At 58.5% G+C, this 115343-nt stretch carries 100 protein-coding genes and 2 riboswitches (2 of these 102 only partly in view); of the genes, 45 read left to right on the plus strand and 55 right to left on the minus strand.

All coding sequences use genetic code 11. From position 1 onward, the window contains the following. From N7578_RS21455 to N7578_RS21475, 5 genes are all read left to right on the plus strand, one after another. A protein-coding gene (locus tag N7578_RS21455; RefSeq protein WP_311112235.1) for a uroporphyrinogen-III synthase crosses the window boundary here: on the plus strand, window positions 1-367 show its end. It extends 374 nt beyond the left edge of the window; 367 of the gene's 741 nt are visible here — the last part of the coding sequence; the start codon falls outside the window, past its left edge; its stop codon occupies window positions 365-367. A 73-nt stretch (window positions 368-440) separates the two neighbouring features. Then, window positions 441-1796 (plus strand): mitofilin family membrane protein, encoded by a 1356-nt coding sequence (locus N7578_RS21460; RefSeq protein ID WP_311112236.1) that lies wholly within the window; start codon window positions 441-443, stop codon window positions 1794-1796. A gap of 4 nt (window positions 1797-1800) precedes the next feature. After that, on the plus strand, window positions 1801-3417 hold the full coding sequence (locus N7578_RS21465) for a heme biosynthesis protein HemY (RefSeq protein ID WP_311112237.1): 1617 nt from the start codon (window positions 1801-1803) through the stop codon (window positions 3415-3417). A gap of 16 nt (window positions 3418-3433) precedes the next feature. Then, on the plus strand, window positions 3434-3922 hold the full coding sequence (locus N7578_RS21470; protein WP_311112238.1) for a TerB family tellurite resistance protein: 489 nt from the start codon (window positions 3434-3436) through the stop codon (window positions 3920-3922). Continuing rightward, a complete protein-coding gene (locus N7578_RS21475; RefSeq protein ID WP_311112239.1) occupies window positions 3912-4643 on the plus strand; it encodes a glutamine amidotransferase in 732 nt (243 codons plus the stop codon). The genes N7578_RS21470 and N7578_RS21475 overlap by 11 nt, the downstream gene beginning before the upstream one ends. Window positions 4644-4670: 27 nt before the next feature. On the opposite strand, the gene N7578_RS21480 is transcribed toward N7578_RS21475, so the two are convergent. Further along, on the minus strand, window positions 4671-5906 hold the full coding sequence (locus N7578_RS21480; RefSeq protein ID WP_311112240.1) for an MFS transporter: 1236 nt from the start codon (window positions 5904-5906) through the stop codon (window positions 4671-4673). A gap of 135 nt (window positions 5907-6041) precedes the next feature. Here N7578_RS21480 and N7578_RS21485 point away from each other — a divergent pair, with 135 nt between their 5' ends. Then, on the plus strand, window positions 6042-6332 hold the full coding sequence (locus N7578_RS21485) for a YggT family protein (RefSeq protein WP_311112241.1): 291 nt from the start codon (window positions 6042-6044) through the stop codon (window positions 6330-6332). A gap of 100 nt (window positions 6333-6432) precedes the next feature. Here N7578_RS21485 and ppa read toward each other — a convergent pair whose 3' ends face one another. The 4 genes from ppa to N7578_RS21505 all read right to left on the minus strand — a co-directional run bounded on the left by ppa (window position 6433) and on the right by N7578_RS21505 (window position 11870). After that, on the minus strand, window positions 6433-6966 hold the full coding sequence (gene ppa / locus N7578_RS21490) for an inorganic diphosphatase (RefSeq protein ID WP_311112242.1): 534 nt from the start codon (window positions 6964-6966) through the stop codon (window positions 6433-6435). A 168-nt stretch (window positions 6967-7134) separates the two neighbouring features. Then, on the minus strand, window positions 7135-7641 hold the full coding sequence (locus N7578_RS21495; protein WP_311112243.1) for a GNAT family N-acetyltransferase: 507 nt from the start codon (window positions 7639-7641) through the stop codon (window positions 7135-7137). A gap of 198 nt (window positions 7642-7839) precedes the next feature. Then, a complete protein-coding gene (typA, locus tag N7578_RS21500) occupies window positions 7840-9660 on the minus strand; it encodes a translational GTPase TypA (protein WP_311112244.1) in 1821 nt (606 codons plus the stop codon). Window positions 9661-9809: 149 nt separating this feature from the next. Further along, window positions 9810-11870 (minus strand): M3 family metallopeptidase, encoded by a 2061-nt coding sequence (locus N7578_RS21505; RefSeq protein WP_311112245.1) that lies wholly within the window; start codon window positions 11868-11870, stop codon window positions 9810-9812. Between N7578_RS21505 and N7578_RS21510 the strand changes: the two genes are divergently transcribed. Genes N7578_RS21510 through N7578_RS21520 form a run of 3 tightly spaced genes read left to right on the plus strand, consistent with a single transcriptional unit; the run spans window position 11864 to window position 13723 of the window. Continuing rightward, a complete protein-coding gene (locus N7578_RS21510; RefSeq protein ID WP_311112246.1) occupies window positions 11864-12136 on the plus strand; it encodes a hypothetical protein in 273 nt (90 codons plus the stop codon). The two genes, N7578_RS21505 and N7578_RS21510, sit on opposite strands and share 7 nt — an antisense overlap. Then, the gene (locus tag N7578_RS21515; protein WP_311112247.1) at window positions 12060-12521 is read left to right on the plus strand and encodes a MarR family winged helix-turn-helix transcriptional regulator; all 462 of its coding nucleotides are present in this window, start codon (window positions 12060-12062) and stop codon (window positions 12519-12521) included. Before N7578_RS21510 ends, N7578_RS21515 begins: the two co-directional genes overlap by 77 nt. A 23-nt stretch (window positions 12522-12544) precedes the next feature. Further along, window positions 12545-13723: a multidrug effflux MFS transporter gene (locus tag N7578_RS21520; protein WP_311112248.1), complete on the plus strand. Its 1179-nt coding sequence runs from the start codon at window positions 12545-12547 to the stop codon at window positions 13721-13723. Window positions 13724-13780: 57 nt separating this feature from the next. Here N7578_RS21520 and N7578_RS21525 read toward each other — a convergent pair whose 3' ends face one another. Continuing rightward, window positions 13781-15004 carry an argininosuccinate synthase gene (locus N7578_RS21525; protein ID WP_311112582.1) on the minus strand — a complete coding sequence of 408 codons (1224 nt, stop codon included), beginning with the start codon at window positions 15002-15004 and terminating at the stop codon, window positions 13781-13783. 336 nt (window positions 15005-15340) lie between these two features. Here N7578_RS21525 and N7578_RS21530 point away from each other — a divergent pair, with 336 nt between their 5' ends. Both N7578_RS21530 and N7578_RS21535 read left to right on the plus strand, forming a co-directional pair. Continuing rightward, window positions 15341-16195, plus strand: coding sequence for an SDR family NAD(P)-dependent oxidoreductase (locus N7578_RS21530; protein WP_311112249.1), 855 nt, complete (start codon window positions 15341-15343; stop codon window positions 16193-16195). Window positions 16196-16310: 115 nt separating this feature from the next. Further along, entirely contained in the window at window positions 16311-16958 is a 648-nt protein-coding gene (locus N7578_RS21535) for a LysE family translocator (protein ID WP_311112250.1), read from the plus strand. 29 nt (window positions 16959-16987) lie between these two features. Here N7578_RS21535 and N7578_RS21540 read toward each other — a convergent pair whose 3' ends face one another. The 7 genes from N7578_RS21540 to N7578_RS21570 all read right to left on the minus strand — a co-directional run bounded on the left by N7578_RS21540 (window position 16988) and on the right by N7578_RS21570 (window position 22933). Next, complete coding sequence (locus N7578_RS21540) at window positions 16988-17782, minus strand: ABC transporter ATP-binding protein (RefSeq protein WP_311112251.1); 795 nt, start codon at window positions 17780-17782, stop codon at window positions 16988-16990. Next, window positions 17779-18660: an ABC transporter permease gene (locus N7578_RS21545; RefSeq protein ID WP_311112252.1), complete on the minus strand. Its 882-nt coding sequence runs from the start codon at window positions 18658-18660 to the stop codon at window positions 17779-17781. Before N7578_RS21545 ends, N7578_RS21540 begins: the two co-directional genes overlap by 4 nt. 222 nt (window positions 18661-18882) lie before the next feature. Next, window positions 18883-19836 carry an ABC transporter substrate-binding protein gene (locus N7578_RS21550; RefSeq protein ID WP_311112253.1) on the minus strand — a complete coding sequence of 318 codons (954 nt, stop codon included), beginning with the start codon at window positions 19834-19836 and terminating at the stop codon, window positions 18883-18885. A gap of 114 nt (window positions 19837-19950) precedes the next feature. Continuing rightward, window positions 19951-21189 (minus strand): 23S rRNA (adenine(2503)-C(2))-methyltransferase RlmN, encoded by a 1239-nt coding sequence (gene rlmN, locus N7578_RS21555; RefSeq protein ID WP_311112254.1) that lies wholly within the window; start codon window positions 21187-21189, stop codon window positions 19951-19953. A 204-nt stretch (window positions 21190-21393) separates the two neighbouring features. Then, window positions 21394-21897 (minus strand): invasion associated locus B family protein, encoded by a 504-nt coding sequence (locus tag N7578_RS21560; protein ID WP_311112255.1) that lies wholly within the window; start codon window positions 21895-21897, stop codon window positions 21394-21396. Window positions 21898-22194: 297 nt separating this feature from the next. Continuing rightward, window positions 22195-22575: a YkvA family protein gene (locus N7578_RS21565; RefSeq protein WP_311112256.1), complete on the minus strand. Its 381-nt coding sequence runs from the start codon at window positions 22573-22575 to the stop codon at window positions 22195-22197. A 52-nt stretch (window positions 22576-22627) separates the two neighbouring features. Further along, on the minus strand, window positions 22628-22933 hold the full coding sequence (locus N7578_RS21570; RefSeq protein WP_311112257.1) for a 4a-hydroxytetrahydrobiopterin dehydratase: 306 nt from the start codon (window positions 22931-22933) through the stop codon (window positions 22628-22630). Window positions 22934-23013: 80 nt separating this feature from the next. Between N7578_RS21570 and N7578_RS21575 the strand changes: the two genes are divergently transcribed. Next, on the plus strand, window positions 23014-23487 hold the full coding sequence (locus tag N7578_RS21575) for a low molecular weight protein-tyrosine-phosphatase (protein WP_311112258.1): 474 nt from the start codon (window positions 23014-23016) through the stop codon (window positions 23485-23487). Here the strand turns inward: N7578_RS21575 and thpR are convergent. Both thpR and N7578_RS21585 read right to left on the minus strand, forming a co-directional pair. Then, window positions 23427-24014: an RNA 2',3'-cyclic phosphodiesterase gene (thpR, locus tag N7578_RS21580; protein ID WP_311112259.1), complete on the minus strand. Its 588-nt coding sequence runs from the start codon at window positions 24012-24014 to the stop codon at window positions 23427-23429. The genes N7578_RS21575 and thpR overlap by 61 nt on opposite strands. A gap of 68 nt (window positions 24015-24082) precedes the next feature. Continuing rightward, complete coding sequence (locus N7578_RS21585; RefSeq protein WP_311112260.1) at window positions 24083-24733, minus strand: arylesterase; 651 nt, start codon at window positions 24731-24733, stop codon at window positions 24083-24085. A gap of 105 nt (window positions 24734-24838) precedes the next feature. Here N7578_RS21585 and N7578_RS21590 point away from each other — a divergent pair, with 105 nt between their 5' ends. From N7578_RS21590 to N7578_RS21600, 3 genes are all read left to right on the plus strand, one after another. After that, window positions 24839-25549, plus strand: coding sequence for an ABC transporter ATP-binding protein (locus N7578_RS21590; protein WP_311112261.1), 711 nt, complete (start codon window positions 24839-24841; stop codon window positions 25547-25549). After that, entirely contained in the window at window positions 25546-28095 is a 2550-nt protein-coding gene (locus N7578_RS21595; RefSeq protein WP_311112262.1) for an ABC transporter permease, read from the plus strand. The genes N7578_RS21590 and N7578_RS21595 overlap by 4 nt, the downstream gene beginning before the upstream one ends. A gap of 217 nt (window positions 28096-28312) precedes the next feature. Then, on the plus strand, window positions 28313-29050 hold the full coding sequence (locus N7578_RS21600) for a Bax inhibitor-1/YccA family protein (RefSeq protein ID WP_311112263.1): 738 nt from the start codon (window positions 28313-28315) through the stop codon (window positions 29048-29050). A 110-nt stretch (window positions 29051-29160) separates the two neighbouring features. Here the strand turns inward: N7578_RS21600 and N7578_RS21605 are convergent, their stop codons facing one another. The 4 genes from N7578_RS21605 to N7578_RS21620 all read right to left on the minus strand — a co-directional run bounded on the left by N7578_RS21605 (window position 29161) and on the right by N7578_RS21620 (window position 33840). Then, window positions 29161-29553: a DUF2794 domain-containing protein gene (locus N7578_RS21605; protein WP_311112264.1), complete on the minus strand. Its 393-nt coding sequence runs from the start codon at window positions 29551-29553 to the stop codon at window positions 29161-29163. A gap of 295 nt (window positions 29554-29848) precedes the next feature. Next, entirely contained in the window at window positions 29849-30589 is a 741-nt protein-coding gene (locus N7578_RS21610) for a thioredoxin family protein (protein ID WP_311112265.1), read from the minus strand. A 199-nt stretch (window positions 30590-30788) separates the two neighbouring features. Next, window positions 30789-33482: an aconitate hydratase AcnA gene (gene acnA, locus N7578_RS21615; RefSeq protein WP_311112266.1), complete on the minus strand. Its 2694-nt coding sequence runs from the start codon at window positions 33480-33482 to the stop codon at window positions 30789-30791. Between the two features lie 109 nt (window positions 33483-33591). Continuing rightward, a complete protein-coding gene (locus tag N7578_RS21620; RefSeq protein WP_311112595.1) occupies window positions 33592-33840 on the minus strand; it encodes a hypothetical protein in 249 nt (82 codons plus the stop codon). On the opposite strand from N7578_RS21620, the gene ccmA reads away from it, so the two are divergent. Genes ccmA through N7578_RS21645 form a run of 5 tightly spaced genes read left to right on the plus strand, consistent with a single transcriptional unit; the run spans window position 33754 to window position 36649 of the window. Continuing rightward, entirely contained in the window at window positions 33754-34395 is a 642-nt protein-coding gene (gene ccmA / locus N7578_RS21625) for a heme ABC exporter ATP-binding protein CcmA (protein WP_311112267.1), read from the plus strand. The two genes, N7578_RS21620 and ccmA, sit on opposite strands and share 87 nt — an antisense overlap. Next, the gene (gene ccmB, locus N7578_RS21630) at window positions 34395-35054 is read left to right on the plus strand and encodes a heme exporter protein CcmB (protein ID WP_311112268.1); all 660 of its coding nucleotides are present in this window, start codon (window positions 34395-34397) and stop codon (window positions 35052-35054) included. The genes ccmA and ccmB overlap by 1 nt, the downstream gene beginning before the upstream one ends. A 58-nt stretch (window positions 35055-35112) precedes the next feature. Next, window positions 35113-35874: a heme ABC transporter permease gene (locus tag N7578_RS21635; protein WP_311112269.1), complete on the plus strand. Its 762-nt coding sequence runs from the start codon at window positions 35113-35115 to the stop codon at window positions 35872-35874. A 5-nt stretch (window positions 35875-35879) separates the two neighbouring features. After that, entirely contained in the window at window positions 35880-36053 is a 174-nt protein-coding gene (gene ccmD / locus N7578_RS21640; protein WP_311112270.1) for a heme exporter protein CcmD, read from the plus strand. After that, entirely contained in the window at window positions 36050-36649 is a 600-nt protein-coding gene (locus N7578_RS21645) for a DsbE family thiol:disulfide interchange protein (RefSeq protein ID WP_311112271.1), read from the plus strand. The genes ccmD and N7578_RS21645 overlap by 4 nt, the downstream gene beginning before the upstream one ends. A 21-nt stretch (window positions 36650-36670) precedes the next feature. On the opposite strand, the gene N7578_RS21650 is transcribed toward N7578_RS21645, so the two are convergent. The 7 genes from N7578_RS21650 to N7578_RS21680 form a co-directional block, all read right to left on the minus strand. Then, window positions 36671-37855 (minus strand): GGDEF domain-containing protein, encoded by a 1185-nt coding sequence (locus tag N7578_RS21650; RefSeq protein WP_311112272.1) that lies wholly within the window; start codon window positions 37853-37855, stop codon window positions 36671-36673. Window positions 37856-37979: 124 nt separating this feature from the next. Next, the gene (locus N7578_RS21655) at window positions 37980-38576 is read right to left on the minus strand and encodes a DUF2585 domain-containing protein (protein ID WP_311112273.1); all 597 of its coding nucleotides are present in this window, start codon (window positions 38574-38576) and stop codon (window positions 37980-37982) included. Then, window positions 38573-39223 carry a septation protein A gene (locus tag N7578_RS21660; protein WP_311112274.1) on the minus strand — a complete coding sequence of 217 codons (651 nt, stop codon included), beginning with the start codon at window positions 39221-39223 and terminating at the stop codon, window positions 38573-38575. The genes N7578_RS21655 and N7578_RS21660 overlap by 4 nt, the downstream gene beginning before the upstream one ends. Before the next feature lie 2 nt (window positions 39224-39225). After that, on the minus strand, window positions 39226-40671 hold the full coding sequence (ftsY, locus tag N7578_RS21665) for a signal recognition particle-docking protein FtsY (RefSeq protein WP_311112275.1): 1446 nt from the start codon (window positions 40669-40671) through the stop codon (window positions 39226-39228). Between the two features lie 24 nt (window positions 40672-40695). Further along, the gene (gene mtaB / locus N7578_RS21670; protein WP_311112276.1) at window positions 40696-41970 is read right to left on the minus strand and encodes a tRNA (N(6)-L-threonylcarbamoyladenosine(37)-C(2))-methylthiotransferase MtaB; all 1275 of its coding nucleotides are present in this window, start codon (window positions 41968-41970) and stop codon (window positions 40696-40698) included. Beyond that, entirely contained in the window at window positions 41967-42881 is a 915-nt protein-coding gene (gene dapF, locus N7578_RS21675) for a diaminopimelate epimerase (RefSeq protein ID WP_311112277.1), read from the minus strand. The genes mtaB and dapF overlap by 4 nt, the downstream gene beginning before the upstream one ends. Window positions 42882-43338: 457 nt before the next feature. After that, window positions 43339-44412, minus strand: coding sequence for an MBL fold metallo-hydrolase (locus N7578_RS21680; protein WP_311112583.1), 1074 nt, complete (start codon window positions 44410-44412; stop codon window positions 43339-43341). 327 nt (window positions 44413-44739) lie between these two features. Here N7578_RS21680 and ffh point away from each other — a divergent pair, with 327 nt between their 5' ends. The 5 genes from ffh (at window position 44740) to trmD (ending at window position 48436) form a co-directional block, all read left to right on the plus strand. Further along, window positions 44740-46308, plus strand: coding sequence for a signal recognition particle protein (ffh, locus tag N7578_RS21685; protein ID WP_311112278.1), 1569 nt, complete (start codon window positions 44740-44742; stop codon window positions 46306-46308). An 8-nt stretch (window positions 46309-46316) separates the two neighbouring features. Then, the gene (locus tag N7578_RS21690; protein WP_311112279.1) at window positions 46317-46634 is read left to right on the plus strand and encodes a chorismate mutase; all 318 of its coding nucleotides are present in this window, start codon (window positions 46317-46319) and stop codon (window positions 46632-46634) included. 32 nt (window positions 46635-46666) lie between these two features. After that, window positions 46667-47044 carry a 30S ribosomal protein S16 gene (rpsP, locus tag N7578_RS21695; protein ID WP_311112280.1) on the plus strand — a complete coding sequence of 126 codons (378 nt, stop codon included), beginning with the start codon at window positions 46667-46669 and terminating at the stop codon, window positions 47042-47044. Between the two features lie 120 nt (window positions 47045-47164). Beyond that, complete coding sequence (rimM, locus tag N7578_RS21700; RefSeq protein WP_311112281.1) at window positions 47165-47731, plus strand: ribosome maturation factor RimM; 567 nt, start codon at window positions 47165-47167, stop codon at window positions 47729-47731. Between the two features lie 3 nt (window positions 47732-47734). Then, complete coding sequence (trmD, locus tag N7578_RS21705; RefSeq protein ID WP_311112282.1) at window positions 47735-48436, plus strand: tRNA (guanosine(37)-N1)-methyltransferase TrmD; 702 nt, start codon at window positions 47735-47737, stop codon at window positions 48434-48436. Here the strand turns inward: trmD and N7578_RS21710 are convergent. Continuing rightward, window positions 48418-49164, minus strand: coding sequence for a sulfite exporter TauE/SafE family protein (locus N7578_RS21710; protein WP_311112283.1), 747 nt, complete (start codon window positions 49162-49164; stop codon window positions 48418-48420). The genes trmD and N7578_RS21710 overlap by 19 nt on opposite strands. Before the next feature lie 267 nt (window positions 49165-49431). Here N7578_RS21710 and rplS point away from each other — a divergent pair, with 267 nt between their 5' ends. The 3 genes from rplS (at window position 49432) to N7578_RS21725 (ending at window position 51738) form a co-directional block, all read left to right on the plus strand. Further along, window positions 49432-49971, plus strand: coding sequence for a 50S ribosomal protein L19 (gene rplS / locus N7578_RS21715; protein ID WP_311112284.1), 540 nt, complete (start codon window positions 49432-49434; stop codon window positions 49969-49971). Window positions 49972-50152: 181 nt separating this feature from the next. Further along, on the plus strand, window positions 50153-50893 hold the full coding sequence (locus N7578_RS21720) for a transporter substrate-binding domain-containing protein (RefSeq protein WP_422646738.1): 741 nt from the start codon (window positions 50153-50155) through the stop codon (window positions 50891-50893). A 35-nt stretch (window positions 50894-50928) separates the two neighbouring features. Then, window positions 50929-51738: an amino acid ABC transporter permease gene (locus tag N7578_RS21725; protein ID WP_311112286.1), complete on the plus strand. Its 810-nt coding sequence runs from the start codon at window positions 50929-50931 to the stop codon at window positions 51736-51738. A 45-nt stretch (window positions 51739-51783) separates the two neighbouring features. On the opposite strand, the gene N7578_RS21730 is transcribed toward N7578_RS21725, so the two are convergent. Next, window positions 51784-53064 (minus strand): MFS transporter, encoded by a 1281-nt coding sequence (locus tag N7578_RS21730; RefSeq protein ID WP_311112287.1) that lies wholly within the window; start codon window positions 53062-53064, stop codon window positions 51784-51786. A 412-nt stretch (window positions 53065-53476) separates the two neighbouring features. On the opposite strand from N7578_RS21730, the gene leuC reads away from it, so the two are divergent. After that, entirely contained in the window at window positions 53477-54886 is a 1410-nt protein-coding gene (leuC, locus tag N7578_RS21735; RefSeq protein ID WP_311112288.1) for a 3-isopropylmalate dehydratase large subunit, read from the plus strand. Between the two features lie 59 nt (window positions 54887-54945). On the opposite strand, the gene N7578_RS21740 is transcribed toward leuC, so the two are convergent. The 7 genes from N7578_RS21740 to N7578_RS21770 all read right to left on the minus strand — a co-directional run bounded on the left by N7578_RS21740 (window position 54946) and on the right by N7578_RS21770 (window position 63260). Continuing rightward, window positions 54946-56472, minus strand: a complete 1527-nt coding sequence (locus N7578_RS21740; RefSeq protein WP_422646719.1) for a M48 family metalloprotease — start codon at window positions 56470-56472, stop codon at window positions 54946-54948. Between the two features lie 243 nt (window positions 56473-56715). Beyond that, on the minus strand, window positions 56716-57432 hold the full coding sequence (locus N7578_RS21745) for an ATP-binding cassette domain-containing protein (protein ID WP_311112290.1): 717 nt from the start codon (window positions 57430-57432) through the stop codon (window positions 56716-56718). Beyond that, complete coding sequence (gene thiP / locus N7578_RS21750; protein WP_311112291.1) at window positions 57429-59054, minus strand: thiamine/thiamine pyrophosphate ABC transporter permease ThiP; 1626 nt, start codon at window positions 59052-59054, stop codon at window positions 57429-57431. The genes N7578_RS21745 and thiP overlap by 4 nt, the downstream gene beginning before the upstream one ends. 19 nt (window positions 59055-59073) lie before the next feature. Beyond that, the gene (thiB, locus tag N7578_RS21755; protein WP_311112292.1) at window positions 59074-60087 is read right to left on the minus strand and encodes a thiamine ABC transporter substrate binding subunit; all 1014 of its coding nucleotides are present in this window, start codon (window positions 60085-60087) and stop codon (window positions 59074-59076) included. 36 nt (window positions 60088-60123) lie between these two features. Then, window positions 60124-60234, minus strand: a riboswitch (TPP riboswitch). Window positions 60235-60279: 45 nt separating this feature from the next. Next, window positions 60280-60672, minus strand: coding sequence for a VOC family protein (locus N7578_RS21760; RefSeq protein WP_311112293.1), 393 nt, complete (start codon window positions 60670-60672; stop codon window positions 60280-60282). A gap of 94 nt (window positions 60673-60766) precedes the next feature. Beyond that, window positions 60767-62602 carry an ABC-F family ATP-binding cassette domain-containing protein gene (locus N7578_RS21765; protein WP_311112294.1) on the minus strand — a complete coding sequence of 612 codons (1836 nt, stop codon included), beginning with the start codon at window positions 62600-62602 and terminating at the stop codon, window positions 60767-60769. 4 nt (window positions 62603-62606) lie between these two features. Continuing rightward, window positions 62607-63260, minus strand: coding sequence for a thiamine diphosphokinase (locus tag N7578_RS21770; RefSeq protein ID WP_311112295.1), 654 nt, complete (start codon window positions 63258-63260; stop codon window positions 62607-62609). A gap of 90 nt (window positions 63261-63350) precedes the next feature. After that, window positions 63351-63427, plus strand: a riboswitch (SAM riboswitch). A gap of 79 nt (window positions 63428-63506) precedes the next feature. Between N7578_RS21770 and metA the strand changes: the two genes are divergently transcribed. Together metA and N7578_RS21780 are read left to right on the plus strand one after the other, a co-directional pair. Next, window positions 63507-64433, plus strand: a complete 927-nt coding sequence (gene metA / locus N7578_RS21775) for a homoserine O-acetyltransferase MetA (RefSeq protein WP_311112296.1) — start codon at window positions 63507-63509, stop codon at window positions 64431-64433. 68 nt (window positions 64434-64501) lie between these two features. Further along, window positions 64502-65521, plus strand: a complete 1020-nt coding sequence (locus tag N7578_RS21780; protein ID WP_311112297.1) for an aldose epimerase family protein — start codon at window positions 64502-64504, stop codon at window positions 65519-65521. A 6-nt stretch (window positions 65522-65527) separates the two neighbouring features. On the opposite strand, the gene mtgA is transcribed toward N7578_RS21780, so the two are convergent. Next, entirely contained in the window at window positions 65528-66175 is a 648-nt protein-coding gene (mtgA, locus tag N7578_RS21785) for a monofunctional biosynthetic peptidoglycan transglycosylase (protein ID WP_311112584.1), read from the minus strand. Between the two features lie 233 nt (window positions 66176-66408). Here mtgA and N7578_RS21790 point away from each other — a divergent pair, with 233 nt between their 5' ends. Continuing rightward, window positions 66409-67323, plus strand: coding sequence for a farnesyl diphosphate synthase (locus N7578_RS21790; RefSeq protein ID WP_311112298.1), 915 nt, complete (start codon window positions 66409-66411; stop codon window positions 67321-67323). A gap of 36 nt (window positions 67324-67359) precedes the next feature. Here the strand turns inward: N7578_RS21790 and N7578_RS21795 are convergent, their stop codons facing one another. The 6 genes from N7578_RS21795 to N7578_RS21820 all read right to left on the minus strand — a co-directional run bounded on the left by N7578_RS21795 (window position 67360) and on the right by N7578_RS21820 (window position 75929). Then, window positions 67360-68019 (minus strand): OmpA family protein, encoded by a 660-nt coding sequence (locus tag N7578_RS21795; protein ID WP_311112299.1) that lies wholly within the window; start codon window positions 68017-68019, stop codon window positions 67360-67362. A 66-nt stretch (window positions 68020-68085) separates the two neighbouring features. Continuing rightward, the gene (gene ispG / locus N7578_RS21800; protein WP_311112300.1) at window positions 68086-69336 is read right to left on the minus strand and encodes a flavodoxin-dependent (E)-4-hydroxy-3-methylbut-2-enyl-diphosphate synthase; all 1251 of its coding nucleotides are present in this window, start codon (window positions 69334-69336) and stop codon (window positions 68086-68088) included. A gap of 118 nt (window positions 69337-69454) precedes the next feature. Next, a complete protein-coding gene (locus N7578_RS21805; RefSeq protein WP_311112301.1) occupies window positions 69455-70645 on the minus strand; it encodes an MFS transporter in 1191 nt (396 codons plus the stop codon). A gap of 11 nt (window positions 70646-70656) precedes the next feature. Beyond that, window positions 70657-71457: a DeoR/GlpR family DNA-binding transcription regulator gene (locus tag N7578_RS21810; RefSeq protein ID WP_311112302.1), complete on the minus strand. Its 801-nt coding sequence runs from the start codon at window positions 71455-71457 to the stop codon at window positions 70657-70659. Between the two features lie 131 nt (window positions 71458-71588). Then, complete coding sequence (pyc, locus tag N7578_RS21815; RefSeq protein ID WP_311112303.1) at window positions 71589-75050, minus strand: pyruvate carboxylase; 3462 nt, start codon at window positions 75048-75050, stop codon at window positions 71589-71591. Window positions 75051-75239: 189 nt separating this feature from the next. Next, window positions 75240-75929, minus strand: a complete 690-nt coding sequence (locus N7578_RS21820; protein WP_311112304.1) for a LuxR family transcriptional regulator — start codon at window positions 75927-75929, stop codon at window positions 75240-75242. Between the two features lie 385 nt (window positions 75930-76314). On the opposite strand from N7578_RS21820, the gene N7578_RS21825 reads away from it, so the two are divergent. After that, a complete protein-coding gene (locus N7578_RS21825) occupies window positions 76315-78078 on the plus strand; it encodes a glucan ABC transporter ATP-binding protein/ permease (RefSeq protein WP_311112305.1) in 1764 nt (587 codons plus the stop codon). Here N7578_RS21825 and N7578_RS21830 read toward each other — a convergent pair. Further along, window positions 78075-78320, minus strand: a complete 246-nt coding sequence (locus tag N7578_RS21830) for a hypothetical protein (protein ID WP_311112306.1) — start codon at window positions 78318-78320, stop codon at window positions 78075-78077. The two genes, N7578_RS21825 and N7578_RS21830, sit on opposite strands and share 4 nt — an antisense overlap. 424 nt (window positions 78321-78744) lie before the next feature. Next, entirely contained in the window at window positions 78745-87243 is an 8499-nt protein-coding gene (locus N7578_RS21835; protein ID WP_311112307.1) for a GH36-type glycosyl hydrolase domain-containing protein, read from the minus strand. Window positions 87244-87823: 580 nt separating this feature from the next. Here N7578_RS21835 and N7578_RS21840 point away from each other — a divergent pair. After that, on the plus strand, window positions 87824-89002 hold the full coding sequence (locus tag N7578_RS21840; protein ID WP_311112308.1) for a M20 aminoacylase family protein: 1179 nt from the start codon (window positions 87824-87826) through the stop codon (window positions 89000-89002). A gap of 72 nt (window positions 89003-89074) precedes the next feature. On the opposite strand, the gene N7578_RS21845 is transcribed toward N7578_RS21840, so the two are convergent. Beyond that, window positions 89075-89218: a hypothetical protein gene (locus N7578_RS21845; RefSeq protein WP_311112309.1), complete on the minus strand. Its 144-nt coding sequence runs from the start codon at window positions 89216-89218 to the stop codon at window positions 89075-89077. Between the two features lie 222 nt (window positions 89219-89440). Here N7578_RS21845 and N7578_RS21850 point away from each other — a divergent pair, with 222 nt between their 5' ends. Continuing rightward, the gene (locus tag N7578_RS21850) at window positions 89441-90541 is read left to right on the plus strand and encodes an NAD(P)/FAD-dependent oxidoreductase (RefSeq protein WP_311112310.1); all 1101 of its coding nucleotides are present in this window, start codon (window positions 89441-89443) and stop codon (window positions 90539-90541) included. Between the two features lie 2 nt (window positions 90542-90543). On the opposite strand, the gene N7578_RS21855 is transcribed toward N7578_RS21850, so the two are convergent. The 4 genes from N7578_RS21855 to denD form a co-directional block, all read right to left on the minus strand. After that, window positions 90544-91518: a threonine/serine dehydratase gene (locus N7578_RS21855; protein WP_311112311.1), complete on the minus strand. Its 975-nt coding sequence runs from the start codon at window positions 91516-91518 to the stop codon at window positions 90544-90546. A 117-nt stretch (window positions 91519-91635) separates the two neighbouring features. Next, complete coding sequence (locus tag N7578_RS21860; protein WP_311112312.1) at window positions 91636-93420, minus strand: IlvD/Edd family dehydratase; 1785 nt, start codon at window positions 93418-93420, stop codon at window positions 91636-91638. A 9-nt stretch (window positions 93421-93429) separates the two neighbouring features. After that, a complete protein-coding gene (locus N7578_RS21865) occupies window positions 93430-94332 on the minus strand; it encodes an NAD(P)-dependent oxidoreductase (protein WP_311112313.1) in 903 nt (300 codons plus the stop codon). Next, complete coding sequence (gene denD, locus N7578_RS21870) at window positions 94329-95315, minus strand: D-erythronate dehydrogenase (protein WP_311112314.1); 987 nt, start codon at window positions 95313-95315, stop codon at window positions 94329-94331. Before denD ends, N7578_RS21865 begins: the two co-directional genes overlap by 4 nt. A gap of 207 nt (window positions 95316-95522) precedes the next feature. Here denD and N7578_RS21875 point away from each other — a divergent pair, with 207 nt between their 5' ends. The 6 genes from N7578_RS21875 (at window position 95523) to N7578_RS21900 (ending at window position 102022) form a co-directional block, all read left to right on the plus strand. Further along, window positions 95523-96968, plus strand: coding sequence for an FAD-binding oxidoreductase (locus N7578_RS21875; protein ID WP_311112315.1), 1446 nt, complete (start codon window positions 95523-95525; stop codon window positions 96966-96968). 106 nt (window positions 96969-97074) lie between these two features. Beyond that, on the plus strand, window positions 97075-97791 hold the full coding sequence (locus N7578_RS21880; RefSeq protein ID WP_311112316.1) for a FadR/GntR family transcriptional regulator: 717 nt from the start codon (window positions 97075-97077) through the stop codon (window positions 97789-97791). A gap of 192 nt (window positions 97792-97983) precedes the next feature. Continuing rightward, the gene (locus N7578_RS21885; protein WP_311112317.1) at window positions 97984-99144 is read left to right on the plus strand and encodes a fumarylacetoacetate hydrolase family protein; all 1161 of its coding nucleotides are present in this window, start codon (window positions 97984-97986) and stop codon (window positions 99142-99144) included. A 21-nt stretch (window positions 99145-99165) separates the two neighbouring features. Next, a complete protein-coding gene (locus tag N7578_RS21890; protein ID WP_311112318.1) occupies window positions 99166-99696 on the plus strand; it encodes a TRAP transporter small permease in 531 nt (176 codons plus the stop codon). Between the two features lie 4 nt (window positions 99697-99700). Further along, window positions 99701-100978 (plus strand): TRAP transporter large permease subunit, encoded by a 1278-nt coding sequence (locus N7578_RS21895; protein WP_311112319.1) that lies wholly within the window; start codon window positions 99701-99703, stop codon window positions 100976-100978. A gap of 36 nt (window positions 100979-101014) precedes the next feature. Next, window positions 101015-102022, plus strand: coding sequence for a TRAP transporter substrate-binding protein (locus N7578_RS21900; RefSeq protein ID WP_311112320.1), 1008 nt, complete (start codon window positions 101015-101017; stop codon window positions 102020-102022). Window positions 102023-102140: 118 nt separating this feature from the next. On the opposite strand, the gene acs is transcribed toward N7578_RS21900, so the two are convergent. Further along, window positions 102141-104099, minus strand: a complete 1959-nt coding sequence (gene acs, locus N7578_RS21905) for an acetate--CoA ligase (RefSeq protein WP_311112321.1) — start codon at window positions 104097-104099, stop codon at window positions 102141-102143. A 230-nt stretch (window positions 104100-104329) separates the two neighbouring features. Here acs and N7578_RS21910 point away from each other — a divergent pair, with 230 nt between their 5' ends. After that, window positions 104330-105031, plus strand: coding sequence for a DUF1013 domain-containing protein (locus tag N7578_RS21910; RefSeq protein WP_311112322.1), 702 nt, complete (start codon window positions 104330-104332; stop codon window positions 105029-105031). A gap of 75 nt (window positions 105032-105106) precedes the next feature. Here the strand turns inward: N7578_RS21910 and N7578_RS21915 are convergent, their stop codons facing one another. Then, window positions 105107-105766, minus strand: a complete 660-nt coding sequence (locus N7578_RS21915) for a YggS family pyridoxal phosphate-dependent enzyme (RefSeq protein WP_311112323.1) — start codon at window positions 105764-105766, stop codon at window positions 105107-105109. A 193-nt stretch (window positions 105767-105959) separates the two neighbouring features. On the opposite strand from N7578_RS21915, the gene leuS reads away from it, so the two are divergent. The 3 genes from leuS to holA are packed head-to-tail and all read left to right on the plus strand — an operon-like array spanning window position 105960 to window position 110177. Further along, window positions 105960-108590, plus strand: a complete 2631-nt coding sequence (gene leuS / locus N7578_RS21920) for a leucine--tRNA ligase (RefSeq protein WP_311112324.1) — start codon at window positions 105960-105962, stop codon at window positions 108588-108590. Continuing rightward, complete coding sequence (locus N7578_RS21925) at window positions 108583-109128, plus strand: LPS assembly lipoprotein LptE (protein WP_311112325.1); 546 nt, start codon at window positions 108583-108585, stop codon at window positions 109126-109128. Before leuS ends, N7578_RS21925 begins: the two co-directional genes overlap by 8 nt. 11 nt (window positions 109129-109139) lie before the next feature. Beyond that, entirely contained in the window at window positions 109140-110177 is a 1038-nt protein-coding gene (gene holA / locus N7578_RS21930) for a DNA polymerase III subunit delta (protein ID WP_311112326.1), read from the plus strand. A 54-nt stretch (window positions 110178-110231) separates the two neighbouring features. Here holA and fdxA read toward each other — a convergent pair whose 3' ends face one another. The 4 genes from fdxA to N7578_RS21950 all read right to left on the minus strand — a co-directional run. Beyond that, a complete protein-coding gene (gene fdxA, locus N7578_RS21935) occupies window positions 110232-110570 on the minus strand; it encodes a ferredoxin FdxA (RefSeq protein WP_311112327.1) in 339 nt (112 codons plus the stop codon). A gap of 158 nt (window positions 110571-110728) precedes the next feature. Further along, window positions 110729-111145: an RNA-binding S4 domain-containing protein gene (locus tag N7578_RS21940; protein WP_311112328.1), complete on the minus strand. Its 417-nt coding sequence runs from the start codon at window positions 111143-111145 to the stop codon at window positions 110729-110731. 4 nt (window positions 111146-111149) lie between these two features. Then, entirely contained in the window at window positions 111150-114161 is a 3012-nt protein-coding gene (locus N7578_RS21945) for a helicase-related protein (RefSeq protein WP_311112329.1), read from the minus strand. Window positions 114162-114605: 444 nt separating this feature from the next. Beyond that, window positions 114606-115343, minus strand: the 3' portion of a protein-coding gene (locus N7578_RS21950; protein WP_311112330.1) for a ubiquinone biosynthesis hydroxylase. It continues 477 nt past the right edge of the window; 738 of the gene's 1215 nt are visible here — the last part of the coding sequence; its start codon lies beyond the right edge, outside the window; it ends in the stop codon at window positions 114606-114608.

Here is a 115343-nt window from a genome sequence, read left to right on the forward strand (position 1 = left end):
CTATCTCGCCGGAACGCCGCGGGCATCAGCATTCGAAGCCGGGCTTGCATCCGCCTCGATCGCTTTCACGGTGGCCGAATGCTACGAGATGCGAGAAGGCGATTTTCAGCCTCGTATCTGGGAAAAAGCACTTCTCTCAGAAACGGCGGATGCTGTTTTGCTCTATTCCGCTGAGGCAGCGCGAGCCTTTTTTCGCAGCGCGACAAAAGCGCCCTACGTGACAGCCTTGAAGAAAACGCGCTTCATATGCATGAGCGCAAATGTCAGCGCTCATATTCCTGAGGTTTTTAGCGCCCAGGCCAGCACACCCGAAGCGGCAAGCGATGCGGCAATGTTCGCAATACTGCAGCAGATCGCCGGAACCTAATTCCCTCTCGCCTCTTTCCTTTGCCGCCATCACTGACTAGGTTTAGACTATTGCAGGCAGAAATGAGGTTGTCATGGTATCGGGAAAGCCGCCACGCCACTCCAAGTCCAAAGCCGAGCCAGTCACGATTGATCTGGAGGCAAAGGATGTGACGGAAATCGGTAAGGAAAGCCAACCGAACCCGGAGGCTCCCGCCTCCGCCACACCGGACGACGCACAGAAAACGGCACCTGTTGAGAGCGCGGGCAAGGATAGTGTCGCATCGGAAAACCCGAAACCGATCTGGGATCAACCCGTCAGAACCCCGATAGAGCCGCAGCCCAACGTCGCCAAGACCGAGGAACCGAAAGCAGAAACCGCAAAACCGGACACCGCTCCCAAACCTGCGGCCGCATCTGCCCCCAAGCCGGACCAGACAAAGTCCGAACCGCCGAAAGCGCAGACTGCCAGGCCATCCCCCGAGACGAAAAGTTTCAGTAGCTCTGGACCGACACCGAAAAAAGAAGAAGCAAACCGCCAGGGTAACTCCGGTCTGATTGCTGCAGGCATCGTTGGCGGGCTTGTCGCGCTTCTGGCGGCGGGCAGCATGCAATATGCCGGTTATTTGCCACCTTTTTCCGCAAACAGCGGCGCATCCGAAGAGTTGAATGCGCTTCAGGCACAGGTCACAAGCCTGCGCCAACAGATTGAAAACACACCGCAGGCCACAGCCGACACCTCAGCACTTGAGCAGCGCATCGCAGCTCTTGAAGGCGGCAACGGTGGCAGTGCCGAGACGTCTGCCCTTGCCGAACGGATTGCAACGCTGGAAGCAGCCCTGCAATCGCAGACAGCTTCGCAAGGCACGGCAACCGAGGATCTGACGCGCCGGCTCAGCGAGGTGGAGGCCAAGCTGAATGAACCGCGCGACGATGTAGAGGTCGCCCGCGCCATCGCATCGGCCGCGCTGAAAGCCGCCATCGATCGCGGCGGTCCGTTCCTCACGGAACTCGATACCCTCTCGAAAGTAACGCCGGACGATCCCGCCATCGCCTCCCTGAGGTCCTTCGCGACGACCGGCGTACCCTCCCGCGCGGAACTGCTGCGCAACTTCCCCGACGTCGCCAATGCAATGTTGTCGGCCATCCATCAGCCGGACCCCAGTCAGGGTATCGTGGAACGCCTGACGGAAAGCGCCCTCTCGCTCGTCAAGGTGCGCCCCGTGGGCAATATCGAGGGTGAAACGCCGGAAGCCGTGATTGCTCGCATGGAAAACAAACTCCGCAACGGCGATCTCCAGGGTGCTGCGCTGGAATGGGATGCCCTGCCCGATGCCGCCAAAACCGTATCCGCCGATTACAAAAAATCTCTGGATGCGCGCATCAATGTGGAGAATCTGGTGGGTGATACGCTGAGCCGCGCCATTGGCAGCACCGGCAAGCAGGGGTAACGGCATGACCAGAATTCTGACTTTCGTTGCCATCGTTCTGGCCCTCGGTTTCGGTTTCTCCTGGCTGGCGGACAGGCCCGGCGTGCTGTCGATCGTGTGGCAGGGCCAACTCATCGAAATGAGCCTCATGGTCGCGGCCTCCATGGTGGCGGCACTGGTGGCCGTCACCATGCTCGTCTGGTGGATCGTCAACGCCATCTGGACATCGCCGAATGCGGCGCGCCGTTATTTCCGGGCTCGCAAGCGGGACCGTGGTTATCAGGCTCTCTCCACCGGGTTGATTGCGGCGGGCGCCGGAAACGCGCTGCTGGCCCGCAAGATGACCGCACGGACGCAAGGATTGCTCAGCGCCGATCAGGAACCGCTCATTCACCTGCTGGAAGCGCAGGCGGACCTCATCGAAGGACGCTACGATGCTGCCCGCCGCAAGTTCGAGGCAATGGCGCAGGATCCTGAAACCCGCGAACTCGGCCTTCGTGGCCTCTATATCGAGGCGCGCCGTCAGGGCGCCCATGAAGCGGCATTGCAATATGCCGAAGATGCCGCCGAAAAGGCGCCGTACCTGCCTTGGGCCGCACAGGCCACGCTGGAAAACCGTTGTCGCAACAACCAGTGGGACGACGCAATCCGCCTTCTCGATCAGCAGAAGGCCGCCGGCGTTATCGAACGCGGCGAGGCGGAGCGCCTGAAAGCTGTTCTCCTGACGGCCAAGGCTGGCGAAAAGCTGGAAAGCGACCCGGTTGGGGCCCGAGACGATGCCAAGCAGGCGCTCAAGCTGGCGAAGACGCTGGTTCCCGCCGCTCTCATCGCTGCGAAGTCCTATCTGCGCGAAGACAATCTGCGCAAGGCTGCATCCGTTCTGGAACCTGTCTGGAAAAGCAGCCCTCACCCGCAGATCGCCGAGCTTTATGTGCGGGCGCGCAGTGGCGACACCGCAATCGACCGCCTTAAACGCGCCGAACGGCTGGAAAGCCTGAAACCGAACAATATCGAATCGCTGTTTGCCGTGGCGCAGGCCGCGCTCGACGCCAAGGAATTCGCCAAGGCGCGGACCAAGGCTGAAGCTGCCGCCCGTATCGAACCGCGCGAAAGCATCTTCCTGCTGATGGCCGATATCGAGGAAGCGGAAACCGGCGATCAGGGCCGTGTGCGTTACTGGATGGCGCAGGGTCTGCGCGCTCCGCGTGATCCCGCATGGGTCGCCGATGGCATAGTCTCGGAAAAATGGCTGCCCGTCTCACCCGTGACCGGCCGTCTGGATGCGTTCGAATGGAAAGCGCCTTTCGGGCAGCTTGAAGGACCGGTGGAAGACGTCAGCATCGATAACGCGCTTGCAGCCGTTCCGGCCAAATCGGAACCCGCCCCCAAGATCGTTGTCGAAAGTGCACAGCCCCATAAGGATGATGGCGTGACGACCGCGACCAGGCCTGAGCCTATCGAGATCAAAACAGCAGCGCCCGTAGCCACACCGAAGCAGAAAACAGCAGCCTCCGCCTCACCACCTGTACCCGTGGCTGATGACAAGGAGCCTGTTCCCTTCTTTGGCGGCGCACCGGATGATCCCGGTGTGAAAAAGCCTGACAGCGAACCGGACGCCAAGACCCGGCTCAAACTTTTCTGAGAGCACAAGGACACATATGCTCAACCGTATTCAGTCGTTTTTTCAAACTCTCGTTGGCCAGCATACGGATGATTTCAGCCCGGACGATTTGAGAGTGGCGGTCGCTGCCCTGTGTTTTCAGGTGATGGAAGCCGACGGCACGGTGTCAAAAACCGAGCGTGATCGCCTTCGCGAAATTCTTCAGGATTATTACCATCTGAATTCGGACAAACTGGATGCTCTTCTGGCGGCAGGTCAGGAAGCGGGCAAGGAAGCCGTCGACTACTACCGCTTCACCACCGATATCCGCCGTCACCTCGGGGAAGACCAGCGCGTCGAGCTTATTGGCATCCTCTGGGATATTGTCTACGCTGACGGTGAACGAAGCGAAATGGAAGACCACGTGATCTGGCGCGTCGCCGATCTGATGGGGGTTTCTGTCCGCGACAGGGTGCTGCAACGTCAACAGGCAGCAAAACGCTCCCTGTCCGCTGAAGAAAGCGAAAACGACAAAGATGCTGTTTGACCCATCCAGGCAACAGGCCAGACAACCATCGATCCTTATCATTCTGCATCAGGAGCGCTCCACGCCCGGACGGGTCGGGCAAATTCTGGTCGAAAAGGGCTACAGGCTGGATATCCGTCGCCCCGCGCTCGGCGACGATCTGCCGGACACGCTGGAAAAACACGCAGGCGCCATCATTTTCGGTGGACCGCAGAGCGCCAATGATGCGCATGACTATGTCAGGACCGAAATAAACTGGCTGAAGGTGCCATTGAAGGAGAACAAGCCCTTTCTTGGCATCTGTCTCGGGGCGCAGATGCTATCAAAACATCTCGGCGGAAAGGTCGAGGCGGATCGTGAGGGCAAGGTCGAGATCGGCTGGTATCCTCTGCATCCCACAGAACACGGTCGCCTGCTGATGCCGCATTGGCCGAAAATGGTCTACCATTTCCACAAGGAAGGCTTCGACCTGCCGCGCGGGGCTGAATTGCTGGCCGCCGGTGACGCCTACCCCAATCAGGCTTACCGCTACGGAAAAAATGCCTGGGGGCTACAGTTCCACGCGGAACTGACGCGCGCCATGATGCACAGCTGGGTGGTGCGCGGTGCACAGCGCTTCGGCATGCCCAACGCACAGGTCGGCAGCCAGCATCTGGAAGGGCGGATGCTGTTTGACACGCCGCTCAGGGCATGGCTCGGCAACTTCCTGGATCTCGTTTTCGAGGGAAAGCCACAACGCTGACGCGGTTCGGCCACGAAACGCATGACCCTATTTGTCCGGAAGTTCCAGACTGTCGATCTTGCGCAACTTGGAAAAGCCGAGCGCCCATATCACCGCAACAGCAAGCGTACCCGCACCACCGATAACGACCGCAGGCACGGCGCCGATCACATGCGCCATCGTCCCGGCACGAAACTCGCCCAACTCGTTCGAAGCACCCACGAAGACAGAATTGACGGCGTTGACACGTCCGCGCACCTCATCCGGCGTCCAAAGCGCGATCAACGTCTCACGAACGTAAACCGACACCATGTCCGACGCTCCCATCACGACCAGCGCCGCAATAGAAATCCATGCGGTCTGGGAAAGACCGAACACAACCGTAGAGATACCGAAAAGCCCTACGCCTACGAACATCATCAGACCCGCATGATGGCGGATCGGTTTGAATGCGAGGATGACGGCAACGACAATCGCACCGATGCCCGGTGCAGCACGCAGAAGACCGAGACCCCACGGCCCGAGCGTCAGCACTTCCTTGGCAAAAATCGGCATGAGTGCCACCGCGCCACCAAGCAGCACCGCAAACAGATCAAGCGAGATCGCACCGAGAACCACCTTCTCCTGAGCAATGAAGCGGAAGCCGGCAAGCATGCTCTCGAGGCTGACCGCCTTCGCAGGGCTGCGCTGCTCCGGCTTTCGGATGATGAAGGCAAGAACCGCAGCCAGCGCAAACAGGCAGAACGCCACGCTATAGGCAAGTGACGCACCCACACCATAAAGCAGACCGCCAACGACCGGCCCGAGAATGGACGCCATCTGCCATGAAGACGAATTCCATGCCACCGCATTCGGCAGGTCTTCCACCGGGACCAGATTGGGTCCAAGCGACTGGACCGCCGGTCCCATGAAAGCGCGTTCGATGCCGATCACCACCAGAATGGCAAAGACCGGCCACGGCGAAAAGGTATGCGTCAGCGTCAATCCGAGCAATGCAGCGGCACATGCTGCCGCGACGATGAACCCGATGGCCATGATGAGCCGCCGGTTATGCCTGTCTGCAACCGTGCCGGTGACAAGGATCAGCAGCAATGACGGCAGGAACTGAAAAAGACCGATCAGGCCGAGATAGAAGGCGTTTCCCGTCACTTCATACATCTGCCAGCCCACGGAGACACTGACGATCTGAAACGCAAAGGCCGCAAAAAACCGGGCCGTGAAAAAACGACGGTAGGAACTATGCCGGAATGCGCCGAAACGATTTTCGGCAGAAATCAGTGACATCGGCTAAACGCTCGCGATAAATTTAGGACCTTCCCATAGAAGGATATGACAAGAATCGCCAGCGCTGTTTGGGCAACACTTGCCGGTTCCCGCGCCAATGTCTAAATGTCTTTCAACAAAGACACGGAGATATTGATGCTTGCCCTGTTTCAGACCATCGATCTGGCCTTGAACCTCTATACGTGGGTGCTGATTGCCAGTGCTATTTTTTCCTGGCTTTATGCCTTTAACGTCATCAATTCCCGAAATCAGTTCGTGAATGCGATCGGCAGCTTCCTCCACAACGTCACGGAACCGGTTCTGCGCCCTATCCGACGCATCCTCCCCAATCTGGGCGGTATCGATATTTCACCCGTGATCCTGCTGCTGCTCATCTTCTTCATTCGTTCCTTCATGTGGAACACGCTGTATCCGATGGTTGCCTGACCAGCGTAATCATTCAGTCAGCAAACACCTGAATAAGAAAATCCTCCGGATCGATACCGACCCGGAGGATTTTTAACACGTGCAAGAGATCTGCTTTAAATCAGCCCTGCGAGTTGTAGCGCTCGATAGCTTCGACGATCAGCTTCTTGGCAACATCTACGTTCTGCCAGCCGCCGATCTTCACCCACTTGCCGGGCTCTAGATCCTTGTAATGTTCAAAGAAATGCTCGATCTGCTTCAGGGTGATTTCCGGCAGATCGGTATAGTTCTCGATCTTGTCGTAGCGGCGCGTCAGTTTCGGAACCGGAACGGCAATGATCTTCTCATCCTTGCCGCCATCGTCTTCCATGATCATCACGCCGATCGGACGGACGTTGATGACGCAGCCCGGAACGAGCGGACGCGTGTTGCAGATGAGAACGTCGATCGGATCACCGTCATCGGACAGGGTGTGCGGCACGAAACCGTAGTTACCCGGATAAGTCATTGGTGTGTAGAGGAAACGATCAACGATCAGCGCGCCGGCGTCCTTGTCCATCTCGTACTTGATCGGCTGACCGCCAACCGGCACTTCCACAATAACATTCACGTCTTCCGGCGGATTCTTGCCTACGGAGATTGCATCAATACGCATTCGCTTCCCTCATTTCGACGGGTTGGGTTCGGTTTTCGATAATGGGAAAGTCATGGCATTGCAACATGGCTTTAAAAGGATCGGGCAGAATGCCTCACCCTTCGCCAGCGGGTTATCCACGAATTTTGAAAATGCGACGGGCGCTGAACCGGCGAACGACCGGTAAGCTCAGTTCCAGACGAACCCGATCTTGCGCAATGAAGTACCGCCGAAGTCTTCCATGCCTTCTGCGATGTCCCGTCCGCCGTGCGAACGGAAAAAGCGGCTCGCCACGTCACTGTCCTCAAGGCACCAGACGACGATACCCTGGCAGCCAAGCGACGTCAGCAGCCTGCGCGCCTCCGTGAACAGCAGGGAACCGAGACCGATACCCTGATACTCGGGGCGGAGATAAAGCTCGTAGACCTCACCGTCATGCGGGAGGCCACGTGCGCGGCTGAGGCCAAGCGTTGCATAACCGGCAACCACCCCGGCTACCTCAACGACGAGCATGGTCGCAGACCCGCGGGTCGCCTTCTTCCACCATAGTTCGCCACGGCGCTCGAGCATCTGCGTCAACGGCTTGTGCGGGATCAGCCCCGCATAAGCCTGTTGCCACGACAGACGGTGCGCCTCGGAAATGGCGCGCGCATCATGCGCTTCGGCACGGCGAACATCTATGGATAACGTTTTCATAACGCGATTCTGGCCCCGACCGCGGAAACTTGCCAGCCATAAAGGTTAACGGCACCAAGCTTACCCACAGCCTATTCATGTGGACGACCAGAAAAAATTAACGCATCCTTAACCTTTAGCACAAGCCGCTTTCGACTCATCCCCAAATAAAAAACCCGGCACCAGGGCCGGGTTTTCAAGATCAGTCGCTATAGGCGATTAGACGGCAAGTTTTGCCTTCTCGAAACGCTTACGGTCGTTGGCATCGAGGAACATCTTGCGCAGACGGATCGACTTCGGCGTCACTTCCATCAGCTCGTCGTCTTGAATCCAAGAGAGAGCGCGGTCAAGCGTCATGCGGATTGGCGGCGTCAGCTTGACGGCTTCATCCTTGCCAGCAGCGCGGATGTTGGTGAGCTGCTTGCCCTTCAGCACGTTCACTTCGAGATCGTTGTCACGCGTATGAATGCCGATAATCATGCCAGCATAGACCTTTTCGCCGGGCTCGATAATCATCGGACCGCGATCTTCAAGGTTGAACATGGCGTAAGCAACAGCTTCACCCGAACCGTTCGACAGCAGAACGCCGTTAACACGACCGGCAATCGGACCCTTGTATGGCTGGTAATCATGGAACAGACGGTTCATGATCGCCGTACCGCGGGTATCGGTCAGCAGTTCGGACTGGTAGCCGATGAGACCACGCGTCGGAGCAAGGAACTTCAGACGAACGCGGTTACCGCCGGAAGGACGCAGTTCGGTCATTTCGGCCTTACGCTCAGACATCTTCTGAACGACAACGCCGGAATGCTCTTCATCAACGTCGATAACGACTTCTTCGATTGGCTCGATGGTCTGGCCGTTCTCATCCTTCTGCATCACAACGCGAGGACGCGAAACAGCAAGTTCGAAGCCTTCACGACGCATGGTTTCGATCAGAACAGCAAGCTGCAATTCGCCACGACCGGAAACGAAGAACGAATCCTTGCCTTCGGCTTCTTCGATCTTCAGCGCAACGTTGCCTTCGGCTTCCTTGAACAGACGGTCCCGGATAACGCGGCTCGTTACCTTGTCACCTTCGGTGCCAGCCAGCGGGCTGTCGTTAACGATGAACGACATCGTAACGGTTGGCGGGTCAATAGGCTGTGCCTTCATCGCTTCGTTAACGGAAGGATCACAGAACGTGTCAGCAACCGTGCCCTTGGAAAGACCAGCAATAGCAACGATGTCGCCCGCATGAGCTTCATCGATGGCAGTACGTTCGATACCACGGAAAGCGAGAATCTTGGAGATACGGCCGGTTTCAACGGTCTTGCCGTCCTGACCGAGAACCTTCACAGCCTGGTTCGGCTTGATCGAGCCCGAAGCGATACGGCCAGTGATGATACGGCCGAGGAAGGGGTTGGCTTCGAGGATCGTACCGATCAGACGGAACGGACCCTCTTCAACCTTAGGCTCGGGAACGTGCTTAAGAACCAGGTCGAGCAGCGGTGCAAGACCTTCATCCTTCGGGCCTTCCGGGTTGACGTTCATCCAGCCATCGCGGCCCGAACCATAGAGGATCGGGAAGTCGAGCTGTTCGTCGGTCGCATCCAGATTTGCGAAAAGATCAAAAACTTCGTTGATGACTTCTTCATGGCGGCCATCCGGGCGGTCGATCTTATTGATCGCGACGATAGGTTTGAGACCGACCTTGAGAGCCTTGGAAACCACGAACTTCGTCTGCGGCATCGGGCCTTCAGACGAGTCGACCAGAACGATTGCACCGTCCACCATCGAGAGGATACGCTCGACTTCACCACCGAAGTCGGCGTGGCCAGGGGTGTCGACGATGTTGATACGAACACCCTTCCACTCCACCGAAGTCGCCTTGGCAAGAATGGTAATGCCGCGTTCTTTTTCGAGGTCGTTCGAGTCCATCACGCGCTCTGCAACGCGCTGGTTGTCGCGGAAGGAGCCGGACTGCTTCAGAAGCTCGTCAACGAGCGTCGTTTTTCCATGGTCAACGTGCGCGATAATCGCGATGTTGCGAAGGGCCATATGATAAATCTCTGAGGTTGGGGCGCTAATCGTATGGGATGCGCCAATTTAGTTTGGCGCGCTCATAACCTTTTTTTTGTAAATGCGAAAGGGGGGGCTTTGTCATAAGCCCCCTGCGCCTAGGTTCTAGCTCAGAAATGTGACGGCCTTTATGCAAGTCCGCGCTTGGCAAGCATTGCATCAGGGCTTGGCATCTTGCCGCGGAAAGCCAGATAGGCGCTTTCAGGATCGATGGAGCCACCCACGGAATAGATGTTGTCCTTCAGCTTGCGCGCGGTTTCGGCGTCGAAGGCATTACCGGTTTCCTCGAAAGCGGCAAATGCATCCGCATCCAGCACCTCAGACCACATGTAGGAGTAATAGCCGGCGGAATAACCGTCTCCTGAAAACACATGCTGGAAATGCGGTGTCGCATGCCGCATCACAATCGATTTCGGCATGTTCAGGGCGCTCAGAACCTCACCCTGCACCGCCATCGGATCGCTGACCGCCTCGCGGGTATGAAACGACATATCGACGATTGCCGACGAGGTAAATTCCAACGTATTGAAACCGGCATTGAACGTCTGCGCCGCCAGCACCTTGTCCAGCAACGCCTTTGGCATCGCCTCGCCCGTTTCATAATGCAGGGCATATGTCTCCAGAATTTCCGGAACGGTCAGCCAGTGCTCATAAAGCTGCGAGGGCAGCTCCACGAAATCACGGGACACACCCGTGCCCGAAACCGACGGGTAGGTTACATCCGACAACATGCCGTGCAGCGCGTGGCCAAATTCGTGAAACAGCGTACGCGCATCGTCCAGCGAAAGCAGCGCCGGTTTTCCTTCGGCTGGCTTCGCAAAATTGCAAACATTGTAGATGATCGGCAGCTCGCCGACCGTACCATTCTTCAGCGGCAGCTTGTGCTGTGACTGGAAAGAACTCATCCAGGCGCCGGAACGCTTGGACGGCCGGGCAAAATAATCGCCAAGGAACATCGCCTTCAACACACCCTTGTCGTCGCGAATTTCGAACGTGCGCACATCGGGATGGTAGGCTGCAACGCCCTGAACCTCGACAGCCTGAATGCCGAAAAGACGGTTCGCAACATCGAAGCAGGCGGCAATGATCTTTTCCAGCTGCAGATAGGGCTTCAACTCGGCCTCGGAGAAGTTGAACTTCCTGGCGCGCAGTTTTTCGGCGTAGTGGCGCCAGTCCCACGGCATGACATCGTGGTTCCTGCCCTCGTCGGCGATCAATTCGCCAAGCTCGGCTTCTTCCTGACCGGCGCGTGCAACGGCCTTTTCCCACACCCGGCCGAGAAGTCCGTTCACGGCATCGGGTGTTTTCGCCATCGTGTCGTCCAGCTTGTAGGCCGCGAAATTCCTGTAGCCGAGCAGCTTGGCCTTTTCTTCACGCAGCTCCAGCGTGCGCCTCACCGTTTCACGGTTGTCCGTCTCCCCGCCGTTTTCACCACGTGCCACCCAAGCCTTGAACGCCTGTTCGCGCAGATCGCGACGCTCGGAGAAGGTCAGGAAAGGCTCGATGATGGAGCGCGACAGCGTCACGGCGAACTTGCCGTCTTCGCCATGCTCGCGCGCCGCGCCAGCCATGGCATCGCGCAGGAAACCGGGAACACCCGCCAGTTCTTCTTCACTGGAAAGCAGAAGCTTCCAGCTCTTTTCATCCGCAAGCACGTTCTGCCCGAATTTCGCGCCAAGACCGGCAAGCTCCTCGTTGATCGCCGCAAGCCGTTCCTGCTGCGCCTTTGGCAGCTTGGCACCGGCCCGGACAAAGCCTTTCCAGTGGCGCTCCAGAACACGTTTTTCCTCGCCCGTCAGCCCAAGCGCGTCGCGTTTTTCCCAAAGCGCGTCAATGCGTTTGAACAACGCATCGTTCATGCCGATCTTCGAGTAATGCCGCGACATTTTCGGCGCGATCTCCCTCTCCAGTCCCTGAATGACCGGATTGGTATGCGCACCCGCTTTGTTCCAGAACAGCGCGGAAACCCGCGAGAGATCGTCTCCGGCAATTTCCAGCGCAATGATGGTATTCGCGAATGTCGGCTGTTCGGGATTATCGGCAATCGCGTCGATTTCCTCATCATGCGCCAGAAGTGCCGCGTCAAACGCTCCGGCAAAATCCTCATCCCTGACGGCGTCGAACCGCGGGAGGCCGTTCAGACCGTTCCAGTTGACGAGGGCGGGATGGGGAGCGGCTGCAGATGCCATTTCATATTCCTCATGCGATTGCTGCTTCGCACCATATGGGCATGCCTCACCCATCAATTCAATATCCGGGATATGATGTGGACGACAGCACCGCTGGTTCGGGAAATACTTTTATTTGCGACAATATCCATCGCTCACCATTGATTATCGCCCGGATTTTAGTAAGGCTGACTTACGAAAAGGCGGGCCATGGGCACAAAACTCGAAAAAGATTCATTGGCTTTTTTACTCAACAGCAGCGCACGCCTGTTGAACAACGCTTTTGAACGCCGGATTTCCGAGGCCGGGCTTGGGCTGACGCCGGGCGAGGCAAGAGCCTTGCTCACCGTTGCCGCCATCGACGGCAGCAAGCAATCGGAGATCGCGGCCCGAATGGGCATCGAGCCCATGACCATCTGCGCATATCTGGATAAGCTTCAGTCGCTCGACCTGATCGAACGCCAACAGGATCCGCACGACAGGCGCTCCAAACGGATCCTTTTGACGGAAGATGCGGATAGCATGCTGAAAGCCGTGCGCCAGGAAATCGACCAGCTGGTACTCCAGGCCACACAAGGTCTAGACGATGCGGACATCGCGGCGTTCCGCGGTTTTTTGCAGGCATTGCATAAAAATCTCCAGCCTGAACAATCAGTCCAGAGCGGCCAATAAAAGCGATGCCTTCAAAAACCATCATGTCCAGACGGCGTACTGCACTGCTGGGAGCGTTGCTGACGGCCCTCGGCCCAATTTCGATGGCAATCTACACGCCCGCAATGCCGGAGCTGGTGCACGCCTTCGCGACGACGGACTCCGCCGTGAAGATGAGCCTCTCGCTTTACTTCGCGGGTTTTGCGCTCGCGCAATTGCTTGCGGGCCCGACGTCGGACGCGTTCGGACGCCGAACGGCAAGTCTGGTTTTTCTGTCGATCTTCATGCTTGGCAGCGTACTCGCCATCCTCGCACCGACAATCGAACTGCTCCTGCTGGCGCGCCTCGTCCAGGGTATCGGCGCCTCGGTCGGCATGACGGTTGCCCGCGCCTTCGTTCGCGACCAGTTTACCGGTGCGGAAGCCTCCAGCATCATGAACCTCATAGGCATCATGCTCGCCATAGGCCCTGCCATGGGACCGACGATCGGCGGCCTCTCGCTCGCGGCGTTCGGCTGGCAATCGATTTTCTATCTGCTGGCCGGACTTGGCGTCATCGCTATCCTGTCCGTTGTTTTCTACCTGCGGGAAACAACGGTTCCGGACAGGACACGTATACGGCCGGGACGTCTTCTGTCCGCTTATCGGGAACTGCTGGGGCAACCACGGTTCCTGCTGGGCGCACTTGTGCTCGGCGGCTCGATTGGCGCTCTCTATGCGCAGGCGACCATGCTGGCCTTCATTCTCATCAAGGAAGTCGGCCTTTCGCCAACAGCCTTTGGCGTTGGAATGCTCATGCAATCCGGTGCGTACTTCTTCGGCTCGATCGCCCTGCGTTACATCGCACCGAAACTCGGAGATCGCCGCTCAACGGTCCTCGGCCTCTGTTTTTCAGGCACGGGCGGACTTCTCATCATGCTCTCGGTGTTTCTCCTGCCGCCCTCCTTCATCTCCATCATGGGGCCGGTCGCCATTGCGACCGTTGGCATCGCTCTTCTGACGCCCTCGATGGTAACGGCAACCCTGGCGCCCTTTCCGCATATTGCAGGATCAGCGTCCGCACTGATGGGTTTCATACAGATTGGATCGGGCTTCGTGGGAGGGGCTGCCGCCTCCATTGTTGCCTCACCCCTGACGGCGTTCGGCATCATCATACCACTGATGGAATTCACTGCCGTTGCCAGCTACATCGGCTTTCGGATCATCGCGAAAAAAAGCGCATGAAAAACCCGCGGACCGGAGAGGCCGCGGGTTCTGTCGATACCGAAAAACGCCGTCCGATCAGCCGACGAGGTTACGCTTTGCAAGAGTGCGCAGACGCAGTGCATTGAGCTTGATGAAGCCAGCTGCATCCTTCTGGTCGTAGGCGCCATGGTCGTCCTCGAACGTCACCAACGCGTCGGAATAAAGCGACTTCGCGCTTTCGCGGCCGGTTACCATCACGTTGCCCTTGTAGAGCTTGAGCGTGACTTCGCCTTCGACATGCTCCTGGCTCTTGTCGATCAGCGCCTGCAGCATTTCGCGTTCCGGCGAGAACCAGAAACCGTAGTAGATCAGTTCGGCATAACGCGGCATCAGCTCGTCCTTGAGGTGCGCGGCACCGCGGTCGAGCGTGATGGATTCGATGGCGCGGTGTGCGGCAAGCAGGATCGTGCCGCCGGGCGTCTCATAAACGCCGCGCGACTTCATGCCGACGAAACGGTTCTCGACAAGATCGAGACGGCCGATGCCGTTTTCACGACCGTAGTTGTTGAGCGTGGCAAGCAGGGTCGCAGGCGACATCTCGACACCATTGATGGAGCAGGCGTCGCCCTTGCGGAAACCGACCTTGATGACGGTCGCCTTGTCAGGCGCGGCTTCCGGAGAAATGGTGCGCATATGCACATATTCCGGTGCTTCCACTGCCGGGTCTTCCAGAACCTTGCCCTCGGAAGAGGAATGCAGCAGGTTGGCGTCAACCGAGAAGGGAGCCTCACCCTTCTTGTCCTTGGCAACCGGAATCTGGTGCTGTTCGGCGAAGTTCAGCAGATCCGTACGGCTCTTGAACGACCAGTCGCGCCACGGCGCAATGATCTTGATATCAGGGTTGAGCGCGTAAGCAGAAAGCTCGAAGCGAACCTGGTCGTTACCCTTGCCGGTCGCACCGTGCGCGATGGCGTCGGCACCGGTTTTCTTGGCGATGTCGATCAGGTGCTTGGAGATCAGCGGACGGGCAATCGACGTGCCCAGCAGATACACACCCTCGTAAACGGCATTGGCGCGGAACATCGGAAAGACGAAATCGCGCACGAACTCTTCACGGACATCCTCGATGAAGATTTCCTTGATGCCCAGCATCTCGGCTTTCTTGCGGGCAGGCTCAAGTTCTTCACCCTGACCGAGGTCGGCGGTGAAGGTGACGACTTCCGCGTTCAGTTCCGTCTGAAGCCATTTCAGGATGATCGAGGTGTCGAGACCGCCGGAATAGGCAAGAACGACTTTCTTTACGTCTTTCGGGAGTGCCATAGTGATGTCCATCTGCATGATGGCGACACAAGGCATGCCGCCATTTCCTTGGGATTTCGGCACTTTTACAGTGCAACCCCCAAGGTGTGAAGCGCTTTTACCAAAAAGACATGCGGCAAAACAAAGAATTGGAGGACCAAATCGCCAGCAACAGTACGCCTGCGGCACTCCGAACCTGTGACGGGGCTGGAACGAAGGAATTATCACATGCATTACGTCCCTCGCGCCTTAACATCAAAACGCGCGAACAGATGAAAGCGTGAATGAGGCCAATCAGGGCTCAAGAATCGTTGCAAGCCGCTGGAGAGAGCGGAAACCGACGGGAAGGAGAAACCTATGACGATCATCCACCCAGCATTCAAGGAAGACAACGTTGCCGTCATTACCGGAGCGGCATCCGGTATCGGTCTTGCTGCGGCGCGCAGGTTCGCCAGCTTCGGCATGAGTGTCGTACTCGCCGATCTCGATGGCGACAAACTCGCCGAAGCGCACGCCGATATTCTCAAGCTGGCGAGAGATGGCGAAGCCCAGATCGTCGCCATACCGACCGACGTATCAAAACTGGATGAGCTGGAATCCCTTGAACGCGCCGTCATCCAGCGTTTCGGACGCGTACATGTCCTGATGAACAATGCCGGCATCCAGCCTGGAAGCGCGATCTTCGGCCCGCAGGCGAACTGGGAAAAGGTCATCAACGTCAATCTCATGGGCGTCGTCAATGGCAGCCGGGTTTTCGGACCAGGCATGGTCGCGCATGGAGATCAGGCGCTCATTATTAACACCGGATCCAAACAGGGCATCACCACCCCACCCGGAGATCCTGCCTACAATGTGTCGAAGGCCGGCGTGAAGGCTTTCACCGAAGCCCTGCAGCACGAGTTGCGCAACATCCCCGATGGCGGCGTTTCGGCCCATCTGCTCATTCCGGGGTTCGTGTTCACCGGCCTTACGGCCAACGGAAGAACGGAAAAACCGGCTGGAGCGTGGACGGCCGAGCAGACGGTCGACTTCATGGTCGACAGTGTAGGCAAGGGGGATTTTTACATCCTGTGCCCCGATGGCGAAGTGGACCGCCCGACGGACGAGAAGCGCATTCTCTGGGCGGCTTACGACATCGTGCAGAACCGCCCGCCGCTGTCACGTTGGCATACGGAATATTCCGCGGCCTTCACAAGCTTTCTGAAAAACTGATCGACCAACCTACCGCGCCTAGAAAAGGGCGCGGTCACCCGGACATTCATGGGCATTGGCAGAAACCGAAATTCGCGTTAATCAAACGGCATCTCCAGTTTTACTTGGTGCCGTGATGGATTTCATTCCAAGCCTGCCGACACTTGCCGCATTCACCCTCGCGATCCTGCTGCTGGCCGTAACGCCCGGCCCGGATATGACGCTCTGGATCAGCCGTTCCCTGCGCGAAGGCCGCACGGCGGGTTTCATGACACTCGTCGGCACCAATATCGGCATCACGGTCCATACGATGCTGGTCGCATTCGGCGTTGCTGCTCTGATTGTTGCCTCGCCTGCCGCCTTCATGGTCCTCAAAACGGGCGGTGCAGCCTATCTCGTCTGGCTGGCCATTCAGGCGATCCGCAAGGGATCCGATTTCGTCATGGTGAAGACCACGGGCGACAAGCCCCAGGCCTCGCTTAAATCGGCTCTTCTGAACGGCATCTGGGTCAATCTTCTGAACCCCAAGGTCATCATCTTCTTCATGACCTTTCTGCCGCAATTCGTCAGCGCCTCCGATCCGCACGTCACCGGCAAGCTGATCTTCCTTGGCATCTGGTCGATCATCGTTGCCCTGCCGATCGGCATCGGGATCGTGGTCGCCGCGGACTCGCTCTCCGGCTGGCTGCAACGCAACCGCAAGGTCCTGCGTGGCCTCGACTATACGATTGCCGGTGTATTCTCGCTGTTCGCCGTGAAGATCTTCATGACGCAGGCACGGTAAAAGAAAAAGGCGCCTCTCGGCGCCTTTGTTTATCCGATCAGCAGCTCGTCATCGTCAAGCTTCTGGCCGCGTATCCTGCGGAACATCTCGATCAGGTCCTCCATCTGCAGACCCTTGCGGCTCTCGCCGGAAACGTCGAGCACGATTTCGCCCGCATGCAGCATGATCGTGCGATCACCGTAGTCCAGCGCCTGCCGCATGGAGTGCGTCACCATCAGCGTCGTCAGCTTGCGCTCTTCCACCACCTTGGCAGTCAGCTCCATGACGAACTCGGCCATGCCGGGATCGAGCGCAGCCGTATGTTCGTCGAGAAGCAGAACATCCGAGTTTGCAAGCGTTGCCATGACCAGCGAAACCGCCTGACGCTGCCCTCCGGACAGCAGATCCATACGGTCCTTCAAGCGGTTCTCAAGACCGAGCCCCAGCGAGGCAATACGCTCCTTGAAGAACTCCCGCCGTCCGCCGCCAAGGGCGGGCATGAGGCCGCGGATCTTGCCGCGAGCCGCCGCAAGCGCGAGGTTCTCCTCGATTGTCAGCGCGCCGCAGCTGCCCGCCAGCGGATCCTGGAACACACGCGCAACCTGTCCGGCACGATTTGCGGTTGGCTTGCGCGTTACATCCGTGCCGCCAATCGTCACCTTGCCGGCGGTTGGCAGGACGTCACCCGCCAGCACACCCAGCAACGTGGATTTGCCGGCACCGTTCGAACCGATCACCGTCACGAAGGAACCATCCTCGATGGTGAGATCGATCTTCGCCAGCGCCTGCTTCTGAAGCGGCGTGCCCTTGCCGAACACGACCTGAATATCGGACAGCGAAATCATGATGCGGCTCCCCCGCGACGCAGGCGCGGCAGGATCAGCGCAACGGCGACCAGCACGGCTGTAACGAAATTGAGGTCCGAGGCTTTAAGGCCCAACGCATCGCTAGACAACGCCAGCTGGATGGCCAGACGATAGGCGATCGAGCCAAATACACAGCCGATCAGCGCAATCAGAATGCCGCGCGAGCCGAACAGCGTTTCACCGATGATGACGGCAGCAAGGCCAACAACGATGGTTCCGACACCGGAGGTGACATCCGCAAAACCGTTGGTCTGGGCAAACAGTGCGCCACCCAGTGCCACCAGCGCGTTGGAAAGCGCCATGCCGAGATAGATCTGGTTGCCGGTCTTGATGCCCTGTGCACGCGACATGCGGGCGTTGGCGCCGGTGGCGCGCATGGCAAGACCCGCATCGCTTTCCAGAAAACGCCAGACGAGAATGACCGCAACCACAACCAGCGCGCCGACGAACAGCGGTCGCACCAGATATTCGGAAATGCCGAGCCCATAAAAAGGCTCGATGACCGTTTCCTGATTGAGCAGCGCGACGTTCGGCTTGCCCATGACACGCAGGTTCACGGAAAACAACGCGATCATCGTGAGAATGGACGCCAAGAGGTTGAGGATCTTGAAGCGGACATTCAACAGGGCCGTTACCATGCCCGCCGCGGCACCCGCCACCATTGCAACGCCGGTCGCGAGCCACGGGTTAAGACCCGCAATGATCAGCACAGCTGCGACGGCAGCGCCGAGCGGAAACGACCCGTCCACGGTCAGGTCCGGAAAATCGAGCACGCGGAACGCGAGATAGACACCGATCGCCACGAAGGCGAAAACCAGCCCCAGTTCGACGGCACCCCAGAAGGCGATTTGGCTCACAACAGAAAGTCCTTGGTTTACCCGCCCCACACCATACCGTGTCGGCTTGGATGGCAAGAGCGCCGCAGGCATGCGGCGCTCAGATTGACTAGAATTTCTTATCCGTCATCCGGGACCTGATCCGGGATCCAGTGCGATCAGGTCTTTGATCACATATGGGTCTTTGCGCCGCAGACGCGGCGTTGCAGGATTCCGGCTCAAGACGGGAATGACGGACTTTTTTTACTCGATGATCTTCGTCGCCCGCTTCGTCACGCTCTCGGAGAACGTAACGCCAGCCTTTGCAGCAGCCGTCTTGTTCAGAACGAGATCCGTTCCAACAGCAACGGTGGCTGGAATATCGCCAGGCTTTTCGCCCTTCAGGATGCGAACAACAACGGCACCGGTCTGTTTGCCAACGTCGAAATAGTTGAAACCGAGAGCCGCAACGGCACCACGCGCAACTGAATCCGTATCGGCAGCGTAGAGCGGGATCTTCGCTTCAGCCGCAACGCCCGCTGCGGCTTCGAAAGCCGAAACGATGGTGTTGTCGGTCGGAACGTAGATAACGTCCGCCTTGCCAACCAGGGCACGGGTCGCACCCTGAACTTCGGCAGACTTCGTGGCAACGGACTCGATAACCTTGAGGCCAGCCTTCTCAGCCTCGGACTTCAGAAGCTCAAGCGTCGAAACGGAATTCGCTTCGGCGGAGTTGTAGATGTAGCCGACGGTCTTGGCATCCGGCGTAATTTCCTTGATGAGTGCCAGATGCTCGTGCACAGGCAGCGCATCGGAAAGGCCGGTCACATTGCGACCGGGCTTGTCCATGGACTTCACCAGCTGCGCGCCGACAGGATCGGAAACGGCAGTGAAGACGACGGGAATGTCACGCGTCGCGGCGGCAACAGCCTGTGCGGATGGGGTAGAGATCGGCACGATCACGCTCGGCGCATCGCCAACGAACTGGCGGGCGATCTGCGCGGCTGTGCCAGGGTTGCCCTGAGCGGACTGGTAGACGAATTTCAGGTTTTCGCCTTCCTTGTAACCAGCCTCGGCAAGAGCAGCCTTGACGCCATCGCGAGCGGCATCAAGTGCAGGATGCTCGACAATAGCCGTCACGGCAACGGTAACGTCTTCTGCCTTGGCTGGCATGGCAAGGGCTGTCGCCGCGGCGAGAGCCAGAATGAGTGCGCGCATGGGTGTCCTCCGATTGTTTTCGCTTTTCCCGCCTTCTTTAAGAAAGCGTTAAGTCGAAATCAATCACGCAAGCCTTATCGCAACAATCAATTCTTCTTCTCTATCCGCAGAAGATCAATCATCGGCGCCATGGTTGGCGATCATCATGGCTTCGAAGGCCAGACGCTCGGTTTTGCGCATGCGCTCGGATTCCGACTTCAACTGTCCGCACGCGGCCAGAATATCGCGGCCGCGCGGCGTGCGGATCGGCGAAGCATAACCGGCCTGGTTGATGAAATCGGCAAATTTCTCGATCTGCGCCCAGTCGGAACACTGGTAGTTCGTGCCCGGCCAGGGGTTGAATGGAATGAGATTGATCTTGGCAGGCACGCCCTTCAGCAGCTGAACCAGCATCTTGGCGTCTTCCAGACTGTCGTTCACGTCCTTCAGCATCACATATTCGAAGGTGATGCGACGCGCATTGGAAAGACCCGGATACTTGCGGCAAGCCTCGATCAGTTCCTTCAGCGGGTACTTCTTGTTGATCGGCACCAGCATGTCGCGCAATTCGTCTTTGACGGCATGCAGCGAAATCGCCAGCATGACGCCGATTTCGTCACCCGTCCGGAAAATTTCCGGCACGACACCGGAGGTCGAAAGCGTTACACGCCGCTTGGAGAGCGACAGACCGTCTCCGTCGGTCGCGATAAGCAGCGCCGTCTTCACATTGTCGAAGTTGTAGAGGGGTTCGCCCATACCCATCATCACGATGTTGGAAACCTTGCGGCCTTCGCTCGGCACATAGGCGCCAACCGGCGTAGAGCCATCCGGAAAATCGCCAAGACGGTCGCGCGCGAGCAGAAGCTGCGCCAGAATTTCTTCCGCCGTCAGGTTGCGAACCAGACGCTGCGTGCCGGTATGACAGAACGAACAGGTCAGCGAGCAGCCCACCTGGCTGGAGATGCACAGCGTGCCGCGACCCTCTTCCGGAATGTAGACGGTTTCCACTTCAACCGGGTGGCCTGCTCCGCGCGGCGGGAAGCGCAGCAGCCATTTGCGCGTGCCGTCATTGGAGATCTGCTCCTCGACGACTTCCGGGCGCGCGATGGTGAAGGCAGCCTTCAGCTTCTCGCGAAGCTCCTTGGCAACATTGGTCATGTTGTCGAAGTCGGAAACACCACGTACATAGAGCCAGTTCCACAACTGGCTGACGCGCATTTTCGTCTGCTTCTGCGGCACGCCGATTTCCATCAGCGCATCCGCCATTTCCTCACGCGTCATGCCGATCAGCGACGGTTTGCCGGAAAGAAGATCGCTGTTGGCGACCAGTGGCGTTTTGACTGCCAGACCGGCAGTGGCTTCCATTACGGACATCACACTATCCCATCATCCAATGCATCGCGGGACCGGCCTTCCCTGAAAGGCGGAAAATCGTCTGCATGTCGAGAAAAAATCGAAGGCGAAACGCTTTTCGCGCACCGCCTGTCTTTGTTGCGGGGGCGTTTAGCATCAAAACGGCTTAAACGCAAATGGCCGGTCAGGGACCGGCCATTCACATATTAACGAATCCCGAAAAGCTTACTTGCAGCTTTCGATCTGCTTCAGGGCAGCGGAAATGCCCGATAGCGAATAGGAATAGGAGGTGGCAGTGCCACGGCCAGACGTCGCCTTGACGGTCATGGTCTTCCCGCCCTTCATCGCGGCGACAAGCGCCGGCTCTTCGGCAGCGTTCTCAACCCAGGCAGCTTTGTCCTTGGTGAACATGACGAAATTCTTGTTGTCGATGGTGACGTTGACCTTAGAGCCCTGCCTCAGCGAATAACCCACCATTGCCTGCGGCTCGTAGGAAATGTTCTGGCCCGGACGCTGCGAAACGATAAAGAAGATATCGCCGTGATCGACGCTTGCCGGTTCTTTCGCGGTCGGGATCGACAGAACGTAGCAGACGGTGCTGTTGCCCGATTTGTACGAATAGGCGCCCCATGCGTTGAACTGCTGGATGCGCGTGGGCGACTGTGCAGATGCCAGGCCAACGCTGGTCAGCAAAATGGCTACTGCGGTTGCTACACTTCTTACAAACATAGAATTTCCTGCCGGGTTATTATCTTCCATTGGCCCGAAGCGGCTACGGGCTCCGTTTTCAGAACGGCCACTTTCGGGTGCGGATCGTCTTTTCTCATTGTGGTCAGGAAGCGGTTACCAAACCGTCAACAACACGCATAAAATGCCGAAAACGTCTTGCGGTGTAACAGATCGGCGACTCCCGGCACCCTGAGCAGAAGGGCGTGGCACGACCTTCCGGGTGAGTGTATGACACACAAAATCAGGCAAGAATTTGTCACTTCCCGGGCAGTGCCGAACAGTCACATCACAGAGGCGTTACTCTGCCTCCTGCTGCCGTTTCAACATGGCGTCCGCCGCATCGTAATGCTGCATCTTGATGTGAGCCCTGATCATGGCAAGGGCAGCCGTGACGACCGCGATGTCATCCGTGAAACCAATGACCGCAAGAACATCCGGAACCGCATCCATCGGCATGACGAAGTAGGCGAGGGCAGCCAGAATGATACCCTTGGCCTTGAGCGGCGTTTCGCGATCGACCGCACAATAATAGGCAGCCGCCGCATCGCGAGCGAACGGCACCCTGGTCATCACCCGCTTCAGTTTCGGCCAGAACTTGGCGCGGATCACGCGCTCACGTTCCTCCTGCCTGTCGGGTTCGCCGGGCAGGAGAATTTCACCGATTTTCACATCATCCATGATCGACGGTCCTCCGGTCATGGGCAATATATGGGGGGAAAGACCGCCGGGTTCAATTGCCGCGCCCGGCAGCCGCTTTCTGCATCGCCTCCGCCAGCAGGAAATCACGCTCCGTCACCCCCTGCGAGTCGTGCGTGGTCAGGCAGACCTTCACCCGCGAATAGACGTTGGACCACTCCGGATGATGATTGAGCTTTTCGGCAACGAGCGCGCATTCGGCCATGAAACCAAAGGCTTCCGCAAAATTAGAAAACTTGAAAGCCCTGACGATTGCAGCCCCATCTTCCCGTAACGTCCAGCCTTCAAGCCTCGAAAGCCCTGTTTTTATGGCATCCGGTTCCAGTCTGGGATATTTCATTGGCGTTACCTCCGTTGTCGGCGTCACGCGCCTGAACGGCACGACGAGACGCTTCTTTTATCAGATCGGTCATGCTGCCCATGAAACACACATCCGTTCTTTTTGTCTGCATGGGAAACATCTGCCGCTCTCCGTTGGCCGAAGGGATTCTGGCGCATATCGCAGCGACGCAAGGCATGACAGACCTGCTGTCCGTCGATTCCGCCGGAACCGGCGGCTGGCACGCAGGAAATCCGCCAGACCCACGCTCCATCGCAATCGCGCGGCAGCATGGCATCGACATTTCCGGGCAATGCGCCCGACAGGTCAGGCAACCGGACTTCGAGAAAGTCGATCTTGTCCTTGCCATGGACGAGGACAATCTCGCAAAACTGCTTCAGGCGTGCCCTAAGGAACACAGGCACAAGGTTCACCTGTTCCTCGATTACGCATCCGGCCGCCGTGAAGGCGTCCCCGACCCCTATTATGGTGGCGAGGACGGCTTTCTGAACGTCTACAACATGCTCTTCGCAGGATGCAGTTCACTGCTGGCGAAGCTGGACCGTGCCTCGTGAAGCGGAAACGCTTCTTCCGCGATGTAGGGTCCACCACCGACCGATTCCTTGGACGACATCAGCACGAAGCGGCCGATACCGAAGGAAGAGGTGCGGAAGTTGCCGCGCCCTGACAGATAATGCACCACATCATCGAGCCGGGAGTTGCGCAGCCTTGCAAGCGTTACATGTGGCATGAACTTGCGCGGATCGGGTGGGAGGCCGATCCTCTGGCAGATCCGCTCGATCTCTGCCTGAAGCGCGTTCATTTCCGGCGAAGGAGAGACGCCCGCCCAGATGGAGTGTGGCTTCTTCGAGCCGAACGAACCCATTCCGGTCAGGTTGATCTGAAACTCCGGTCTGTCGATGCGGTCAAGCCGATCGACGACCTCATCGGCGGTGCGCCCGTCAATGTCACCGATGAAACGCAGGGTTATGTGATAATTCTCCACATCGATCCACCGGGCTCCCGGCAGACCACCGCGCAACAATGAAAGGCTCATGGCCACATTGCGCGGAATTTCGAGGGCGGTAAACAGTCTCGGCATGGCGAGCTCCCCGAATCTCTTGGCAGAACAAGCACAGCGAATCATGCAATGCACATCGGCGCAAGTGCTTATTTTTTTTGCGCACCGATTGTCGTGATGAAGCTTTCGACAGCCGGCAAAGATTTCTCCACCATGACCGCCAGGCCCTTCGCATTCGGGTGCATCTTGTCGTCCAGTTTCAGGGCGTCATCCAGCACAACGCCGTCGAGGAAAAACGGATAGAGCGGCACATTGTGTTTTTCCGCCAGACGCGGGAAAATCGGATTGAAGCTTTTGGCGTAGTCCTCACCCATGTTCGGAGGTGCCATGATGCCGACGAGAAGAACGGGTATGTTTCGCGCCTTGAAACCAGAAAGCATGGCATCGAGGTTCTTTTCGCTTTCCGCAGGCGGAATGCCACGAAGGGCGTCGTTGGCGCCAAGTTCCAGAATGACGCCATCCGTGCCGTCCGGGACGGACCAGTCCGCCCGCGCCAGACCACCGGATGTCGTATCTCCCGAAACCCCGGCATTGGTGATGGCGACATTGATGCCCTTCGCCTTCAATGCCGCTTCGAGCTGAGCCGTATAACTTTCAGTCGGCGGAAGTTGGTAACCAGCCATCAGGCTGTCGCCGAAGCCAACCAGCTGCAAGGTGCGGTCCTGTGCCTTCGCGGAAATGCCGGTCAATGTTGCGGCGCAAATGACAATGAAGTGAAACAGGGCAGCTTTAAATCTCATTCCGGCTTTCCTAACTTGGTTCGAATACTCAAGACTATGTCCGGGTCCGCCCGACTGGATCCATACTGCCAGACCGCCTTATCATCCTATATAGGAACGTGAATTGTGACGAAAAGCATCATAGAGCTCAAGAAAGCTGACCTCACACTGGGCAACGCCGCCGCCTCCGTTCACGTTCTGAAGAGCATCGACCTCGAAATAGGGGAAAGTGAAGCGGTCGGCATCGTCGGTCCTTCGGGCTCCGGAAAATCGACGCTTCTGATGGTGCTGGCTGGCCTGGAGAGGCTGGATAGCGGCGAAATCATCATCGCGGATACGCAGCTTCACAAGTTGAGCGAGGATGCGCTGGCAGATTTTCGCGGCAAGAATATCGGCATCGTGTTCCAGTCCTTCCACCTTATCGCCAATATGACCGCCTTGGAAAATGTGGCCGTGCCGCTGGAACTGGCGAACGTGCCAAATCCCTTCGATATCGCCAGGCGCGAACTGGTCGCCGTCGGCCTCGGCGAACGCCTCAACCACTATCCGGGCCAGCTTTCCGGCGGCGAGCAGCAACGTGTGGCCATCGCCCGTGCGCTGGCTCCCTCTCCCGCCGTTCTGATCGCCGATGAACCGACCGGTAATCTAGACACCGACACAGGCAAGCAAATCGCCGATCTGCTGTTTTCCAAGCAGGCCGAACGCGGCATGACGATGATCCTCGTCACCCACGACCCGTCTCTTGCCGCCAGATGCTCACGCCAGATCAAGGTACGCTCCGGCCAGATCGAGGGCGACAGCGCCCGGGCCAGAACGGCTGAGAAGGTTTTGGCATGATGCCTTCGCTGGCGCACATCAGGAACGCAGTGCGGCTGGCCCGGCGCGAAATCCGTGGCGGTTTGCGTGGTTTCTACATTTTCCTCGCCTGCATAGCGCTCGGCACCGGAGCAATCGCCGCCGTGAACTCCGTTTCGCGCGCGGTCACGGACGCAATCGCCACACAGGGGCAATCCATTCTCGCGGGTGATGCACGCTTCGAGCTGCGCAACCGGGAAGCCACGGGTGAAGAACGAGCCTATCTGGACAGCCTCGGTCAGGTGGCCGTCTCCACCGGCCTGCGCTCGATGGCGCGTCTGGCGGATGGTTCCGGGCAGACCCTGACCGAAGTGAAGGCCATTGATGGCGCCTACCCCCTTTACGGCTCCTTTGTAGCAGATCCTGCCCGCCCGCTTCCGGAACTCCTGGAAAGAACCGGCGACACCTATGGCGCTGTTGTTGAACCGCTGTTGCTTGAACGGCTCGACATCAAGGTTGGGGATGAAGTCCTGCTGGGCAGCGTCAAACTGGTGGTAAAGGGCACGGTCGTCGTTGAGCCGGATGTGCTTTCCGACGGGTTCGGTTTTGCGCCGCGCCTGATGCTGAGCCGCGATGCTTTGTTTGCATCCGGTCTTATCCAGACGGGAAGTCTTGTCGAACATGCCTACAAGATCAAACTGAACGATCCCTCCAGCCGTGCGACCATAACCGCGGATACCAACAAGGCGTTTCCCGACGCTGGCTGGTCGATCCGCACAAGTGATCGCGCAGCGCCAGCGCTGACGGAAAACGTCAACCGCTTCTCGCAGTTTCTGACACTGGTCGGCCTGACAGCCCTGATCGTCGGCGGTGTCGGCGTGGCCAATGCGGTGCGGGCATTTCTCGATTCCAAACGCACCACCATCGCATCGCTGAAATGCCTGGGCGCGCCGGCTTCCGTGGTCACGATGACCTACCTCTTCCAGATCACGTTCATCGCGACGGTCGGCATTCTCGTTGGCCTCGCATCCGGCGCAATCGCTCCGTTGATTGCGATGCGTTTTATGGAGGGCGTTCTGCCCGTGCCGGACGGACTGGCGTTTTATCCGAAAGCCCTCGGCCTTGCCGCCCTGTTTGGGATGCTGACGACCTTGGCTTTTGCGATCCTGCCGCTCGGCCATGCGCGAGAAGTTCCCGCAACCGCACTATTTCGCGAGCAGAGCTTCGACGAAAGCCGCTGGCCCTCATGGCCCTATCTGGCGGCAACCGCCATCCTCCTTGCCGCACTCGCAGCGCTCGCCATCTTTTCGGCCGAAGACCGCTTCATCGCTTCGGTGTTTCTTGCTGCGGTCGCCTTTGCCTTCGTCGTCCTGAGACTGGTGGCAGCCGGCGTCAAGGCCATCGCCAAACGCAGCCCACGGGTTCATTCGGCGGCGTTGCGTCTTGCGATCGGCAACATTCACCGCCCTGGTGCATTGACGCCATCCGTTGTTCTATCGCTCGGCCTTGGCCTGACGCTGTTGGTCACACTCACCTTGATCGACGGCAACCTGCGCCGCGAACTGACCGGCAGCCTGCCCGAACGGGCGCCGAACTTCTTCTTCGTGGACATTCAGGGTACGGAGCTGCAGGGTTTCCGCGATCTTCTCAAACGTGAGGCGCCGGAAGGTGAACTCACCGAGGTTCCGATGCTGCGCGGCCGCATCCTTGCTTTGAACGGGCAGGATGTTACCAAGATGGAAGTCCCACCTTCTGGTCGCTGGGTTTTGCGTGGCGACCGCGGCATCACCTACTCGCAGGATCTCCCCGAAAACGCCGAGCTGATAGAAGGCACATGGTGGGACAACGACTACAGCGGCGAACCGCTTGTCTCCTTCGCAGCCGAAGAAGCTGGAGAGCTCGGCCTCAAGATCGGCGACAGTGTCACCGTCAATGTTCTTGGCCGCAGCATCACGGCAAAGATCGCCAACCTGCGCAATGTCGAGTGGGAATCGCTGTCGATCAACTTCGTCATGGTGTTCTCTCCCAATACCTTCCGGGGGGCACCGCATGCCTGGCTGGCGACGCTTTCCGATCCTTCCGCCACAGCGGAACGCGAAGGCCAGATATTGCGCGCCGTCACGAATACCTATCCGACGATCACCAGCGTGCGCGTGAAAGATGCACTTGATGTCGTCGACAAGCTCGTCGGTCAGCTCGCTACGGCGATCCGCGCGGCGGCAGCCGTTGCACTCGTCGCCTCTGTCCTTGTACTTGCAGGGGCTCTGGCTGCGGGAAACCGCGCCCGTACCCATGATGCGGTTATTCTGAAAACGCTGGGCGGCACCCGCGCCATGCTCATCCGCGCCTTTTCCTATGAATACATGATCCTCGGGCTGGCAACCGCAGTCTTCGCGCTCCTTGCGGGTGGCGTCTCGGCATGGTTTGTCATAGCCCGCATCATGAAGCTGCCCTCCAGTTTCCTGCCGGATGTGGCAGTCGGCACATTGCTGGTCGCACTTGTCATGACGGTTGGCATCGGGCTTGCGGGAACATGGCGCATCCTCGGCCAGAAGGCGGCTCCCGTGCTGCGGCAGGCCGGAGAATGATTGCGGATTTCCGGCACTTAACTTTAGCGATTAATTCTTTGTAATAATCGCCAAAACGTGAGCGATTTTCGCGTCTATGGTGTCTTTTAGACTGCGAAAGGTCTTGTATCAAACACGTTCTGCCATCATATTCTGAGGTAGGCTTGCTGTGGCTCCGCAGCGGCGCCAGGGAGCGATCCCGACACCGTAGCAATCACGGAGCTCAAAAGAGGAAACAATGGCTGACTTCAACAATTACCAGAACCGCATGGCGCAGACCCGTGCACAGACTGGTGCAATGATCGATGAGGGTCTGCGCACCTATATGCTTAAGGTTTACAACCTTATGGCGCTGGCTCTGGTCATCACCGGTCTCGCGGCGTTCGGCACCTATACCCTGGCTGCCTCGAACCCGGCTTTCGCCCAGCTTCTCTACGCATCTCCGCTGCGCTGGGTCATCATGCTCGCGCCGCTCGGACTGGTATTCTTCCTTAGCTTCCGCATCCAGAACATGAGCGTGTCTGCTGCCCAGACAACCTTCTGGGTTTATGCGGCGCTGATGGGCGTATCGCTGTCGTCGATCTTCCTGGTCTTCACCGGCCAGAGCATCGTTCAGACGTTCTTCGTAACGGCTGCTTCGTTCGGTGCGCTTTCGCTCTACGGCTACACCACGAAGAAGGATCTGTCCGGTCTCGGCTCGTTCCTGATCATGGGTCTGTTCGGCCTGATCATCGCTTCGATCGTCAACATCTTCCTGGCTTCTTCTGCCCTGCAGTTCGCGATTTCCGCAATCGGCGTGCTGATCTTCGCTGGCCTCACCGCCTACGATACGCAGAAGATCAAGGAAATGTACTTCGATGGTGACGACGTTGCCGTTGCCGGTCGCAAAGCCATCATGGGTGCACTGACGCTCTATCTCGACTTCATCAACCTGTTCACCTTCCTCCTGCAGTTCCTCGGAAACCGCGACGAGTAAGACAATCAGGTCTGAATCCCAGAACGCGAAAGGCGGCCATTTGGCCGCCTTTTTTAATGGAATGAAAGCTTTCTGAAACGTGATCTCACTTTACGGGAAATCGCAACACATCATTCGATGAGCTTCAGCACCTTGTCGAACACCTTCAGAACCTGCGGCAGCTCGTGACCACGCTTTAGAATGCGGCCATCCGTGTTCAGCACGCTGTAGGCACCCTGCTTGACGGCAAGCTTGGGGTTTTTCTCGATCCGATAGAGCGGCATCTCGCCGGATCTTTTGAAAACGGAGAACACCGCTTTCTCCTTAAGGTGATCGATAGCGTAATCGCGCCACTCGCCTTCACCCACCATACGCCCGTAGATGCGCAGAATTGCGTCCAGCTCCCGCCGATGGAATGTTACCGGCAAGGGATCCCTGTTGCTCTTGTATTCACGAAGATCGACGACTGTGGAATTATCCCGTGCGCTGGCATGTCCCTGCTGCACATCCGGTTGATCGGTCATACAGTGCCTCCGATTCCACCTATCTTTATGACTGCAATGTGAAGCCGCTGGCGTGAAATTGCAAGCCTGAGCCGATCAAGCAGATTGTCCGGGGCGAAAATCGATAGCTGACGGTAACCATTTGGGCAGGCAATTTGGTATGCGCCGCCGTATTTCGGTCAAACCATGGCCCGAATTGAGTGGAATAGTTCTATTGTCAATTGATGCCTAGGCACCAAGATGACCCGGTCCGGTGCATTGACCCTTTACCCCCAGCCCCCAATGCCCGGACCGGATCTCCAATCGCCAAAGGCGATTATGGTGTTTCGTTTCCCATAAGCATGCTTGCTCCGATGATCGCCGCCGGATCACCGCTGGCGTTCGCTGTCTGCAGAAGAACGGCACAACCGCCCTTCTTGACCTTCGCCACGACGCTGGCCGGAAGTTTGACTGTCATCGGCGACCCGTCCCACATCCCCACCGTCTGCACATCATAAACGCTGTGCCAGTAGGACATTTTCTTCCCCTGGTTTTCGCCCTTCTGCACGTCGACAGTCTGCTCGCGTGAGAAATAGGCCACGACAACATCGGCTTTGCCGCTGCCGGCACCGATACCGATCTCGACCTCATCGCCCACGAATTTCGAGCTGACAGGAACGCTTAGCCCCTCTCCCGATCGCTTGAATGCATCAAGCTTGCCGTAGATGGCGGCAACGTCCGCGCCCTTGACATGATCACGGCCGTTAAGGATCGCCTGCGGCGTGTAGACGCCATTGCGCCCAAGCGCGCGCATGTAACCATACTGCCGCTCGGTATTTTCCTTCGAGGCCAAGGAATCCGTCCAGCCGAGATAGTTCCAGTAATCGACATGGTAAGACAGGCCGACCACATCGCCTTTGCGAATCATCTTTCGCAATGCCTCGTCGGCAGGCGGGCAGGAAGCGCAGCCTTGCGACGTGAACAACTCGACCACGCCCTTTACGGCTTCCTGCGCATGCGCGGAAGAAACCAGAAGCGTCCCGAGAAGACATAAGGAAATGCGAAATTTCAGCGGCATTGCAGAAAACCTTTATCCGGACGGATATCCAGACGAATTGATGCGATCAAACTCTATCGGGATGCAAGTCGGAAAATAGCGTCGAACGACCTTCAATAGAAAGTCACGAAGGGGTGAGCGCTCTTCACAAAACGAAAACACCTGCAACATGGAAAAACGCCGGGATTGCTCCCGGCGCTTTCATGGCCTCTGAAACAGGTCAGGCAGCCAGATCACGAAGAACGGTCTGCAGGATGCCACCGTTATTCATGTAGATCACTTCATCGAGCGTATCGATACGGCAAAGAAGCGGAACCTCCTTCACGGTGCCGTCGCTGTAAGTGATCTTGGCGATCTTCTTTTCACGCGGCTTGATCTCGCCTTCCAAACCATCGATCTCGACGGTCTCGTCACCCTTGAGGTTGAGGTTGGCCCAGGTCGTACCTTCCTCGAAGACGAAGGGAACAACACCCATGCCGACAAGATTCGAGCGGTGGATACGCTCGAAGGACTGGGCAATGACAGCCTTTACACCAAGCAGGTTGGTACCCTTGGCCGCCCAGTCGCGGGAGGAACCGTTGCCGTATTCAACACCAGCGAAGATGACGAGCGGAACGCCTTCTTCCTTGTACTTCATGGCAGCGTCGTAAATCGACATCTCTTCCTTGGACGGATAGTGGATGGTGTAACCACCCTCCTTGCCGTTCGGGCCGAGCATGTGGTTGCGGATGCGGATGTTGGCGAAGGTGCCGCGCATCATCACTTCATGGTTGCCGCGACGCGTGCCGTACTGGTTGAAGTCGGCAACACCAACACCGTGTTCCGTTAGGTAAGCGCCTGCCGGAGAGGCCGCCTTGATCGAGCCAGCCGGAGAAATATGGTCGGTGGTGATCTTGTCGCCGAACAGGCCAAGCACGCGAGCACCCTTGATGTTCTTCAGGCCGGAACCGGTCTTGCCCATGCCGACAAAGTACGGCGGGTTCTGAACATAGGTGGACTGGTCATCCCAGGCGTAGGTCTGGCCCGCCGGAACCTGAACCGCCTGCCAGTTCTCGTCTCCCTTGAACACATCCGCATATTTCGTTTCGAACAGTTCGCGTGTGACGTATTTCTGGATGAACGACTGCACTTCCGTCGAGGTCGGCCAGATGTCCTTGAGGTAGACGGGGTTGCCGTCCCTGTCCTCGCCGAGCGGCTCGCTGGTCAAGTCCTTCTGGACGGTACCGGCAAGCGCGTAAGCGACGACCAGCGGCGGAGACGCCAGATAGTTCGCCTGAACGTCCGGCGAGATACGGCCTTCAAAGTTGCGGTTGCCAGAAAGTACCCCGGCCGCGATCAGGCCCTTGTCGTTGATGGTCTTGGAGATCGGTGGCGGCAGCGGACCCGAGTTGCCGATGCAGGTGGTGCAGCCGAAACCGACGAGGTTGAAACCCAGTGCATCCAGATCGGCCTGTAGACCGGACTTGGCGAGATATTCGGCAACGACCTGCGATCCCGGTGCCAGCGAAGTCTTCACCCACGGTTTGGACGTCAGACCCTTGGCAACCGCATTGCGCGCTAGAAGGCCCGCAGCAATCAGAACCGAGGGGTTCGAGGTGTTGGTGCAGGAGGTGATCGCCGCAATGGCGACATCACCGTGGCCAAGGTCAAAATCCTCGCCTTCGACAGCGTAACGCGCATCAAGCTGGCCGGGCTTCTTGTAGTCGTTTTCAAGAGCCGTCGCGAAGTTCGGCGCAATGGTTTCTAGCGGCAGACGGCCTTCCGGACGCTTCGGACCGGCCATGGACGGCACCACGTCACCAAGGTCGAGTTCCAGCGTGTCGGTAAACACGAGATCGGAACCGTCATTGTCGCGCCACATCCCCTGAGCCTTGGAATAGGCTTCGACCAGAGCGATACGTTCCCTGGTGCGGCCGGACATGTTGAGGTAGTTGACGGTTTCGGAATCGACTGGGAAGAAGCCGCAGGTCGCGCCGTATTCCGGACCCATGTTGCCGATGGTGGCACGGTCTGCTACCGGCATGTTGTCCATGCCAGGGCCGAAGAACTCGACGAACTTGGAAACTACGCCCTTCTTGCGCAGCATCTGTACGACCGTCAGCACGAGGTCTGTCGCAGTCACGCCTTCCTTCAGCTTGCCGGTCAGCTTGAAGCCGATAACTTCAGGCAGAAGCATCGACACCGGCTGACCAAGCATGGCCGCTTCGGCTTCGATGCCACCAACACCCCAGCCCAGAACACCAAGACCGTTGATCATGGTCGTGTGGCTGTCGGTGCCGACACACGTATCCGGATAAGCGAATGTCTCGCCATCCTCTTCCTTCGTCCAGACGGTCTGGCCTAGGTATTCGAAGTTCACCTGATGACAGATTCCGGTACCGGGTGGAACAACACGGAAGTTCTTGAAGGCCTGCTGACCCCATTTCAGAAAGCGGTAACGCTCACCGTTACGCTGATACTCCAGCTCCACGTTGCGGGCGAAGGCCTGCGGCGTGCCGAATTCGTCAACGATGACGGAGTGGTCGATCACGAGATCGACGGGAACGAGAGGGTTGATCTTCTCAGGATCGCCACCCAGCGCCTTGATGCCGTCACGCATTGCCGCAAGGTCTACAACGGCGGGAACGCCGGTAAAGTCCTGCATCAGAACACGTGCGGGCCGGTAGGCGATTTCGTTTTCAGTCAGACCCTTGTTGTCAAGCCATTCGGCGACGGCAAGGATATGTTCTTTGGTAACGGACTGGCCGTCTTCAAAGCGCAACAGGTTCTCAAGCAGAACCTTCATGGAATAGGGCAGTTTGGAAACGCCCTTCAAACCGTTCGCCTCTGCTTTTGGAAGGCTGAAGTAAACATAATCCTTACCGTCCACGGTAAGTACGGAACGACATTGGAAACTGTCAACAGATTTGGCCACGGATAAAACCCCGCTTTCTCTGATAGCCAACACGCGCGTGCGGACACCTGTACACCATCGTGCACATCAGGATGCGGGTACGGCCATTTCCGCTGTCCGCACGTGAAAGTCACATATCGTAACATTCAGGTCCGGCGCTTGTGATGATCACGCCGACCGCTGGCGTGGTTGACATCCATATAGATAATTTCTCTGAAACGTGCCAGACCGGGAGAAGCTCAAAATCGATTTTTTTATATTGGATGACTAAAATCTTGAACAAGGCCGGACCATGCTGCTGACGGCGGAAAACCTCTGCGCCCGGCGCGGCGAAGATTTCATATTTATGAATATTTCCCTCAAGTTGGAGTCCGGCCAAGCACTTCTTCTGACAGGGCCGAATGGCTCCGGAAAATCCACCCTGCTGCGCGTTCTGGCAGGTCTTTTGCGGCCCGAATCGGGCACGGTTAAGATAGCCGGCGAAGGTATCGACGCAGATGCCCGCGCCAGCGAAGCCAGCCACTATCTTGGCCACCGCAACGCCATGAAACAGGAATTGACCGTCTCGGAAAATCTGCGGTTCTGGAAGGACTTTCTAGGCGACTTCAGTGGTGGCAGCTCGCTCGACATTGAGGAGGCGGCTGACGCAGTTGGCCTCTCGGGCATCACCCATCTGCCGTTCGGTTATCTCTCGGCTGGCCAGCAGCGCCGTTTCGCCATGGCCAAGCTGCTCGTTGCCTCACGCCCCATCTGGATACTGGATGAGCCGACGGCAGCGCTCGATGCTGGTGCTGACCGCATGTTCACGGAACTGGTGAAACAACATCTCGGCAAGGGCGGCATTGTGGTTGCAGCGACTCATCAACCGCTTGGCCTGGAAAATGCGCAGCAATTGACGATGACGGGTTTCTCAAGCATGGAGGCCACCTGGTGATGGCAGCCCTGTTCTTCCGCGACCTGAAACTTTCAATCCGCGCGGGCGGCGGCGCGCTGATAGGCGTGTTGTTCTTCATGACCGTGGTTGCCGTCATTCCCTTCGGGGTGGGACCAGACCTCAATCTTCTGTCGCGTATCGGACCGGCCATCGTCTGGATCGGAGCGCTGCTCGCCGCCCTTCTTGGCCTCGACCGGCTGTTCCAGGCCGAGCGGGACGATGGTTCGCTCGACCTCATCCTGATGCATGAAAACCCGCTTGTGCTGACGGTGTTCGTGAAATGCCTTGCGCACTGGACGGCAACCAGCCTGCCGCTGGTCATAGCCTCGCCATTGCTGGGCCTTTTCATGAACATGAGCGAGGTTGCCATAGGGGCGGTCATGCTGACCTTGCTCGTTGGCTCGCCAGCGCTCACCTTCATCGGGGCAGTGGGAGCTGCGGTCGCCGTCGCCCTGCCCCGCGGCGGTTTGCTCGTCTCGATCCTGGTGCTGCCGCTGGCGATCCCGGTACTGATTTTCGGGGTCAGCGCCTCATATGCTGCCGTTCAGGATCCCGCTCCATTTATGCCGCCGTTTCTCATTCTCTGCGCAATCACGTTATTTTCAGCCGTCATAGGTCCTTTCTTTGCCGCTTTGGCGCTGCGTAATGCTATTGATTGAACCAGCGCCATTGACAGGGATCAATTGCGGCACAAGCCTTCTCAGGTTACAGAAAATCATGAACCAGCAGACTTTCGCCATCACCAAATTCAGCGACCTTGCCAACCCAACGAGGTTTCTGGCGTTAGCGTCCCGCATCCTGCCCTGGCTGGCTGGCTTGTCGGCACTCTGTCTCATCGCTGGCCTCTACATGGCTTTCACCACGCAAGGCGACTATCAGCAGGGCTACACAGTTCGGATCATGTATGTGCATGTGCCAGCGGCATGGCTGTCGATGATGTGTTATACGGTCATGGCGCTGTCGGCGATCGGTACACTGGTCTGGCGCCATCCGCTTGCCGATGTCAGTCACAAGGCGGCGGCCCCCATTGGTGCTGCCTTCACCTTGATCGCCCTCATCACAGGCTCGCTCTGGGGTAAACCCATGTGGGGAACGTGGTGGGTCTGGGATGCCAGGCTGACCTCGGTTTTCGTCCTGTTTCTCATGTATCTCGGGCTGATCGCGCTCAACCGTGCAATGGACGACCCCTCCAGGGCGGCACGCCTCAGCGCAGTCCTCATCCTGGTCGGCTTTGTGAATATCCCCATCATCAAGTTCTCCGTAGAATGGTGGAATACCCTGCACCAGCCCGCCAGCGTCGTCCGCATGGGCGGCTCGGCAATTGACCCGACGTTCCTCTGGCCGCTGCTGACCATGGCCGCAGGCTTCACGCTGCTGTTCTTCACACTGCACATTACCGCCATGCGCAATGAAATCTGGCGGCGTCGTGTAGCGGCCCAGAGGCGGCTTGCGGCACGCTTGGTCAACAGGGAGGGGTGACGCCGATGACGCATACGTTCTATATCGGCATGTCCTATGCCGCGACCGGCCTTGTAGTTCTTGCCCTTATTATCTGGGTGATTGTGGATGGACGGGGACGCCGGCGTGAATTGAAGGAACTGGAAGCCGCCGGTGTTCGCCGCAGGCCGAAAGTCGCATCGGGCGGCGACACACCATGAGCGGCATCGATCGGAACACAGAACCACAACCCAAAAGCCGATCGCGCTACATCATGGCGCTTGTTCCACTTGTGCTGTTCGGCGGCTTTGCGCTTGTGGCGGGCAAGATGCTCTACGATCAGGATGTCAACGGGCTGGATGTCAGCGCCATTCCATCCGCACTGATCGGCACGAAAGCCCCGCCGCTGTCACTGCCGCCACTGGAGGGAGCAAACCTTCCGGCTCTGACCGATGCCGCCGTCAAGGGCAAGCTGACGCTCGTGAATGTCTTCGCCTCGTGGTGCATTCCGTGCCGGCAGGAACATCCCATTCTGGAGGAACTGGCAAAAGACGGCCGCATCAACATAGTCGGTATCAACTACAAGGACAAATCCGAGAACGCGCTGCGCTTTCTTGGTGAACTCGGCACTCCCTATGCCGCGATCGGTATAGACCCCAACGGCAAGGCGGCGATTGACTGGGGCGTTTACGGCATTCCGGAAAGTTATCTGGTCGATGCCGAAGGTACGATCGTTTATAAGAAGGTCGGCCCCTTCGATGGGCAAAGCGTTCAGCAGGGGCTTTTCCCGGCAATAGAAGCAGCCGTCAAAAAGTGACCCAAGACGTTCTTCAGACGCTCATTTGTTGGAGATGATCCGTAGGGCCGGTGCACCGGTTGCGGGTAGATTTCCACCTTCCAGAATGACCCGATCTCGCCCGCCTCCCTTGGCGGCATAAAGGCTGTCATCGGCGCGCTTGATGGCATCGTGGATGGAATGATCACCGCGTGCGACGGCCGATACACCAAAACTTGCGGTGATATGGGTTGAAATGCCCCGGCTGGTCCAGTCCATCCCGGCCAGCTCGGCGCGTGCGGCTTCTGCAAGGAAACCCACCGACTCGGCGGTGCAATCCGGCAGGAAAACGACAAACTCCTCGCCGCCGAAACGGGCAACCAGACCATTTTCAGGAACCTTGCGCCTCAGCAAATCCGAAAGGCCGATCAGGACGATATCACCGGCAGCATGTCCGAAATGGTCGTTGATCTGTTTGAAATGGTCGATATCGCAGGCGATTACCGCACCGGAAGGCGCGCCTTCGCGAAAATCCGGAACACGCCGCTCGAATCCTCGCCGGTTCAGAAGGTTGGTCAAGGGATCATGTTCCGCAGCGTGCAGATGCCTGTCCACGACGACCGATATCTGGCTGGCGAGAACCGCAAGAGCCATCAGGAATCCGAAGATGCTGGCCGCAACCTGCATGTAGAAGGCGTAGTCGGACTCGAAAAATTCTCCCAGTTCGACCATCGTTCCATGTGGGGTCATCACGATCAGCACAACAATCCTGATGATTGTTTCGAGCACCACCAGAGACGCAGCCGCCATCAAGGCCTTGTCGGCCAACACCTGTGCGCGTTTTCGCACCATCCAGACAGGCCAGGCCAACAAGATGGCAACGACCGTATCGCCGATCACCAACTCACGTTTCAGATCGGGTGTGACGAAGACATGGAAAGAAACGAGCAGAAAAGCGACGAGGACAATGGACAGACGTGCCTTCGTATGGGTCGGACACCTGAAATGAACCAGCAGGGCGTGCCCGTAAAAGAAGAAGGCGGAGAAGAACAGGAGGTTCGAGAGAATGGCCTGCAATTCGAATGGCAGGGAGCCGAGCGCAAGTGGGGCAACAAATCCGGCGGACGCAGAGAGGTAACCTACGCCCCAGTACAGCGCAGATTCGTGTCCACTCCTCTGCAGGAACAGGAAAATCACGCCGAATGTCAGCATGATAAAGGGAAGGAGGTAGGCGAAATTATCTTCCAACGTCTTCTGCCGGGAACTGAAAGCCGATGTCTTCAAGCGGCACAATTACCAAGCACCCGTTAAGGAAATCTCCCGCTACCTTGAAAAACTGGCCCTTTTCGCCCCGGAGCAGAGCTTCTCCGGATCACATTTGCGGAAGAGCGTTCTGCCATTCCTTGATCGCGTCAACCGGCCAGACCAGCATGATGACGTTGAGGGTGAGGTTGTCACGGATAAGCCAGCCGGTAAAAATCTCGAAGAAAATGGCGATGATGACCGTCAGCCAGACCGGAACGCGAGCAGCAAAAAGAAAGCCCATCGCCATGAAAACCGTATCCATGGCAGAGTTCAGTATACTGTCGCCGGTGTATCCCAGTGCCATGGTTGCCGTGCGGTAGCGATCGATGATGATGGGCGAGTTTTCGAGAATTTCCCACGCCGCCTCGATGAGAACCGCAAGCGACAGCCGCATGGCAAAGGATTGCCTGCGGAACAGGAACCAGGCCAGCGCGTAAAACAGGAAGCCGTGAATGATGTGCGACGGCGTATACCAGTCAGCCAGATGCTGCGAATTACCCGGCGTGTTCACACCGGGTTCGAACAGCTTGACGTAACCGCATTCGCAGATGGGAATGCGGCCCATGAAATAAAGAATGGCGATCTGCGCAAGAAGAAGCCCAGCAGCAACGCCGAACCATTTCAGCGTGCGCGAGCGGGAAACCGGCATTTCGGCGATCGTCATTTCTCGTCCTTGTTGAGCGGCTCGAGCGAATGACGCATGACAAGCGGCATCTGCGCCATGGTGAAGACGATCGTGATCGGCATGGTGCCCCACACCTTGAAAGCGACCCAGGCGTCGGTGGAAAAGCCGCGCCAGACCACCTCATTGAGCACGGCAAGGAAGAGGAAGAAGAAACCCCAGCGGAAGGTAAGCTTTCTCCAACCCTCGTCGGTCAGCTTGAAAGCCGAGTTGAAGACATAACCCAGCAGTGACTGCCCGAAGAACAGCCCGCCGAGCAGAATGACACCGAACAGCGCATTGACGATTGTCGGCTTCATCTTGATGAAGGTATCGTTCTGCAGCCAGAGCGTCAGCGCGCCGAAGACCAGAACCACGATGCCGGAAATCAGCGGCATGATCGGCAGCTTGCGCGTCAGCAACCATGAAACGGAAAGCGCCAGCGCTGTTGCGATCATGAACAGGCCGGTCGCGATGAAGATCGGCCCACCGAATTCCGTCAGAACCGGGAAGTGCGATGCGAGCCATTCGCCACGCGAATTGGCAAAGAAGAAAACCAGAAGCGGACCTAGCTCAAGTACGAATTTCAGCACCGGGCTGATCTCCGCCACCATCTTTTCGCTTTCCTTGGAATTGCTTTCGATATCCATGCTCAAACTCCCGCGATGGCCTTGGCGAAATCTTCCGCCTCAAACGGCTCCAGATCGTCCACGCCTTCGCCTACGCCAATGAAATAGACCGGCAGCTTGTGTTTTGCAGCAATGGCAACGAGGATACCCCCCCGTGCCGTGCCATCCAATTTTGTCATAATCAGGCCCGAAACACCCGCAACGTTGCGGAAAATTTCGACCTGGTTCATGGCGTTCTGACCGGTCGTCGCGTCGAGCGTCTGGAGAACTGTGTGAGGCGCATCCGGATCGAGCTTGCCGAGCACGCGCACGATCTTTTCAAGCTCTGCCATCAGCTCCGTCTTGTTCTGCAGACGGCCTGCCGTGTCTATGATGAGGACGTCGCTTTTCTTTGCCCGCGCCTGCTCATAGGCATCATAGGCAAGACCGGCCGCATCCGCGCCAAGTTTCGTCCCAATGAATTCAGATCCCGTACGATCCGCCCAGATCTTCAGCTGCTCGATGGCGGCTGCACGGAAGGTATCGCCAGCCGCCAGCATAACCTTGAGGCCCGAACCGGAAAGTTTGGCCGCCAGCTTGCCGATGGTCGTCGTCTTGCCAGTGCCATTGACACCCACCACGAGAATGACGTGCGGCTTGTGGGAAAGATCGAGTTCGAGCGGTTTGGCCACCGGCGTCAGCACCTTGGTGATTTCGCCCGCCATGATGCGCGCCACGTCCTCGCCGCTGACATCCTTGCCGTAACGCTCGGACGACAGTGCTCCGGTAATGCGCATCGCTGTCTCGACGCCAAGATCGGACTGGATCAGCAGATCCTCCAGCTCATCCAGCGTATCTTCATCCAGCTTGCGCTTGGTGAAAAGGGCCGAGATTTGACTGGTGAGTTGCGACGACGTGCGGGCGAGACCGGCGCGCAGACGCTGGAACCACGTCAGCTTGGGCGCTGGCGCAGCTTCGACAGGCTCCACACGCTCACTGGCCGAAGAAAATCCTTTCGGAAGTACGGCTGGCGCGGAAGAAACATCGTCTGTCGTGGCGGCTTCCGCCTCGTCCAGCAGATTGTCTATGACCGCTTCGTCGAGCGGGGCGTCCACGACAACCGGCGCTTCCCCTGTACCAGCAACAGCTTCCTCTTCCTCGGCCTCGGCTTCCGCCTCGAGAAGCGAAAGCGGCACAATACCGATATCACCGGCTTCGGAAGCATTCGGCAGAAGCGGAGCGTCTTCCTCGTCGGAAACCGCCTCGGCCTCGCTCACATCATCGGGCGCTGGCCCACCTGCGGTGTCCATTTCCACGGCGAGAACCGGATCGTCCGCAAGCGGAGCAACCGCCTCGGCTTCATGAAGCGCGTTCTCGAAGGCCGAGCGCTCGCCGTCTTTCTCAAGCGCGGCATCGTCATGCGGCTTGTCACCCGCCTCGGCCTTGTCCTTGCCGAATGAAAAGACTTTCTTGATGAAGCCAAGGGCCATGATTGTTCCGTGTCTTGTTCCGCGTCAGGCAGCGTCAGCCGCCCGGAGCTCCATGCTGAGATGTTTGCCGTTGTGGCCCGTAATAGCAACCTGCGCAAGCGTACGGGGCAAAAGCGCTGGCGCTTCGACAAGCGTGAAATTGTCGGTATGGGCAAAACCGTTGTTTTCGACAAGGATAGTCTGCACCGAACCGACCATAGTCTCGAGGTGCGCAAGCTTCAGCGCCTCGCCGCGCACACGCAGCCTGGCGGCCCGCTCCTTCACAAGCGCGCGGTCAAGCTGCGGCATGCGGGCCGCGGGCGTGCCCGGGCGCGGGCTGTAGGGGAAAACATGCAGGCTGGAAATGCCACATTCTTCCGCCAGTGTCGCGGCGTTCTCCGCCATCTCATCGGTTTCGGTCGGAAAACCGGCGATCATATCCGCCCCGAAGGCGATATCGGGGCGCAAGCGCCGCACCTCATGACAGAAACGGATGGCATCGTCGCGCAGATGGCGGCGCTTCATGCGCTTCAGGATCATGTCATCGCCGTGTTGAAGCGACAGATGCAGATGCGGCATGAAACGCGGTTCGTCGGCGATCAGGTCCAGCAAATGCCTGTCAGCCTCGATGCTGTCTATGGACGACAGCCGCAGTCGCAGGATGTCCGGCACCTGCTTCAATAGCGTCTTGGCCAGATATCCAAGCGACGGCTCTCCTGGCAGATCCGCACCGTAGCTCGTGGCATCCACCCCGGTCAGAACAATCTCGCGATAACCGCTTTCCGTCAGCTTGCGGGCCTGCTCCACCACCGCGCCCATGGGAACCGAACGGGAATTGCCTCGCCCGTAGGGAATGATGCAGAAGGTGCAGCGGTGGTCGCAGCCGTTCTGCACCTGAATGAAAGCGCGCACATGCCCGTCGATGTGCTTGACCATCTGCGGAGCAGTGGCCTTGATGCTCATGATATCGTTGACGCGCAGCTTCTCTTCCGCCGAAACGCCAAAATCGGGAAGCGCGCGATAGGATGCGCTTTTCAGTTTTTCCTCGTTGCCGAGCACAGCATCCACTTCCGGCATCTCGGCGAAGATCTGCTTTTCGGTCTGCGCGGCACAACCGGTCACGATGATACGCGCATGCGGGTTGTCCCGGCGTGCACGGCGGATAGCCTGACGCGCCTGACGCACTGCTTCACCGGTCACGGCACAGGTGTTGACGAGAACGGCATTGTTGAGCCCGGCCTTCTCAGCTTCGGCCCGCATCACTTCCGATTCATAGGTATTGAGACGGCAGCCGAAGGTGATGACCTCGACGCCGCTCATATCGCCCCCTGCTCGGAGCAGGCGCCGCTGGCGACGTCGCGCTTCCATGTGCCGGTAACGGGATCGACGGACCCCGACCATTCCCACTCGGCGGGACCGGTCATGATGACGTGATTGTCCTCGCGCCATTCGATGGTCAGCGGAACGCGTATCGGTGCCGAGGCAACATCGATTGTGACAGTGCGGCCAGTGCGGCCGGTGCGCGCAGCAGAAACACCCGCAGCACAGGCAGCCGAACCGCAGGCAAGCGTCAGCCCCGCGCCACGTTCCCAGGTACGGGTGCGCAATGATGCATCGGAGGTAACCTGCGCCAACGTGATATTTGCCTTTTCCGGAAACATAGGATGGTTTTCCAGAAGCGGCCCGATGCGTTCGAGGTCGAAGCTCATCGGATCACGGTCCACCCAGAACACCGCGTGCGGATTACCCATGGACATCACGGCAGGCGAATGCAGGATGGGATTGTCGATCGGCCCGATCTGCAGTTCGATACGGCTGGTATCGTGAAACTCTTCAGAAAGCGGGATGTCCTGCCAGTCGAAACGTGGGCTTCCCATATCGACGGAAATCATGCCGTCGTCATGTTCGATGGCATTCAGAATGCCGGCCACGGTCTGGAAGGTGAAAACCTTCTTGCCCGTTTCAGAGGCGAGAGCCTGTACGACACAGCGCGTCCCGTTGCCGCAGGCCTGCGCCTTCGTGCCATCGCAATTCAGGATATCGATATAGGCGTCCGTGCCGTTCGTGCGCGGATCGTGGATGGCCATGATCTGATCGAACTGCGTCGCCGGATCGGCATTCAATGCGATTGCCGCCGAAGGCGTGACCATCTCCTTACGGCCGCGCATATCGACAACGAGGATCTTGTTGCCAAGCCCGTTCATCTTCGCAAATTCGACCATATCCGTCATCGTCCTGAACCTGTCTGAGCCTATCATGCGGTGTAAGCGCCGCATTTGCCCCCTATATGGCGGAAATGGCGATGAATTACCAGTGTGTGATGATTGAAGTGAGCGTTGGGGTCAAACCGCTGCGCCAATCGGCCGCTCACTCAAAACCTCTTGCGTTTCCAGATGATATGACCGCTAAGTTGTGAAGTAAAACCGGGAGACCATGTTATGGCCAAGGGACAACTTCGAAGCAACAAAGAAGTCAGAAAACCCAAGAAGGATAAGGTGGCAAAATCCGCGCCACCCACACTCGGGTCACAGGTGAAAGCCAGCGAAAGCACGACCAAAAAGAAATAAATGGAAACCGCTGCGATGGCGTTGCGACGTATTGCATGACGTCGATCGCCACCAGTCGTGGAATACTTTTTTCGGGAGGTTTTGCACGGTCTTGCAGTACCAAGGCAAAACTTTTTGAGACTCAAACCATCGGCAGGTCGAACACTTCGCCGGGACGCATCGGGCGAAAACGGTCTTCCGCAACGCCCTGTTTGGCAAGCGCAGCCTTCAAAGCGATGATAGGCGCATCTATGGCTTCGTCAGTAAGCTGAACCGTGCCCCAATGGTGGCCGCAGGCATAGGCCGCGCCACAGATCTTCATGCCTTCGACGGCTTCCGCCGGATTCTGGTGCTGTCCCTTCATGAACCAGCGAGGTTCGTAAGCGCCGAACGGCAGGTTGGCGAGCCGGAACCTGCCATGCTTCTTGGCAACCGCATGATAATTGAGGCCGCTGTGGAAACCCGTATCGCCGATGTGGTAGATCTTGCCGCCCGGCGTCTCGATGACAAAGGCTGCCCAGAGCGCCATGCGCCGATCATTCAGGCCGCGTGCCGACCAGTGATGACATGGCTCGAAGTGAATTTTCACGTCGGGACTGACGTCAAGCACATCGCCCCAGTCCCCGGTTGAAATCTTAGCCGCCTGGACCTTCGTACGGATGATTGCATCGTTGCCGAGCGGCGTGACGAACAGCGGCTTGTGGTCCACATGCAGGCGGTGCAGAGTTTCGAGATCGAGATGGTCGTAGTGATTGTGTGTCACGAGCACCAGATCGATGGGCGGCAGATCCTCGAACCGGATGCCGGGCGCATTGACCCGCTTGGGGCCAGCGAAGCTGAAAGGGCTTGTTCGCTCCGACCAAACGGGATCGGCAAGAATATTCAGCCCGGCCGTCTGGATCAGGAAAGAGGCGTGACCGACAAAGGTCACACGCAGATCCTTGCCCGCTACACGCTCACTCGGTGTCGCAAGCGGAAAGGGGCTGGGATAGGTTTCGGGCCAAATGGCCTTCTGACCATTGAACCGCCACTTCATGAGGTCGGCAAAGCCGTTCGGAGCCTCGCCACCCGGATTGAAGAAACGCACGCCATCGAAGTGGTCGGAAACAGGACCGGTATAATAGGCACCGGCATTGGAACGGCTCGCAAAAAGCCCGCCGCCAGCCAGAGCAAGCGTGCCAAGTGCGGCAAGTCGAAAGAAGTTTCGGCGTTTCATGCTAAAGCTATAAGGAGCCTCACGGGCCTGTTCAAGCGGGATGACGTTTGTCAAATCCATCTTCACGAAGACGTCAACTCGGCAGGGCTGAAGCTAAAATGCCCGTGCGCCTTGACTTTTACTGCGCTTTCCTGTTTATCCGCCCCGATTAGCTGGCAGTTTCAAGACTCCAAGCCGCCGACCGGGACCCGAAAAGGTATAAAGAGATCCCGGAGGTCAACACCCGACAGCGCGATGCGCCCTCGGGTGCTTTTTGGCTTTGCGTCTTGTTTTTGGCAGCAAAAGCACCGACGTTTCGGAAACCCCGGAACGAAGAAGGAAAAGACGATGTTTGAAAGCCTCCAGGACCGCCTTGGCTCCATTCTGAATGGACTGACCGGCCGTGGCGCACTGACGGAAGCCGATGTTTCCGCAGCTCTGCGCGAGGTTCGCCGTGCGCTTCTCGAAGCCGACGTGGCGCTCGAAGTTGTCCGCTCCTTTACCGACAAGGTGCGCGAAAAGGCGGTTGGCGCCAGCGTCCTGAAATCCATCAAGCCCGGCCAGATGGTCGTCAAGATCGTGCATGACGAGCTTGTCGAGATGCTCGGCACCGAAGGCGTTTCCATTGACCTTCACGCCGCCGCCCCCGTCGTCATCATGATGGTGGGTCTTCAGGGTTCGGGTAAAACAACGACCACCGGCAAGATCGCCAAACGGCTCACGGATCGCGAAAAGAAGAAGGTGCTGATGGCATCTCTCGACACGCGCCGTCCCGCCGCACAGGAACAGCTGAGACAGCTTGGCGTTCAGACCGGCATCGACACGCTGCCGATCGTCGCCGGACAGTCGCCGACCGATATCGCTTCGCGTGCCGTGCAGGCTGCCAAGCTCGGTGGCCATGACGTCGTGATCCTCGACACGGCCGGCCGTACCCACATCGACGAACCGTTGATGATGGAAATGGCCGACATCAAGAAGAAGGCCAACCCGCACGAAATCCTGCTGGTCGCCGACAGCCTGACCGGTCAGGACGCCGTCAATCTGGCTCGTAATTTCGATGAGCGCGTTGGTATCACCGGCCTCGTTCTGACCCGTATGGACGGCGATGGCCGAGGCGGTGCGGCGCTTTCGATGCGCGCCGTCACCGGCAAGCCGATCAAGCTGATCGGCACCGGCGAGCGCATGGGCGAACTCGATGAGTTCCATCCGCGCCGTATTGCTGACCGTATTCTCGGCATGGGCGATATCGTCTCGCTGGTCGAGAAGGCCGCGGAAAACATCGATGCCGAAAAAGCCCGCGCCATGGCCGAGAAGATGGCCAAGGGCAAGTTCGACCTGAACGACATGGCTGACCAGCTTGCCCAGATGAAGAAGATGGGCGGCATGGGCGGCATCATGGGCCTGATGCCCGGCATGGCAGGCATGAAAGACAAGATGGCTTCGGCCGGTCTGAACGACAAGTTGTTCGACCGCCAGATCGCCATCATCTCCTCGATGACCAAGGCCGAGCGCGCCAACCCGGATATCCTGAAACACAGCCGCAAGAAGCGCATCGCTGCCGGTTCCGGCACGGATGCCGCCGAAATCAACAAGCTTCTCAAGATGCATCGCGGCATGGCCGACATGATGAAAGCCATGGGCGGCAAGGGCAAGGGCGGCATCATGAAACAGATGATGGGCGGCCTTGCAGGCAAGATGGGTCTTGGCGGAATGGGTGGCATGCCCGACCTGTCGAACATCGACCCCAAGCAGCTGGAAGCGCTTCAGAAGCAGGCGGAAGCAGCGGGCCTCGGCAAGCCGGGTGCGATGCCTCCGGGCCTTGGCGGCCTTCCGGGTGGCCTCCCCGGTCTTGGCGGCGCAAAGCTGCCCGGCCTTGGTGGACTCCCCGGTCTGCCCGGTTTTGGCAAGAAGAAGTGAGGGCGACCATGACCAATGCCGAAGTGAAAGAACAGCTCTCCGAATACCGCCAGTCCATCGACAACATCGATGCCGCACTGGTCCACATACTGGCCGAACGTTTCCGCTGCACGAAAGCGGTCGGCGTTCTGAAAGCCAGATACGAATTGCCGCCGGCAGACCCGGCGCGCGAGGAATACCAGATCGAACGCCTTCGCCGTCTGGCCAAGGACGCCAATCTGGACCCGGATTTCGCCGAGAAGTTCCTGAACTTCATCATCAAGGAAGTCATCCGGCATCATGAAGCAATTGCCGCTGAACACAACGGCACAGAAAAGACCGCCTGACCGGCGGGCAAGCCATTCTAAGGAGAAATAACATGGCACTGAAAATTCGTCTCGCACGCGGTGGTTCCAAGAAGCGCCCGTACTACCAGATCGTTGTTGCTGACGCCCGTTCGCCACGCGACGGCCGTTTCCTCGAGAAGGTCGGCTCCTGGAACCCGATGCTTGCCAAGGACAACCCGCAGCGTATCGAGCTGAAGGTTGAACTCATCAAGGAATGGCTCGGCAAGGGCGCACAGCCGACCGACCGCGTTCTGCGCTTCCTCGCAGAAGCTGGCATCGCTCAGCGCGACGCTCGCAACAACCCTGAGAAGGCAAAGCCGGGCAAGCGCGCTCTCGAGCGCGTTGCCGAGAAGAAGCAGAAGGCTGAAGATGCCGCTGCTGCTGCCGCAGAAGCTTCTGCTGCGGAATAATCCGCAAGCAATCGCTTGAAGAGCGGGTGGCGTGGTTTACCGCGCCGCCCGTTTTTGGTTTATTGTGATGAAAACGCGCCATAAACCGAACACGATAAACACCAGAAGACGGACGGCCCGATGGCAAAGCTGGAAAACCCGGTTCTCATGGCAAAGATTGGCGGCGCGCAAGGTTTGCGCGGCGAGGTGCGGGTGAGTTCCTATACGGAAGATCCCATGGCGCTTGGCGACTATGGCAATCTGATCAGCGCCGATGGCCGTGTCTTCGAAATTCTGGAAGTTCGCGAAGGCAAGAATGTCGTGGTCGTCCGCTTCAGGGGCGTCAACGACCGCAATGCCGCCGAAGCCCTGAACGGGCTGGAGCTGTTCGTTGACCGTGACAACCTGCCCGATGACGAGCTGGATGACGACGAATTTTATTATGCCGACCTCGAGGGTCTGGAAGCCGTGGACGCGGATGGCAACAGCTATGGCGCCATCAGTGCCGTCTTCGACTTCGGTGCGGGTGACCTTCTTGAGCTGAAAGGTGCCGGGCGTCGCCCCACCTTGATCCCCTTTTCAGAGGCGGCCGTTCTCGAAATCGACCTTGAAGGCGGGAAAATCCTTATCGATCCAATGGCTGCCGGCCTGATCGAAAACCCTGACGACAAGGACGAAACCGGCGTTTCGCCCTTCGGCAAGAAATAATCCATGACCTTCAAGGCGACCGTACTGACGCTTTACCCGGAAATGTTTCCGGGCCATCTGGCATATTCGCTGGCGGGCAAGGCTCTGGACAAGGGGCAGTGGTCGCTGGAGCCTGTACAGATCCGCGAGTTTGCAACGGACAGACACCGGAGCGTGGACGACACGCCTGCCGGCGGCGGTGCCGGCATGGTGTTGAAGCCGGATGTTCTGTCCGCCGCCATCGACCACGTGTCGGAAGGCGATACACGCCCGCGCCTGCTGATGAGCCCGCGTGGCAAGCCGCTGACGCAGGAGCGCGTCCGTGAACTGGCCGCAGGTGATGGCGTCATCATCGTTTGCGGACGCTTCGAAGGCGTCGATCAGCGTGTGATCGATGCCCGCGATCTCGAAGAGGTCTGCATCGGCGATTACATCCTTTCAGGCGGCGAACCGGCAGCCTTGACGCTTCTGGACGCAATCGTGCGGATCTTGCCAGGCGTTATGGGCAACGACCTCTCCGGTGTTCATGAAAGTTTCGAAGGCGGACTGCTCGAGCATCCCCATTACACCCGCCCGCAGGTCTGGGAAGGGCGCGATATTCCTGCCGTTTTGACCTCCGGCAATCATGCCGCCATCGATAAATGGCGCCACCAACAGGCGCTTGCCCTGACAAAGGAACGCCGCCCGGACCTGATACGGAAGCCCGCTCAGGCCGACAGGAAGTAATAGGCGGTCAGCACCAGCCCTACCGTGATGACCAGCCAGCGGATGACCCATTGCGGCACCCGTCTGGCGGCATGAACGCCAACATAACCGCCCAGTGCGGCTGCCGGGAACATGATGAGGGCAGCCCACCATGAGACGACACCACCGCTGACGAAGATCGTGATGGCGATAATGGCAATCACCACCGACAGCAGGTTTTTCAGCGCATTGAGGTGATGGTAGCTGCCGCCAGAGGTAACGCCGAGGATGGCAAGCATCATGATGCCCATGCCCGCCCCGAAGAAACCACCATAGATGGATGCCAGCCCTTGAAAGAAAAGGCTCGGCAGATTGCCCGGAGAGCGCTCCGCGCTCGATTTCGGCCGCAACCAGGGACCGGCCGCGAAAACGGCAGTCGCTGCCAGCAGAAGCCACGGCACGAGCTGGCGGAATGACGGATTGTCAAGCGACAGGAGAACAAGTGCGCCTGCCAGACCGCCAACGACGGAGACAGCCGACAGCAGGATCGCCTCGCGCCAGTGTTTCTGGATCTCCGGCCCATAGGCAATCACCGATGTGATGTAGCCGGGAAACTGCACGATCGCCGAGGTCGCATTGGCGACGATGGGCGGCAGACCGGCAAGCGTCATCGCTCCGAAGGTCAGGAACGTGCCGCCACCGGCAATGGCATTCACCACGCCAGACAGAAAACCGGTCGCGAAAAGCATGAAAACGATATAAATGGACATGGCCCCTCCCAAGGTCCCCATGCCATAGCGGGGAAGCGTCACCCCGGCAATCGCCTCCACGAGTAAGCGAATGATAAAATATTGTCATGAAAGGGATGACAAACGACGCTTCCTCGTGTATTTGCCCGCGTGGAAATGGGAAAGATCCCTTAACCGCAAGCAAAGAATGGCGAACCCGCTCCTGCCGCAAGGCACGATCCCGAGGCTGTTGACCGAAGGATGAGATGTTGAGCGCTCTGGCTGTTTCAGAAGAAATCAGAGGTTAACATGACCAATATCATTCAGCAGCTGGAAGCCGAACAGGCCGCCAAGATCGAAGCAAAGCGCACCCTGCCTGAGTTTTCTCCGGGTGACACCGTTCGCGTCAACGTTCGCGTTACCGAAGGTAACCGTACGCGCGTACAGGCTTACGAAGGCGTTGTCATCGCCCGTTCCGGCGGCGGCCTGAACGAGAACTTCACCGTTCGCAAGATCTCCTACGGCGAAGGCGTCGAGCGCGTATTCCCGGTTTACTCCCCGCTGGTCGAAGGCGTTGAAATCGTTCGCCGTGGTAAGGTTCGCCGCGCGAAGCTCTACTACCTGCGCGACCGTCGCGGCAAGTCTGCTCGTATCGTTGAAAACACCGGTACGCGCGCTCGCAAGCTGAACGAAGCCGAGCGTCAGGCAGTTGCCGAAGAAAAGGCACGTCTGGAAGCTGAAAAGGTTGCAGCAGCACAGGCTCTGGCCGCCGAAAAGGCAGCAGCAGAAGCCGCTGAAGCAAAGGCAGCCGAAGAAGCAGCAAAGGCTGCTGAAGGCGCAGCGGAATAAGATTTCCGTTTACGCGGACTTATCGAAAAGGCGGTCTTTGGACCGCCTTTTTTGTTGCCTTTCCGTTACTTGCCCTAATGTCTCCAAGCAGGCATCTTCGGAAAAACCCTTTCAGGAGATTTCCGTGACAACAAGACGCCTGTTCCTCGCTACCCTAGCTGCCTTGAGCGCCACCCCCATCATGGTGCAGGCGGCCGATTTGCCGGACCTCAAGGAACGCACGGTCGTCGTGGTGACGGAAAATGCCTACCCGCCGCTGCAATTCATCGATCCGAAATCCGGCACGGCGGTCGGGTGGGAATACGATGCCATGAAGGAGATAGCCGAACGGCTGAACTTCAAGCTCGAATACCGCAACATCTCATGGGATGCGATGATCCAGGCCGTGTCCGATGGGCAATACGACATCGGCATGACCGGCATCAGCATCAAGGAGGAGCGCAAGCAAAAAGTCGATTTCTCGAATGCCTACATGCGCTCGGAAATGTTCATGTTGGTTCGAGCCGACGAAACACGGTTTACCGATGCAAAGAGCTTTGCCACCTTCGAAAAGGGGTTGGTCGGCGCGCAGGCGGGCACGACACCCTTCTACACCGCTGTCTATGACATTCTTGACGGCAACGAGCAGAACCCCCGCGTCAAGCTCGTGGAAACGTTTGGCGCCTCCGTGCAGGCATTGAAGACCGGCGATGTCGATCTGGTGCTGACGGACGGCGTGGCGGGCAAGGGATATATTGACGCCTCAAACGGCACGCTGAAACTGATTGGTGAACCCTTGGGGGGCGATGACTTCGGTTTTATCTTCAAGAAGGGCTCGGACCTCGTCGTCCCGGTCAACGCGGCCATTGCCGCACTGAAGGCTGACGGTACTTTTGCCGCTCTCGATAAGAAATGGTTCCTCGACTACAAGCTCGGCGAATGATCCGCTATCGCAGCGCCTGAAGGGATGACGCCGTTTTGAGTGCGGGACACATCAAGAAAGACGAGGACTTTCCCTGGTGGCTGGTGGCGATTGTCGTCATCGGCCTGGGACTTGCCGCCCTCATCGCCATCAACGATCTGTACATGCAGGTTTTCACCACCGTCGCCAAGGGGATAGGGATCACCATATTCGTGACGCTAGCCGCCTTTGCGCTGGCGACGCTGCTGGGGCTCGGCCTTTCCCTTCTCAGCATGGCCGACAACATCGCGCTGCGGCAAGCGGCACGATTTTACATCGAGGTCATCCGTGGTATCCCGGTTCTCGTCCTGCTTTTCTACATCGCCTTTGTCGGTACACCGGCACTGGTAGCACTCTATAACTGGCTGATCGCGATTCCGGTCGAAAAGGGATGGTTCGAGCCCCTGTTGGTCCGCGACGTCTCGCTCACATGGCGCGCCATTATCGCGCTGACGATCTGCTATGCCGCCTTTATCGCGGAAATTTTCCGGGCGGGTATACAGTCGGTTTCAGTGGGGCAGATAGAAGCGGCAAAAGCACTCGGCCTCAATCGCTATCATCGTTTCAGGCTGATCGTATTGCCGCAGGCGTTGCGAACGATCTTTCCGCCGCTTTCGAACGATTTCGTCGCGATGGTGAAGGACAGCTCGCTCGTCTCGGTACTGGGCGTGACGGACATCACCCAGATGGGCAAGGTCTATGCCGCAGGCTCATTCCGTTTCTTCGAGACGTATTCGATTGTCGCCTATGTCTACCTGATCCTGACGATCGGCCTGTCGCTGATCTTGCGGCGTGTGGAAAAGGCGATGCGCTCAAAACAGGGCTGAGGCATGAAGTGACGGCCGGATTTCCGGCCGTCAGATTTTGGATTGTCAGGCAACAGCCTTCTTTTCGCTGGCAATCGTGCGCGTGGCGATGATGACAAGCACGCCCGCAACGGCAAGGCAGAATGCCAGGAAGAACATCGGCGCGATGGTACTTCCGGTCTGGTCCTTGATCCAGGGCACCACGTTCTGCGCGACGAAACCGCCAAGGTTGCCAACCGAGTTGATGGCGGCAAGACCAGCGGCAGCGCCAGCCCCCTTCAGGAAGCGGCCAGGCAGGCTCCAGAACACCGGCTGACCGGCAAAAATGCCCGCAGCGGCAGCGCACAGGAAGGCGAACTGCAGAACCGGATCGGTCAACAGTGCCGACATCAGCAGGCAGAAAGCACCGATGAAGGCCGGGCCAACGATGTAAGGTGTCTTGTTCTTCGCACGATCGGCAGCAGCAGGAACAACATAAAGCGCGATTGCGACTGCAATCCACGGGATGATGTTGATGAAGCCGTTGGCCGTGTTGGAAACGCCGAAGCTCTTGACGATGGTCGGCAGCCAGTAGCTGAGGCCATAAGCAGCCAGCGGGAAACCGACGTAGCAGATCGACATGAACAGCACACGCGGGTTGATCAGCGCCCGGAAGCCATCCTCGGCATGTTCTTCCATGCCGGAATTTTCAGACGCGATGCGCTTCTTCAACCAGTCCTTCTCGTCCTGCGTCAGGAATTTCGCCTTGTCGGGCGTGTCGTCCAGATAAAAGAGCGTGAAGATACCGGCGATAACCGCAGGAACACCCGTGGCAAGGAATACCCATTCCCAACCCGCGTAACCGAACAGACCATCAAGATCGAGCAACATGCCGCCCAGCGGTGCGCCAATGGCATTGGCGAGCGCGCTGAAGATCATGAACAGACCAACCATGCGGGCGCGATAATCCCGCGGGAACCAGACGGTCAGAAGATAGAGAACTCCGGGGAAGAAACCGGCCTCACAAGCGCCCAGCAGGAAACGCAGGATGTAGAACATCGTCGGGCTGCTGGTATAGGCAAGCGCGATCGTGACCATGCCCCAGGAGATGATGATACGGGCGAACCAGCGGCTGGCACCAAAGCGGGTCAGCAACAGGTTGCTCGGAACCTCGAAAATGAAATAGCCGATGAAAAACAGCGACGCGCCGAGTCCATAGGCATATTCGCTCAGGCCCAGATCGCCGACCATTTGCAGCTTGGCATAGCTGACGTTCTGACGGTCGATGTAAGCGATAAGATAGAGAACGCCAAGAAACGGCATCAGCCGCCAGGTGATCTTCGAGATAAGGGATTTTTCTTGTACCATGTGCTTTCCCTCCCTTCGATTCCTCGTTCGAAATGCAGATGATAAGGCGCTCGGTCTATATGTGCGACGCACAATAAGCAAGTTGCATTGCAGCATACACCCGCAAAACAGGGGAATTTCGCGGCGCTTCGCATAAAAAGCCAGCAGCAGATGGCGAGGAAATCAGCACCCCGCCAAGCCTGCACGATATTGCCGTGCAGGCAGCGATCTGGTATGAAGGCGGTCATGGAATCGAAATTCGGATGTCTCGCGCAGAATATCTACGTGCTGCAGGACCATAAGCGTCTGCCGGCTCGTTTTTTTGCGCGCATTTCCGGGGCGCTCAATAGCCGACTTAGGCTCGCCTGACAGCATCCGCTGTCCCGTCATATCCGATTCCCCATTTACCTTTTAAATGACAAGGCAAAGAGCCATGAGCGCACCGCGTACCCTGTATGACAAGATCTGGGACGACCACGTTGTCAACCGCGACCCGGATGGGACCTGTCTCATCTACATCGACCGTCACCTCGTTCACGAAGTGACGTCGCCGCAGGCTTTCGAAGGCCTGCGCATAGCGGGCCGTCCCGTGCATTCGCCCACCCGCACGCTGGCCGTCGTCGACCACAACGTGCCGACCACGGCCGACCGGCTGGAGGGCATCAAGAACGAGGAAAGCCGCATTCAGGTCGAAGCGCTGGCGCAGAACGCCAGGGATTTCGGGGTTGAATATTATTCCGAGCGCGACAAGCGTCAGGGCATCGTTCACATCGTTGGCCCGGAACAGGGCTTCACCCTGCCCGGCATGACGATCGTCTGCGGCGACAGCCACACATCCACGCACGGCGCCTTCGGTGCGCTGGCGCATGGTATCGGCACGTCCGAAGTGGAGCACGTCCTGGCGACCCAGACGCTGATCCAGAAAAAAGCCAAGAACATGCTGGTGCGCGTCGACGGCAAGGTGCCGGAAGGCGTGACCGCAAAGGATATTATCCTCGCCATCATCGGTGAGATCGGCACCGCTGGCGGCACCGGCCATGTGATCGAATTCGCGGGCGAGGCGATCCGTTCGCTGTCCATGGAAGGCCGCATGACAGTTTGCAACATGACCATCGAAGGCGGCGCCCGCGCCGGTCTCATCGCGCCGGACGAAACGACCTTCGAATACATCAAGGGCAAGCCGCGAGCACCGCAGGGCGAAACGCTCGAACAGGCAATTGCCTATTGGAAGACGCTGAAATCGGACGAAGGCGCCCATTACGACAAGGTGGTCGTGCTGGATGCCGCAAATCTGCCGCCCATCGTATCGTGGGGCTCCTCGCCGGAAGACGTGACATCCATTCAGGGTATTGTTCCCGATCCCGATCAGATCGGCGACGAGAACAAGCGTGCCTCCAAGTGGCGCGCGCTGGAGTATATGGGCCTGACACCCGGCACCCGCATGACGGACATCGCCATCGACCGCGTTTTCATCGGTTCCTGCACCAACGGCCGTATCGAAGACCTGCGTGCGGCAGCAAAGATCGTTGATGGCCGCAAGGTTGCGCCCACCGTTTCCGCTATGATCGTTCCAGGCTCCGGTCTGGTGAAGGAACAGGCGGAAAAGGAAGGACTGGACAAGATCTTCCTGGACGCCGGTTTCGAGTGGCGCGAACCGGGCTGCTCCATGTGCCTTGCCATGAACGACGACCGCCTGAAGCCGGGTGAGCGCTGTGCGTCAACCTCGAACCGCAACTTCGAAGGCCGTCAGGGCTACAAGAGCCGCACGCACCTTGTTTCACCTTCCATGGCGGCAGCGGCGGCCATCGCCGGCCATTTCGTCGATGTGCGTGAGTGGCAGTAAATACAGGTACAAAGCCAGATTACAAAAAACCCCGGAGCGATCCGGGGTTTTCTTTTTGGTCATTCAGAAATGATCTTCACCCGCTGCCCGGGCTGGAGCGCCGCCGTTGCGCTCATTGCATTCAGCACCCTGAACATCTCCAGCTTGCGATCCGTGCCCATCATCCGCGCCGCCATCGTGGCAATCGTCTCACCCGGCTTGACGGTGACAACCCGGACACGCAACGGCTTGAGTGATGCGATTTCCTGAGGAGTCATGCGACGGAAACTGCCACGAAGCACGTTCGCAACGCTATCCAGTTGCTGGCTTCCCTTCGGCACGGCCGTCAGGAAACGGAATATCTGTTGACCGACACGGATAACGGTGACGTCGAAATCCCACTTGTCGGCCGAGGCACGCGCCGTTGCAGCCTCCAGACCGTTCACCTGCGTTTCGCGTACCGTCTCAGGTATGAGGCCTGCAACCCAGCCGCTCGTCAGATAATTCGCGAGGCTGGTCTGCTTTGGATCGGCCACACCGTCGAAACGGATTGCCATGTCGCCCGGTCCGGTCGCCAGAACGGCTTCCACCTTGTTATCGATGACGAAACCTTCCGGCACGTCGAAGCGAATACCGAGCGTTCCGTGCAGGAACGTCTGGCCACGCACGTAACCTTCCTGCGGGCTGTCACCATAAAGCAGGCCATCTATACCGTCGAGGAACCAGTCGCGGCCACGATCCCCGACCTGGCCTTCCTGGCCGAAGGCACGTGCATGCCTGCGGGCCAGTTCGATACGCTGCGGCGTGTTGGGATGGCTGGACAGGAAGTCGAGGCTCTGGTCGCTATCCGGATCTGCAGAGGTGAAACGGGCATAGGCCGCCATCGAATCCAGAAAGCGCGGTGAAGCGAAAGGATCATAACCAGCCTCGCCCAGCATGCGCACACCGATCACATCCGCCTGCAGTTCCTGCTGGCGTGAGAAGGCCGCAAGCCTCAGTTTTCCACGCGCGAGCGCCTGCTTTCCGGCCAAGTCACTCGACAGAACCTCAGCCACGACGCGGCTGGCAATGACTTCCGCCTCTTCGCGGCGCTGACGCTCTATGCCGTGATTGGCGGTAACGTGGCCCATCTCGTGCGAAAGCACCGCCGCCACTTCCGACGCATCGTTGGCAAGCGCCAGAAGCCCGCGAGTGACGTAAAGATAGCCACCCGGCAGCGCGAACGCATTGATCGCCGGCGAATTCAGAATGGTAATACGATAGGACTGCTGCGGGTTTTCCGATACGGCCGTCAGTGCGCCGGTAATACGCGCAACCAGCCGTTCCGTTTTCGCATCGCGATACTCACCGCCATAGCTGGCGACGATACGAGGATGCTCGCGTGCACCCATCTGTGCACGCGGATCGTTCTTCTGCACTTGCTCGACGGTCTGCGGATTATCAGACGGACGCAACGTCGACTGATAGGCCGGGCTGAAGAGGGATTGGCAGGAAGAAAGAATGACGGTGGATGCCGCAAGCACAGAAAAGACCTTGGCCGCCCTGCCGAAACGCTGAACGCCTGAACCGGAGAAAAGGCCTCTTTGTGCAGTCACGCAATTTCCCATTCTGTACGTCTGCTCCTAACGTTCCTGATCATCCGTTAATTGCAGACCAGAATATCAGATTCGCCTCAAACAGCACATGAATGCCGCGGAGGTAAAAACGATCCTTTGCACCCGGACTATTTTTATAGAAAGAAATAGTTTCCGTGTTCTCGGACAACAACTTGAGTCTCGCAAGTGCAAATTAGCGTCATTGAAGTCGTGTGGTAAAGCGATTGCCAGCGGGCCGCGTCGAAAATAAGGCGATCACGGATTGAGGAAGCTCTCAATGGCCTTCACATTTTGTGTGGCAAAGAAATCATCAGCCGATCCAGAGTAGACGGTACTGCCACCGTCAAGAAACACCACGTCATTCGCCAGTTTTTTCACGTCCTCGATGTGGTGCGTGACAATAACGACCGTCTGTTGCGTTTCTGACTGCAACTCGACAAGCAGGGCCATCATTCCGGATCGTAAACCGGGGTCGAGCGCAGCGAATGGCTCGTCGAGCAGCATCACCGGCTTTTTCCGGACAAGGGCACGCGCCAGGGCAGCCCGCTGTCTTTCCCCACCGGAAAGAGTATTTGGCAAGCGTTTGCCGAACCCCGGCAGCCCCACCCGCGCAAGCGCGTGATCGATCCTCTCTCTATCCTCCTCATGCAATTTCAGTGAAGGACTCACACCGAGTGCGACATTGGTGAAGATATCGAGATGGGCAAACAGATTGTTGTCCTGAAAGATCAGCGACACCGGGCGTTGCGAAGGATCTAGCGACTGCACATCTTCTCCGCCGATCTGCACGCGGCCAGAATCGGGAATCTCGAAACCGGCGATCAGATTGAGGAGCGTCGATTTCCCCGACCCAGATGCGCCGACCACGGCCGTAATGCAGCTTTGGCGGAACCCGCAATCGAACCGAAACACCTGAGCGCCGAGTTCCAGCCTCACGTCATCCAGCCGTACTGCCAGACTGTCTCCGCTCATGCCCGTTCCCTTGATGACTGTGCAGTCCCCGGAACGCCACCGGCCGCCAGAAGCAGGCAGACGACCCCGAGAATGAAGGCGTAACCCGCCGCATCGTTGGTGCGATAACTGCCCATGTTGCTGTAGACCAGCCAGGGCAGCGTCACGAAATTTTCCGATCCGAAAAGCGCAACCGCTCCCAGATCGCCGAGAGACAGCGCCATCGCAAAAGACATGGCCATGGCAAGCGGTCGCCACAGTACCGGCAGATCGATAAACCGCAGGCGCGACAGGCCGGAGACGCCGAGGCTTGTCGACAGGCGACCGGTGCGCGCGTTATGAATGGCCACTGCGGGTTCGAGAACACGCATCACCAGAGGCAGCGCCATCAGCATATTGATGACAGCCACGAGCAACGGTGCAAAAACACTGACATCACCGAACGGCCTGAGCAGCAAAAACCAGCCGCTTCCAAGAACCACCGGCGGCACGAGAAGGACGAGTGACGCACCCGCCCCATACACCACCGACAGAAACCGCAGGGAAGCTTCAGCCTTTCGTTTCGAACCGATGGCCTGCCGTGCACCGATCAACGCCATGCAGCAGAGCACGGCAAACGTACCGGAGAGCAAGGCGATGAGAAGGCTCGTTGTCGCAGCCCGGAAAAACACCGGAGCAGAAACAAGCCTGATGATATCGGCGCTGAGCCCCGATACCGTTACGGCGGCAAGTGGAAGGCCAACCAGCAACACCACAAGAACAATGGCCGTGCCATCCCACAGGCGGGCAACCACACCCCTGCTGTCAAAGCGGCGGACGTGTCGGCCAAGCGATGCGATCTCCGCGTCCTGCGATGGAAGCAGGGCAAGAAGGGAGAGAAGAACCGCTGTCAGAGTGATCTGCATAAGCGAAAGCGCAATGGCACGCTGTGGATCGAAATCGAACCGCAGAGCCTGATAAATGGCAACCTCAAGAGTCGTTGCCGCGGGTCCGCCACCAAGCAACAGCACGAGTGTGAAGCTGGTCGCGCAGAGCATAAAAATGAGCCCCGCAATACCCGGAATGAGACGCGCAACCGCTGGCCATTCGATGAAACGTAACACCGATAACGAGCCCATGCCGAGGCTTGAGGCCATACGCCAGTACTCGCTGGGGATCCGCTCCAGTCCGGCCAGCATCAGCCGCACCGCAAGCGGCAGGTTGAAGAACACATGCGCGACGAGAATGCCTGAAAGGCCATAGATGCTGAAAGGCTGCTCGCTGCCAAGCGATAGAAGCAGCGTATTCAGCACGCCCTGCCTGCCCCAGATAGCGATGATCCCGAGCGCGCCAACAATGGCCGGCAGGCCCATCGGCACGGCCAGCAGCCTGATAATCCAGATACGCCCCGGAAAACTCCGTTGCCGCGCCAGTGCCAGCGCAACCGGCAAGCCGAGCAAGATGGAGATCAGAGCGGAAAGACTTGCCTGATAAAGCGTGAAACGCAGGATGCGCAACGTATAGGCGTCAAGGATACCCGCCGCTGACGCTCCGGCATCGAAGGAAAGAAGAGCAGCAACGGCAAGCGTCATGAACAGAAAAACGGCGGTAAAGGCCGCCGCTCCTCCAATCATCGACCACCTGTAGTCGCGCCGAAGCATCATCCTCTGACGAAGCCTTTTCTCAGTTCACGCTCATGCCAGCAAGCCATTCATCTATCCATGCCTTGCGATTCTTCGCGACCTCTTCCGGGTTCATCAGAAAAGTCTTTTCCGGCTGCACAAGCTTCGAAAACGCACCCGGTAGAGGTTTGGAAGTGGCAGAGACCGGCATCATCCAGTTGTTTTCCGGAATGGCGTCCTGAAAACCGGGCGTGAGCGTGAAAGCAAGGAACTGTTTTGCCAGCTCCTTTTCGGGCGCATTCTTCAAAAGACCAGAAACCTCGATCTGTATGTAGTGCCCTTCTGAAAACGCCGCCGCCTGATAACGGTCTGTATCTTCCGCAACCATGTGGTAGGCGGGCGACGTGGTATAGGACAGAACCATCGGCACCTCACCCTTGGTGAACAGGCCATAGGATTCCGACCAGCCCGGCGTCACCGTCAAAACACGGTTCCTGAGCTTGGCCCAGGCTTCCGGCGCCTTGTCGCCATAAACCGATTTCACCCACAGCAACAGCCCGAGGCCCGGCGTGGAAGTACGCGGATCCTGAATGGCGATCTTCTGCGAAGGGTCGCCCTCCACCAGATCTTTCAGGCTTTTCGGTGGATTCTTTACCGTCTGCGTGTCGTAGATCACAGCGAAATGGCCGTAGTCGTAAGGGACGAAGACATCATCCTTGTAACCACCCGGCACCTTCGCAGCTGAGGTATCGATACCGCTCGCCTCGAAAAGCCCGGTCTGTTTCGCTTCCTCTACGAGATTGGTATCCAGCCCGACCACGACATCAGCCTTGGAGCCGGAACCTTCAAGTTTCAGGCGATTGAGCAGCGCCACGCCATCGGCCACGCCGACGAAATTGACCGTGCAATCACAAACCTTCTCGAAGGCGTCCTTCACCTTCGGACCCGGACCCCACTCCGAAACGAAGCTTTCATAGGTGTAGACGGTCAGCGCTTTCTTCTCCTGCGCCACGGAAAAACCGGGCAGCAAAAGGGAAGCGGCAACAATTGAATTCAGCAAAAGACGACGACGCATACGCACCTCCTCGAAACGATATGGGATCAGGCGCTCGCGTGAAAGCTGTCTAATCCCTACGCCGGTATGAACCGGATCAGGTTCTTCGGGTTGGCGAACCTCTCAGCCTTGCCTTCAGATGAAAACAAGACACCCCGTTAGATCAGATAGTGGTTTAGTCCCGCTGCCTTAACTTGGCAAGAAGGAACGCTGTCAGCTCTGTTGCGTCATATGCACGAGTTCCCAGACGTGACCATCCGGGTCCTGAAAGCTGCCGGCATACATGAAACCATGATCCTGCACCGGTTTCCATGTGTTGCCGCCAGAAGAAAGCGCCGTTTCGATCATGCAATCGATTTCCTCCCGGCTACCTGCCGAAAGGCAGGTGAGAACTTCGGTGCTTTGGGTCGCGTCGGCAATGTCGCCATTGATGAAATCGCGAAAGCGCTCTTCTTGAAGAAGCATGACGAATATGTTCTGCTCCACGATCATGCAGAGCGTGCGATCATCCGAATATTCCGGATTGAAGCTGAACCCGAGCGCCGTGAAGAACGCCTTCGATCTCTCGATATCCTTCACAGGCAGGTTGACGAAAATCATCCGCATGGTCAAAACTCCTCACTGGACTGACAGGAAAGGGCAATTTTCCTCTCCTGTCAAAGTCGCCTGAGCCGAAACCGTTCCGGACGATCGTTCGACTTTAGCCCTCAAGCTCTTCGCGCAGCATTTCCAGCTCAAGCCACTCTTCTTCCATGGCCTCAAGCTTTTCGCGCAGCTTGGTCATTTCCTCCGCCAGCTTGTTGAAGGCAGCCGGATCTTTGGTGAACAGGTTGGGGTCCGCCATGCGCTCTTCGCGCTTGGCGATTTCGCCCTGAGCCTTCTCCATTTCCTTCGGCAGATTCTCCAGCGCGAACTTCTGCTTGAAGGAGAGTTTCGCTTTACCCTTGGCTGGTTCCGCAGAAGAAGAAGAAGAAGAGGAGGACGATGCCGCCTTTTCCTTTTCCTGCTTTTCCGCCTTGCGTTTTTCCTCGTTAGCCCCCTTGCGCTGCGCCATCATGTCCGAATAGCCACCGGCATATTCGATCCAGCGCCCATCCGGTGCATCCGGGTTCGCTGGCGCAATGGTGGACGTGACGGTGCGATCGAGAAAATCACGATCGTGGCTGACGAGAATGACCGTGCCGGAAAAACCAGCGACGATTTCCTGCAAAAGATCGAGCGTTTCGATATCGAGGTCGTTGGTCGGCTCGTCGAGGATCAGAAGATTGGTCGGGCGCGCCAGAATACGCGCCAGAATAAGACGGGCGCGCTCGCCGCCAGACAGATTGCGGATCGGTGTGCGGGCCTGTTCCGGCTGGAACAGGAAATCCTTCATGTAACCAGTGACGTGTTTCAGTTCGCCATTGACGATCAGGTTATCGCCGCGTCCGTCCGTCAGATAATAGGCCAGCGTATCGTCGGGGTTCAGATCCTCACGCTTCTGATCGAGGGTGGCGATCTCCAGATTGGTGCCGAGCTTCACCGTACCGCTGTCAGGCGCGAGTTGCCCGGTCAGCATCTTCAGAAGCGTCGTCTTTCCCGCGCCGTTCGGTCCGACAAGACCGATGCAATCGCCGCGATGCACCCGCAGCGAAAACGGAGCAATGATGGTGCGCTCTCCGTAGGACTTGGTGATGGAATCCGCCTCGATCACCAGCTTGCCAGATTCACGCCCCTCCGTCACCGTTGCCTGCACGGAACCCTGCGGCCCCTTGTGGCCGCGATATTCCGCCCTCATCGCCTGCAATTCGCCAACACGGCGCATGTTGCGTTTGCGGCGGGCGGTTACGCCGTAACGCATCCAGTGCTCTTCGCGCTCGATGGCCTTGCCGAGCTTGTGCTGCTCCAGCTCCTCCTCTTCCAGCACCTTGTCGCGCCATTCCTCGAAATGCGCGAAACCTCGGTTGAGGCGGCGGGATTGACCGCGATCCAGCCAGACGGTGGCGTTGGACACCTTTTCCAGAAAGCGGCGGTCGTGCGAAATCAGCACTAGCGCGCTGCGCGTCTGCTGCAATTCGTCTTCCAGCCATTCGATAGTTGGCAGGTCCAGATGGTTGGTCGGTTCGTCCAGCATCAGAATGTCCGGCTGCGGCGCCATGACACGCGCCAGCGCCGCACGACGCGCCTCACCACCCGAAAGGTTCTGCGGATGCTCCTGCCCCGTCAGCCCCAGATGTTCTAGAATGTAGGTGACGCGATAGGGATCATCACCCGGCCCAAGCCCGGCCTCGGCATAGGCCTGCACGGTATCGTAACCGGCAAAATCAGGAGCCTGCTCCAGATAACGGATCGTTGCCGACGGATGACGGAAAACCTCGCCCGACTGCGCCTCGACCAGACCGGCGGCGATTTTCATCAGCGTCGATTTGCCCGAGCCATTGCGTCCGACAAGGCAGATGCGGTCACCCGGCTCCACCTGAAGGTTCGCACCGTCAAGCAGCGGCGTCACGCCGAAGGTGAGTTTGATATCGTCGAGTTTGAGAATAGGGGGTGCCAAGGCGTCAGGCTCCGGTCAGATCATAGGGTCGGGCGAGCACGATGGCTTTTCCGCTTTGCAGCGAAAAATGCGCAAGGCCACCATTCGCGACGTTGGAAATAGTGCGGGACGAACCGAAAGCAAGCGCGAAATCCTCAAGAGGATAACGCACATTGGTGATGGTCAGTCCCTTGAGGGCTGAAATGCCAGCGACGGAAAACAAGGCGCTTTCCGGCAGGTCGATATCAAGGACGCCGGGCAGCAGCGGGTAGGCTTCCTCTTCTCCGGATGTCAGCACAACCTCGAAACCACGTTCCGTAAGTGCCACCGCATAGAGGAAATGCTGAAGGGCGTGGTCGCTGCGCTCTCCGCCAAGCGCACCGGCGAGAACCAGCGACCGCGCACCGCGGTTGATGGCTTCCGACACGGCAATCTCGCCGTCCGTCACGGCTTTTGCCGCCGGGTAAGGCTGGCGCTCCACCTTCGGCCATTGATCCAGTAGGCCTGGCTCGGCGGAATCGAAATCCCCCACCCACAGCTCCGGTGAAAGACCAAGCGCTGATGCATGGCGCATACCGCTATCGGCCGCGATCACGCGCGTACCGGAAACCGCACTTTTCAGGCGATCCGTAACGGTGACATCTCCGCCGAGCAGAATGGTGAAGCGTTGTGTTTCCATGCCTTGCCTTATCGCAGGTGAGGCCACAATGGAAAGGCTGAAACCCTGAGAAAACCGCCGATATTGATTTTCTGAGCGCGCGGGATTATGTAGTCCGCCAGTGGTGATTTGCCGACCGGCTTGCAGCCACTTTAAAGAAGTCGCTAAAGGGTCGAGGAAAAAGGCAATTTCCTGGAGCCGGTTGCGATTTCGCTGCCGGTTTTTTTGTTTTCACGGCCTTCGGCAGCCTGAAAGTGAGAGTTCGACATGCCAATCAAGATTCCAGATACCCTCCCCGCCTTCGAAACCCTCGTGCATGAGGGCGTGCGGGTCATGACCGAAACGGCAGCTATCCGTCAGGATATCCGCCCGCTCCAGATCGGACTTTTGAATCTCATGCCGAACAAGATAAAGACCGAGCTTCAGATGGCCCGCCTTGTCGGCGCCTCCCCGCTGCAGGTGGAACTGTCGCTCGTGCGCATCGGCGGTCATCGCGCCAAGAACACACCGGAAGAACACCTGCTATCCTTCTACGAAACGTGGGAAGAGGTTCGCCACCGCAAGTTCGACGGTTTCATCATCACCGGCGCGCCGGTTGAAACACTCGCCTACGAAGACGTGACCTATTGGGACGAGATGCAGAAGATCTTCGAATGGACGCAGACCAACGTCCACTCGACGCTGAACGTCTGCTGGGGTGCCATGGCGGCGATCTATCACTTCCATGGCGTTCCCAAGCACGAGCTGAAGGAAAAGGCATTCGGTGTTTATCGCCATCGCAACCTCAGCCCCTCCTCCATCTATCTGAATGGCTTTTCCGATGACTTCCAGGTGCCGGTTTCCCGCTGGACAGAAGTGCGCCGCGCCGACATCGAAAAATGCCCGGATCTGGAAATTTTGATGGAATCCGAAGAGATGGGCGTGTGCCTGGTGCATGAAAAGCAGGGCAACCGGCTCTACATGTTCAACCATGTGGAATATGATTCGACATCGCTTTCGGATGAATATTTCCGCGACGTGAACGCTGGCGTCCCCATCAAGCTGCCACATGACTACTTCCCGCACAACGACCCGGAGCTGACCCCGCTCAACCGCTGGAGAAGCCACGCGCATCTGTTTTTCGGCAACTGGATCAACGAGATATACCAGACCACTCCCTACGATCTCGACGCTATCGGAGAACTTGCCGCATAAAACGCGATTGCACATCGCCGGAAAATAACGCAACGTCCGCCGGTCATTACAAGGTGGGAGAACAGGGAATGAGCGACGCGGCGGCACGGGAAAATTTCGGTTTCACCGCAACCGGGGAAAAGGTCGAGCGCGTAACCATATCCAAGGGCGGATTGACGGCGAAGGTCATCACCTGGGGCGCAGTTATTCAGGATCTACGCCTCGAAGGCCATCAGCCGCCGCTCGTTCTGGGCTTCGACAAGTTCGAGGATTACAGATATTCCTCCTATTTCGGAGCCACGCCCGGCCGCAATGCCAACCGTATCGGCGACGGCAGGTTCTCCATTGATGGGCACGAATACCAGCTTGAACTGAATGAAAAAGGCGTCACGCACCTGCATGGCGGCAGTGACGGTCTGGGCAAACGGAACTGGATGCTGATGGAACATGGCGAAAGCCACGTCGTGCTTGAAATCATCGACCCCGATGGCCGCGCCGGCTATCCCGGCAACTGCACGGTGACGGCGACATACACGATCCTCGACGGCGGCGTGCTGTCGGTCGTTTATGAAACGACCACCGACAAACCAACCATCGCCAATATCTGCCAGCATTCCTATTTCAATCTGGACGGAGCCGACACGGCACTCGGCCACGAGATCGAGATCGCGGCGAATTACTACCTGCCGACCAACGAGAAACAGATCCCGACCGGCGAAATCCGCCCTGTCGATGGCACTGTTTTCGATCTTCGCCATCCCACGCCGATGCGCCGCAAGGACAACGGCGAACAGGTGCTTTACGACCACAATTTCTGCCTGTCGCCGGAGCGCCGCGCCAAGCGCAAGGTCGCCCGCGTCTACGCACCTGCATCCGATATCGCTCTCGAAGTCCACACGACTGAACCCGGCGTGCAATTTTATTCAGCCTTCAAGCTCGACGTTCCTGTTCCAGGCCTCGACGGCCGCACCTATGGACCGTTCGCAGGGTTTTGCCTTGAAACGCAGAACTGGCCGGATGCCCCCAATCACGCCGATTTCCCGCACGCGATCCTGCTTCCCGGCGAAACCCTGCGGCAGGAAACGGACTACATTTTCAAGAAGGGTTGATTGGCCTTATTCCAGCACGCAGCCGACATATGCGCCTGACGCCCGTGCGCGCCTTTCTATGACGCCCGCAAGCCGCTGCAAACCGCGCCCCGGCTTGCTGGCTACCCGGTCGATCGGGTTTGGCAATGAAACAGCCAGCAAAGCTGCCTGACGAGAACTGAGCTTCGAGGCGGACACCTTGAAGTGATGCTGCGCGGCAGCCTCGATGCCGTAGATGCCCGGACCCCATTCGGCGATGTTGAGATAGATCTCCATCATCCGCTTTTTCGACCACACCACATCGGCGGCCACGGCGAGCGGCAGCTCAAGTCCCTTGCGCAGGAAAGACCGGCCATTCCAGAGAAAGAGATTTTTGGCGGTCTGCATGGGAATAGTGCTGGCGCCACGCGTGGACGCACCTTCAAGCGCATCCGTCACGACAGACTGCATCTGGTTCCAGTCCACGCCACCGTGGAAACAGAACTGTCCGTCCTCGGACATCATCACCGACTGAACAAGGCGTGGAGAAATATCCTCAAGCGGAACCCAACGCCGGTCATATCCTTGAAAAGTGACGAGATCGGCAAGCATGAGCGTGGAAACAGGCCGCATGAACGGAAGCGCGTAAACCGGGATAAGCAGATACGGCAGGATCAGCAATGCCAGCAAAAACATGACGAAACGCTTTGCCAACGTGCGAAAATCCACCTTCGGACTGCTCCGGTCTTCCGCCAGCACGGCGTAGTCTGCGTCGCTTTCAGGCGTGCTGCTCAATGTTTTCCCACCCAGGCTGATCGAAGCCTTTCATATTCCATTGCCATGTTCAAGGCGAGTCCGGTCATATGGGTTCCCTCAGGGAATCACGAAAAGGTTTGCCTGGCTCCGCGTGGCATGCCAAAGAGCGCCATATGGACGCTGTTATGACGACTTTTGAAACGCGGCTGCGCGACAGCGCGGCAAAGACCGAAGCTCTGCTGGAACGCCTGCTTTCAAGCGACGTTCGCCCGGATGAGATCGCTCGCCCGCAGAACCTTCTCGACGCCATGCGCCATGGCGTGCTGAACGGCGGAAAACGGCTGCGGCCGTTCCTCGTCATCGAAAGTGCTGCCCTTCTCGGCGGCAACGAACAGGCGGCGCATCATGTCGGCGCGGCACTCGAATGCATGCATTGTTATTCGCTCGTCCATGACGATCTGCCAGCGATGGACAATGACGACCTGCGTCGTGGCCAACCCACGGTCCACCGCAAGTTTGATGAAGCAACGGCGATTCTCGCGGGCGACAGTCTTTTGACGCAGGCATTCGACATCATTGCGTCCGACGACAATCCGCTTGAGGCCGATCGCAAGGCAGCTCTGGTGCTGGCATTGGCGCGCGCCGCCGGTATCGGCGGTATGGCGGGTGGGCAGGCGCTGGACCTTGCGGCCGAAAAGCAGGCTCCCGATGAGGCCGGTATCGTCACTTTGCAGGCGATGAAAACCGGTGCGCTCATCCGTTTTGCCTGCGAGGCAGGTGCCATCATCGCCGGAAGCGATACGGTGGAACGGCAGAGGTTGCGCGTCTTCGGCGAAAAGATCGGTCTGGCCTTCCAGCTTGCCGACGATCTCCTGGATCTGACGGCCGATGCGGCAACCATGGGCAAGGCAACGGGCAAGGATGCCGCTCGCGGCAAGGGCACGCTGGTTGCGCTGCGTGGCGAAACCTGGGCGCGCGAGAAACTTCGTGAGCAGGTTACGGAAGCAGCTGAACTGCTTTCACCCTATGGCGCCAAGGCCGATGTCCTGATTGCCGCGGCGCGGTTCATCGCCGAGCGCAAGAACTGAGCCGGACGTTCCGGCTCAGCGTTTTCCCGAGATAGATCAGCCCTGCGTCAGCGGTGAAATCAGCACTTCTACACGGCGGTTCTGCGCTCGGCCGTCCGGCGTCGCATTGGATGCGATCGGCTGCGACGGGCCAAAGCCAAGGGTCGAGATACGGCGCTGGTCAACACCGCGCGCGCCGAGGTAGTTGGCGACAGACGCCGCACGACGCTCCGAAAGCGCCTGATTGTGCTGGAGGCTACCCGTCGAATCCGTATGACCATTGATGTCGATCAGGGTACGGTTGAACTTGTTCAGCACGATCCCGACGGAATCGAGTGTCGCATAGAACGGCGGAATGACCTGATCCTGATCGGTCGCGAAGGTAATGTTCGATGGCATGTTCAGGACGATGCTGTCGCCGCGACGGGTCACGGAAACGCCTGTGCCCTGCAGTTGCTGGCGAAGTTCGGCTTCCTGGTTGTCCATATAGCCGCCGATCGCGCCACCGGCCAATGCGCCGATGCCTGCACCGATCAGGGCGTTACGACCCTTGTTGCCACCGCCGATGGCAAGACCACCAATAGCACCAGCGACAGCGCCGATGCCCGCGCCACCCGCCATGTTGGAAACCTTCTGCTCACCGGTATAGGGATCGGTGGTCGTGCAGGCAGAAAGATATGTCGCGCAGACGGCAACGATCGCGATTTTTTTGATCATGTGTTTTGATGCTCCGAGTGGTTCAGGAGGTATGAAAGAGGATTTCCGGCCTTTTCACGGTCATCGTTACTCCGCCGCGTCTTTTCGGCCAAAACGCTTTTCGATGTAGTCGATCACGAGCGCTTCGAAATCGCCAGCGATGTTCGGGCCACGCAGGGTGAGCGCCTTCTCGCCATCGATGAAGACAGGTGCGGCCGGGCTTTCACCGGTTCCCGGCAGCGAAATGCCGATATCAGCATGTTTGCTCTCGCCCGGACCGTTGACGATACAGCCCATGACCGCAACATTGAGCGCTTCGACACCTGGATATTTTTCCCGCCAGACCGGCATGTTCTTGCGAATGTCGTTCTGGATGTTCTGCGCCAGTTCCTGAAACACCGTGGACGTGGTACGGCCGCAACCGGGACAAGCCGCCACGACCGGAATGAACTGACGGAAGCCCATGACCTGCAAAAGTTCCTGCGCCACCTGCACCTCGCGGGTGCGGTCACCGTTCGGCTCCGGTGTCAGAGAGACGCGGATCGTGTCGCCGATGCCGTGCTGCAGGACATAGCCCATGGCCGCAGACGAGGCGACGATACCCTTGGAACCCATGCCCGCTTCGGTCAGGCCAAGATGCAGCGCATGGTCGGAACGTTCGGACAGCATCGAATAGACGGCGATCAGATCCTGCACCTGGCTGACCTTGGCCGACAGGATGATGCGGTTGCGCGGCAAACCGATGTCTTCGGCAAGCTCGGCAGAAATCAGCGCCGACTGGACGATGGCTTCGCGCGTGACTTGGCGGGCGGAGAGCGGAAAACCCTCCTCCTTGTTCTTGTCCATCAGGGTCGTCAGCAGTTCCTGATCGAGCGACCCCCAGTTGACGCCGATGCGTACGGGCTTGTCGTAGCGGATCGCCATCTCGATGATATCGCCGAACTGCTTGTCCTTCTTGTCCTTGAATCCGACATTGCCCGGGTTGATGCGATATTTCGCCAGCGCCTCGGCACAGGCCGGGTGATCGGCCAGCAGCTTGTGGCCGATATAATGGAAGTCACCCACCAGCGGGACGTCCAGACCAAGCCGCAACAGGCGATCACGGATTTTCGGAACGGCCGCAGCACTTTCATCGCGATCGACGGTGATGCGGACGATTTCCGATCCGGCCCGGGACAGCGCCGCCACCTGCTGTACAGTGGCGTCGATGTCTGCAGTATCGGTATTGGTCATGGATTGCACGACCACGGGCGCACCACCTCCAACGATGACACCACCCACATCCACAGCGACAGATGCGCGGCGGGGCTTCGGATCGTAATCGGCGTGTGACGTCATTTTTGTCTCTGGGCTTGCGGCAAATCTGGCTATTGAGGTGAAACAAGGGTGAGGCCTTGTCAACACCCAACGCTCATGTGCTTCTACTTTACCGCAATCGTGGCAAAATTCGAGACGGCTATTCCCGCCCTGCGCCATCGGCATGGCGCGCCAGCCTCGAAAGCAACAGCACCACGACATGTAGCAACGGCAGGCAGACGAAGACGAGGGCCAGACCGGTGTGTTCGGCGATGAAACCGATAGCAGACGGCGCAACCAGAATCCCAGAATAACCCATGGTGGTGACGACCGACAGCCCGATCCCCGGCGCCAGTCCCGGCATGTTGCCGGCAGCCGAAAAGGCAATCGGCACCATGTTGGAAATACCGATACCCGCTACGGCAAAGCCGATGATTGCAAGAGTGGAGTTTCCGGCAAGACCGGCGGTCAACAAGCCGATGATCGACATCGTCGAACAGAAACGCAAAGTGTTGACCGCACCGAAACGATCCCGGACGAGATCACCCGCAAATCGCATCACGGCCATCGTCAGGGAGAACGCAGCGAACGCAAAGCCGGACTGCGAGACGGAAGCGCCGAGTTCGTTGCGCAGATAAAGAGCACCCCAATCAAGGATCGCACCTTCCGGGATCATCGAGAACAATGCCATCAGGCCTATGATCCATGGCAGCGGCGTTAACGGCAGGCCGCCCTTCGGACGTTCCTCTTCTGCATGCGGACGGTCAGCAAAAACGCGGGGCCAGGCCACGACCAGCATCACCAGTGCAACAAGCGTCAACGCGATCGCGTGTCCGTTCGCGCCGATCGCGTTGATGAGATATCCGCCGAAACCGGCACCGATCAGACCTCCGAGGCTCCAGAAGGCATGGCAGGACGACATGATCGCACGGCGCATGTCGCGTTCGACAGCAACCGCATTCGCGTTCATGGCCACGTCCATCGCCCCTGTCAGACCGCCGAACAGGAAAACGGCAATAACGCCCACCCAGATCGTATTCGCCCAGGTGATGAACAGCAGGGTCGGCAGAAATAGAACGGCTGCGGCCAGAGAAACGGTACGCGAACCGAAACGGGCAATCTGCGAGCCGGCAACCGGCATGAACAGAAGCGAACCGATACCGAACACCAGAATGACAAGACCGAGCGCACTTTCGCTCAAAGAGAGCCGGGTCGAAAATTCGGGAATTTTCGGCGCCCATGACCCCATCATGAAACCGTTCATCAAAAACAGCAGCGAAACGCCAAGCCGGTTGCGCGTGAAATAGGATGCGCGTGCCGGTGTGGATGCAAAAGTCGCAGGACCGTTCATCAAAAAATCCTTCAGGCTTGAACGCGGTCAATCGGCACCGCGGAGGTATCTGCAAAACGTAGATTTACGCCGCGCGCCATAAGCACATCGACAGTCTCCTGTTCAATGTCACGCTCCAGCGCGAGCGAAAGCGTTGGCGAAAGGTCATGGACATGAAATGCAGCCCTGTGGCCAAGCTTTTCTGTCGTGATGGCGGCCACGACCCGTTCGCTGGCACTGCATGCCAGCCTTTTGAAAACGGCGTCCTCGAACACATCGGCCGACAGGCCGGTTTCAGTGCTCATGCCGCAGACGCCGAGAATGCACAGGTCCGGCCGCATGAGTTCAAGCTGCCGCAGCGCCATGGCGTCAATCGCGGCACCAACCGCCGGATCGACCTTTCCGCCGATCAGAACGAGATCGATCCCCGTACGGCCCGTCAGCTCGGCAGCGATCGCAGGCGTGTTCGTCACCACAGTCAGTGGCACATCTACCGGAATTGCACGCGCAATCGCGAGATTGGTGGATCCCGCATCGATAAAGACAACCATTCCGGCTTCAAGGAGCGGTACAACCGCAGCGGCAAGAAGCGCCTTGCGGTCGGCATCTTCAGCGATACGCGTCTTCAATGGTACAGTGCTGCTCTCGGCAAGCAGTGCTCCGCCATAGACTCTCTGGCACTCGCCCCTTCCCGCCATCTCGCGCAGATCACGACGGATGGTATCTTCGGAAACACCGAAACTTTCGGCAAGGGTCTGCGCCAGCACACGGCCGCTTTGCCGCAACCGCGCGAGGATGAGCGCCTGCCGCTCACTGACAAAATGTTCGTTCATATCGCTTCACGGATAAACATGTAGAAACGTGCAAGAACACGCATATTTTAGTTTTACCGAAAGCGCAACAGCAAAACGCCCGCCAAAATGGCGGGCGCCGTGCAAATTCAACGCTATTCGCTGGTTGCTGATTAACCGGCGTAAGCCAGCAGCAAATCCTTTGCATCGATCTGATCGCCCTGCCGGACGAGGACTTCTGCGATTTTCCCTTCCCGCTCGGCATGCAGCGCCGTTTCCATTTTCATGGCCTCAATGGAGAGCAGCACGTCGCCTGCCTTCACCGCCTGCCCCGGGCTCACGAAGACGCGGCTGATGACACCCGGCATCGGGGCGCCGACATGGACAGCGTTGCCCGGCTCCGCCTTGCGACGGACGGCAGAACCGGTTGCGCCATGAGCACGATCCGGAACCTTGATACGGCGTGGCTGGCCGTTGATCTCGAAGAACACCGTCACCATGCCCTTGTCATCCGTGCCGGACGATGCCTGATTGACGATCACCAGCGTCTTGCCGCGCTCGATGTCAGCAAACAGTTCCTCACCGTCCTCCATCCCGTAGAAATAGGCATGGGTCGGCAGCACCGAAACCGGACCATAGGTTTCCGCCGTCAGGGCAAAATCCGTGAACACCTTCGGATACATCAGATAGGAGGCGAACTCGAAGTCGTCGACCGAACGCTCGAGCTTCGTCTCGATCGCCTTGCGCTCCGCATCCAGATCGGCATCGGCCAGAAGCGAGCCAGGGCGCACCGTATACGGTGCATCGCCCTTCAGCGCCTTTTTCTGCAACGCTTCCGGCCAGCCGCCCGGCGATTGGCCCAGATCGCCTTTCAGCATCGAAACTACCGATTCGGGGAAGGAGACTTCCTTGTCAGGGTTTTCGACGTCGGAAACCGTCAGATCCTGACTGACCATCATCAATGCCATGTCGCCCACCACCTTGGAGGAGGGCGTGACCTTGACGATATCGCCGAACATCTGGTTGGCGTCGGCATAGGCCTGCGCCACCTCATGCCAGCGGCTTTCAAGGCCGAGCGAGCGGGCCTGCTCCTTGAGGTTGGTGAACTGACCGCCCGGCATTTCGTGCAGATAGACTTCCGAAGCCGGTCCCTTGAGATCGCTTTCGAAGGCGGCGTACTGATTGCGAACTGCCTCCCAATAGAAGGAAATGCGGCGGATCCATTCGGCATCCAGCCCCGTATCGCGTTCGGAACCGGCAAGCGCTTCGACGATGGAGCCCAGGCACGGCTGCGAGGTATTGCCGGAGAATGCGTCCATGGCCGCATCCACCGCATCCACACCGGCATCCACGGCAGCAAGCACCGTCGCGGCAGAGATGCCGGACGTATCGTGCGTGTGGAAGTGGATCGGCAGACTGGTCGCCTCACGCAAGGCCTTGAACAGAACTCTTGCCGCCGCAGGCTTCAGCAGACCCGCCATGTCCTTGACGGCGATGATATGCGCACCGGCCTTTTCGAGATCGGCGGCAAGCCCGGTGTAATATTTGAGGTCGTATTTCGGGCGCGCGGAATTGAGAAGATCGCCCGTGTAGCAGATCGCCGCTTCGCAGAGCTTGTTCTCTTCGGCAATCGCATCCATCGACACGCGCATGTTTTCGACCCAGTTCAGGCAGTCGAACACACGGAACAGGTCGATACCGCCCTTGGCGGCCTGACGAACGAAGTATTTCACAACGTTGTCGGGATAGTTCTTGTAGCCCACGCCATTGGCGCCACGCAGAAGCATCTGAAGCAGAAGGTTCGGCGCACCTTCACGGATGAGCGCTAAGCGCTCCCATGGATCTTCCGTCAGGAAGCGCATGGATACGTCGAATGTCGCACCACCCCAGCACTCGAGCGACAGAAGCTGTGGAAGCGCCTTCGCATAGGTACTCGCAACACCAGCAATGTCATGGGTTCTTACACGTGTCGCCAGCAGCGACTGATGACCGTCGCGCATCGTCGTGTCGGTGACGAGAACACGCTTTTCGTTGCGCATCCACTCCGAAAAGCCCTTCGGGCCAAGCTTGTCGAGCACCTGCTTCGTACCATCCGGCGTCGGCGCGTCGATGTAAGGCACGATCGGCTTGGCCGCCTTATCGGATGGCTTCGCACGCCCCTTGGTTTCCGGGTGACCGTTGACGGTGACGTCGGCCAGATAGGTCAGAAGCTTCGTTGCGCGATCCTGCCGCTTGACCTGCGCAAACAACTCGGGCGTCGAATCGATGAAGCGCGTCGTATAGGTATTATCGCGGAACTTCGAATGGCCGATGATGGCTTCGAGGAAGGTAAGGTTCGTGGCAACGCCGCGGATGCGGAATTCGCGCAAGGCGCGATCCATGCGGCTGATCGCCTCTTCCGGTCCCGGCGCCCACGCGGTCACCTTGACCAGCAGCGGATCGTAATACCGCGTGATGACCGCGCCCGTGTAGGACGTGCCGCCATCAAGACGGATACCGAAACCCGACGCCGAACGATAGGCGGTGATACGGCCATAATCTGGAATGAAGTTGTGCTCGGGGTCTTCGGTGGTGATGCGGCACTGGAGCGCATGCCCGTTGAGGCGAATGTTTTCCTGCTTGGGAACGCCCGATTCCGCCGTACCGATTGCGGCCCCCTCGAGGATATGGATCTGCGCCTTGACGATATCGATACCGGTGACCACTTCGGTCACGGTATGCTCCACCTGGATGCGCGGATTGACTTCGATGAAGTAGAATTTGCCGGTATCGGCATCCATCAGATATTCGACGGTGCCTGCCCCGATATAGTTGGTCGCAGCGGCGATCTTCAGCGAATAATTGGCAAGTTCCTGACGCTGCGCTTCACTGAGATAAGGTGCCGGAGCGCGCTCCACGACCTTCTGGTTGCGGCGCTGGATCGAACAATCGCGCTCGAACAGGTGAACGACATTCCCATTCGTGTCGCCAAGAATCTGACTTTCGACGTGGCGGGCTCGTTCAACCAGCTTTTCCAGATAAACCTCGTCCTTGCCGAACGCCGCCTTGGCCTCGCGCTTTGCTTCCGTCACCTCGCGGGCAAGGTCTTCCTTCTTGCGGATGGCTCGCATGCCGCGGCCACCACCGCCCCAGGAGGCCTTGAGCATGACCGGATAGCCGATCTCCTCGGCCATGCGCTCCACTTCGGCCATATCGTCAGGCAGCGGTTCGGTTGCGGGAACAACGGGAACGCCAACCGAAATCGCCAGATTGCGGGCGGCGACCTTGTTGCCGAGCTGGCGCATGGTATCGGCAGTCGGGCCAATGAAGATGATTCCTGCCTCGTTGCAGGCCTCTACAAATTCGGGGCTTTCCGACAGGAGCCCGTAACCGGGGTGGATGGCATCCGCGCCGGCCAGTCTGGCAACCCGAATGATCTCCTCGATCGAAAGATAGCTTTCAATCGGCCCCATGTCTTTTGCAAGGTGCGGTCCACGTCCTACCTGATAACTCTCGTCCGCCTTGAAACGATGGAGCGACAGCTTGTCCTCCTCAGCCCAGATAGCGACTGTTTTTATTCCAAGCTCATTGGCTGCCCGGAAAACACGGATCGCTATTTCAGAGCGGTTCGCGACAAGTAGTTTCGAAATTTTCAAGACTGTCTCCCCAGAAACAAAAGAAGTTTTCTGCTGCACCGCGAAATTAAGCAGCAAAAAACGATCTTGGAAAGACCATTTACGGCCGGAAGCGACTGCACCGGCCCTCTGGGGGCATAGAATTTTTAAATCGATTGAAAAACTTCAACCAACTTTCATCGTCTCAAGGGTGTGGCTTAGAGACCGAAGTTAGCTAAGCAGGCCACGCCGAAAAGCGAGAGCAATCGTATGCTGTCGGTTTTTGGCGCTGAAGCGACGCTGTATTCCATTGATGTACCAGTCGACGGTATGACTGGAGATCGACAGTTTACGCCCGATTTCCGTCGACGTCATACCGTCAGCCATCAATGTCAGCACCTCCATTTCCCGTTTCGTCAACTCCGGAGAGGACATTTCAGGAAGATTGAGAATAGAGTTGGCCTGACCTGAAAGATCGAGCAAGCGCCAGAACACAGCGCGCATCGCAGAATCAAACAGTTCGATATCGATGGCCTTCAATTGCCTGTCCTGCCCACCGATGAACACCGCCCCGATAAATCCAGCCCGCCCGTGAACCGGAAAGGCGTATCCACCTTCCAGCCCGTAGCGGCTGGCGTCGTGAAAAAAGCTGGCCGCCCTTTTTCGATGCATTGCCCGCGGCAGCTCACCCAGCGCATCTTTCCAGTGAAACGGCTTGTGCACCATGCCGATCAGCTTTTTGACCGGATCGACGAGGCTATACTTTTTGGCGCGATATACGTCCAACCAGCCATCCGGCAGGTTCTGAGCAAGGATGTATCCACCAGACGTGAGGTCGCCGGCCATGCGTCTGCTGACAATAAAATACTCAAAACCGTATTGTTTAAGGAAAGCCGTAAATTCCGAGCGGACATCATCCACGTTTCCGATCTGATGGCATGTGGAGATGAAATGAACGATACTATGCATAAAGACGCATGCCCAAAGCTTCGCGTGTTGACAGGTGATTGATGGACATGGTCCCGCAGTGACGTCATGTTACTCGGGCGCCGGTACAGGGAGATTGCGCAGAACGTCGTTATCAATCACTGAAACGATACCGCAAAATCTTGTTAGGGCAACTCCAGACATTGGTGCAGCGATTGCTCGACCAAATGGCATGGAGATATTTGTTAAGGCACCATTCAGACAGAAAGAGCGATAATCGAGGAGATTTCGCTGCCTTGCGCAGCTTTACGCAAGCGCAAGGGTTCGGAAAACGGCCCATCAACCGCTAGACAAAAGACGCCCGGATTGGATTGAAAATTTGACTTTGTTTCAGGTTTACACGCGCGCTCTGCGCTATCTGACCGTCCACAAATGGCGCGTGACGGTCGTCGTCATTGCCAACGTCATTCTTGCCGCAATCACCATCGCCGAACCCGTTCTTTTCGGGCGGATCATCGACGCCATCTCCTCCGGCTCGGATGTCACGGCCATTCTTGCGCTTTGGGCAGGTTTCGGCGTTTTCAACACGGTCGCTTACGTTGCCGTCGCCCGCGAGGCTGACAGGTTGGCGCATGGCCGCCGCGCCACGCTTCTGACGGAGGCGTTCGGACGCATCATTTCCATGCCTCTGTCCTGGCATCACCAGCGTGGAACCTCGAACGCCCTGCATACATTGCTTCGCGCCAGCGAAACGCTGTTCGGCCTCTGGCTGGAATTCATGCGTACGCATCTGGCGACATTCGTGGCCCTCGTGCTTCTGGTGCCGACCGCCATGTCGATGGATCTCCGCCTCAGCTTCGTGCTGATCGGCCTCGGCATCGTCTATTGGTTCATCGGCAAGTGGGTGATGGGCCGGACGAAGGACGGTCAGGCGTCCGTCGAGGAACATTATCACAGCGTTTTTGCGCATGTCAGCGATTCCATCAGCAACGTTTCTGTGCTGCACAGCTACAACCGCATCGAAGCGGAAACGAAAGCGCTGAAGTCGTTCACGGAAAAGCTGCTGAGCGCCCAGTATCCGGTTCTCGACTGGTGGGCATTCGCCAGCGCGCTGAACCGCACGGCATCCACCGTTTCAATGATGATCATTCTCATCATCGGCACCATTCTCGTGAAGAACGGCGAGCTACGCGTCGGCGATGTCATTGCATTCATAGGCTTCGCAAACCTGCTCATTGGCCGCCTGGACCAGATGCGCCAGTTCGTGACGCAGATTTTCGAGGCCCGCGCCAAGCTTGAAGACTTCTTCGTTCTGGAAGATTCCGTGAAGGAACGCGAAGAGCCGGGCAATGCCGGTGAACTGACCAACGTTTCGGGCACCGTGGAATTCAGGAACATCAACTTCGGTTTTGCCAATACGAAGCAGGGCGTTCACGACATTTCATTCACCGCCAAGGCCGGTGAAACAGTGGCGATCGTAGGCCCGACGGGTGCCGGCAAGACTACGCTCATCAATCTCCTGCAGCGTGTCTACGACCCGAACTCCGGCCAGATTCTGATCGACGGAACAGATATTTCGACCGTTACCAAGCAGTCGCTGAGAAATTCCATAGCAACCGTCTTCCAGGACGCCGGACTGCTCAACCGCTCGATCAAGGAAAACATCCGGCTTGGTCGCGAGTCGGCAACCGATGCGGAAGTCATTGAAGCAGCAGCAGCAGCGGCCGCCACCGATTTCATCGACAGCCGCATCAACGGTTATCTGACGCAGGTCGGAGAACGCGGCAACCGGCTTTCCGGAGGCGAGCGCCAGCGCATCGCTATCGCCCGCGCCATCCTCAAGAATGCACCGATCCTCGTCCTCGACGAAGCGACCAGCGCCCTCGATGTAGAAACCGAGGCTCGCGTGAAGGCTGCAGTGGATGCGCTTAGAAAGAATCGTACGACATTCATCATTGCGCACCGCCTCTCGACGGTCAGAGACGCCGATCTCGTGCTGTTCCTCGATCAGGGCAGGATCATTGAAAAGGGTACGTTCGATGAACTGAGCCAGCGTGGCGGACGCTTCACGTCGCTGCTGCGCGCCAGCGGGCTGCTGACGGACGAAAGCGGCAACGGCCAGCCGAAGGCAATTGCTTCTTAACATCCCAAATCGAGATCCTTTCCATTGAACGGGCGGACAGGCAATGTCCGCCCGTTTTGTTGTTGATGGCCTACGGGCGCATCGGCAGAAAAACCGGGACCGATTTTCAGAAAAGACCGACGCATGGATTTGACGAGCGGCAGCGCCTTTTGCCCGCGAGAAAAGACGCGCTTGCGCACAGCCACACCGGCGCAAAGTCTTGCTTGTAAAACCGAGACTTGGCGGATTGCCGCGAACGGCACGTCGCGACTTTACCTTAGAGCAAATGTAGGGCTTGGCTTGAGCTGGAGGCACTGTCGACCACCCGGCCGACCCGGCAGTCATGAACGCTCGCAACGCAACGCAATGCCACGCCCTTCGCGTGAAATCACACGGCGACAGGTGCGGCTGTGCGTTGTTCTCTCTCCAGTTCAGGGATCCGGCACTCTGCGCAAGACCGGCCAGACAAAGTGGACGCATATCGACCACTCATAGCGGGTCTTGGCTTATCGCTTCCCACGCTGACGCATCATGTGCGGCCCAGCAAAGCCTCATCACCACAGCCATCTTGAGAGCATGATTGCGCATTCCAAACAGCGCGCGGCGCTTTGGAAAACAAAAAAGCCCCCGCTCTCGGCAGGGGCTTTTTTCTCTATTCGGTAGTTTTATCAGCGAGAGGTCTGAGTCTCAGCCGATCTGAACCACGCCATTTTCGTTGGCTACGGCTTTTCCGTCAACGGTGATGGAAACCTCCGCAGTACCAGCCTTGCGGCTGACGGAGATATCCCGCGTCTTGCCATTCAGCGTGATCTTGGCCGAGAAGCCGCTCCAGTCATCCGGAAGGACCGGGGAAATCTGCAGCTTGCTGTCGATGCGGCTGATCCCGAGAATGCCCTCGACGGCAGCCCGGTAGAGCCAGCCAGCAGAACCGGTGTACCAGCTCCAGCCGCCACGCCCCGCATAGGCGGCATCCCCGCCATAGACATCCGCCGTCACCACGTAGGGCTCGACACGATATGTCTGCGACGCGTCGCGATCGAGCGCGTGGTTGACCGGGTTCAGCAACTTGAAGCAGTTCCATGCATCCTGATTGCGGCCCTGCTTCGCCAGCGCCAGTACGACCCATGTTGCGGCATGCGTGTACTGACCGCCGTTTTCGCGTACACCCGGCGGATAACCCTTGATGTAACCCGGGTCATGCGACGTCTGCGAGAAAGGCGGCGTGAACAGGCGGATGATGCCGGTCTTTTCATCGACCAGATGTTCGAGAACGGCATCCATTGCCAGACGCGACCGTCCTGCTTCACCTTCGCCCGACAGGACGCTCCAGCTCTGGCCGAGCGAATCGATACGGCATTCTTCGCTTTCCGACGACCCCATCGGGGTGCCGTCATCGAAGTAACCACGCCGGTAGTAACTGCCGTCCCAACCGGCCGTCTCGAGCGCAGCCCGGAGCTTTTCACGATGCGCCGCCCATTTGCCGACATGCGCATCATCGCCCCGCTTTTCAGCGATCGCGATGAAATCGCGCAACGCACCTGCGAGGAACCAGCCGAGCCAGACACTGGTACCCTTGCCGCCAACGCCGACACGGTTCATGCCGTCGTTCCAGTCGCCGCCGAGGATCAGCGGAAGACCGTTTTCGCCGGTTCGCTGGATCGCCAGATCGAGCGCCAGTGCCGCGTGCTCGTAGAGGCTTGCGGATTTTTCGGCCGTTTCCGGCTGGAAGAAGGCATCGTGCTGCCCCGGCATCAGGGCCGGGCCTTTCAGGAAGGGAATGCTTTCATCAAGGATCGCAACATCGCCCGTCGCGGTGACGTACTGGTTGACGGCATAGGCAAGCCATACAACGTCATCAGAAATCGTCGTGCGAACGCCGGCGCCGGTCAGCGGCAGCCACCAGTGCTGCACGTCACCTTCCACGAACTGACGTCCGGCCGCACGCAGAATCTGGCTGCGAGCGAGATCCGGCTGATAAAGCAGGAAGGCCAGCGTGTCCTGAAGCTGATCGCGGAAGCCGAAGGCTCCACTCGACTGATAGAAGGCCGTTCGCGCCATGATGCGGCAGGCAAGAGCCTGATAAGGCAGCCAGCTGTTGACCATGTGGTTGAAGCCGGCATCCGGCGTCGATACCTGAAGCTGGCCGGTAAAGCTGCCCCAGAATGCCTTGCTTTCTTCCAGCGCGGTCTGGAAGTCCGCAGTGCGGGCGTCCTTCACCAGAGCCTGAGCCACGTCGGCGTTGTCCGCATCGCCGAGGACGAACATCATATGCCGCTCTTCACCGGGCTTCAGATGGATTTCCTGCATCAGCGCCGCGCACGGATCGCCATCCACCTCGATGTTCCCGGCAAGCACCGCGCCGGAAACGACGCTTTGCGGCGCCTGCACCGAACCGAAACGGCCGATGAACTCGCGGCGGCTGGTCGTGAAGCCACTCGCTTCGCTATCCATCGTCAGGAATGACGTCCGGGCATTGTAGTCGATGCTATAGGGGTTGGACGCGAAAATCGCACCGCTTTCGGCATCATGCCTGCTCAGAATGAACGGCGCGGACTTCTGGCCGTTATTGCCGAGAATCCATTCCACATAGGCGTAGACTTTCAGGCGGCGGTTCTTCGTTCCCTTGTTGCGAACGATGACCTGCGAATACTTGACCGGCTTTTCGCGGTCGACCGTCTGCGTGACTTCGACCTCAACCGTATCGGCCGTGCCAGTGAAGACGGAATAGCCAAGGCCATGACGGGCTTCGAAGACGGCTTCCGGATCACGCGACAGCGTGGCGAACGGCGTATAGACTTTTCCGGTTTCGACGTCGGACACGTAGAACGCCTCGCCCGGACGGTTGACGACCGGATCGTTGCTCCATGGCGTCAACTGGTAGTCGCGCGAGTTACGGCTCCAGGTGAAGCCTGCGCCTTCCGCAGAAATGTGGAAACCGAAGCTTTCGTTGGAAATGACGTTGATCCACGGATGCGGCGTCGACTGGCCGCCGTGCAGGCGCACGACATATTCCTGGCCGTTCTTGGTGAAACCACCAAAGCCATTCCAGAAATCCAGGTCTTCCGCATCCTCGACAGGCTCTGCAACCGGGAAAGCCGGCGCCGGCAGGCGGGCAAGCGCCGCTTCGGTGCTGCCATCCGGGCCGCGATGTGCCGCGAAAAGCGATACGGCGCGATTGATCTGATCGACGATCTTGCCGTTGCGAACGTGCAGAACCACACGCGACGCAGCAAGCAACGCCGCCCAGGTTTCCTCATCCATCAGGTCGCGACGGACGGAGAACACATGCGGTCGCCCACCATCGGCCGGATTGATACGACGCTGGCCCTCGGAAATATGATCCAGCGCGTGCTGCATGTCCTGTGCGTAGGACGCGGCACGCTCATTGACGATGACGAGATCGAAGATCACGCCACGCGACCGCAGATATTCATGGGCGCTCAACGCCTCGCGGGCGATGTCCATGTCCATGTCATCGTTGATGCGCAGCGAGAAAATCGGGAAGTCGCCGGAAATGGCAAGCGGCCACAGCGCGCGCTGTGAGGCAAGCCCGGTCTTGAGCGTTTCCGAATCCGCACGCAGATGCATGTCGGGATAGGTAAGGTAGCGGCCAAGATGCTGGAAGGCCGCCGCCTGCTGCGAGGTGACGCCGACATGGCGCATCTGCACCTGCGTGCGCGTCCAGGCATGAACGAGTTCATGCGCGAAGGCATCCGGATGGCGATAGCGATCGATCGCCTTGTCGACTTCCTCACGGCTTGGCGCCGCAATCGTCCAGAATATGACGCTGACCTTCTTGCCAGCCGGAACTCGCACGGTGCGCCGCAGCGATAGGACGGGGTCGAGCGTGAAGCCGTCGGCGCTCGAAAGCGTCGCGCCGGCATCGAAGGCGGCTGCTTCCGCCAGCGAACGGCCACGGCCGATGAACTTGGCACGATCCGTTTCGAATTCCGTCGGACGCGACGGGCCTGCATTGTCGGCAGCCAGATGCGCGATGACCGTACCCGGCTCATTCGGGCTGCGGCGGTTACGCCATGCCCGGATGACGTCGCCACGACGACCGATCTCGGTCTGCACGAACATGCGCGAGAACAGCGGGTGCGCGTTGTCGTCGTCTTCCGACGCGATGACCGGCTCCATGTAGGAGGTCACTTCAATGTAGCGGTCTTCCGAACCGACATTGAGCATCGTCACGCGACGGCCTTCCGCATCATGCTCGGTGGCAACAATGCATTCGACCACGCTCTGGAGATCGCCGACAGTCTTGTGGAACTCGGCCTTGTCGTCGGTGAAGATCGTTTTCGTCTTTTCACCTTCGATGACACGCGGCTCCGCGGTCGCACTCCACCACTGGCCGGACGTCGTATCGCGCAGGAAGATGAAGGTTCCCCAGCGATCTTCGGTCGGATCGGCCTTCCAGCGGGAGATCGCCTGACCGTTCCACTTGGAATAACCGGCGCCCGTGGACGTCAGCATGGTCGAATAATGACCATTCGACAGGAACACCACTTCGCGGTCGCGAACGGCCGGATCGGCAATCGTGCGAACTTCGGCGCGCAGCAGATCCGCCTGCTCCTTGCCGGGCGTTTCCGGCTCGTATTTTGCGCTCATGACAGGCACTTCGCGTGGCGCCTTTTCCTGCAGCAGCAGTTCCGCCGCCTCGATCACCGGATCGGAATGGAAAAGTTCACGCAGCACGCCATCGAACGCGACGTTGGCAACGGCGGCAATCGACATGCCGTGATGGTGTGCATAGTAGTTGTAGACCACCGCACAGACCTTGCCATCCGGTACACGCGTCGGCGTGAAGTCCACCGCATCGTGGAAACCGTACTGGCCGAGCGCACCGAGCTTGCGCAGCTTGTCGAGGTTTTCCAGAGCGCCTTCCGGATCGTACTGGCTGGCGAGGATCGACGCGTAGGGCGCAATCACCGCATTCTGGCCAAGGCCGCGCTTGAGGCCAAGCGTCGGCACACCGAAGTTGGTGTACTGGTAGTTCATGTTGTGATCGCGGGCGTTGAAGGCCGCTTCGGAAATGCCCCACGGCGTCCCCAGACGGCGGCCATGGTTCATCTGTTCCTTGACGATCAGATTGTTGGTCTGGTTGAGGATACCACCCTGACGCTCCTGCATGACGAGCGGCGGCATCAGATATTCGAACATCGAGCCGGACCAGGACACCAGTGCGCCCTGCGCGCCGATCGGCACGACCTGACGTCCAAGGCGATACCAGTGCTCCGTCGGCAGATCGCCCTTGGCGATAGCGAACAGGCTGGTCAGACGGCATTCGGATGCCAGAAGGTCGTAGCAGGCCTCGTCCAGCTCCTTGCTTTCCACACGATAACCGATCGACAGCAGACGGCGATCCTTACGGTAGAGGAACGTGAAGTCCATCGAGAAGGCAAGGTTTCGGCTGCGGTCGCGCAGCGATGTCAGGCGCTGACGCAGCGGCTCCATATTGGTCAGGTCGATGGCGCTGTCGGCGATATGCGCCTCGCAGCATTCGACAAGCAGCTGGGCCCAACGGGTCACTTCAGTGCTCTGCGTCGACTTCACTTCATGGTCCACGTTGGTGGCCAGCTTCTGGATATCGCGCGCAAGAACAGCAAGGTTGATGACGCGGATCGAGGCGAACTCATGCTCGCGCTTGACCGAAGCCAGAGCGTTGGAGAAGCCGATGATGCGCTCTTCCAGACGGCGATGCAGAGGACGAAGGTTCTTGCGGTCGTCCGGCAGAGCCTTCAGCGTCTCACGAAGGATGCCGGCGACATCGCCGATACCGTCGAGATTACCCTGAAGATGCGCGGATGGCGCTTCTGCCCAATCACGGCAGGCCGACGAAACGGCAATCAGGTGACCAGCAAGGTTGCCGCTGTCGACCGCTGAAACGTAGCGAGGGCCAAGCGTCTGCAAGGTATCCGTGTGATACCAGTTGTAGAGATGGCCGCGATATTTGTCCATCTTTTCGACGGTCGTGATCGTGTTTTCGATCCGCTCGATGGTTTCAGCGAAACTGATCCAGCCGAACTGACGCGCCGAAATCGCCGACAGCAGATAAACGCCGATGTTGGTTGGCGACGTGCGCGAGGCAACGATCGGCTCAGGCGTTTCCTGGAAGTTGTCCGGTGGCAGATAGTTTTCCTGCGGTGTGACGAAGGCTTCGTAATAACGCCATGTGCGACGGGCGATCTTGCGCAGTTCGAAGGAGACATGCTCCGACACGAACATGCGGTCTTCGGTTTCGGCCGACTGGCTGACGTACCACGCGACAGCGGGTGACAGAACCCACAGCAGCGCGAAAGGAATGCCGATCAGGAAGGCATTGTCGCCGGGCAGCGCCGCAAACAGCAGGCCGAGCAGTGCAACGACCGGCGCATGCCACATCTGGCGGTAATAACCGAGCACGCTTCTCTGCGCACTCGACTGGATCGAGGCGGCAGTACGCCACTCCAGCATCAGCTTGCGGCTGACCAGCAGGCGATAGAGCGAACGCGCAATCGCATCCGTCATCATGCAGGCGGCATCGGCAATGAAGACGATGCGGAGTGCAACCTGCGCATTGGTGGCGCGGATTTCAGACCAGATGGTATGGAAATGCGCCTGCGGCACGATATCGGTCGAGCGCGGCACAAGGCCGGAAAGAAGCGAAAGGGTCGGCGCCACGAACAGCGAGAAGATCAGCAGGATCTGCCAGATCAGCGCGCCCAGCGGATCCATGAAGTACCAGCCGAGGATGGACGCGAAGAACCACGCGATCGGGGTCAGCGAACGGCGCAGGTTATCGACCATCTTCCAACGGCCGATGGCAGTCACGCCGCGTGCACGGTCGAGGATATAAGGCAAGAGCTGCCAGTCGCCACGCGCCCAGCGATGCTGGCGCGACACTTCCACCTCGTAGCGGGTCGGGAAATCCTCGACCAGCTCCACGTCGGTCACCAGCGCGCAGCGCGCGAACGAACCTTCGAGAAGATCGTGGCTGAGAATGGAGTTTTCCTCGATGCGACCCTTCAAAGCCGCTTCGAAGGCATCCACGTCATAAAGGCCCTTGCCCGTGAACGTACCTTCGGAGGTCAGATCCTGATAAACGTCGGAAACGGTAAAGACGTAAGGGTCGATACCGCGATTGATCGAAAAGACGCGTTGGAAGACCGAGGCGTCCTTGCCGGTCGTCAGGGACGGCGTGACACGCGGCTGCAGCAGGCCGTAACCTTCAACGACCCGGCCCGACACCGGATCGATGACCGGACGGTTGATCGGGTGATGCATCTTGCCGACCAGCTTGGTCACCGCATCACGCATCAGACGCGTATCGGCGTCCAGCGTCATGACATATTTCACGTCGGCCGGAACAATATTGGCGCCGCTGAGGAAGGTGGTATCCTTGTCTCCGCGCAGCAGCATGTTCAGTTCATGCAGCTTGCCACGCTTGCGCTCCCAGCCCATCCAGCAGCCTTCCGCCGGATTGTAGAGGCGGCGGCGATGCAGGAGGTAGAACCGTGTCTTGCCGTCAAAGGCATAACGGCTGTTCAGCGCGGCGATCTCACGCTTCGCATATTCGAGAATCTCGAGGTCATCGCCGGACTGCTCCTGCTGCCCGTCCCGCCAGTCGCTGACCAGCGAGAAATAGATTTCACCGTGCGGATTGGCGAGATAGTGCACTTCGATGTTGCGCATCATCTCATCGACGCTGTCACGGCTGGTCAGCATGCAGGGCACGGCCACCAGCGTTCGCGCGTCTTCGGGGATCCCGTTCTTGAATTCGTATCCGACCAGACGGAACGGCTTCACGAAGAAGGTTACCAGCGTATTGAAAAGACCTGTCGCACCTTCCGAGGCAGGCAGCGCGAACATCAGCAGGAAAGCCGTCACCACATACCAGGGCATGCCAGCTTCGGCCAAGAACCAGCCCACGGCCAGCATTGCAGCGGCGGTAATCAGCAGGACCGGTGCTGCAATCGACAGCCAGTTGAAGCTGCGCATCGAGCGGACGATGTGCTGGGATACCAGCGGCCGGTAGGCGATCTGCTTTTCAAGATCGAAGCGTTTCTGTCCGACGAGCACAGATCCGACATTGACGCGTTCACCGTCGTTTCCGGCAGCGGACTGAACGGAACGCGCCATTTCCACGGCAGCGCGGGCAACCTCGACTTCGGTCTTCGGCGAACGTCGCGCCAGAAGCTCGATGGTGTTGCGATAGGTATTGCGCGAGCCGAAATCGAGCGTTTCGTAATCCGTTTCCTCGCGCAGAACCTTGTCGATGTGGCTGACTTCCTCGAACCAGACCGACCATTCCGTATCGTCGATTTCGCGCAGGCTCCTGACGATGTTACCCATCGTCACGTTACCGGAGGCGAGGCGGTTGTGCTCCGCCATCATCACGTTTTCAGCATCCGTACCGGCGGCATGCAGGCGCTCTTCGAGCCAAGCCAGCGCAAAGCCGGACGTCTGCGAGCCGTTTCTCAGACGATAGAGGAACTGGGTTGCAAAGGTAGGATCGTCAACCAGCGAATTGACCTGGCCGAGCAATGCTGCCGATGCTTCGGCATCGTTCAGGCGGATGATCTCGTCGACAACCTCGTTCGCCTTCTGGCGCATGCGGCGCGAGCGCTCGACACGAATGGAGATGCGGCGCAGGTTTTCGATAAGAACGAAACGGATGATGGATGGCAGCGCCCACAGCTCACCGATCTGCAGGGTCTTGGAGGTCTGGTAGCCATCGACCAGCGCCGTCATGTTCTCGCGGGTGACCGTGCTGTGCGTGTGCGCCACATAAAGCCAGCCGAGCGCCATGACGCGGGGGATGGTGACGCCACCAACCGTCATCGTCGGCAATTGACGATAGAACTTGCGCGGGAAATCGCGACGGACCTCCTGGATCGCCTCTTCGATGACATAGTGGTTGTCGAGCAGCCATTCCGCGGCGGGCGTGATCGTCGCACCGTTTTCCGCGTCGACCGCGGTTGTACGATAAACGCGCAGAATTTCCTTCTCGTTTTCACGATGGCGCTCGAAGAAATCGAACTCCATGAAACCGGGGAGACTGTCGGCGCCATCGCGGGAAAGCGCGGCACCGGCCTCGTACAATTCTTCGATCGTCATGTAGGAAGCGCGGATCGAATCGTTGTGATCGATCTGCTTTGCTTCGGAATCACGGGCGGCGGCAGGCGGCGTAATATGAAATGACATCGGCTCGTATTCTAAAACGGTTTAGGTGCGTTGCTCGTCTTGCTCGGCATTTGCATCATATTGCTGAAAGCATCATGAAAACAAAACCGCAGTTATATGTCTCGGCCATCATGAACCTTTGCTGAACCGGCGAAAGCGGAGCGCATTCCCGCGCATATTTCGCCGCTCGGCGCAAAGCCTGCTGCATACATGGCTGAAGCATCGAAATTCCATATATGGCGGATATCTGTCAGAAAAACCGGAAGGTGAGAGGCCTTGGACATGGCCATTCCGTGCGGCTTTCGCATGCTCCCCCAAAGCGAAAACAATATCAGCAAGGCGGCCTTCCCCTTTCCGTCTCCCAATCAGGCAGTCACGCGGAATTCCCCCGCAATTCTACCACCGGAAAGACGTAACGCCCGGCATCGCCAATCAGTTCCATGCCACCGGTTTCAGCCCGATGCAAGCGATGTTTCAAGGTGCGCCATCCAAACGGCGAAGGATCGGGTAGCGCACCCCGCACGCCGCGCCATTCTGCATTTACGCGGTCGTCGCAATGCTGGTATGGAGGAGGCCAAAGCCAGGGCAACGGAACCGCATGATGACCAGACAGACGGCAAACACCACCGCATTCTCCAACCACATGCCGGAGGTTGTAGCAATCCGGCACCATCTTCACAGACATCCCGAAATCGGCCTTTCCGAACATCAGACGTCTGACTTCATCGCCGGGCAACTCGTGGCCATGGGCTATGAGGTGACAAGAGGGCTTGCAGGCACCGGCATCGTTGCCACGCTGCGCAATGGCAACGGTACACGCACGCTCGGCATCCGCGCCGATATCGACGCGCTGCCGATCCATGAGGAAACCGGCGCCGAATACGCCAGCCAGCATCCGGGCGTCATGCATGCCTGCGGACACGACGGGCATACCGCCATGCTGCTGGGAGCGGCGAAGATCATCGCCGAGCGCAAAAACTTCGACGGAACTCTGCACCTCATCTTCCAGCCGGCAGAAGAAAACTTCGGCGGTGCCCGCATCATGATCGAGGACGGCCTGTTCGAGCGCTTTCCCTGCGACGCGGTCTTCGCACTCCACAACGATCCCGGTCTGCCATTCGGCCAGTTCGTCCTGCGTGATGGACCTGTTCTTGCGGCCGTCGATGAATGCAAGATCACCGTCAACGGGTATGGCGGTCATGGCGCCGAGCCGCAGGCCGCCGCAGATCCCATCGTCGCAGGGGCAAGCATCATCATGGCGTTGCAGACGATCGTTTCACGCAACATCCACCCGCAGCTCTCGGCGGTTGTTACCGTGGGAGCATTCCATGCCGGCATGGCAAGCAACGTCATTCCGGAAACGGCGGAAATGCTGCTAACCATCCGCTCTTTCGATCCGGGCGTGCGCGACGAGCTTGAAAAACGTATCCGCGCCATCGCCGAAGGTCAGGCCGCGAGCTACGGCATGGGCGTGACCATCGAATATGATCGCGGTTACAACGCCACGATCAACCACAAGGCTGAAACGGAATACGTCAACGAACTGGCAAAACGATTTGCCGGAGCGGAAAATGTCGCAGAGATGCCACGCCCGTCGATGGGAGCCGAGGATTTCGCCTATATGCTGGAAAAACGGCCGGGATGCTATTTCTTCCTGGGAACCGCGCGCACGGACAACGATCCGCCGCTGCACCACCCAAAATTCGATTTCAATGACGATATTCTGCCGATCGGAACTGCGTTCTGGGTCGAGCTGGCGGAAGATTACCTGAAAGCCTGACAGGCCAAGAAAAAGGCCGGTCCGAGGAGTGACCGGCCTCTGTTTTCTCGTATTCCCTCGAGAATGGGAGGATCAGGGAACGAGACCGAAAATGACTGCGGCAACGAATGCAAAGCAGACACCGACAAGTGCAGCATGCACCGTATCGCGCCAGCTACGCTGCGCCTGAGAGTGCGGAACGAAGTCTTTTGCTTTTCCTGCTCTGGAATAAGACATTAAGCGCTCCCTTTCTGCTGATCCGCCGAAGCGGACACCCGCTCATCTTGCTTAAAGAATATCGCTATTCCCCACTGTTTCAGTAGAGATGAAATTCCATAAGATCGGGCCAGAGGGAAAAATCGCTTCGTGACTTGCCGGTCACGAAGCATCAATCTACCCATGACGCGGTGTAAACGCGACAAAGCGAATTCGGTTCAGGCCACCGGCAACTGGGAAGAAATGACGGACATAGATGCAGTCATCATTGGCGCCGGCGTGATCGGTCTGGCAACAGCCCGCGAGCTTGCCATGCGTGGCCTCTCCGTTGTCATCCTAGAAAGTGAAGCGGAGTTCGGTTCGGCAACTTCCTCACGCAACAGCGAGGTTATCCATGCCGGGCTGTATTATCCGCAGGGCAGCCTGAAGGCCCGCCTCTGCGTCGAGGGCAGGCACAGGCTGTATGCCTTTTGCGAAAGCCACGGCGTCTCTCATCGGCGTTGCGGAAAACTGATTGTCGCCACAAACGATACCGAAACCGATATGCTGGCGGGTCTCCGGAAAAAAGGCGAGGCCAACGGCTGCGATGATCTTGAGCTGATCGACGGGGAGCGCGCCCTACGGCTCGAACCAGCCCTGTCCTGTACCGCCGCCCTCCTCTCCCCCTCCACGGGCATCATAGACAGCCATGGGTATATGCTCGCCCTTCTGGGCGACGCGGAAGATCATGGCGCCGCACTGGCGCTCAACACACCGTTCCTCAAAGCCGAGCCGGCTGGTAGTGGTTTCTTCGTGCATGTGGGCGGAAACGAGCCGCTGAGCCTCACCTGCCGCTTCCTCATCAATTCCGCCGGGCTCTTTGCTCCTCTGGCTGCGCAACAAATAGATGGGCTGCCAAAACAAGCGATTCCTGAAGCACGGCTTGCAAAAGGCAGTTATTTCGCTCTCTCCGGCAAGCAGCCCTTTTCGCGTCTCATCTATCCGGCGCCGCATACGCATGGCCTCGGCGTGCATCTCACACTCGATCTGGCGGGACAGGCCCGTTTCGGGCCCGATGTGGAATGGGTGGGCAGCATCGATTACGCCGTCAACCCGGAGCGCATGAGCGGCTTCGACGCAGCGATACGTCGGTATTGGCCGGGCCTTCCCAAAAACGCGCTGATCCCAGCCTATTCAGGCATCCGCCCGAAGATTTCAGGCCCCAACGAACCGGCCATGGATTTTCGCATCGACGGACCGGAAGCCCACGGGCTTCCCGGCCTCGTCAATCTCTTCGGCATAGAGAGCCCCGGCCTGACCGCCTCTTTGGCGATTGCTCGGGAAGTTTCCGAAAGACTGATCTGAAATCAGCCGAAACGGGAAAGCGCATCAGCCATGATCTCCGGATCGACATTGCCGCCGGACGCGACGGCGATAACCGTATCACCCGCCAGTTCGCTTCCATGGAACAATGCGGCAGCCAGTGCGACCGCACCACCGGGCTCGATGACGATCTTCAGGCGATTGAAGGCCAGCACCATGGCGCGCAGCACCTCTTCTTCCGTCACGACAAAACCTGCCCCGCAAAGACCGGACATGAGCGGAAACGTGATATTGCCCGGCTGCGGCGTCACGATTGCGTCGCAGATCGAGCCAGACGTTGTGGAGTTCCGCTCGATCTTGCCGGAAGCGAGCGAACGCGCCACGTCGTCAAAGCGCTCCGGTTCGCAGGTGTGGACCCTGTATCCCGGAGCCTTGGCATCAAGCGCCAAGGCAATACCAGACGTCAGCCCGCCGCCGCCGCAGGGCACCAGAACCTCGGCAGCCTCGATGCCCAGCTCCGCACCCTGTTCGGCAATCTCAAGGCCCGTTGTCCCCTGCCCAGCAATGACCATCGGCTCGTCGAACGGCTTGATCAGCGTCAGGCCACGCTCTTTCGAAAGACGATCGCCGATCGCGTCCCGATCTTCAGTTGCCCTGTCGTAGAGAACGACGTCCGCGCCATAGGCTCGGGTGTTGTCGATTTTGATCTTCGGCGCATCTGACGGCATGATGATGACGGAGGGGATGCCATGCAGCTGCGCAGCCAGCGCCACGCCCTGTGCATGGTTGCCGGACGAAAAGGCGATCACGCCCTTGGCGCGTACATCCGCAGGCAAGGCGGACACCGCCGACCAGCCACCTCGAAATTTGAACGATCCGGTTCTTTGCAGGCACTCGGCTTTCACGAACAGTTTGCGACCGGCAATCTCATCCAGAAAATGCGACGACAAAAGCGGCGTTCGCACCGCATTTTTGCCGATACGCTCACGCGCCGCTTCGATCATCGCAATATTCGTCATCTGTCTGCTCCGGTGATTCTGATTTGCAGCGGGGAGATTAGGGGTTGAAACGCGGCAGCGAAACAGCCCCGAAACAAAAAATCCCCGGCTGTGACCGGGGATTTCTTTGATGCGTGTTCAGTGATTATGCCGTGGCATCTTTTCAGCAATCCTGCGGAAATCCGCAGCGCCTTCCAGCACCGCTCCATCGGAAAGCTGTGTCACAGACTTGCGGTAAATACGCTGCCATGGCGTCGCATCGGCTGGAACGGCTGGAATGCCGTCCGCCTTTCGGGCTGCAATCTCCTCATCCGGCACCAGCATGTTGCACTGACCCTGATTGAAATCGATACGGATGACATCGCCGCTGCGAACCCAGGCAAGACCGCCACCTGCGGCACTTTCCGGAGAGGCGTTGAGGATCGAGGGGCTATCCGCCGTTCCCGACTGCCGCCCGTCGCCGATGGTAGGCAGGCTGGTGATGCCCTTCTTCAGAAGCGCATCCGGCGGCTGCATATTGACGACTTCGGCAGAACCCGGCCAACCCAGCGGACCGGCGCCACGGATGACGAGGATGGTACGCTCATCGATACCGAGCGATGGATCGTTGATCCGGGCGTGATAATCCTCCGAACCGTCGAACACCACACATTTGCCTTCGAAAATGCCTTCGCGGCCCGGCTCGCTCAGATAACGCTGACGGAATTCGGCCGAGATCACGCTCGTTTTCATGATGGCGAAATCGAACAGGTTGCCTTTGAGAACCAGGAAGCCGGCACGCTCCTTGAGCGGCTGATCATAGGGAAGGATGACATCGCGGTCGGTCGATTCGTGACCGTCCAGATTCTCCGCCATGGTCTTCCCGGTCACGGTCGAACAGTTTCCGTCGAGCTTGCCCGCCTTCAGAAGCTCCCACATGATGGCCGGCGTGCCGCCAGCACGGTGATATTTCTCACCGAGCCATTTTCCGGCAGGCTGGACGTTGGCCAGAAGCGGAATGTCGTAACCGTAAACCTGCCAGTCCTCTTCACGAAGCTCGACGCCCGCGTGCTTGGCCATGGCAGCCAGATGCGGCTGCGCGTTGGTAGAGCCACCGATCGCCGAATTGACCCGGATCGCGTTGAGGAAAGCCTCGCGCGTCAGGATGTCCGACGGCTTGATGTTCTCCAGTACCAGCTCCACCGAACGGCGACCGGTACGATAGGCCATCTGACCGCGTTCACGGTAAGCGGCAGGAATTGCGCCGCAACCGGTCAGCGACATGCCGAGCGCTTCGGCCATCGCGTTCATGGTCGATGCCGTACCCATCGTATTGCAGTGACCGACGGACGGCGCGGATTCGAGCGCCGCCTGCAGAAACTCTTCACGGGTGATCTCGCCAGCACCGTATTTGCGGCGCATACGCCAGATAACGGTACCGGAGCCGACCAGATCGCCCTCGTGATAACCGTCGAGCATCGGCCCTCCGGAAAGCACGATGGCGGGAATGTCGACCGTGCTCGCCGCCATCAAGGCCGATGGCGTGGTCTTGTCACAACCCGTCGTCAGTACAACGCCGTCGAGCGGATAGCCGTACAGGACTTCGACAAGGCTGAGATAGGCGAGGTTGCGGTCAAGCGCCGCCGTCGGACGCTTGCAGTTCTCGAACATGGGGTGCGTGGGGAATTCGATGGGAATACCGCCCGCATCACGAATGCCATCGCGCACGCGCTTGACGAGTTCGACATGAACGCGGTTGCACGGCGTCAGGTCACTACCGCTCTGGGCGATACCGATCACCGGTTTGCCGGAGCGCAGCTCTTCCGGCGTGACGCCGTAGTTCATGAAGCGCTCGAGATAAAGCGCGGTGAGGTCGAGATGGTCGGGATTGTCGAACCAGTCCTGCGAGCGCAGGCGGCGCTTCTGTGTTACGTCGTTGCTCATGGTTCCGCCTCAGCCCTGTTCCCGATTGTTGAGTTTTTCGAGGTAGAGCAGGATACCGCTATGATCGATATCGGCCCCCCCATCGCTTACGAAATCGTCGAACTCACGCGTCACCTGCTGCGTCAGCGGCAATGTCAGGGACAGGTCCTTTGCCGTAGCCAGCACACCGTTCAGGTCCTTGAGCTGGAATTTCGACGGACCGCCCGGCGCGAAGTTGCGCTTCACCATGCGTTCGCCGTGCAGGTCTAGAATCCGGCTTTCGGCAAAACCGCCACGAATGGCATTGCGGAACCCTTCCCGCGATGCCCCGCCTGCTTCCACCAGCATCATGGCTTCCGCAACAGCACCAATGGTGATGGCGACGATCTGCTGGTTGGCGAGCTTGCAAAGCTGACCGGCACCGGAAGGTCCGACATAGGTCAGTCTGCCCATCGGCGCGAAGACATCCGCAAGCGCAGCGACGACTGCTTCGTCGCCGCCGGCCATGATGGCGAGCGTTCCCGCGGTCGCACCCGGCACGCCACCGGAAACCGGTGCATCGACATGGCGGATGCCGAGTGCTTCCAGACGCGATGCATGTTCGCGCGCAATCGGCGGTGCGATGGAACTGCTGTCGATCACGACGGCACCTTTTTCCAAGGCATCAGCAACGCCCGCGTCGAACAGCACTTCGCCGACAGCCTTGCCGTCGCTGAGCATGGTGATGACGACATCGGCACCCTTGGCTGCTTCCGCCGGTGAAGCGGCAAGCACCGCACCGTCAGCCACCAGTGCTTCAGCCTTTTCGGCACTGCGGTTCCAGACCTTGACCGCAAATCCCGCACCCAGCAGACGCCGGGCCATGGGACCTCCCATCAGACCTGTGCCGATGAAGGCAATCGAACGCTTTTTCTCCTCCCCGGCAGCACTCATTTCAGTGAGCCTCCAAGTTCATCTTCGATATGAACCTGAATGATCTCTTCGAAGGAGCTTTCAGCCGTGAAGCCGAGTTCGCGGGCACGTTTCGCTTCGAAACCAGGAGCCCAGCCTTCGCACATGCGCATGATCATCTCATTCGGCTCGCGACGGATGAGGGAAACAGCCTTTTCTCCGGCGACCTTGCGCAGCGCCTCGATCTGTTCGCCAACCGTGGCGCTGAGGCCCGGCATGGAGAGATTGCGGCGCGGCCCCACCTTTTCCACCTCGATCGTGGCACCATGGATAAGGAAGCCAACGGCAGAACGCGGCGATGCGTGCCAGTGACGAATGGTTTCCGGCACCGGCAGGACGGCTTCCTGACCGATCAGCGGCTCGCGCAGGATGTTGGAGAAGAAACCGGATGCCGCAGCGTTCGGCTTGCCGGGTCGAATGCAGATCGTCGGCAGGCGAATGCCGATACCATCGAAGAAACCGCGGCGGCTGTAATCGGACAGCAGCAGTTCGCAGATTGCCTTCTGCGTACCGTAGCTTGTCAGCGGCGTGGTGTGGAATTCATCCGGGATCGGATAAGGAAGCGGCGCGCCGAAGACGGCAATCGACGAGGTAAAGACGACGCGGGGCTTGTAGCCGTCCTTGCCGTTGGCGATGCGAATCGCGTCGAACAGGTAACGCGTACCGTCGAGATTGATGCGATATCCCTTGTCGAAATCGAGCTCGGCTTCACCCGATACGATTGCCGCGAGATGGAAAATGACGTCCGGACGGCCTTCAACGAGCTTTTCAGCCTCGCCCGGAGCAGAAAGATCGGCCGCACGCGTGTCGACAGCGCCCGAAAAACCTGCAGGCGCTTCAGCCTGAAACACGTCGATCAGCGTGAATTTTTCGATCGGCTTGCCACCCAACGCCCCGTCCTTGACGAGACGTTGCGTCAGCTTGCGGCCAACCATGCCCGCGGCTCCGATGATTGCGATATGCATAGTATCCTCCTCTTGGATCCGGTCACTCTCCCGGACCGAAAAACGCACGCGCTCCACCATCGAAACGGCGGGGCGATAAATTAGCTTGTAAGGTTGTCTGATAACCTTATATGATCCGATTGAAAATAGTATTTTTTAACAAACTGGCAAAAGCAAGGGCGGAAGCACCTTTGCCGGGATATGCGCGGACGTATGGGAGAGAGTGAAATGCAGAACGTGGTCGGGAACGATTTGAAGGAAGTGCGGTTCTCGCTGAAAAACATGCTGGGGGAATCCCTCCTGCTGACGGCAGAGGAGGATATGGCCCGTTACTGCAGCGACTGGCACGGCGACGTGAAGAGTTCGGCGGTGGCAGTCATTCGCCCGCGCTCGACGGAAGAAGTCTCGGCAGCGGTACGCGCCTGCGCCGAATTGAAACTCGCCATCATCCCCCAGGGCGGAAACACCGGACTGGTCCTGGGCGGAACGCCTGACAATCCAGCCGGTCAGGTTGTCATCAGCCTTGAGCGCATGAACGCCATTCGCACCATCGATAGCGATGATTTTTCCGCGGTCGTGGAAGCAGGCTGCATTCTGTCGGAATTCAAGGATGCTGTTGAAGACAAAGGCATGTTCTTCCCGCTGTCGCTGGGCGCGCAGGGCAGCTGCCGGATCGGCGGCAACGTCTCCACCAACGCCGGAGGCATCAACGTTCTGCGTTACGGCATGACACGGGAACTCGTTCTCGGCCTCGAAGTGGTGCTTCCGGATGGCACGATCTGGAACGGACTTTCCACGCTGCGCAAGGACAATCGCGGCATCGACCTCAAGCAGTTGTTCATCGGCGCGGAGGGAACGCTCGGCATCATTACCGCCGTTTCCGTCAAGCTCTATCCCAACCCGGAACACGTCGAAACCGCACTGCTTGGCCTTAACTCGCTGGACGACGCCATCAAGCTTTACCGCCGGGCACGCCGCGAATGTTGCGACCTGATGTCCGCTTTCGAATTCATGCCGCCCGTCGCCTTCACACTGGCAATCGAGGCTATCTCCGATCTGAAGATGCCGATCGCCGCAGACTATCCCGCTTACGTGCTGATGGAGATTTCCGGTTCGGGGCTGGTCGACACCGCCGATCTCATGGGACGCTTCCTTGAAGGCGTCATGGAAGACGGACTGGTACTCGATGGCGTGATTGCATCGTCGCGCGCTCAGGCCCAGCATTTGTGGCTGTTCCGCGAAGGCATGAATGAAGGCCAGGCCCTGCGCGGCGCGCACATGCGCACCGATATTTCCGTACCGCTTTCCAAGCTCGCAGCCTTCGTAGCTGAAGCCGAAGCCGAGCTGGCGGAACGCCTGCCGGAATGCCTGGCCGTGTCCTATGGACATGTGGGTGATGGTAATGTGCACCTGAACGTGCTGCCACCGAACGGCTCGACATCGGAAGAACGCGACGCATTCATCTACAAGTCGAAAACCATCGTCAATGAAGTGCTCGATCGCTATGTCGGCAGCATCAGCGCCGAGCACGGCATCGGTCGCCTGAAGCGGGGAGATTTCGAAAGCCGGCTACCGGATGTGCAGCGCCGGATGATCATGAGCCTGAAAAGCGCCTTCGATCCCGATTTCCGTATGAACCCCGGTTGCCAGATCAGTATTTCGGCGGATAGCTAAAGGAAAAACATGGACGGCTCCGAAAAGCGCCGTCCATACAGCCTCCACGGGCGAAGGGAGGAAATCGCGCGTAGGTGGTTCAAGAGATAATGGAACGGGAGCAGGAATGACGCTGGAGTTCAATCAGATACATCGCAACGATCATCTTCCCGGCAGGATTGCCGCTGAGATTGGCCGCGAAATCACCGATTCGAAACTTGGGCCGGGCGATAGACTGCCCACCGAGCATGTCCTTGCCCGAACCTTCGGCGTCAGCCGCTCGGTCATTCGTGAAGCCATTGCCCAGTTGCGAAACGAAGGCTTTGTAGAAACGCGCCAGGGTGTCGGCGCATTCGTCACCGATCCGCGCCAGCGTCTTTCCATCCGGATCGAGCAATCCACCCTCAACGACCCGGAAAACTTCCGCGACCTGATGCAGCTTCGGATGTCGCTTGAGATCGATGCCGCGGGTCTGGCAGCCCTGCACCACAAACCGGAGCATCTGGAAAAGTTCGACAAGGCCATCCACGGCATGCGCAATGCCATCGAATGGTCCAAGGATGGTGTCGAGGCTGATCTCGATTTTCATCGCGCGATGGCGGAAGCGACCGGCAACGAATATTTCCTGCTTTTTCTCGGTTTCATCGCCCAGCGCATCAGCTCTGCCATAAACACAGCCTTTTCAAGGGCCGTTTATGGTGAAATACTCGAAATTACCATAAATGAACATGTCGTGCTGCGTGATGCCATCGCATCTGGAGACGTCGCGCTTGCACGGGAAGCGATGCGAAAACATATCTTGGGCGCAGCCAGACGGCTCAACATCGACCTCGATATATTCTGACCCCAATCGCAAAGCTATCGGACAGCTTTGCGGTATTTTTTAATGATAGCGGCGAAAAACCAGAATTTTTGTCTGCCGAACCGCTAGACTCGCCACAAAAGTCATACTAAGAAAGACCCAAATAAGTTGTCAGACATCCGACAATAAGACCGCACGGAGGCGGTCGTCGGGATTCTGAAGTGGAGGACATACATGACAGTTGCCGAGTCGATCAACGCTACAGTTATTTTGCCTGAAGATTTCGCAAGCGCGCTGCTGGTTGGCCGCGTCTGGTCGAAAAGCGAAGGCGGCCCATGCCCCGTCCTGCTCCGTGACGGCGTGCTCTACGATCTCACATCCCTCGCGCCAACCATGGCTGAACTTCTGGAAAAGAAGGATCTGGTCGAGTTGCTTGCCGATGTCAGTGGCTTCGTCGCACTCGGGGCGCTTGACGCGTTTCTCGATGGATCGGCTGGCGAACTTCTCGCTCCCAACGACATTCAGGCGGTCAAGGCCGCAGGTGTAACCTTCGCGGACAGCATGCTGGAACGCGTCATCGAGGAGCAGGCCAAGGGTGATCCCCTGCGCGCGCAGGAAATTCGCGTACGTCTGGCGCCAGTGCTCGGAGACAGCCTCAAGGGTTTGGAAGCCGGTTCTGAAAAAGCTGCCGAAGTGAAAAAACTGCTTCAGGAAATGGGCCTCTGGTCGCAATACCTCGAGGTCGGCATCGGCCCAGACGCAGAGATTTTCTCCAAAGCGCAGGCCATGTCGTCCGTCGGTTGCGGCGCTCTCATCGGCGTCCATCCGAAATCGCAGTGGAACAATCCTGAGCCGGAAGTCGTCCTCGCCATCACGTCTGATGGCCGGATCATCGGCGCAACGCTCGGCAATGACGTCAACCTGCGCGACTTCGAAGGACGCTCAGCGCTGTTGCTCAGCAAGGCGAAGGACAACAACGCCTCCTGCGCAATCGGTCCCTTTATCCGCCTGTTCGACGGCAGGTTCACGATTGAAGACGTCAAGCAGGCACAGATTTCGCTGCTCGTCGAGGGTGAAGACGGTTTCACCATGACGGGCGTCAGCCCGATGGAAGCCATCAGCCGTTCGCCGGAAAACCTTGCCTCGCAGCTCCTGAACCGCAATCATCAGTATCCCGATGGTGCGGTATTCTTCCTCGGAACCATGTTTGCGCCGGTCAAGGACCGGCATGGTCCCGGTCTCGGCTTCACCCACGCCAAGGGCGACCGTGTGGAAATCTCCACGCCGAAGCTCGGCAGGCTCATCAACTGGGTTACCACCACCGACGAGTGCCCCGAATGGACGTTCGGCGTCACGGCGCTGATGCGCAATCTGGCCAAACGAGGGCTACTCTAGAAATTTCTTCGGGAGGGGAAAATGCAAAAGACAATCAATCTCTTTTACCGGATTCTCGAAACCATTCTCGTTGTGCTGCTGGCCGGCATGTCGATCATGGTCTTCGTCAACGTCGTGATGCGTTACACGATGAACTCCGGTATCAACGTCTCGGAAGAACTGTCGCGCTATTTCTTCGTGTGGCTGACCTTCATAGGCGCTGTTCTCACTTTCCGCGAGAACAGCCACATGGGCATTGAAACGCTCGTGATGTTCCTCTCCCGGCGTGCCCGCGTCGTCTGCATGATTGTTTCGAACATCATCATCCTGGTCTGTTCCGCCATCTTCTTCTGGGGAACCTGGAAGCAGTCCGGCATCAACGCCAGCATGCACGCACCCGTCACCAAGCTGTCGATGATCTGGGTCTATGGCGTGGGCATGTTCACCGGTGGCCTGATGTTCATCATCGCGCTGGAACGCCTGTACCGCTATTTGACCGGTCGCGTGACGGATGATGAAGTCGCCCAGTTCGCGGGTGAAAACCTGACGATCGAACAGCTTTCGGAGCGCTGATACCATGACACTTCTCGTTTTTGTCGGCTCTCTGCTGGGGGCCATGGCGATTGGCGTGCCCGTCGCATTCTCTCTGATGTTCTGCGGTGTTGTGCTCATGTGGTACATGGGCATGTTCAACACGCAGATCATCGCGCAGAACATGATCTCCGGTGCTGACACCTTCACGCTGCTTGCCATCCCGTTCTTCATCCTGGCCGGTGAGCTGATGAACTCCGGCGGCCTTTCCCGCCGCATCATCGACTTTGCGATTGCGTGCGTCGGACACATCCGTGGCGGCCTTGGCATCGTTGCGATTATGGCTGCGATCATCATGGCCAGCATCTCCGGTTCGGCTGCTGCCGATACCGCGGCACTCGCCGCGATCCTCATTCCGATGATGGCGAAAGCCGGTTACAACATCCCGCGCTCCGGCGGCCTCATCGCCGCAGGCGGCATCATTGCTCCGGTTATTCCGCCCTCCATGGCCTTCATCGTCTTTGGCGTGGCTGCCAACGTCTCGATCACCCAGCTGTTCCTTGCTGGCATCGTGCCCGGCATCCTGATGGGTATCTCGTTGATCATCGCCTGGCTGATCGTCGTGCGTAAGGACAACGTCCAGCCGTTGCCCAAGGCTTCGGGCAAGGAACGTCTTCTTGCCACGGTCCGCGCTGGTTGGGCGCTTGGCATGCCGGTCATCATTCTGGGCGGCATCAAGGCAGGCATCATGACTCCAACGGAAGCCGCCGTTATCGCCGCCGCCTATGCTCTTTTCGTCGGCATGGTGATCTACCGCGAACTGAAGCCGGCGGATCTGTTCCACGTTCTTCTGCGCGCTGCCAAGAGCACCTCGATCATCATGTTCCTGGTCTGCGCCGCGCTTGTCTCCGCATGGCTCATCACGGCTGCGAACATTCCAAACGAAGTCGCCGGTTACATCGAACCGCTGATCGATCGTCCGATGCTTCTGATGGTTGCAATGATGGTGCTGGTCTTCATCGTCGGAACCGCACTCGATCTGACGCCAACCATTCTCATCCTGACGCCAGTTCTGATGCCGATCGTCAAGCAGGCGGGTATCGATCCGGTCTACTTCGGCGTACTCTTCATCATCAACAACGCCATCGGTTTGATCACCCCTCCGGTTGGCGTCGTTCTGAACGTTGTCAGCGGTGTGGGACGCATACCGCTGGGCAAGGTGACGGTCGGTGTCTGGCCGTTCCTGGTGGCTGAAACCATTGTCCTGGCGCTGCTCGTCATATTCCCGGACATCGTCATGGTTCCGCTTCAGTACCTTCGTTAATCGCTACTTCTCGCAAACAATCCAAGGGAGGATATTATGAGAAAGCTTCTTCTGACCACCACCGCAATCGCGTTCGCTGTCGGCGCCGCAGCACCCGCGATGGCTGAATTCAGCAGCCGCAACATTCGCGTTTCGAACGGCATCAACGCGGACCACCCGGTCGGCAACGGCATCAAGGCCATGCAGGCTTGCCTCGACGAAAAATCCGGCGGCAAGCTGAAGCTCACCGCATTCTGGGGCGGCGCTCTCGGCGGCGACCTTCAGGCCACGCAGGCGCTGCGCTCCGGCGTTCAGGAAGCCGTTGTGACGTCATCGTCGCCGCTCGTCGGCCTGATCCCGGCTCTCGGCGTATTCGACCTGCCGTTCCTCTTCTCGAACGCCCAGGAAGCTGACGCCGTTATGGACGGCGCATTCGGCGACATGATGAACAAGAAGCTGGAAGAGCAGGGTCTGGTAAACCTCGCCTACTGGGAAAACGGCTTCCGCAACCTGTCGAACTCCAAGCGCGCCGTGAACAAGTGGGAAGATTTCTCCGGCTTGAAGGTTCGCGTGATGCAGAACAACATCTTCCTCGACACCTTCCAGAACCTCGGCGCCAACGCAACGCCGATGGCTTTCGGCGAAGTCTTCTCGGCTCTTGAAACCAACGCCATCGACGCGCAGGAAAACCCCTACGTAACGATCGATACGTCCAAGTTCTATGAAGTTCAGAAGTACATCACGGAAACGAACCACGCTTACACGCCGTTCCTCTTCCTTTTCTCCAAGCCGATCTTCGATAGCTACTCGGCAGAAGAACAGGCTGCCCTGCGCGAATGCGCCGTTGTCGGTCGTGACGAAGAGCGCAAGGTCATCCGCGACCTGAACAAGAAGTCTCTGGAAAAGATCAAGGCCGCCGGCCTCGAAGTGAACACGCTGTCGGCTGAAGAACAGGCCCGTATCCGCGAAAAGTCGATGGTCGTTTACGAAAAGCACAAGGCTGAAATCGGCGCTGACGTCGTTGACGCCGTTCTCGCTGACCTGAAGAAGATCCGCGGCCAGTAATCAATTCCCTTGAACTGCCGTAAAAAACACCCGGAGGATTTCCCTCCGGGTGTTTTTGTTTGTGTGGGCGGCAAGAAAAAAAGGCCGCCGAAGCAGCCTTTCCCAAACTCCCTGGCGATCAGGATGCCGCGAGCCTGTTCTGGCGGTTGGCGATCAGGTCATCCACGACCGCGGGATCGGCAAGCGTCGAGGTATCACCCAGCGCGCCGAAATCGTCTTCGGCGATTTTCCTCAGGATACGCCGCATGATCTTGCCGGAGCGCGTCTTGGGCAGACCCGGTGCGAACTGGATCTTGTCGGGTGTTGCGACCGGCCCGATTTCATTACGCACATGCTTCACCAGTTCCTCGCGAAGCGCGTAATCACCGTTCTGTCCCGCCATAAGCGTCACATAACAATAGATGCCCTGGCCCTTTATGGCATGCGGATAACCCACGACCGCAGCTTCGGAAACAAGGTGATGCGACACCAGCGCCGATTCGACCTCCGCCGTACCGAGCCGGTGGCCGGACACATTGAGAACGTCATCCACGCGACCGGTGATCCAGTAATATCCGTCCTCGTCACGGCGGCAGCCGTCACCGGTGAAGTACTTGCCCTTGTAGGTGGAGAAGTAGGTATCGATGAAGCGCTGGTGATCGCCATAGACGCTGCGTGACTGCCCCGGCCAGCTGTCGATGATGCAGAGATTGCCGTCGGCGGCTCCCTCCAGCACCTTGCCCTCTGCGTCGACGAGCTGCGGCTGCACACCGAAGAACGGCCGCGTGGCCGAGCCGGGCTTCAGGTCGGTCGCACCCGGTAGCGGCGAAATCAGGATACCCCCCGTTTCCGTCTGCCACCATGTGTCGACGATCGGGCTCTTGTCCTCGCCGACCACATGGTAGTACCACTCCCAGGCCTCCGGGTTGATTGGCTCACCCACCGTTCCGAGGAGCCGGAGGCTGGAGCGCGACGAGCGCGTGACGAACTGGTCGCCCGCCCCCATCAGCGAACGTAGCGCCGTCGGCGCAGTATAGAAGATGTTGACCTTGTGCTTGTCGATGACCTCCCAGAATCGGCCCTGATCCGGGAAATTGGGCACGCCTTCGAACATCAAAGTGGTCGCGCAGTTCGCCAGTGGTCCGTAGACGATATAGGAATGGCCCGTGACCCAGCCGACGTCGGCCGTACACCAGTAAACTTCACCATCCTTGTAGTCGAAGACATATTCGTGCGTCATCGACGTGTAGACCAGATAGCCGCCTGTCGTGTGCAGCACGCCCTTCGGTTTGCCCGTGGAGCCGGACGTATAAAGAATGAACAGCGGGTCTTCCGCCTTCATTTTCACCGGCGGGCAATCCGGCTTCACCGTGGCGATTTCCTGATGATACCAGAGATCGCGGCCAGGCGCCCAGCCAGTCTTGCCGCCGGTACGGCGCACGACCAGCACCTTGTTGACGATGACATACTGCTTCGCCGCGATGTCGATTGCCTTGTCGGTATTTTCCTTCAGCGGGATCGGTTTTCCGCCGCGTACACCCTCATCGCAGGTGATGACGAAGGTCGACTGGCAATCGACGATGCGCCCCGCCAGTGCTTCGGGCGAGAAACCGCCGAACACGACGGAATGGATGGCACCGATGCGGGCACAGGCCAGCATCGCGTAAGCCGCTTCAGGGATCATCGGCATGTAGATGGTGACGCGATCACCCTTCTTGACGCCATGCTTTTTCAGGACGTTCGCGAGACGGCAGACATACTCATAAAGCTGGTTGTAGGTGATCTTCTTGTCGATATAAGGGTTGTCACCTTCCCATATGATCGCCGTGCGCTCGCCATGCGTCTTCAAGTGCCGGTCGATACAGTTGTACGAAACATTGGTGAGACCATCCTCGAACCATTTGATCGGCACGCGTCCGCGGAATGAGGTGTTCTTGACCTTGGTGTAGGGCTTGAACCAGTCGATCCGCCGCCCGTGCTTGTCCCAGAACTTTTCGGGGTCTTCGACGCTCTCCTGATACCATTTCTGGTAGCGCTCGTTGTCGATGAGCGTGCGGGCTTTCGCCGACTTGAGCACCGGATAGATTTTGGCAGACATGCACTCCTCCTGGAACCTGATATGTCTCGTTTCCGCCCAAGACTCCCACCTCAGACATGTGTTCAATTCATAGCAGTTCAATAACTCACGGCAATTAGACAAAGGTCATTTGTTTCGCAAAGAATTGCAATTCTGATGCAATGCGGCTATAGAGCCAACATATCCCGGAAATTAGTGGTTAGTACCCACGGCCCGCGACACCGGCGCGGACGGACAGAAGGACTGTATCTATGGCTCAAACACTGCTCATGCCAAAGGCGACCGCCGTATGGCTGGTTGATAACACCGCGCTGTCGTTCGATCAGATCGCTACGTTCTGCAAGCTGCATCCGCTCGAGGTGAAGGCAATCGCCGACGGTGAAGCCGCGCAGGGCATCAAGGGTCTCGACCCGATTGCAACCGGTCAGCTTTCCCGTGACGAGATCGTGCGGGCCGAATCCAATCCGAACCACAAGCTGAAGCTTTCCGAGCCGAAGGTTCGTGTTCCCGAATCCAAGCGTCGTGGACCGCGTTACACGCCGGTTTCCAAGCGCCAGGATCGTCCGAACGCCATTCTCTGGCTGGTTCGCAACCATGCGGAACTGAAGGATGCGCAGATTTCGCGCCTCGTCGGCACCACCAAGTCCACCATCGAGCAGATTCGTGACCGTACCCACTGGAACTCGGCCAACCTGACGCCGATGGACCCGGTAACGCTGGGCCTTTGCAGCCAGATCGATCTCGACCTCGAAGTCGAACGCGCATCGCGCGGCCGCCCGCTGCCCACCGCAGAGGAGCTGGACAACACGCTGCAGCCTGCAACCGTGACGGAAGGCCTGAACTACAGCTTCCAGCGCGAGGAAGAAGAGCAGATCGACGCCGACGCGGTCTTCAGAAAACTGAGCTCCCTGAAGTCGACCAAGAACGACGAGGATGAGGACGATCAGTACTGATTCGCCCGTTTCGCGACCCATGTCGCGATTGATAAAAAAACCCGGCTCGAAGCCGGGTTTTTTGTTGTTATAACTTCATCGCGTCCCGAAAATCGCCGAGCCGACGCGGACGCTGGTCGCACCGAATTCGATAGCCGTCTGGAAATCACCGGACATGCCCATGGAGAGCTTTTCAAGGCCGCACTGTGCTGCGAGCTTGGCAAGCAGCGCAAAATGCGGGCCGGGATTTTCATCTGCCGGTGGAATGCACATCAGACCCTCGACCGGCAACTTCAGCTCATCGCGGCACAGAAGCACGAAGGCAACAGTCTCACGCGGATCGATACCGGCCTTCTGTTCCTCGAGCCCCGTATTCACCTGCACATAAAAGCGAAGTGCCCTACCCTGCTTTTCGCATTCCGCAGCAAGCACACGCGCGATCTTCTCCCGGTCGACACTCTGGATCACGTCGAACAGTGCCACCGCATCGGCCGCCTTGTTGGATTGCAGCGGCCCGATCAGATGCAGTTCGATATCCGGTGTATTTTCCCTCAGCGCGGGCCATTTTCCCTGCGCTTCCTGCACACGGTTCTCGCCAAAAATCCGCTGCCCGCAATCGATCACCGGCTGGATCGCATCGGCTTCGAATGTCTTCGAAACTGCAACAAGCGTAACGCTATCCGCCTTGCGGGCCGATTTTTCCGCAACGTCCGCGATCCGTTGCCTGACATCTTCAAGACGCGCTTCGATTTCCATGGGACGACCTTCGTATGAACCGTTTTCAACGCTAACTAGACGCCCACCGTCTTGATGCCAAGCGACTTTCGCACCATTTGAGGAACACTGGCCAAGATTGAGCGCCCGAATGCCCCGTCAAACTTGACGCCCCGGTCGTTTCATGGTGAAGGTCAGCGCAAATTTTCCCCTCGACACCCGGATTTCTAAAGACATGGCCATCGAACGTTACAATCCTCGCGACGCCGAGCCGCGCTGGCAGCAGAAATGGAACGAAGACAAGGTTTTCGTTACCGACAACAGCGATCCGCGCGAGAAATATTACGTTCTGGAGATGTTTCCCTATCCGTCGGGCCGCATCCACATGGGCCATGTCCGCAACTATGCGATGGGCGATGTCGTAGCCCGGTACAAGCGCGCACGCGGCTTCAACGTTCTGCACCCGATGGGCTGGGACGCCTTCGGCATGCCTGCCGAAAACGCCGCCATGCAGAACAAGGTGCACCCCAAGGACTGGACCTATCAGAACATCGCCACCATGCGCGGTCAGCTGAAGTCGATGGGTCTGTCGCTGGACTGGACCCGTGAATTTGCCACCTGCGATGTCGACTACTACCACCGCCAGCAAGCGCTGTTCATCGACTTCATGGAAAAGGGTCTTGTCTACCGCAAGCAGTCCAAGGTCAACTGGGATCCGGTCGACCATACGGTCCTGGCAAACGAGCAGGTGATCGACGGTCGCGGCTGGCGCTCCGGCGCTCTGGTCGAGCAGCGGGAACTGACACAGTGGTTCTTCCGCATCACCGACTTCAGCCAGGATCTGCTCGATTCACTGGACGAACTGGATCAGTGGCCTGAAAAAGTACGCCTGATGCAGAAGAACTGGATCGGTCGCTCCGAAGGTCTGTCTTTGCGCTGGCAGACGGTTGCCGCAACGGCACCGGAAGGTTTTTCGGACATCACCGTCTACACCACGCGCCCGGACACGCTGTTCGGCGCATCCTTCATCGCCATCGCAGCGGACCATCCGCTGGCAAAGGAACTGTCGGCAAAGAATCCGGCGATCGCCGAGTTCTGCGATGAATGCCGCCGTCATGGTACTTCGCTCGCCGCTCTGGAAACGGCCGAGAAAAAGGGTATCGACACTGGCGTGAAGGTCGTTCACCCGCTGGACCCGACCTGGGAACTGCCGGTCTACGTCGCCAATTTCGTGTTGATGGACTACGGCACCGGCGCCATCTTCGGCTGCCCCTCCGGCGACCAGCGCGATCTCGACTTCGCCCGCAAATACGGCCTGCCAGTCGTTGCCGTCGTCGCGCCCGAAGGCCCGGACGCGGAAAACTTCACCGTCGGCGATACGGCTTATGTCGATGACGGCGTAATGATCAATTCGCAGTTCCTGAACGGCATGAAGACAGCCGATGCATTCGAGGCGATCGTACAAAAGCTGGAAGCCCAGACGCTGGGCAACGCGCCGCAGGCGGAGCGCAAGGTCAACTTCCGTCTGCGCGACTGGGGTATTTCCCGTCAGCGCTACTGGGGTTGCCCGATCCCTGTCATCCATTGTGAAGTCTGCGGCGTCGTGCCGGTCCCGAAGAAGGATCTGCCGGTCAAGCTGCCCGACGACGTGACGTTCGACGTACCCGGCAATCCGCTGGACCGTCATGCCACGTGGCGGTATGTTTCGTGCCCGCAGTGCGGCCACGACGCACGGCGCGAAACCGACACGATGGATACCTTCGTCGATTCCAGCTGGTACTACACGCGCTTCACCGCACCATGGGAAGACGAACCGACCGACCCCAAGGTCGCCAACCGCTGGCTGCCGGTGGATCAGTATATCGGTGGCATCGAACACGCGATCCTGCATCTGCTTTATTCGCGCTTCTTTACCCGCGCAATGAAGGAAACCGGCCATGTGGATGTGAAAGAACCCTTCAAGGGGCTCTTCACACAGGGCATGGTCGTGCACGAGACCTACAGCCGCGGTGAAGGCACCGCACGCGAATGGGTCGCACCTGCGGACCTGCGGATCGATGAAACCGAAGGCAATCGCCGTGCCTTCTTGCTGACCTCCGGCGACGAGGTAAAGATCGGCTCCATCGAAAAGATGTCGAAGTCGAAGAAAAACGTTGTCGATCCGGATGATATCATCGCCTCCTACGGCGCCGATACCGCCCGCTTCTTCGTTCTGTCCGACAGCCCGCCTGATCGTGACGTCATCTGGTCGGAATCCGGGGTCGAGGGCGCACACCGCTTCGTTCAGCGCGTCTGGCGCATCGTCGGCGAAGCAGCCGATGAACTGAAAAATGTGGTCGCGAAACCGGCAACGGAAGGCGAAGGTCTGGTTGCGTCCAAGGCGGCCCACAAAACCCTGAAAGCCGTTCAGGAAGATCTGGACAAGCTGGCCTTCAACAAGGCCATCGCCCGCATCTACGAACTCGTCAACGCTTTGGCGGGTCCGCTTGCCGACGTGGCAGCCGGTGGCAAGTCGGACGAGGTCAAGGCAGCCGCACGCGATGCGGTGGAAATCCTGGTTCGTATGATTGCGCCGATGACGCCCCATCTGGCCGAGGAATGCTGGTCGGCTCTGGGCAATCAGGGCCTTGTTGCGCAAAGCCAGTGGCCGACTTTTGTCCCCGCTTTGGTCGAGGAAAACGACGTCACCATGCCGGTGCAGGTCAACGGCAAGAAGCGCGGTGAATTGACAATCGCGCGCGATGCGGATCAAGATACCGTCCGTGCGGCAGCGCTTGCGCTGGATGCCGTCAAATCCCTTCTTGCCGGCGGCGAGCCCAAGAAAGTCATCGTGGTTCCGCAAAGGATTGTGAACATTGTTGTCTGACGCTTTTTCGAGATGGAGCCGCACCGCAGCGGCACTTTCCGTCGTGCTGGTGGCTGGCGTTCTTGCTGGTTGCCAGGCCCGGCCGCTCTATGGCGAAGCATCCGGCACAAAGGATAGGCTGGCAGCTGTCAGCTTCGCCCCGGCCAATGACCGGATCACGCAGGTCGTTCGCAACAACCTGATTTTCCTTGCTTCTGGCGGCGCCGGTGAACCGGCAACGGCTCAGTACAATCTCAAGATGATCGTCAGCTCCAGCGCTAGTTCGACCGAGGTCGAGAACTACGATCTGACATCGCGCACGAACAATAACTACGACGGGCCTTACCCGGGCCGCATTGTGATGAACGGCCAATACGTTCTGACGCGCATTTCGGATGGGCAGATCCTGCGTTCCGCCCGCCGTAGCGTTACAGCACAGGCTGACCTGCCACAGCAGGAATTCGCCAAGATCCGCGCGATCCGCGATGCCGAAAACCGTGCTGCACGCGAACTGGCTGAAATCATCCGCACGGATATCGCCGCCACGCTCGGCCGCTGAGAACAGCTGCCGTGTCGGAGATAAAATCCCATGAATTCGAGCGCTTCGCCGAAAACCCGGCGGAGCGTTTTCGCATTTTTGTACTCTATGGACCAGATCGCGGCCTTGTCTCCGAACGGGCAAACATCATTGCCAAAAAGACCGGGATCGATCCGGATGACGCTTTTGCGTCTCTCAAACTAAGCGCATCCGACCTGCAGGGCGATCCCGGTCGCCTTCTGGATGAAGTCAACGCCATCGGGCTTTTCGGGGGCGAGAAACTCGTCTGGGTCAAGAACGCCGCAGCGGAGAAAGCTCTGGTTGATGCGCTTCAGGTACTCGCCGAAAAGCCACCGGAAGCAAGCTTCCTGATAATCGAAGCGGGCGACCTCAAGAAAGGGACAGGGCTGCGCAAGATCGCGGAGCCTGCCCGCTCCATTGCCGCCATTCCCTGCTACGCGGACGATGCCCGCTCACTGAATGCACTCATCGATCAGGAACTGTCCGGAGACAATCTTCGTATCGCCCCGGCGGCGCGCCAGAGACTGATTGAATCGCTCGGCGGCGATCGCATTGCCTCCCGCAATGAAATCCGCAAGCTGGCACTCTATTGCCGGGGTATGGACGTCATCGAGGAAGAAGACGTGATGGCCATCATCGGCGATGCCAGCGCGATCTCCACCGACGATGCGGTGGATGCGATTTTGAAGGGCGATCGAAACGCCTTTTTCCACGCAACGCAGAAGATTATCGCGTCGAAGACACCCATTTTCCTTGTTCTTCAAGGCTGCCTGAAGCAGTTCCAGCTCCTCGATCAGATGCGGGCTGAAATGGACGAAAAGAAGCTGCAGGCCGGGCAGGTGATGCAGACACTTGGGCGGCATATTCACTTCCGTCGCAAGCCGGTCATCGAAAGAGCGCTACGTACCTGGCAGCCAGCAGCAATCGCCCGTGAGATGAACCGTCTGCAGGCCGCCATCCTGCAAAGCCGCCAGCGGCAAAGCCTGGAGGAAAGCGTCGCCCTTCTGACGCTGCTGGCGACCACCCTGCAATCCGGCAGGGCCCAATAAACAAAAGCCCCGGCTTGACCGGGGCTTTGGATAGAAATCGCAAAAAACGAAAAATCAGTCGCCCTTGCCGGGTTCTGCGGAGAAATAAAGCTCCAACTTGCCCTCAACGCCGTCCATTTCCTTTGCTTCCGGCATCGCATCACGCTTGATGGTGATGTTGGGCCAGATTGCCGCATATTCAGCGTTCAGCTTCAACCACTTGTCCAGACCCGGCTCGGTATCGGGCTTGATAGCCTCGGCGGGACATTCCGGTTCGCATACGCCGCAATCGATACATTCATCAGGATTGATAGCCAGGAAGTTCTCACCCTCGTAGAAGCAGTCTACGGGGCATACTTCAACACAGTCGGTATATTTGCAGCGGATGCAATTATCGGTCACGACATACGTCATGATGAACTCCAGAATATGCTGGCCGGGTCATTGGGCTTCGGAACACAAGCCGTCGCCCGGATTTTCAGACAGGGCATTTTCGCATGTGACGTAATGCGTTTATCATCCGATGGCAAGAATAAACAGTTCCGAAATAACGGCGCGCGTAGTCGCTTATTCTAATCGCGATCTTCACTGGCGTCGGAAATGAACTTGTCGAGCGCTCTGCGCTCCTTCTTCGTCGGGCGACCACTGCCGGGCTGGCGCATCGCCTGCTCAAGCTGTGTTATCCGTTCTGCCGCCTCGCGTGGCGGCGTGATGTCGTCGTAAAGCAGTTTCGCTTCCTCATAAGGGCCGCGCCGCTCTCCACCGCTCTTCACGATCAACACGCGGTCCATTCGCTCGAAGCGGATGTCCAGCCTGTCGCCCGTCTTGACCATATGGCTGGACTGACGGACGACCGTGTCGTTAACCCGCACCAGACCGGACTGGATATAGCCCTGGGCAACAGAGCGTGATTTGGCCATGCGAGCAAAGAACAGCCACTTGTCCAGACGCTGACGCGTACCTGCGAGTGACTGTTCGTTGCTTCCCATGGGATTACTTCTTCAGCTGCTCCTTGAGAGCAGCGAGCTTTGCAAAGGGCGAATCCGGATCCAGCGGCTTCTCCTTGCGAGGCGGCTTGGCTTCGAAGCGCTGCTGACCCTGCTGGGGCTTGCCACCGCGTTCGTTGCGATCCGGCCTGTCCTTGCGCTCACCGCGATCGTTGCGGTTGCCACGGTCAGGACGACCGCCATCACGCTTGCGCTCGCCATCACCACGGTTCGCTGCTTCACGGTTGTCACGGCGACCTTCGCCACGGCGCTGCTCGCCATCACCACGTCCGGCCTGATCACGACCCTGGCCACGGTTGGCAGGACGGCGATTTTCACCGCGCTGGTTTTCGTTACGACCGCCCGGACGCCACAAGAGCACGGGCTTCGGCTCCGTTGCGTCTGCGTCAACGACAGGCACTTCCGCAGCAGCAACGTCAGTAGCGGGCGCTTCAACAGCAACCTCAGCCTCAGATGCATCATGGGCATCGGCATCGTCATGGGCGGCTTCAGCCGCTTCGCTCGAACCGGCATCGTCAGCCTTGGCAGGTTCACCGCTCTGGTTGGCGAGGAAGGCCTGTGCCTCCTCCGCCGTCACCTGATCGGCACGGTAGCCAAGACCCTTGAGGATCTCTTCCATATCGTCGAGCGTCGCACCCAGAATGGAAAGCATGGCCGTCGTCGTCGTGAAACGGCGACCGTCATAGGCGCCTTCCGGGCGTGGTTGCGCGCCGGGCTTCCACTGCAACAGCGGACGTATAAGGTCCGCCAGACGTTCGAGAATGTCGATACGGACGGCGCGCTTTCCAAGGAAGCGGAAACCGGCAAGCTTGTAGAACATGCGCTCGAAGCTCGGATCGGTCACCACGGAGGTGCGGCCCGCAGCCAGAACCGGAATGAGATCGCCGTAACCCGGCTTGCCCAGTCCATCGTTCTTCAACGCCCACAGCAACGTGACCAGTTCAGCCGGTGCTGGCTTGAGAAGTGCAGGCAGGAAAACATGATATGCGCCGAAACGCACGCCATAACGGCGCATCGAGGCGCGCATGTCCTGATCCAGAGACTTTACATCTTCTGCAACGTCGCGGCGGAACAATACGCCGAGATTTTCAACCAGTTGGAACGCCAGGCCCTTTGCCAGTCCCTGAAGGTCTTCTGCACGCGAAATATCGTCGAGTGGCTTCAGAACGGTGGCAATCTGATGATTGACGAAACGTTCGACACGCGCCAGCGCATGATCACGGGCATTGCCGCTCAACTGCTCATCAGCCAGCAGGATCACCCGCGGCTTCATGATGTTGTCGCCTGCCGCAAGCCGCGCGACCGGTTCGCCAAGCCAGCGCACCAGACCATCGGAGCTTAAAGCCAGGTCGCCATTGCCGCTGGCATGCAGGCGCGCAGCGCGCGCCTCGTATTCCAGCGCAAGCGCCTTTTGCGCCGCAGACTGTACGGCCTTCTGATCCGGCCCTTCCGTTCCCGGTGCCGGCGTAAACCGGAACCCGGCCAACTGACCGACGTGATGACCTTCTACGAAGACATCACCATTCACACTGATTTCAGCTTCAAGCATCGCATTCTCTCTCAGGCGCCTCATGAGCACAGATGTCCTGCGATCAACAAAGCGTTTCGTCAACCTTTCATGTAACGCATCGGACAATCGATCCTCGATTTCCCGCGTCTTTTCTTGCCAGTGTGTCGGATCGGCAAGCCATCCAGGGCGGTTCGATACATAAGTCCATGTTCTGATCTGCGCAATCCTCGCGGACAGCGTATCGATCTCTCCATCGGTGCGGTCCGCCCGGCGCACCTGTTCGGCCATGAAATCCTCGTTCACCGTACCGCGTTTGACCAGATCGAAATAGAGGGTCGAGATAAGGTCGGCATGCTGTGCAGGCGCGATGCGACGATAATCGGGCAACGCACACGCCTCCCACAGCTTTTCGACGCGCTCCGGGCTCGTCGTGACGTCAATGATCTCCGGATAACGCGACAGATATTCAAGCGACTGCTGGTCGATTGCCGGAAGGGCTCGCGACAAACCCTGAATGGTCGGAGCAGCATCGAGGCTGTTTCGCAGATTGCCGATCGAAGAAAAGTCGAAGTCCTTGGTTCGCCACTGCAACACCTTGACCGCATCGAACTGATGCGTTTCGACACGCTCCACAAGCTCGTCGTCGAATGGATCGACGCGGCCGGTCACGCCAAATGTACCATCGCGAAGATGTCGGCCCGCGCGACCCGCAATCTGGCCTATCTCGGCCGGGTTGAGATTGCGGAACTGATATCCGTCAAACTTGCGGTCCTGCGCAAAGGCAACGTGATCGACATCGAGATTGAGCCCCATGCCGATGGCGTCCGTTGCGACCAGATATTCGACGTCTCCGGATTGATAAAGTCCAACCTGCGCGTTGCGGGTGCGCGGCGAAAGCGCCCCGAGAACAACGGCGGCACCGCCGCGCTGTCTGCGCACCAGTTCGGCAATGGCATAGACCTCGTCCGCTGAAAACGCGACGATTGCCGTACGCTGCGGCAGGCGGGTGATCTTTTTCTGACCCGCATAGAAGAGCTGGGAAAGTCTGGGACGCTCGACCACGACGATGCCCGGAAGCAGCTTCTCCAAGATCGGGCGCATTGTGCCGGCACCAAGAAGCAGCGTTTCTTCCCGCCCACGCAGATAAAGCACGCGGTCGGTGAAGATATGCCCGCGCTCCAGATCACCGGCAAGCTGAACCTCGTCGATCGCCACGAAGGCGGCGTTGGTTTCACGCGGCATGGCCTCGACGGTGCAGACGGAATATTTCGCTTTTGGGGGAGCAATCTTTTCTTCGCCGGTAATCAGCGCAACATTGGCCGCACCCACTTTTTCGACCAGACGGGTGTAGACTTCCCGCGCCAGCAGCCGCAACGGCAGACCGATGACACCGCTACCGTGCGCCACCATGCGCTCAATGGCATAGTGAGTCTTGCCGGTATTGGTCGGGCCGAGAACGGCCGTGACACCGCGGCCGCTCAGGATCATGGGGCGAAAATTCAACGTACTGTCCGCGAAATCGACTGCTCTTGTCCGCCGCACTCCTTTTGCCAAGGAGACAGCCATACTGAGACACACATGGCAATAGCACGGAAGAAAGGCAATAGCCCATTATGACGGAAGTGACAGGACAAACGCATGAAGACGGAGTTCTTAATTCGATTCAATGACTTGAAAGACAAAAAGAATCCGGCGACAGACCGCTTTGATTCGGATACGGAACAGTTTGAGAACGAATCAAATACGAATCGCTGACTCGGGCTGATTCAGTTTTTGTTCACGGCAAGATGTGGACAGGAATCAGGCAAGCCATACCAGATTGTGAATCCGGATAATCGCGCGCCCGGTATACGGCCTTGTTCTCACAGAATCCAGGATTCGCCTGTCAAGCGTCTCTGCGATATGACGGCCGAGATACTTTGAAACCGCGCCTCAAAGCGCCTGACCTGCCAGCAGTCTGGGCGCATCGCGCTCGCTCGTACCCGCCGCCTGGCCAATGAAATAGGATTTCAGCCCAGGCAGGCGATCAACGATACCAAGGCCGAGATCACGCGCGACGCGGATCGGTCCGACATCATTCGAGAACAGTCGATTGAGAACATCCGTGGTAACGCCCATGCGCAACGTATCGAACCGACGCCATGCCTGATAACGCTCCAGAACGTTGACCGAGCCTATATCCAGCCCCAGCCGGTCTGCCTCGACGACCGTTTCCGCAAGAGCCGCAACATCCTTGAAACCAAGATTAAGTCCCTGACCGGAAATCGGATGGATGCCATGCGCGGCATCGCCTGCAAGCGCAAAGCGCGGCGCGATGAACGCCCGGGAGAGCGTCAGGCCAAGCGGAAATGCATTGCGTGCCCCCACCGGACGGATAGCGCCCAGCTTGTGACCGAAGCGGCGCTCCAGCTCCTCTTCGAAAACGAGATCATCCGACGCCACCAGACGGTTGGCGTCCGCCGTCCGTTCCGTCCATACCAGCGAAGAACGATTGCCCTTCAAGGGCAGGATCGCGAACGGGCCGGACGGCAGGAAATGTTCCTCGGCACAACCGTTGTGGGGCCGATCGTGTTCGACAGTCGTGACGATGCCAGACTGGTCGTAGCTCCAGTGAACCGTCTTGATGCCCGCCATGTCACGCAATGCCGAACGAACGCCGTCACAGGCAAC

Source organism: Agrobacterium tumefaciens, from assembly GCF_031801495.1.
In the GTDB taxonomy this organism is placed as follows: Bacteria; Pseudomonadota; Alphaproteobacteria; order Rhizobiales; family Rhizobiaceae; genus Agrobacterium; species Agrobacterium tumefaciens_K.

What these genes read in the sequence shown, in the direction of transcription:
- mtgA (WP_311112584.1), bottom strand. Translation starts at nt 66,175, where the DNA reads ATGTTTTTGCTGGCATTGCTGATCCTGCCGTATCTGCTTATCCCGGTT.
- rimM (WP_311112281.1), top strand. Translation starts at nt 47,165, where the DNA reads ATGGCAAAGCTGGAAAACCCGGTTCTCATGGCAAAGATTGGCGGCGCG.
- leuS (WP_311112324.1), top strand. Translation starts at nt 105,960, where the DNA reads ATGGCCATCGAACGTTACAATCCTCGCGACGCCGAGCCGCGCTGGCAG.
- thiP (WP_311112291.1), bottom strand. Translation starts at nt 59,054, where the DNA reads ATGATGCTTCGGCGCGACTACAGGTGGTCGATGATTGGAGGAGCGGCG.
- N7578_RS21475 (WP_311112239.1), top strand. Translation starts at nt 3,912, where the DNA reads ATGCTGTTTGACCCATCCAGGCAACAGGCCAGACAACCATCGATCCTT.
- N7578_RS21840 (WP_311112308.1), top strand. Translation starts at nt 87,824, where the DNA reads ATGACCAGACAGACGGCAAACACCACCGCATTCTCCAACCACATGCCG.
- N7578_RS21520 (WP_311112248.1), top strand. Translation starts at nt 12,545, where the DNA reads ATGTCCAGACGGCGTACTGCACTGCTGGGAGCGTTGCTGACGGCCCTC.
- thpR (WP_311112259.1), bottom strand. Translation starts at nt 24,014, where the DNA reads ATGCCGAGACTGTTTACCGCCCTCGAAATTCCGCGCAATGTGGCCATG.
- N7578_RS21945 (WP_311112329.1), bottom strand. Translation starts at nt 114,161, where the DNA reads ATGATCCTGAGCGGCCGCGGTGTCACGGCCGTTCTCGGCCCGACCAAT.
- N7578_RS21460 (WP_311112236.1), top strand. Translation starts at nt 441, where the DNA reads ATGGTATCGGGAAAGCCGCCACGCCACTCCAAGTCCAAAGCCGAGCCA.
- N7578_RS21655 (WP_311112273.1), bottom strand. Translation starts at nt 38,576, where the DNA reads ATGACGATCGCCGAAATGCCGGTTTCCCGCTCGCGCACGCTGAAATGG.
- N7578_RS21875 (WP_311112315.1), top strand. Translation starts at nt 95,523, where the DNA reads ATGCAGAACGTGGTCGGGAACGATTTGAAGGAAGTGCGGTTCTCGCTG.
- N7578_RS21855 (WP_311112311.1), bottom strand. Translation starts at nt 91,518, where the DNA reads ATGACGAATATTGCGATGATCGAAGCGGCGCGTGAGCGTATCGGCAAA.
- ffh (WP_311112278.1), top strand. Translation starts at nt 44,740, where the DNA reads ATGTTTGAAAGCCTCCAGGACCGCCTTGGCTCCATTCTGAATGGACTG.
- N7578_RS21850 (WP_311112310.1), top strand. Translation starts at nt 89,441, where the DNA reads ATGACGGACATAGATGCAGTCATCATTGGCGCCGGCGTGATCGGTCTG.
- N7578_RS21605 (WP_311112264.1), bottom strand. Translation starts at nt 29,553, where the DNA reads ATGACCGATCAACCGGATGTGCAGCAGGGACATGCCAGCGCACGGGAT.
- metA (WP_311112296.1), top strand. Translation starts at nt 63,507, where the DNA reads ATGCCAATCAAGATTCCAGATACCCTCCCCGCCTTCGAAACCCTCGTG.
- N7578_RS21565 (WP_311112256.1), bottom strand. Translation starts at nt 22,575, where the DNA reads ATGGATGATGTGAAAATCGGTGAAATTCTCCTGCCCGGCGAACCCGAC.
- N7578_RS21595 (WP_311112262.1), top strand. Translation starts at nt 25,546, where the DNA reads ATGATGCCTTCGCTGGCGCACATCAGGAACGCAGTGCGGCTGGCCCGG.
- N7578_RS21535 (WP_311112250.1), top strand. Translation starts at nt 16,311, where the DNA reads ATGGATTTCATTCCAAGCCTGCCGACACTTGCCGCATTCACCCTCGCG.
- N7578_RS21890 (WP_311112318.1), top strand. Translation starts at nt 99,166, where the DNA reads ATGCAAAAGACAATCAATCTCTTTTACCGGATTCTCGAAACCATTCTC.
- N7578_RS21525 (WP_311112582.1), bottom strand. Translation starts at nt 15,004, where the DNA reads ATGGCACTCCCGAAAGACGTAAAGAAAGTCGTTCTTGCCTATTCCGGC.
- ccmA (WP_311112267.1), top strand. Translation starts at nt 33,754, where the DNA reads ATGCTGCTGACGGCGGAAAACCTCTGCGCCCGGCGCGGCGAAGATTTC.
- acs (WP_311112321.1), bottom strand. Translation starts at nt 104,099, where the DNA reads ATGTCTGCCAAAATCTATCCGGTGCTCAAGTCGGCGAAAGCCCGCACG.
- ppa (WP_311112242.1), bottom strand. Translation starts at nt 6,966, where the DNA reads ATGCGTATTGATGCAATCTCCGTAGGCAAGAATCCGCCGGAAGACGTG.
- N7578_RS21835 (WP_311112307.1), bottom strand. Translation starts at nt 87,243, where the DNA reads ATGTCATTTCATATTACGCCGCCTGCCGCCGCCCGTGATTCCGAAGCA.
- fdxA (WP_311112327.1), bottom strand. Translation starts at nt 110,570, where the DNA reads ATGACGTATGTCGTGACCGATAATTGCATCCGCTGCAAATATACCGAC.
- N7578_RS21465 (WP_311112237.1), top strand. Translation starts at nt 1,801, where the DNA reads ATGACCAGAATTCTGACTTTCGTTGCCATCGTTCTGGCCCTCGGTTTC.
- N7578_RS21915 (WP_311112323.1), bottom strand. Translation starts at nt 105,766, where the DNA reads ATGGAAATCGAAGCGCGTCTTGAAGATGTCAGGCAACGGATCGCGGAC.
- N7578_RS21505 (WP_311112245.1), bottom strand. Translation starts at nt 11,870, where the DNA reads ATGGCATCTGCAGCCGCTCCCCATCCCGCCCTCGTCAACTGGAACGGT.
- denD (WP_311112314.1), bottom strand. Translation starts at nt 95,315, where the DNA reads ATGCATATCGCAATCATCGGAGCCGCGGGCATGGTTGGCCGCAAGCTG.
- N7578_RS21740 (WP_422646719.1), bottom strand. Translation starts at nt 56,472, where the DNA reads ATGGGAAATTGCGTGACTGCACAAAGAGGCCTTTTCTCCGGTTCAGGC.
- dapF (WP_311112277.1), bottom strand. Translation starts at nt 42,881, where the DNA reads ATGACGGATATGGTCGAATTTGCGAAGATGAACGGGCTTGGCAACAAG.
- N7578_RS21710 (WP_311112283.1), bottom strand. Translation starts at nt 49,164, where the DNA reads ATGTCCATTTATATCGTTTTCATGCTTTTCGCGACCGGTTTTCTGTCT.
- N7578_RS21860 (WP_311112312.1), bottom strand. Translation starts at nt 93,420, where the DNA reads ATGAGCAACGACGTAACACAGAAGCGCCGCCTGCGCTCGCAGGACTGG.
- N7578_RS21770 (WP_311112295.1), bottom strand. Translation starts at nt 63,260, where the DNA reads ATGGAAACACAACGCTTCACCATTCTGCTCGGCGGAGATGTCACCGTT.
- N7578_RS21660 (WP_311112274.1), bottom strand. Translation starts at nt 39,223, where the DNA reads ATGGATATCGAAAGCAATTCCAAGGAAAGCGAAAAGATGGTGGCGGAG.
- N7578_RS21845 (WP_311112309.1), bottom strand. Translation starts at nt 89,218, where the DNA reads ATGTCTTATTCCAGAGCAGGAAAAGCAAAAGACTTCGTTCCGCACTCT.
- N7578_RS21900 (WP_311112320.1), top strand. Translation starts at nt 101,015, where the DNA reads ATGAGAAAGCTTCTTCTGACCACCACCGCAATCGCGTTCGCTGTCGGC.
- ccmB (WP_311112268.1), top strand. Translation starts at nt 34,395, where the DNA reads ATGGCAGCCCTGTTCTTCCGCGACCTGAAACTTTCAATCCGCGCGGGC.
- N7578_RS21635 (WP_311112269.1), top strand. Translation starts at nt 35,113, where the DNA reads ATGAACCAGCAGACTTTCGCCATCACCAAATTCAGCGACCTTGCCAAC.
- N7578_RS21795 (WP_311112299.1), bottom strand. Translation starts at nt 68,019, where the DNA reads ATGATCAAAAAAATCGCGATCGTTGCCGTCTGCGCGACATATCTTTCT.
- N7578_RS21550 (WP_311112253.1), bottom strand. Translation starts at nt 19,836, where the DNA reads ATGCGCGCACTCATTCTGGCTCTCGCCGCGGCGACAGCCCTTGCCATG.
- N7578_RS21805 (WP_311112301.1), bottom strand. Translation starts at nt 70,645, where the DNA reads ATGAACGGTCCTGCGACTTTTGCATCCACACCGGCACGCGCATCCTAT.
- N7578_RS21645 (WP_311112271.1), top strand. Translation starts at nt 36,050, where the DNA reads ATGAGCGGCATCGATCGGAACACAGAACCACAACCCAAAAGCCGATCG.
- N7578_RS21515 (WP_311112247.1), top strand. Translation starts at nt 12,060, where the DNA reads ATGGGCACAAAACTCGAAAAAGATTCATTGGCTTTTTTACTCAACAGC.
- mtaB (WP_311112276.1), bottom strand. Translation starts at nt 41,970, where the DNA reads ATGAGCGGCGTCGAGGTCATCACCTTCGGCTGCCGTCTCAATACCTAT.
- N7578_RS21760 (WP_311112293.1), bottom strand. Translation starts at nt 60,672, where the DNA reads ATGCGGATGATTTTCGTCAACCTGCCTGTGAAGGATATCGAGAGATCG.
- N7578_RS21510 (WP_311112246.1), top strand. Translation starts at nt 11,864, where the DNA reads ATGCCATTTCATATTCCTCATGCGATTGCTGCTTCGCACCATATGGGC.
- N7578_RS21895 (WP_311112319.1), top strand. Translation starts at nt 99,701, where the DNA reads ATGACACTTCTCGTTTTTGTCGGCTCTCTGCTGGGGGCCATGGCGATT.
- N7578_RS21690 (WP_311112279.1), top strand. Translation starts at nt 46,317, where the DNA reads ATGACCAATGCCGAAGTGAAAGAACAGCTCTCCGAATACCGCCAGTCC.
- leuC (WP_311112288.1), top strand. Translation starts at nt 53,477, where the DNA reads ATGAGCGCACCGCGTACCCTGTATGACAAGATCTGGGACGACCACGTT.
- N7578_RS21780 (WP_311112297.1), top strand. Translation starts at nt 64,502, where the DNA reads ATGAGCGACGCGGCGGCACGGGAAAATTTCGGTTTCACCGCAACCGGG.
- N7578_RS21540 (WP_311112251.1), bottom strand. Translation starts at nt 17,782, where the DNA reads ATGATTTCGCTGTCCGATATTCAGGTCGTGTTCGGCAAGGGCACGCCG.
- N7578_RS21560 (WP_311112255.1), bottom strand. Translation starts at nt 21,897, where the DNA reads ATGTTTGTAAGAAGTGTAGCAACCGCAGTAGCCATTTTGCTGACCAGC.
- rpsP (WP_311112280.1), top strand. Translation starts at nt 46,667, where the DNA reads ATGGCACTGAAAATTCGTCTCGCACGCGGTGGTTCCAAGAAGCGCCCG.
- N7578_RS21480 (WP_311112240.1), bottom strand. Translation starts at nt 5,906, where the DNA reads ATGTCACTGATTTCTGCCGAAAATCGTTTCGGCGCATTCCGGCATAGT.
- N7578_RS21600 (WP_311112263.1), top strand. Translation starts at nt 28,313, where the DNA reads ATGGCTGACTTCAACAATTACCAGAACCGCATGGCGCAGACCCGTGCA.
- N7578_RS21910 (WP_311112322.1), top strand. Translation starts at nt 104,330, where the DNA reads ATGGCTCAAACACTGCTCATGCCAAAGGCGACCGCCGTATGGCTGGTT.
- trmD (WP_311112282.1), top strand. Translation starts at nt 47,735, where the DNA reads ATGACCTTCAAGGCGACCGTACTGACGCTTTACCCGGAAATGTTTCCG.
- typA (WP_311112244.1), bottom strand. Translation starts at nt 9,660, where the DNA reads ATGGCCCTTCGCAACATCGCGATTATCGCGCACGTTGACCATGGAAAA.
- N7578_RS21730 (WP_311112287.1), bottom strand. Translation starts at nt 53,064, where the DNA reads ATGGTACAAGAAAAATCCCTTATCTCGAAGATCACCTGGCGGCTGATG.
- N7578_RS21610 (WP_311112265.1), bottom strand. Translation starts at nt 30,589, where the DNA reads ATGCCGCTGAAATTTCGCATTTCCTTATGTCTTCTCGGGACGCTTCTG.
- N7578_RS21570 (WP_311112257.1), bottom strand. Translation starts at nt 22,933, where the DNA reads ATGAAATATCCCAGACTGGAACCGGATGCCATAAAAACAGGGCTTTCG.
- ispG (WP_311112300.1), bottom strand. Translation starts at nt 69,336, where the DNA reads ATGACGTCACACGCCGATTACGATCCGAAGCCCCGCCGCGCATCTGTC.
- N7578_RS21680 (WP_311112583.1), bottom strand. Translation starts at nt 44,412, where the DNA reads ATGAAACGCCGAAACTTCTTTCGACTTGCCGCACTTGGCACGCTTGCT.
- N7578_RS21880 (WP_311112316.1), top strand. Translation starts at nt 97,075, where the DNA reads ATGACGCTGGAGTTCAATCAGATACATCGCAACGATCATCTTCCCGGC.
- N7578_RS21720 (WP_422646738.1), top strand. Translation starts at nt 50,153, where the DNA reads ATGGTGCAGGCGGCCGATTTGCCGGACCTCAAGGAACGCACGGTCGTC.
- N7578_RS21585 (WP_311112260.1), bottom strand. Translation starts at nt 24,733, where the DNA reads ATGAGATTTAAAGCTGCCCTGTTTCACTTCATTGTCATTTGCGCCGCA.
- N7578_RS21940 (WP_311112328.1), bottom strand. Translation starts at nt 111,145, where the DNA reads ATGGGAAGCAACGAACAGTCACTCGCAGGTACGCGTCAGCGTCTGGAC.
- N7578_RS21810 (WP_311112302.1), bottom strand. Translation starts at nt 71,457, where the DNA reads ATGAACGAACATTTTGTCAGTGAGCGGCAGGCGCTCATCCTCGCGCGG.
- N7578_RS21865 (WP_311112313.1), bottom strand. Translation starts at nt 94,332, where the DNA reads ATGAGTGCTGCCGGGGAGGAGAAAAAGCGTTCGATTGCCTTCATCGGC.
- N7578_RS21470 (WP_311112238.1), top strand. Translation starts at nt 3,434, where the DNA reads ATGCTCAACCGTATTCAGTCGTTTTTTCAAACTCTCGTTGGCCAGCAT.
- rlmN (WP_311112254.1), bottom strand. Translation starts at nt 21,189, where the DNA reads ATGTCCGTAATGGAAGCCACTGCCGGTCTGGCAGTCAAAACGCCACTG.
- N7578_RS21530 (WP_311112249.1), top strand. Translation starts at nt 15,341, where the DNA reads ATGACGATCATCCACCCAGCATTCAAGGAAGACAACGTTGCCGTCATT.
- N7578_RS21485 (WP_311112241.1), top strand. Translation starts at nt 6,042, where the DNA reads ATGCTTGCCCTGTTTCAGACCATCGATCTGGCCTTGAACCTCTATACG.
- N7578_RS21885 (WP_311112317.1), top strand. Translation starts at nt 97,984, where the DNA reads ATGACAGTTGCCGAGTCGATCAACGCTACAGTTATTTTGCCTGAAGAT.
- N7578_RS21790 (WP_311112298.1), top strand. Translation starts at nt 66,409, where the DNA reads ATGGACGCTGTTATGACGACTTTTGAAACGCGGCTGCGCGACAGCGCG.
- N7578_RS21575 (WP_311112258.1), top strand. Translation starts at nt 23,014, where the DNA reads ATGAAACACACATCCGTTCTTTTTGTCTGCATGGGAAACATCTGCCGC.
- ccmD (WP_311112270.1), top strand. Translation starts at nt 35,880, where the DNA reads ATGACGCATACGTTCTATATCGGCATGTCCTATGCCGCGACCGGCCTT.
- ftsY (WP_311112275.1), bottom strand. Translation starts at nt 40,671, where the DNA reads ATGGCCCTTGGCTTCATCAAGAAAGTCTTTTCATTCGGCAAGGACAAG.
- rplS (WP_311112284.1), top strand. Translation starts at nt 49,432, where the DNA reads ATGACCAATATCATTCAGCAGCTGGAAGCCGAACAGGCCGCCAAGATC.
- thiB (WP_311112292.1), bottom strand. Translation starts at nt 60,087, where the DNA reads ATGCGTCGTCGTCTTTTGCTGAATTCAATTGTTGCCGCTTCCCTTTTG.
- N7578_RS21495 (WP_311112243.1), bottom strand. Translation starts at nt 7,641, where the DNA reads ATGAAAACGTTATCCATAGATGTTCGCCGTGCCGAAGCGCATGATGCG.
- N7578_RS21745 (WP_311112290.1), bottom strand. Translation starts at nt 57,432, where the DNA reads ATGAGCGGAGACAGTCTGGCAGTACGGCTGGATGACGTGAGGCTGGAA.